The 114,203-nt window shown below is 71.2% G+C and carries 105 protein-coding genes and 1 riboswitch (1 of these 106 running past the window's edge); of the genes, 65 read left to right on the forward strand and 40 right to left on the reverse strand.

All coding sequences use genetic code 11. The features are described 5' to 3' along the window. Positions 1-23 precede the first annotated feature (23 nt). The 7 genes from AB0H21_RS08795 (at position 24) to AB0H21_RS08825 (ending at position 3,362) form a co-directional block, all read left to right on the forward strand. Complete coding sequence (locus tag AB0H21_RS08795) at positions 24-539, forward strand: DUF2247 family protein (protein ID WP_358513612.1); 516 nt, start codon at positions 24-26, stop codon at positions 537-539. 354 nt (positions 540-893) lie between these two features. After that, the gene (locus AB0H21_RS08800) at positions 894-1,082 is read left to right on the forward strand and encodes a hypothetical protein (RefSeq protein ID WP_358513614.1); all 189 of its coding nucleotides are present in this window, start codon (positions 894-896) and stop codon (positions 1,080-1,082) included. Positions 1,083-1,154: 72 nt separating this feature from the next. Then, positions 1,155-1,364 carry a hypothetical protein gene (locus AB0H21_RS08805; RefSeq protein ID WP_358513616.1) on the forward strand — a complete coding sequence of 70 codons (210 nt, stop codon included), beginning with the start codon at positions 1,155-1,157 and terminating at the stop codon, positions 1,362-1,364. 28 nt (positions 1,365-1,392) lie between these two features. Next, positions 1,393-1,728 carry a DUF4279 domain-containing protein gene (locus AB0H21_RS08810; RefSeq protein WP_358513618.1) on the forward strand — a complete coding sequence of 112 codons (336 nt, stop codon included), beginning with the start codon at positions 1,393-1,395 and terminating at the stop codon, positions 1,726-1,728. Positions 1,729-1,857: 129 nt separating this feature from the next. Further along, positions 1,858-2,403: a hypothetical protein gene (locus AB0H21_RS08815; RefSeq protein WP_358513620.1), complete on the forward strand. Its 546-nt coding sequence runs from the start codon at positions 1,858-1,860 to the stop codon at positions 2,401-2,403. Beyond that, positions 2,400-2,816 carry a hypothetical protein gene (locus tag AB0H21_RS08820; RefSeq protein WP_358513622.1) on the forward strand — a complete coding sequence of 139 codons (417 nt, stop codon included), beginning with the start codon at positions 2,400-2,402 and terminating at the stop codon, positions 2,814-2,816. Before AB0H21_RS08815 ends, AB0H21_RS08820 begins: the two co-directional genes overlap by 4 nt. 111 nt (positions 2,817-2,927) lie before the next feature. Then, a complete protein-coding gene (locus AB0H21_RS08825) occupies positions 2,928-3,362 on the forward strand; it encodes a hypothetical protein (RefSeq protein ID WP_358513624.1) in 435 nt (144 codons plus the stop codon). A 181-nt stretch (positions 3,363-3,543) separates the two neighbouring features. Here the strand turns inward: AB0H21_RS08825 and AB0H21_RS08830 are convergent, their stop codons facing one another. From AB0H21_RS08830 to AB0H21_RS08850, 5 genes are all read right to left on the reverse strand, one after another. Beyond that, positions 3,544-4,584 (reverse strand): oligopeptide/dipeptide ABC transporter ATP-binding protein, encoded by a 1,041-nt coding sequence (locus AB0H21_RS08830; protein WP_358513626.1) that lies wholly within the window; start codon positions 4,582-4,584, stop codon positions 3,544-3,546. After that, complete coding sequence (locus AB0H21_RS08835) at positions 4,581-5,645, reverse strand: ABC transporter ATP-binding protein (RefSeq protein ID WP_358513628.1); 1,065 nt, start codon at positions 5,643-5,645, stop codon at positions 4,581-4,583. The genes AB0H21_RS08830 and AB0H21_RS08835 overlap by 4 nt, the downstream gene beginning before the upstream one ends. Before the next feature lie 40 nt (positions 5,646-5,685). Then, complete coding sequence (locus AB0H21_RS08840) at positions 5,686-6,666, reverse strand: ABC transporter permease (RefSeq protein ID WP_358513630.1); 981 nt, start codon at positions 6,664-6,666, stop codon at positions 5,686-5,688. A gap of 84 nt (positions 6,667-6,750) precedes the next feature. Further along, complete coding sequence (locus AB0H21_RS08845; protein WP_358513632.1) at positions 6,751-8,544, reverse strand: ABC transporter substrate-binding protein; 1,794 nt, start codon at positions 8,542-8,544, stop codon at positions 6,751-6,753. A gap of 67 nt (positions 8,545-8,611) precedes the next feature. Beyond that, positions 8,612-9,640: an ABC transporter permease gene (locus AB0H21_RS08850; RefSeq protein ID WP_358513634.1), complete on the reverse strand. Its 1,029-nt coding sequence runs from the start codon at positions 9,638-9,640 to the stop codon at positions 8,612-8,614. A gap of 413 nt (positions 9,641-10,053) precedes the next feature. Then, positions 10,054-10,184, forward strand: a riboswitch (FMN riboswitch). A gap of 318 nt (positions 10,185-10,502) precedes the next feature. Here AB0H21_RS08850 and AB0H21_RS08855 point away from each other — a divergent pair. From AB0H21_RS08855 to AB0H21_RS08875, 5 genes are all read left to right on the forward strand, one after another. Next, positions 10,503-11,108: a riboflavin synthase gene (locus tag AB0H21_RS08855; protein WP_358513636.1), complete on the forward strand. Its 606-nt coding sequence runs from the start codon at positions 10,503-10,505 to the stop codon at positions 11,106-11,108. After that, complete coding sequence (locus AB0H21_RS08860; RefSeq protein ID WP_358513638.1) at positions 11,105-11,731, forward strand: nicotinamide mononucleotide transporter family protein; 627 nt, start codon at positions 11,105-11,107, stop codon at positions 11,729-11,731. The genes AB0H21_RS08855 and AB0H21_RS08860 overlap by 4 nt, the downstream gene beginning before the upstream one ends. A 62-nt stretch (positions 11,732-11,793) precedes the next feature. Continuing rightward, entirely contained in the window at positions 11,794-13,023 is a 1,230-nt protein-coding gene (locus tag AB0H21_RS08865; RefSeq protein ID WP_358514216.1) for a bifunctional 3,4-dihydroxy-2-butanone-4-phosphate synthase/GTP cyclohydrolase II, read from the forward strand. Beyond that, positions 13,020-13,490, forward strand: coding sequence for a 6,7-dimethyl-8-ribityllumazine synthase (gene ribH, locus AB0H21_RS08870; protein WP_358513640.1), 471 nt, complete (start codon positions 13,020-13,022; stop codon positions 13,488-13,490). Before AB0H21_RS08865 ends, ribH begins: the two co-directional genes overlap by 4 nt. A gap of 26 nt (positions 13,491-13,516) precedes the next feature. Next, positions 13,517-13,984: a PH domain-containing protein gene (locus AB0H21_RS08875; protein WP_358513642.1), complete on the forward strand. Its 468-nt coding sequence runs from the start codon at positions 13,517-13,519 to the stop codon at positions 13,982-13,984. Between the two features lie 101 nt (positions 13,985-14,085). Here AB0H21_RS08875 and AB0H21_RS08880 read toward each other — a convergent pair whose 3' ends face one another. Next, complete coding sequence (locus AB0H21_RS08880; RefSeq protein WP_358513644.1) at positions 14,086-14,340, reverse strand: hypothetical protein; 255 nt, start codon at positions 14,338-14,340, stop codon at positions 14,086-14,088. Positions 14,341-14,639: 299 nt separating this feature from the next. Further along, on the reverse strand, positions 14,640-15,821 hold the full coding sequence (locus tag AB0H21_RS08885) for an LLM class flavin-dependent oxidoreductase (protein ID WP_358513646.1): 1,182 nt from the start codon (positions 15,819-15,821) through the stop codon (positions 14,640-14,642). 99 nt (positions 15,822-15,920) lie between these two features. Between AB0H21_RS08885 and AB0H21_RS08890 the strand changes: the two genes are divergently transcribed. The 11 genes from AB0H21_RS08890 to AB0H21_RS08940 all read left to right on the forward strand — a co-directional run bounded on the left by AB0H21_RS08890 (position 15,921) and on the right by AB0H21_RS08940 (position 25,082). Beyond that, the gene (locus AB0H21_RS08890; protein ID WP_358513648.1) at positions 15,921-16,820 is read left to right on the forward strand and encodes a MoxR family ATPase; all 900 of its coding nucleotides are present in this window, start codon (positions 15,921-15,923) and stop codon (positions 16,818-16,820) included. Then, complete coding sequence (locus AB0H21_RS08895) at positions 16,813-17,955, forward strand: VWA domain-containing protein (protein ID WP_358513650.1); 1,143 nt, start codon at positions 16,813-16,815, stop codon at positions 17,953-17,955. Before AB0H21_RS08890 ends, AB0H21_RS08895 begins: the two co-directional genes overlap by 8 nt. Beyond that, positions 17,948-19,066 carry an XdhC family protein gene (locus AB0H21_RS08900; protein ID WP_358513652.1) on the forward strand — a complete coding sequence of 373 codons (1,119 nt, stop codon included), beginning with the start codon at positions 17,948-17,950 and terminating at the stop codon, positions 19,064-19,066. The genes AB0H21_RS08895 and AB0H21_RS08900 overlap by 8 nt, the downstream gene beginning before the upstream one ends. Beyond that, positions 19,063-19,707, forward strand: coding sequence for a nucleotidyltransferase family protein (locus AB0H21_RS08905; protein WP_358513654.1), 645 nt, complete (start codon positions 19,063-19,065; stop codon positions 19,705-19,707). Before AB0H21_RS08900 ends, AB0H21_RS08905 begins: the two co-directional genes overlap by 4 nt. 38 nt (positions 19,708-19,745) lie before the next feature. Next, positions 19,746-20,789 (forward strand): LLM class F420-dependent oxidoreductase, encoded by a 1,044-nt coding sequence (locus AB0H21_RS08910; RefSeq protein ID WP_358513656.1) that lies wholly within the window; start codon positions 19,746-19,748, stop codon positions 20,787-20,789. A 56-nt stretch (positions 20,790-20,845) separates the two neighbouring features. Beyond that, positions 20,846-21,259: a M24 family metallopeptidase gene (locus tag AB0H21_RS08915; RefSeq protein ID WP_358513658.1), complete on the forward strand. Its 414-nt coding sequence runs from the start codon at positions 20,846-20,848 to the stop codon at positions 21,257-21,259. A gap of 55 nt (positions 21,260-21,314) precedes the next feature. Then, the gene (gene efp, locus AB0H21_RS08920; protein ID WP_358513660.1) at positions 21,315-21,875 is read left to right on the forward strand and encodes an elongation factor P; all 561 of its coding nucleotides are present in this window, start codon (positions 21,315-21,317) and stop codon (positions 21,873-21,875) included. A gap of 1 nt (position 21,876) precedes the next feature. Then, positions 21,877-22,287 (forward strand): transcription antitermination factor NusB, encoded by a 411-nt coding sequence (nusB, locus tag AB0H21_RS08925; protein WP_114026615.1) that lies wholly within the window; start codon positions 21,877-21,879, stop codon positions 22,285-22,287. Between the two features lie 166 nt (positions 22,288-22,453). Then, positions 22,454-23,215: a methyltransferase domain-containing protein gene (locus tag AB0H21_RS08930; RefSeq protein ID WP_358513662.1), complete on the forward strand. Its 762-nt coding sequence runs from the start codon at positions 22,454-22,456 to the stop codon at positions 23,213-23,215. Between the two features lie 76 nt (positions 23,216-23,291). Next, positions 23,292-24,542, forward strand: coding sequence for a DNA polymerase IV (locus AB0H21_RS08935; RefSeq protein ID WP_358514218.1), 1,251 nt, complete (start codon positions 23,292-23,294; stop codon positions 24,540-24,542). A 147-nt stretch (positions 24,543-24,689) separates the two neighbouring features. Beyond that, positions 24,690-25,082, forward strand: coding sequence for a DUF3040 domain-containing protein (locus AB0H21_RS08940; RefSeq protein WP_358513664.1), 393 nt, complete (start codon positions 24,690-24,692; stop codon positions 25,080-25,082). Between the two features lie 239 nt (positions 25,083-25,321). On the opposite strand, the gene AB0H21_RS08945 is transcribed toward AB0H21_RS08940, so the two are convergent. Genes AB0H21_RS08945 through AB0H21_RS08955 form a run of 3 tightly spaced genes read right to left on the reverse strand, consistent with a single transcriptional unit; the run spans position 25,322 to position 30,104 of the window. Continuing rightward, positions 25,322-27,823: a DUF3488 and transglutaminase-like domain-containing protein gene (locus AB0H21_RS08945; protein WP_358513666.1), complete on the reverse strand. Its 2,502-nt coding sequence runs from the start codon at positions 27,821-27,823 to the stop codon at positions 25,322-25,324. Then, complete coding sequence (locus AB0H21_RS08950; protein WP_358513668.1) at positions 27,820-29,103, reverse strand: DUF58 domain-containing protein; 1,284 nt, start codon at positions 29,101-29,103, stop codon at positions 27,820-27,822. Before AB0H21_RS08950 ends, AB0H21_RS08945 begins: the two co-directional genes overlap by 4 nt. Next, entirely contained in the window at positions 29,100-30,104 is a 1,005-nt protein-coding gene (locus tag AB0H21_RS08955) for a MoxR family ATPase (protein WP_358513670.1), read from the reverse strand. The genes AB0H21_RS08950 and AB0H21_RS08955 overlap by 4 nt, the downstream gene beginning before the upstream one ends. A 532-nt stretch (positions 30,105-30,636) precedes the next feature. On the opposite strand from AB0H21_RS08955, the gene mraZ reads away from it, so the two are divergent. The 3 genes from mraZ (at position 30,637) to AB0H21_RS08970 (ending at position 32,848) form a co-directional block, all read left to right on the forward strand. Further along, positions 30,637-31,068, forward strand: a complete 432-nt coding sequence (gene mraZ, locus AB0H21_RS08960) for a division/cell wall cluster transcriptional repressor MraZ (RefSeq protein WP_358513672.1) — start codon at positions 30,637-30,639, stop codon at positions 31,066-31,068. A gap of 287 nt (positions 31,069-31,355) precedes the next feature. Beyond that, positions 31,356-32,327 (forward strand): 16S rRNA (cytosine(1402)-N(4))-methyltransferase RsmH, encoded by a 972-nt coding sequence (gene rsmH / locus AB0H21_RS08965; protein ID WP_358513674.1) that lies wholly within the window; start codon positions 31,356-31,358, stop codon positions 32,325-32,327. Beyond that, positions 32,324-32,848 carry a hypothetical protein gene (locus tag AB0H21_RS08970; RefSeq protein WP_358513676.1) on the forward strand — a complete coding sequence of 175 codons (525 nt, stop codon included), beginning with the start codon at positions 32,324-32,326 and terminating at the stop codon, positions 32,846-32,848. The genes rsmH and AB0H21_RS08970 overlap by 4 nt, the downstream gene beginning before the upstream one ends. On the opposite strand, the gene AB0H21_RS08975 is transcribed toward AB0H21_RS08970, so the two are convergent. Beyond that, entirely contained in the window at positions 32,842-33,432 is a 591-nt protein-coding gene (locus AB0H21_RS08975) for a hypothetical protein (RefSeq protein ID WP_358513678.1), read from the reverse strand. The genes AB0H21_RS08970 and AB0H21_RS08975 overlap by 7 nt on opposite strands. Positions 33,433-33,528: 96 nt before the next feature. Between AB0H21_RS08975 and AB0H21_RS08980 the strand changes: the two genes are divergently transcribed. From AB0H21_RS08980 to AB0H21_RS09050, 15 genes are all read left to right on the forward strand, one after another. Beyond that, on the forward strand, positions 33,529-35,232 hold the full coding sequence (locus AB0H21_RS08980) for a penicillin-binding protein 2 (RefSeq protein WP_358513680.1): 1,704 nt from the start codon (positions 33,529-33,531) through the stop codon (positions 35,230-35,232). Positions 35,233-35,269: 37 nt separating this feature from the next. Then, the gene (locus AB0H21_RS08985; protein ID WP_358514220.1) at positions 35,270-36,787 is read left to right on the forward strand and encodes a UDP-N-acetylmuramoyl-L-alanyl-D-glutamate--2,6-diaminopimelate ligase; all 1,518 of its coding nucleotides are present in this window, start codon (positions 35,270-35,272) and stop codon (positions 36,785-36,787) included. Positions 36,788-36,901: 114 nt separating this feature from the next. Further along, a complete protein-coding gene (gene murF, locus AB0H21_RS08990; protein WP_358513682.1) occupies positions 36,902-38,308 on the forward strand; it encodes a UDP-N-acetylmuramoyl-tripeptide--D-alanyl-D-alanine ligase in 1,407 nt (468 codons plus the stop codon). Further along, positions 38,305-39,363: a phospho-N-acetylmuramoyl-pentapeptide-transferase gene (gene mraY / locus AB0H21_RS08995; protein WP_358513684.1), complete on the forward strand. Its 1,059-nt coding sequence runs from the start codon at positions 38,305-38,307 to the stop codon at positions 39,361-39,363. The genes murF and mraY overlap by 4 nt, the downstream gene beginning before the upstream one ends. 91 nt (positions 39,364-39,454) lie before the next feature. After that, positions 39,455-40,828: a UDP-N-acetylmuramoyl-L-alanine--D-glutamate ligase gene (gene murD / locus AB0H21_RS09000; RefSeq protein ID WP_358513686.1), complete on the forward strand. Its 1,374-nt coding sequence runs from the start codon at positions 39,455-39,457 to the stop codon at positions 40,826-40,828. Continuing rightward, positions 40,825-42,177: a putative lipid II flippase FtsW gene (gene ftsW, locus AB0H21_RS09005; protein ID WP_358513688.1), complete on the forward strand. Its 1,353-nt coding sequence runs from the start codon at positions 40,825-40,827 to the stop codon at positions 42,175-42,177. The genes murD and ftsW overlap by 4 nt, the downstream gene beginning before the upstream one ends. Before the next feature lie 10 nt (positions 42,178-42,187). Then, on the forward strand, positions 42,188-43,279 hold the full coding sequence (murG, locus tag AB0H21_RS09010; protein ID WP_358513691.1) for an undecaprenyldiphospho-muramoylpentapeptide beta-N-acetylglucosaminyltransferase: 1,092 nt from the start codon (positions 42,188-42,190) through the stop codon (positions 43,277-43,279). After that, positions 43,276-44,685, forward strand: a complete 1,410-nt coding sequence (gene murC, locus AB0H21_RS09015) for a UDP-N-acetylmuramate--L-alanine ligase (RefSeq protein WP_358513693.1) — start codon at positions 43,276-43,278, stop codon at positions 44,683-44,685. Before murG ends, murC begins: the two co-directional genes overlap by 4 nt. After that, complete coding sequence (locus AB0H21_RS09020) at positions 44,682-45,353, forward strand: FtsQ-type POTRA domain-containing protein (RefSeq protein ID WP_358513695.1); 672 nt, start codon at positions 44,682-44,684, stop codon at positions 45,351-45,353. The genes murC and AB0H21_RS09020 overlap by 4 nt, the downstream gene beginning before the upstream one ends. A gap of 234 nt (positions 45,354-45,587) precedes the next feature. Beyond that, the gene (ftsZ, locus tag AB0H21_RS09025) at positions 45,588-47,039 is read left to right on the forward strand and encodes a cell division protein FtsZ (RefSeq protein WP_358513697.1); all 1,452 of its coding nucleotides are present in this window, start codon (positions 45,588-45,590) and stop codon (positions 47,037-47,039) included. 166 nt (positions 47,040-47,205) lie between these two features. Continuing rightward, entirely contained in the window at positions 47,206-47,916 is a 711-nt protein-coding gene (locus AB0H21_RS09030; RefSeq protein WP_358513699.1) for a YggS family pyridoxal phosphate-dependent enzyme, read from the forward strand. Between the two features lie 104 nt (positions 47,917-48,020). Continuing rightward, complete coding sequence (gene sepF, locus AB0H21_RS09035) at positions 48,021-48,530, forward strand: cell division protein SepF (RefSeq protein WP_358513701.1); 510 nt, start codon at positions 48,021-48,023, stop codon at positions 48,528-48,530. A 109-nt stretch (positions 48,531-48,639) separates the two neighbouring features. Beyond that, the gene (locus tag AB0H21_RS09040) at positions 48,640-48,924 is read left to right on the forward strand and encodes a YggT family protein (RefSeq protein ID WP_358513703.1); all 285 of its coding nucleotides are present in this window, start codon (positions 48,640-48,642) and stop codon (positions 48,922-48,924) included. A 48-nt stretch (positions 48,925-48,972) separates the two neighbouring features. Further along, entirely contained in the window at positions 48,973-49,869 is an 897-nt protein-coding gene (locus tag AB0H21_RS09045) for a DivIVA domain-containing protein (protein WP_358513705.1), read from the forward strand. Positions 49,870-49,911: 42 nt separating this feature from the next. Then, complete coding sequence (locus AB0H21_RS09050; protein ID WP_358513707.1) at positions 49,912-51,909, forward strand: hypothetical protein; 1,998 nt, start codon at positions 49,912-49,914, stop codon at positions 51,907-51,909. A gap of 234 nt (positions 51,910-52,143) precedes the next feature. On the opposite strand, the gene tcuA is transcribed toward AB0H21_RS09050, so the two are convergent. The 10 genes from tcuA to AB0H21_RS09100 all read right to left on the reverse strand — a co-directional run bounded on the left by tcuA (position 52,144) and on the right by AB0H21_RS09100 (position 62,974). After that, positions 52,144-53,733, reverse strand: a complete 1,590-nt coding sequence (tcuA, locus tag AB0H21_RS09055) for an FAD-dependent tricarballylate dehydrogenase TcuA (RefSeq protein WP_358514222.1) — start codon at positions 53,731-53,733, stop codon at positions 52,144-52,146. 61 nt (positions 53,734-53,794) lie between these two features. Continuing rightward, positions 53,795-54,901 (reverse strand): isocitrate/isopropylmalate family dehydrogenase, encoded by a 1,107-nt coding sequence (locus AB0H21_RS09060; protein WP_358513709.1) that lies wholly within the window; start codon positions 54,899-54,901, stop codon positions 53,795-53,797. 11 nt (positions 54,902-54,912) lie between these two features. Next, the gene (locus AB0H21_RS09065) at positions 54,913-55,821 is read right to left on the reverse strand and encodes a polysaccharide deacetylase (RefSeq protein WP_358513711.1); all 909 of its coding nucleotides are present in this window, start codon (positions 55,819-55,821) and stop codon (positions 54,913-54,915) included. Then, positions 55,818-56,609, reverse strand: a complete 792-nt coding sequence (locus AB0H21_RS09070; RefSeq protein WP_358513713.1) for a polysaccharide deacetylase — start codon at positions 56,607-56,609, stop codon at positions 55,818-55,820. Before AB0H21_RS09070 ends, AB0H21_RS09065 begins: the two co-directional genes overlap by 4 nt. Positions 56,610-56,649: 40 nt before the next feature. After that, a complete protein-coding gene (locus tag AB0H21_RS09075) occupies positions 56,650-57,789 on the reverse strand; it encodes a C45 family peptidase (protein WP_358513715.1) in 1,140 nt (379 codons plus the stop codon). Beyond that, positions 57,786-58,619 (reverse strand): ATP-binding cassette domain-containing protein, encoded by an 834-nt coding sequence (locus AB0H21_RS09080; RefSeq protein WP_358513717.1) that lies wholly within the window; start codon positions 58,617-58,619, stop codon positions 57,786-57,788. The genes AB0H21_RS09075 and AB0H21_RS09080 overlap by 4 nt, the downstream gene beginning before the upstream one ends. Then, positions 58,612-59,448, reverse strand: coding sequence for an ABC transporter ATP-binding protein (locus tag AB0H21_RS09085; protein ID WP_358513719.1), 837 nt, complete (start codon positions 59,446-59,448; stop codon positions 58,612-58,614). Before AB0H21_RS09085 ends, AB0H21_RS09080 begins: the two co-directional genes overlap by 8 nt. Further along, positions 59,445-60,317 carry an ABC transporter permease gene (locus tag AB0H21_RS09090; RefSeq protein WP_358513721.1) on the reverse strand — a complete coding sequence of 291 codons (873 nt, stop codon included), beginning with the start codon at positions 60,315-60,317 and terminating at the stop codon, positions 59,445-59,447. Before AB0H21_RS09090 ends, AB0H21_RS09085 begins: the two co-directional genes overlap by 4 nt. Next, a complete protein-coding gene (locus AB0H21_RS09095; protein WP_358513723.1) occupies positions 60,314-61,264 on the reverse strand; it encodes an ABC transporter permease in 951 nt (316 codons plus the stop codon). Before AB0H21_RS09095 ends, AB0H21_RS09090 begins: the two co-directional genes overlap by 4 nt. A 63-nt stretch (positions 61,265-61,327) precedes the next feature. Next, positions 61,328-62,974, reverse strand: a complete 1,647-nt coding sequence (locus AB0H21_RS09100; protein WP_358513725.1) for an ABC transporter substrate-binding protein — start codon at positions 62,972-62,974, stop codon at positions 61,328-61,330. Positions 62,975-63,170: 196 nt separating this feature from the next. On the opposite strand from AB0H21_RS09100, the gene AB0H21_RS09105 reads away from it, so the two are divergent. Beyond that, positions 63,171-64,055 carry a MurR/RpiR family transcriptional regulator gene (locus AB0H21_RS09105; RefSeq protein ID WP_358513727.1) on the forward strand — a complete coding sequence of 295 codons (885 nt, stop codon included), beginning with the start codon at positions 63,171-63,173 and terminating at the stop codon, positions 64,053-64,055. Between the two features lie 121 nt (positions 64,056-64,176). Here the strand turns inward: AB0H21_RS09105 and AB0H21_RS09110 are convergent, their stop codons facing one another. Then, positions 64,177-65,658 carry a PucR family transcriptional regulator ligand-binding domain-containing protein gene (locus AB0H21_RS09110; RefSeq protein WP_358513729.1) on the reverse strand — a complete coding sequence of 494 codons (1,482 nt, stop codon included), beginning with the start codon at positions 65,656-65,658 and terminating at the stop codon, positions 64,177-64,179. Positions 65,659-65,869: 211 nt separating this feature from the next. Between AB0H21_RS09110 and AB0H21_RS09115 the strand changes: the two genes are divergently transcribed. From AB0H21_RS09115 to AB0H21_RS09130, 4 genes are all read left to right on the forward strand, one after another. Continuing rightward, positions 65,870-66,967, forward strand: a complete 1,098-nt coding sequence (locus tag AB0H21_RS09115) for a Zn-dependent alcohol dehydrogenase (RefSeq protein ID WP_358513731.1) — start codon at positions 65,870-65,872, stop codon at positions 66,965-66,967. A gap of 14 nt (positions 66,968-66,981) precedes the next feature. Then, positions 66,982-68,418: an APC family permease gene (locus tag AB0H21_RS09120; RefSeq protein ID WP_358513733.1), complete on the forward strand. Its 1,437-nt coding sequence runs from the start codon at positions 66,982-66,984 to the stop codon at positions 68,416-68,418. Positions 68,419-68,559: 141 nt separating this feature from the next. Further along, on the forward strand, positions 68,560-70,233 hold the full coding sequence (locus tag AB0H21_RS09125) for an alpha/beta hydrolase (RefSeq protein WP_358513735.1): 1,674 nt from the start codon (positions 68,560-68,562) through the stop codon (positions 70,231-70,233). Positions 70,234-70,435: 202 nt separating this feature from the next. Beyond that, positions 70,436-72,493: a cellulose binding domain-containing protein gene (locus AB0H21_RS09130; RefSeq protein WP_358513737.1), complete on the forward strand. Its 2,058-nt coding sequence runs from the start codon at positions 70,436-70,438 to the stop codon at positions 72,491-72,493. Between the two features lie 157 nt (positions 72,494-72,650). On the opposite strand, the gene AB0H21_RS09135 is transcribed toward AB0H21_RS09130, so the two are convergent. Together AB0H21_RS09135 and ileS are read right to left on the reverse strand one after the other, a co-directional pair. Beyond that, positions 72,651-72,890: a hypothetical protein gene (locus AB0H21_RS09135; RefSeq protein WP_358513739.1), complete on the reverse strand. Its 240-nt coding sequence runs from the start codon at positions 72,888-72,890 to the stop codon at positions 72,651-72,653. Positions 72,891-72,948: 58 nt separating this feature from the next. Further along, on the reverse strand, positions 72,949-76,134 hold the full coding sequence (ileS, locus tag AB0H21_RS09140) for an isoleucine--tRNA ligase (RefSeq protein WP_358513741.1): 3,186 nt from the start codon (positions 76,132-76,134) through the stop codon (positions 72,949-72,951). 333 nt (positions 76,135-76,467) lie between these two features. Between ileS and AB0H21_RS09145 the strand changes: the two genes are divergently transcribed. The 4 genes from AB0H21_RS09145 to AB0H21_RS09160 all read left to right on the forward strand — a co-directional run bounded on the left by AB0H21_RS09145 (position 76,468) and on the right by AB0H21_RS09160 (position 78,781). Beyond that, positions 76,468-76,737, forward strand: a complete 270-nt coding sequence (locus AB0H21_RS09145) for a DUF167 domain-containing protein (protein ID WP_358513744.1) — start codon at positions 76,468-76,470, stop codon at positions 76,735-76,737. 94 nt (positions 76,738-76,831) lie between these two features. After that, positions 76,832-77,233 (forward strand): TraR/DksA C4-type zinc finger protein, encoded by a 402-nt coding sequence (locus tag AB0H21_RS09150; protein WP_358514224.1) that lies wholly within the window; start codon positions 76,832-76,834, stop codon positions 77,231-77,233. Then, positions 77,197-77,859, forward strand: coding sequence for a signal peptidase II (gene lspA / locus AB0H21_RS09155; protein ID WP_358513746.1), 663 nt, complete (start codon positions 77,197-77,199; stop codon positions 77,857-77,859). The genes AB0H21_RS09150 and lspA overlap by 37 nt, the downstream gene beginning before the upstream one ends. Next, positions 77,852-78,781 carry an RluA family pseudouridine synthase gene (locus AB0H21_RS09160; RefSeq protein ID WP_358513748.1) on the forward strand — a complete coding sequence of 310 codons (930 nt, stop codon included), beginning with the start codon at positions 77,852-77,854 and terminating at the stop codon, positions 78,779-78,781. The genes lspA and AB0H21_RS09160 overlap by 8 nt, the downstream gene beginning before the upstream one ends. 99 nt (positions 78,782-78,880) lie before the next feature. On the opposite strand, the gene AB0H21_RS09165 is transcribed toward AB0H21_RS09160, so the two are convergent. Together AB0H21_RS09165 and AB0H21_RS09170 are read right to left on the reverse strand one after the other, a co-directional pair. Continuing rightward, positions 78,881-80,488, reverse strand: a complete 1,608-nt coding sequence (locus AB0H21_RS09165) for a protein kinase (RefSeq protein ID WP_358513750.1) — start codon at positions 80,486-80,488, stop codon at positions 78,881-78,883. A gap of 147 nt (positions 80,489-80,635) precedes the next feature. Continuing rightward, complete coding sequence (locus AB0H21_RS09170) at positions 80,636-81,238, reverse strand: PadR family transcriptional regulator (RefSeq protein ID WP_358513752.1); 603 nt, start codon at positions 81,236-81,238, stop codon at positions 80,636-80,638. Between the two features lie 148 nt (positions 81,239-81,386). Here AB0H21_RS09170 and AB0H21_RS09175 point away from each other — a divergent pair, with 148 nt between their 5' ends. After that, complete coding sequence (locus AB0H21_RS09175; RefSeq protein ID WP_358513754.1) at positions 81,387-81,779, forward strand: nuclear transport factor 2 family protein; 393 nt, start codon at positions 81,387-81,389, stop codon at positions 81,777-81,779. Positions 81,780-81,859: 80 nt separating this feature from the next. Here the strand turns inward: AB0H21_RS09175 and AB0H21_RS09180 are convergent, their stop codons facing one another. Then, positions 81,860-84,220 (reverse strand): protein kinase, encoded by a 2,361-nt coding sequence (locus AB0H21_RS09180; protein WP_358514226.1) that lies wholly within the window; start codon positions 84,218-84,220, stop codon positions 81,860-81,862. Between the two features lie 924 nt (positions 84,221-85,144). Here AB0H21_RS09180 and AB0H21_RS09185 point away from each other — a divergent pair. From AB0H21_RS09185 to AB0H21_RS09200, 4 genes are all read left to right on the forward strand, one after another. After that, positions 85,145-85,543 carry a chorismate mutase gene (locus tag AB0H21_RS09185; protein WP_358514228.1) on the forward strand — a complete coding sequence of 133 codons (399 nt, stop codon included), beginning with the start codon at positions 85,145-85,147 and terminating at the stop codon, positions 85,541-85,543. A gap of 84 nt (positions 85,544-85,627) precedes the next feature. Continuing rightward, positions 85,628-89,149, forward strand: a complete 3,522-nt coding sequence (dnaE, locus tag AB0H21_RS09190) for a DNA polymerase III subunit alpha (protein ID WP_358513756.1) — start codon at positions 85,628-85,630, stop codon at positions 89,147-89,149. A 12-nt stretch (positions 89,150-89,161) separates the two neighbouring features. Continuing rightward, complete coding sequence (locus AB0H21_RS09195) at positions 89,162-89,452, forward strand: hypothetical protein (RefSeq protein WP_358513758.1); 291 nt, start codon at positions 89,162-89,164, stop codon at positions 89,450-89,452. Positions 89,453-89,590: 138 nt separating this feature from the next. Further along, positions 89,591-89,770, forward strand: a complete 180-nt coding sequence (locus AB0H21_RS09200) for a hypothetical protein (RefSeq protein ID WP_358513760.1) — start codon at positions 89,591-89,593, stop codon at positions 89,768-89,770. Between the two features lie 75 nt (positions 89,771-89,845). On the opposite strand, the gene AB0H21_RS09205 is transcribed toward AB0H21_RS09200, so the two are convergent. Continuing rightward, positions 89,846-90,604, reverse strand: a complete 759-nt coding sequence (locus AB0H21_RS09205; protein ID WP_358513762.1) for an NUDIX domain-containing protein — start codon at positions 90,602-90,604, stop codon at positions 89,846-89,848. Positions 90,605-90,996: 392 nt separating this feature from the next. Between AB0H21_RS09205 and AB0H21_RS09210 the strand changes: the two genes are divergently transcribed. Further along, on the forward strand, positions 90,997-91,755 hold the full coding sequence (locus AB0H21_RS09210; RefSeq protein WP_358513764.1) for an SDR family oxidoreductase: 759 nt from the start codon (positions 90,997-90,999) through the stop codon (positions 91,753-91,755). A gap of 19 nt (positions 91,756-91,774) precedes the next feature. On the opposite strand, the gene AB0H21_RS09215 is transcribed toward AB0H21_RS09210, so the two are convergent. After that, positions 91,775-92,689 (reverse strand): helix-turn-helix transcriptional regulator, encoded by a 915-nt coding sequence (locus AB0H21_RS09215; RefSeq protein WP_358513766.1) that lies wholly within the window; start codon positions 92,687-92,689, stop codon positions 91,775-91,777. Positions 92,690-92,912: 223 nt separating this feature from the next. Between AB0H21_RS09215 and AB0H21_RS09220 the strand changes: the two genes are divergently transcribed. Further along, on the forward strand, positions 92,913-93,638 hold the full coding sequence (locus AB0H21_RS09220; protein ID WP_358513768.1) for an alpha/beta hydrolase: 726 nt from the start codon (positions 92,913-92,915) through the stop codon (positions 93,636-93,638). Between the two features lie 47 nt (positions 93,639-93,685). Next, positions 93,686-94,057, forward strand: a complete 372-nt coding sequence (locus tag AB0H21_RS09225) for a hypothetical protein (protein WP_358514230.1) — start codon at positions 93,686-93,688, stop codon at positions 94,055-94,057. Here AB0H21_RS09225 and AB0H21_RS09230 read toward each other — a convergent pair. After that, the gene (locus AB0H21_RS09230; RefSeq protein ID WP_358514250.1) at positions 93,990-94,133 is read right to left on the reverse strand and encodes a hypothetical protein; all 144 of its coding nucleotides are present in this window, start codon (positions 94,131-94,133) and stop codon (positions 93,990-93,992) included. The two genes, AB0H21_RS09225 and AB0H21_RS09230, sit on opposite strands and share 68 nt — an antisense overlap. A 178-nt stretch (positions 94,134-94,311) precedes the next feature. On the opposite strand from AB0H21_RS09230, the gene AB0H21_RS09235 reads away from it, so the two are divergent. Both AB0H21_RS09235 and AB0H21_RS09240 read left to right on the forward strand, forming a co-directional pair. After that, positions 94,312-96,423: a PQQ-dependent sugar dehydrogenase gene (locus tag AB0H21_RS09235; protein ID WP_358513770.1), complete on the forward strand. Its 2,112-nt coding sequence runs from the start codon at positions 94,312-94,314 to the stop codon at positions 96,421-96,423. Next, on the forward strand, positions 96,423-97,523 hold the full coding sequence (locus AB0H21_RS09240; protein ID WP_358513772.1) for a hypothetical protein: 1,101 nt from the start codon (positions 96,423-96,425) through the stop codon (positions 97,521-97,523). Before AB0H21_RS09235 ends, AB0H21_RS09240 begins: the two co-directional genes overlap by 1 nt. 310 nt (positions 97,524-97,833) lie before the next feature. Here the strand turns inward: AB0H21_RS09240 and AB0H21_RS09245 are convergent, their stop codons facing one another. Then, the gene (locus tag AB0H21_RS09245; protein WP_358513774.1) at positions 97,834-98,364 is read right to left on the reverse strand and encodes a hypothetical protein; all 531 of its coding nucleotides are present in this window, start codon (positions 98,362-98,364) and stop codon (positions 97,834-97,836) included. A 566-nt stretch (positions 98,365-98,930) separates the two neighbouring features. On the opposite strand from AB0H21_RS09245, the gene AB0H21_RS09250 reads away from it, so the two are divergent. After that, the gene (locus tag AB0H21_RS09250; protein ID WP_358513776.1) at positions 98,931-99,161 is read left to right on the forward strand and encodes a hypothetical protein; all 231 of its coding nucleotides are present in this window, start codon (positions 98,931-98,933) and stop codon (positions 99,159-99,161) included. A gap of 808 nt (positions 99,162-99,969) precedes the next feature. On the opposite strand, the gene AB0H21_RS09255 is transcribed toward AB0H21_RS09250, so the two are convergent. Then, a complete protein-coding gene (locus tag AB0H21_RS09255; RefSeq protein WP_358513778.1) occupies positions 99,970-100,422 on the reverse strand; it encodes a transposase in 453 nt (150 codons plus the stop codon). A gap of 279 nt (positions 100,423-100,701) precedes the next feature. Between AB0H21_RS09255 and AB0H21_RS09260 the strand changes: the two genes are divergently transcribed. Beyond that, the gene (locus AB0H21_RS09260) at positions 100,702-101,766 is read left to right on the forward strand and encodes a hypothetical protein (RefSeq protein ID WP_358513779.1); all 1,065 of its coding nucleotides are present in this window, start codon (positions 100,702-100,704) and stop codon (positions 101,764-101,766) included. A gap of 48 nt (positions 101,767-101,814) precedes the next feature. Here AB0H21_RS09260 and AB0H21_RS09265 read toward each other — a convergent pair whose 3' ends face one another. Then, a complete protein-coding gene (locus AB0H21_RS09265; RefSeq protein WP_358513781.1) occupies positions 101,815-104,256 on the reverse strand; it encodes a transglycosylase domain-containing protein in 2,442 nt (813 codons plus the stop codon). A gap of 52 nt (positions 104,257-104,308) precedes the next feature. Further along, positions 104,309-105,613 carry a UDP-N-acetylglucosamine 1-carboxyvinyltransferase gene (gene murA, locus AB0H21_RS09270; protein WP_358513783.1) on the reverse strand — a complete coding sequence of 435 codons (1,305 nt, stop codon included), beginning with the start codon at positions 105,611-105,613 and terminating at the stop codon, positions 104,309-104,311. A 126-nt stretch (positions 105,614-105,739) separates the two neighbouring features. Here murA and AB0H21_RS09275 point away from each other — a divergent pair, with 126 nt between their 5' ends. Continuing rightward, positions 105,740-106,267 carry a hypothetical protein gene (locus AB0H21_RS09275; RefSeq protein ID WP_358513785.1) on the forward strand — a complete coding sequence of 176 codons (528 nt, stop codon included), beginning with the start codon at positions 105,740-105,742 and terminating at the stop codon, positions 106,265-106,267. On the opposite strand, the gene AB0H21_RS09280 is transcribed toward AB0H21_RS09275, so the two are convergent. The 6 genes from AB0H21_RS09280 to AB0H21_RS09305 all read right to left on the reverse strand — a co-directional run bounded on the left by AB0H21_RS09280 (position 106,264) and on the right by AB0H21_RS09305 (position 112,223). Beyond that, entirely contained in the window at positions 106,264-106,968 is a 705-nt protein-coding gene (locus AB0H21_RS09280; RefSeq protein WP_358513787.1) for a response regulator transcription factor, read from the reverse strand. The genes AB0H21_RS09275 and AB0H21_RS09280 overlap by 4 nt on opposite strands. Then, on the reverse strand, positions 106,965-108,647 hold the full coding sequence (locus AB0H21_RS09285; RefSeq protein WP_358513789.1) for a histidine kinase: 1,683 nt from the start codon (positions 108,645-108,647) through the stop codon (positions 106,965-106,967). Before AB0H21_RS09285 ends, AB0H21_RS09280 begins: the two co-directional genes overlap by 4 nt. A gap of 255 nt (positions 108,648-108,902) precedes the next feature. After that, on the reverse strand, positions 108,903-109,493 hold the full coding sequence (locus tag AB0H21_RS09290) for a methyltransferase domain-containing protein (protein WP_358513791.1): 591 nt from the start codon (positions 109,491-109,493) through the stop codon (positions 108,903-108,905). Between the two features lie 76 nt (positions 109,494-109,569). After that, complete coding sequence (locus AB0H21_RS09295; RefSeq protein ID WP_358513793.1) at positions 109,570-110,421, reverse strand: DUF1684 domain-containing protein; 852 nt, start codon at positions 110,419-110,421, stop codon at positions 109,570-109,572. A 216-nt stretch (positions 110,422-110,637) separates the two neighbouring features. Then, positions 110,638-111,507 carry a class I SAM-dependent methyltransferase gene (locus AB0H21_RS09300; protein ID WP_358513795.1) on the reverse strand — a complete coding sequence of 290 codons (870 nt, stop codon included), beginning with the start codon at positions 111,505-111,507 and terminating at the stop codon, positions 110,638-110,640. A gap of 119 nt (positions 111,508-111,626) precedes the next feature. Further along, complete coding sequence (locus AB0H21_RS09305; RefSeq protein ID WP_358513797.1) at positions 111,627-112,223, reverse strand: XRE family transcriptional regulator; 597 nt, start codon at positions 112,221-112,223, stop codon at positions 111,627-111,629. A gap of 94 nt (positions 112,224-112,317) precedes the next feature. On the opposite strand from AB0H21_RS09305, the gene AB0H21_RS09310 reads away from it, so the two are divergent. Both AB0H21_RS09310 and AB0H21_RS09315 read left to right on the forward strand, forming a co-directional pair. Then, entirely contained in the window at positions 112,318-113,328 is a 1,011-nt protein-coding gene (locus tag AB0H21_RS09310) for an NAD(P)/FAD-dependent oxidoreductase (protein ID WP_358513799.1), read from the forward strand. Positions 113,329-113,458: 130 nt separating this feature from the next. Further along, positions 113,459-114,203, forward strand: partial view of an MFS transporter gene (locus AB0H21_RS09315; protein WP_358513801.1) — the 5' end (the start) only. Its footprint extends 854 nt past the window's final position; only the first 745 of its 1,599 coding nucleotides appear in the window; it begins with the start codon at positions 113,459-113,461; its stop codon lies beyond the right edge, outside the window.

Here is a 114,203-nt window from a genome sequence, read left to right on the forward strand (position 1 = left end):
ATCAACGGGGGATCGATCAAACCATGAGTGATCTCGTGAGATTCACGATCCCGGCCGGCTTCATATCGTCGCGAGTCGCGCTGACCTCCGAGGAACTGGTCTGCGGGTACCGGAAAGGCTGGCTTTCGTCGGCGGCGCTCGTGGAACTCGCCCGGGACGTATCCCTGGACCTGCCTGATCTGCCGGACGAGGACGAGATGCTGTATCTCCTGCCGAGCGAGGTCGAGGAGAAGGTGAGGGAGGCCGTCTCGTCGTGTGACGACGTGGACTGTGACGATCCGGAGATCAACAAGGTCTGGGGATACCTGGCGCTCGCGCGACTCAACGAGCGCCGGGACACGGTCTCCGGCTTCTTCGACGTCATCGAGATGATCTGGTCAGATCTCGGCTATCCAGACGAAATGGAGCCGTTCATCTACTACATGCCCCCGCCTCCGGGTGAGGAGTTCGGCGAGCCGGCCATGCTGCGGAGGCTGGAATCCTACCTGGCGGAGCGGACGAGATGGTACGGGGTACGCGGGGGCTCTTCGCCGGAATGACACCGGCTCGATGAGGAAAGCGGCCAGGTCGGGAGAACCGGTTCGACGGGCACTTGCGGCCGCTTTCTACGCGAGGAGGGGAATCGGTACTCCACGCAGCTCAGCCGTGCGGACGGACGTGGGAGGGCGGCGTTCGTGCCGAATCATCGCGGCCCGAGGATAATCGGCCTGCTGATGTAGGGTGAGCCGATGAACGGGAGCGCTCTATACCCGGAACCTCCGCATCTATGTGGAGGGCTCTACGCGGAGTATGGAGAAAGGGTGCTCTTCTCGCGTGTATGCCCGGCGTTGGCCGACGCCGGAGCGGTGCTTACCGGTGTGGCCGGGGTGGCACCACGGGGGCGGGAGTTCGAGATGATCGAGGACCTCGGAGCGGACTACCGAGTGCTCGGCTTGAGCCGGGAGCGTATCCGGGCAATCGCCGCGGATGCCGATCCCGATCTGCGCGCGATCCGGGTGGCGTTCACGCACGAGGCGTTCGGTCTCTTAGTGGTCGCATACGATCCGTGTACGCCGATGACGATCACACCGTTTTCCTGCTGACCGCGGCGGGACCTCTCGGAAGAGGAAGCCGTCTCTTTCAACAAGATAAAAGAAAAGCGTCTAGAGAAGGAGTTGGAGAAGAAGTACGGCATAGACCCGAACGAGCTGAAGCAGGATGAGCTCGGGCGTGGTGCGCAGATTTCCAGGTTCGACGTGTACCGTGGTTCGGACGGCTACTATTGGCTGATCCGCAAGGATGGCAAGGCAAAAATCAGAACAGCTTCAAGTGGGATCGGTAGCAATGTTTCGGATATCGCTGCGTCTCGTAAGCGACGACGGTGATCCGGCAGAGGTGTCGGCCGTCACGGGCATGACGGCCGACACCGCGACCCGCGCCGGAGAACCGTCGGCCAAAACCGGTCGGCCGCACAAGTTCAGTTCCTGGAGTGTCTCGGTGGGGCCGCAGCCGCGCGTGGAGCGGCCGGAGGAGGCATTCAACGCGTTGATCTCCTGGGGTCTTCCGCTCGCGCGCAGGTTCCACGAGGTGTGCGCGAAGGAGGGCTGGGAGGCCTCGCTGGACATCGTCCAGGAGTTCCGCACTCCGGACGAACCATTGGAGAAAGGGATCTCGTTGAGCCGACAGCTCATCGAGTGGCTGACCACTGCGGGCGCCGGCATCGAGATCGACCAATACACATATTACTGACCGCCACCACCTCCACTTGTATGGCGGAGCTAGCGCGCGACGTCGACGCATGGGCACGTCCGGCAGGGCTGTCACGATCGTGGGCCCGGGACGCTCTCGCTAGCCCCGTTTTTCCGAACACGGACGGACGTGAGGGGACGCGACGGGTCTGGTCATCTCCACCGCCGGGCACTGTTCTGGGTGAGTGATCAGGGATACTGGTTCAACGCCTCCGACCTGCGGGCGGGCATGCGCCCGAGGGGTCCGGAGGGATCCCTAATCCCGGTGATCGGAGTCCGGCTCTTTCATCGGGCGGACCAGCATGTCCACAACCTCACGATCGAGGGGCTTCACACCTATCACGTGGCCGCTGGAGCCGCTGAGGTCCTCGTTCACAACGCGGGGTGCCCGAAGCCCTGGACGATCACTGCGGCGAAGTCCACCAAGGTGATGCGCGGAGGGCCCTTCGGCGAGAACTACTATCAGCGGGCCACCAACGCCAAGGGCGAGGTCCTCTGGTGGAGTACGGACGTCAAGGGAGACGGCGGTTCCGTATGGAAGGTCTACAGGCAGACGTCCAAGGGGCTGGAGTGGGTCGCGGACGCGGACAAATGGGGGAACTTCTTCGCTCGTAAGTGGAAATCCGAGGAAGTTCATTCCATGGAAGGATCTCAAGGGATCGTGAGTGGCCGATGATAACCTCGGCGCAGGAATTTCTTTCTCTACGGTTCAGCGATGATCCGGCGGAATATAATCGCGCGGCCCGAGAGCCCGCCCCCTTGGAGGTGTGGCTGGAGTTGATCAACGATCACCCGGAGGCGCGGTTCTGGGTAGCGCACAACAAGACGGTGCCCATCGAGGTTCTTCGGCTTCTGGCAACTGATGCCGACTGGCGTGTCCGCTCCATGGTCGCTTCAAAGAACAAGGCGCCGTCGGATGTTCTGGAGCGCCTTTCGACGGATGAGCATGACGCCATCCGGCAAACCGTCGCCGGACACCCGAACACGCCGACGGAGACGGTGCTGTCCATGTGTGACGACCATTGGGATGAAATCCGGGCGACGGCCCGGCGAAACTTGTCCCGCCGAGGATGCATGGGGTCCAGCTGATCACTCCGGACACCATAGGAAAGCTGATCGCGTTACTCAAGGCCAGCGTTTCCAGGATGAGTGTTCTGATCCTCTGGGGCACCATGATCCCGGTGATATAGGGTCACGGGCATGGTCTGGAAGCGGCGTAAGCGTTCCCCGACACTGATGGACATCGCCAGGAACTGGAAGCCCGACCCCGCCTACGACCACTCGCTCGGGGTGCGGGACATCCTCTGGGAGGAGGTCCCGCAAGGTCGGCCGACCATCAACGCCCTCGAAGGGGTCGCTCCCGGAGGGGCGGCCGCTCCTGTGGCCGGCGAAACTGCTCACATGTATTTTCTCGAACTGTGGGAAGCACTTTTCTGGCCTGCGGTAGAGGCCGAGGACCTGCCGATCCTGCGGAACTTCATGGGGGCCTTCGAACGGATACTGGCGATGAACTCCGAACTGGTGGACGAGGACTTCGACTCGGTCTTCCTGAAGGAGCTCAGGAAGCGCTACAAGACCCTCGGCGACCTCTATGGACCTCTCGTGCGTCAGAGAGTGTTGGCGTCGACGAGCTGAGGTTCACCGGGACCAGAGGTTCGGCTCCCGCTCCAGGAGGTCGAGCACGCCTGTCTCCTGGGGCGGATCACAGTGTGGAGAGTCAGGCCAGGCCGCCCGTTGCGTGGAGGTCTTGGCCGGTATGCCGTCACGATCATCCGCGCTCAGTGGGGGGCCAGACTCGGGCGAGGGCGGCCGGGACTCAGGCGAGGGCGGGGTCGAGGACGATGTCCTGGCCGTGGGTGGTGGGGGCCTCGGGGAAGTGGCAGGCGGTCAGGTGGCCCTCGTGGTTGCCTTCCAGGCGGACGAGCGGGGGCTCCTCGGTGGCGCACTTGTCCTGGGCCTTCCAGCAGCGGGTGCGGAAGCGGCAGCCGGACGGCGGGTCGATGGGGGAGGGGACGTCGCCGGTGAGGCGGATGCGCCCGGCCGGCTCGGCGCCGTCCTCGGGAAGCTCGACCTCGGGGACGGCGGACAGCAGGGCGTGCGTGTACGGGTGGCGCGGGCGTTCGTAGATCGACGCCCGGTCGCCCACCTCGACGATCTTGCCGAGGTACATCACGGCGACGCGCTGCGAGAAGTGCCGCACCACCGCGAGGTCGTGCGCGATGAACAGGAACGCGATGCCGAGGTCCCGCTGGAGCTGCTGCAGCAGGTTGATCACCTGCGCCTGGATCGAGACGTCCAGCGCGGACACCGGCTCGTCGGCGACGATGAGCTTGGGCTCCAGGGCGAGCGCGCGGGCGACGCCGATGCGCTGGCGCTGGCCGCCGGAGAACTCGTGCGGGAACCGGTTGTAGTGCTCGGGGTTGAGTCCGACGATCTCCAGCAGCTCGCGGACGCGCTTCTGCCGCCCGCCCGGCGGCTCGATGCCGTTGACCTCCATGGGGCCGCTGATGATCGTGCCGACGGTGTGCCGGGGGTTCAGCGACGAGTACGGGTCCTGGAAGATCATCTGGATCTCGGGCCGGATGGGCTTGAGCTCGCGGCGGCTCGCGTGCGCGATGTCCCTGCCCTTGTACAGGATGCTGCCGGCGGTCGGCTCCAGCAGCCGTGCCACCAGCCGCCCGGTGGTGGACTTGCCGCAGCCGGACTCGCCCACGAGGCCGAGTGTCTCGCCCGCGCCGACGGTCAGGTCGATGCCGTCCACGGCGTGCACGCGCCCAATCTGGCGCTTGAAGACCAGCCCGCCGAGGACGGGGAAGTGCTTGGTCAGGCCGGACAGCTCCAGCAGGGTCTCGGTCACAGTCGTTCCTTGATCTTGCCGTCGAAGGTTTCCCGCTTCTGGGCGAGCGTCAGGTAGCAGGCGTCGCGGTGGCCCTCGGCGGGGGACAGCTCGGGCCGCTCGGTGGCGCAGGCGTCGCCTCCCACCAGTTGGCGGTGGTCGCACCGGGGGTGGAAGGGGCAGCCGGGCGGCGGGTTGAGCAGGCTCGGCGGGGTGCCGCGTACGGGCAGGAGCGGGAGGTCCACGTTGGAGGTGAGCTTCGGCATCGAGCCGAGCAGCCCCCAGGTGTAGGGGTGGCGGGGCTCGCGCAGCACCTCGTGCGTGGTGCCCTGCTCGACGGCCCTGCCGGCGTACATCACCAGCACGTTGTGCGCGGTGGTGGCCACGACGCCGAGGTCGTGGGTGATGAGGATGATCGACGTGCCGAACTGCTGCTGCAGGTCCTTCAGCAGGTCGAGGATCTGCGCCTGGACGGTGACGTCCAGCGCCGTCGTCGGCTCGTCGGCGATGATCAGGTCGGGGTCGCAGACCAGCGCCATGGCGATCATGACGCGCTGGCGCATGCCGCCGGAGAACTGGTGCGGGTAGTCGTCCACCCGTGTCCTGGCGTGCGGGATGCCCACGCGCTCCAGCATCTCGACGGCCCGCGCCCGCGCCTCGGCCCGGCTCGCGCCCTTGTGCTTGCGGTAGACCTCGGAGATCTGCCGTCCGACGGTGTGGTACGGCGACAGCGAGGTCAGCGGGTCCTGGAAGATCATCGCGATGCGGTTGCCGCGCAGCCTCTCCATCGTGGAGCGGCCGGCGCGCAGCAGGTCCTGGTCCTCCAGCCAGATCTCCCCGCCCAGCTTGGTGTACGCCGGGTCGTGCAGGCCGAGGATCGCCAGGTTCGACACCGACTTGCCCGACCCGGACTCGCCGACGATGCCGAGCGTCGTGCCCTTCTGGAGGTCGAACGAGAGCGAGTCCACCGCGTGGACGACGCCGTCCTCGGTGGAGAACTGTACCGACAGGTCGCGGACCGACAGGAACGTCCCGGGGCCACGCGGTGTCGCCGGCTCGCGGTCCCAGGTCACGGTGGTCACTCGCTGCTCCTTCGGGTCGTACGGTGTGCGCGCATGCCGGTCAGCCGAGCCTGACGCGGGGGTCGATGACGGCGTAGAGGAGGTCCACGACGATGTTGAGGATGACGATCGCGAAGGCCCCCACCAGGGTGACGCCGAGCAGCATCGGCAGGTCGGTGTTCTGCACGCCCCGGACGGCCAGCTCGCCGATGCCGTGCAGGGTGAACGTCTGCTCGGTGATGATGGCTCCGCCGAGGAGGGTGGCGAGGTCGACGCCGAAGATGGTCGCGATGGGGACCATGGCGCCGCGCCAGGCGAACCTGAGGAAGACCGTGCGACTGGACATGCCCTTGGCCCGGGCTGTGCGCACGTAGTCCTCGGCGAGCTGCTCGACCATCACCGACCGCGTCATGCGCGTGTAGTTGGCGGTGAAGATGATCGACAGCACGACCCAGGGGATCAGCAGGTGGACGAACCACCCGGCCGGGTCCTCGGTGAAGGGGATGTAGGACGGGCGGGGGAGCAACCCCATGCTGTCCACGACGAAGAACACCACCAGCGGCCCGACGAAGTAGATCTGCAGGGACGCGCCGATCACCGACGACGTGCTCGCGATCTTGTCGAGCGGCTTGCCCTGCTGCCAGGCGGCGATCATGCCGGTGATGATGCCGAACGAAAGGAACACCACCGCGGCGCCCAGGGTGACCGAGACGGTCACCGGGAAGCGGTCGAGGATCGCGGCGAAGACGGGCTCCTGCGTGGCGAAGGAGTAGCCGAGGCAGGGGGCGGCGCACGCGCCGAACTGGACGAGGTCGCGTCCGGTGAAGATGCCCGTCAGCCAGTGCCAGTACTGCACGAACAGCGGGTCGTCCATGCCGAGATTGTGCCGGATCAGTTCCAGGTTCGTGGGGGAGCAGATCTTCCCGCAGAACGCGCGCGCGGGGTCGCGGGGGATCGCGTAGAAGAGGAAGAACGTGACGGCACTGATGATCAGCATGATCACGGCGGCGCCGATGAGTCGGCGTACGATGAACCGGAACATGACCTCGTGCTTCTTTTCTTGCCGGCGGAATGTGAGGGCCCGCGCCGCCGCCCGGACGGGTCGCCCGGGCGGCGGCGGTGGAGGCTACTTGACGTAGACGTTGAGCGGGGACTGCTCACCCTGGATGGGGTCGAACTCCACCCCGCCCAGGCCCGAGCCGTACAGACCGAAGTAGGTCTGGTAGTACTCGGGGACGATGGCCGCCTGCTCCATGATCTTCTTGTCGACGGCCGCCCACGCCTTGCCCGCCTCCGCCGCGTCGGTGATCTTGTTCGCGGCGTCGATCGCGTCGTTGATCTCCGGGACGTTGAGGTGGCTGTAGTTCGAGGCGTTGTCGGCGATCAGCCGGCCGTCGAAGAGCGGCTGGATCGCGGTCGAGCCGGTCGGCCAGTCGGCGGCCCAGCCGCCCCAGTAGATGTCGTACTTGTTGTCCACCGGGCCGATGGCGTCGTAGAAGGTCGCCGGGTTGAGCGGCTTGGCCACGACGTTGAAGCCCGCCTTGGTCAGCGCGTCCTTGATCGCGACGGTGATCTTCTCCTGCGTCGGCGTCTGGTTGTAGGCGTAGACGACCGTGGGGTTCGGCTGCCCGGACTCCTTCAGCAGCGCCTTGGCGGCCTCGGGGTCGCCGTTCGGCTTGGCCAGCACGCCGTACAGGTCGAACGCCTCGTAGCCGAGGACGGTCGGGCTCATGACGGTGGTGGCGATCTTGCCGGTGTTGACCTCGCCGCCGGAGATGAGCTGGAGCTGCTTGGCAGGCCAGGCCTTGGTGATCGCCTGGCGGACCTTCACGTCCGTCAGGCGCTTGGTGTTGAGGTTGTAGAACGTGGTGAACGGCGTCAGGCCCTGGATGGACCGCTTCATCACCTCGGCGTTGCCCAGGACCTCCTGCACGCGCTCGGCGGCGACGGCGTTGTGGAACGTCATCGCCGTCTTGTCCGCGCCGGAGTCGGCGAGGAAGCGCTCGGTGGAGTTCTGCGCCTGCACGCCGAACTCCATGTGCCACTTCTCGGGGTAGGCGTTGCGGATCGGGTCCGTCTTCGGGTCCCAGTTCGGGTTGCGCTCCAGGTCCAAGGACTTGTCGGTCACATGGCTGGCGATCTGGTACGGCCCGGACGAGAAGGGCTTCTTGTCGTACTTCTCCTTGGTGTCCTGCGCCTTCGGCACGGCTCCGTAGCCGGTCATGGCCAGGGTGAAGTTCAGGTCCGGGTGCGGGTCCTGCAGGTGGAAGACCACGGTCTTGTCGTCGGGCGTCTCGACCGCGTCCAGCGACTTGCCGTTGTACGGGCCCTCGTACGCCTTGCGGTAGTCACCCTTGACCAGCCACTGCTGCAGGTAGGTCGGCCCCTCGGTGATGAACGGCGCGTAGAGGCGCTCGACGCTGTACTTGATGTCGGCCGAGGTGATCGGGGTGCCGTCCTGCCACTTCAGGCCGTCCTTGAGCGTGAACGTCCACGTCTTGCCGCCGTCGGTGGTGGTGCCGGTGTCGGTGGCGAGGTCGCCGACCAGCTTGATGCCGTCGGCGCCCCTGCGGTAGCCGGTGAGCTGGCGGGTGAACAGCGAGGACGCGGTGGCGTTGTAGTTGAGGTACACGCGGGCCGGGTCGAGGTGGGAGAAGTCGTCACGGTCGATCATGTTCACCGTGCCGCCGGGCTTCGCGCCCGGGACGGGGGTCGCGGGGCCGGTCGAGTCGGCCGCGGTGCCCACGGTGATCGAGCTGACGGCCTTGTTCTCCAGCGGCTTGGTCGGCGTGGCCGCGCCGCCGCTGCTTCCCGTCGCGGCGGGCCCGCCGCCTCCGCCCTTGGCGCACCCGGCCAGTGCGAGGGCCCCGGCCGTGAGGATCGCCGCCGCCGCGGTGGCCCTCCTGCGTGAGACTGTCATATCGCCCTTCCTGATCATTACAAGCCGCCCCTGCGAGGCAGGTCGGCGGAGAGGAGAGTGGTGCGGCTCATCGCCGGGTCTTGGGGTCGAAGGCGTCCCTGAGGGAGTCTCCGAGCAGGTTGAACGCGACGACGAAGATCACCATGGAGACGCCGGGGAAGACGAGGTACGTGATGTCCTGGTGGTAGACGTTGGAGCCCACCAGGAACATGCGGCCCCAGTCCGGGGTGGGCTCGGTCATGCCGACGCCGAGGAAGCCCAGGCCTGCCTCCGCGCCGACGAACAGCGGCAGCGCGAGGGTGGACTGGATGATGATGGGCGTCCAGAGGTTGGGCAGCAGCTCCTTGAAGATGATCCGCGCGGGGGAGGCGCCGGTGACCTTGGCGGCCTCGATGAACTCGCGTTCGCGCAGCGAGAGCACCTGGGCGCGCAGCAGCCGCGAGATCGTCGCCCATCCGAGGACGGTCAGCACCACGCAGATGGAGACGTAGCGCAGCCACACCGGCGTCTCCTCGTCGGGGGAGACGAACGCGGCCTCGACCACGGGCAGGAACACGATGAGGAACAGCTGCGAGGGGAACGCCAGCAGCGTGTCGATGATCCGGCCGATGACGTAGTCGGTCTTGCCGCCGGCGTACCCCGACCAGATGCCCATGACCACGCCGATGAACGTCGTGACGATCGTGACGATGATCGCGATGGACAGCGACGTGCGGATGCCGTACACGAGCTGCATGAACACGTCGCGGCCGAGCCCGGGCTCCAGGCCGAACCAGAACTCCCCGCTCACGCCGCCGTTGGGGGCGATCGGGTAGCCGTACTCGTTGAGCAGTCCGGGGACGTTCTGCCCGTAGGTCGTGTACGCGTCCTTGCCGTACAACCACGAGATCACCGGGGCCAGGAGCGCCACCAGGAAGAAGAACGCCACGATGCAGGCGGATACGACGCCGGTGCGGTCCCGGCGGAATCGCCGCCACATGAGCTGAGCCGGCGAGCGGCCCACGAGGGCGGAGCCGCCCGTCTCTGCGGCCTGGGCCGAGGCATCGCCGACGGGGTCGGATCCGGGCTCGGTCGCGGCCTGTGAGGGGAGTGTCATTGTGCGGGTGCCACCAGAGATCGATCGCGGTAAATCGTGACTTGAGGGAACCTTGGCAATTTATTACCTGCCGGTCAATGTCCCGGACGCATCCTTTACACGATTTCGCCGTTCGTTGTGCAATGTCAATCAGGTTGTGTCCGCCAGCCCCTTGACCTGCGTCGATTGGCTAGGACACACTGCACATTACACGCAATTTCAAGTGTCACGATTTTGTGACACAAGCAAGACGTGGATATGACGATATCAGCGGATTGTCCGCCGACATCCGTCAAATCGGTCCACCTGGTGAAGATCAGGTCATCCGGTGGGACCCCTCCGAGCTGTGGTGACCCCAGCAAGCAATCGCTTGGTTATCTAGGGGTGTCGAGGGTTACGCCCTCTTTGCGTGGTATGGCACACTGAGAGCAGAGCAGCGTGCTCCGGGGTCGGTGAAATTCCGAACCGGCGGTGACAGTCCGCGACCCGGCCGAGTCCATCGGCCGGTGGACCCGGTGGAATTCCGGGACCGACGGTTAAAGTCCGGATGGGAGGAAGCGCGCGCGTCCGGCGGCTTGGTGCCGCCGGGCATCTGTGTGGTGTGCTCGCGCGCCGCACCCGTTCACCCCGGGGCCCGCAGTGGCAGTCGTAGCCGCTGGCGAGGAAGGGGACGGGGTGCGCCGACCGGACGTCACCACGCGCGTGGGCCCACGCGCCGTTCTCGGGCTCCGTTCCCTCTCTCCTCTCCTGATCCCCTCGCGTCCGCGCGCCCCTCGCGGCGGACGCGGCGGAAGACGCCACGCCCCTTCCGGGTTGCTTCCTCTCGCAGGATCTGATCGGCCCGAGCTCCGGCTGCTCCCGGCCGCACGCACAAGGAGCGTTGATGTTCACTGGAATCGTTGAGGAGCTCGGCGAGCTCACCGGCGTGGAGGCGCTGCCCGACGCGGCGCGCCTCACGATCCGGGGGAAGGTCGTCGCCGACGGTGCCCGGCACGGCGAGTCGATCGCCGTCAACGGCGTCTGCCTGACCGTCGTGGACGCCACAGAGGACGCCTTCACCGCCGACGTGATGAAGGAGACGCTCGACCGCAGCTCGCTCGGCGCCCTCACCCCGGGGACGCTCGTGAACCTGGAGCGTGCCGTCCGCGCGGACCAGCGGCTCGGCGGCCACATCGTCCAGGGCCACGTCGACGGCACCGGCACGATCATCGCGCGGGAGCCGGCCGAGCACTGGGAGGTCGTGCGCGTGTCCCTGCCGCAGGGGCTCGCCCGCTACGTGGTCGAGAAGGGGTCCATCGCGGTCGACGGCGTCAGCCTGACCGTCGTGGACGTCCGGGACGGCGAGTTCTCGGTCAGCCTGATCCCGACCACGCTGGAGCTCACCACCCTCGGTTTCAAGCGGCCCGGCGACCCGGTCAACCTCGAGGTCGACGTGATCGCCAAGTACGTCGAGAAGCTCGTCGGCGCGCACGCCGAGGGGCAGGCATGAGCGGCTGGACCCAGGCGGGTTTCGAGGTGTTCGGCCAGCACGTCCTGTGGATCGACCTGGTCGGCAACATCGGCGCGCTCGCGACCGTGTGGCTGGCGATCAGGCGCACCATCTGGACCTGGCCGGTTCAGTTCGCGTCATCCATCCTGCTGCTGGCCGCGTCCCTGCAGGCCCACATCACCGGCAACGCGCTGAAGCAGGCGATGTTCGCCGCGCTCGCCGTCTACGGCTGGGTCAGATGGGTGCGCGGAACCCGGGGCGGAGAGGCGCTGGCCGTACGGCCCGGCACCCTGCGCGAGCGCCTCACGCTGATCGCCGTCATGGTCGCGGCCACCGGCCTGGTCGCCTGGTTCTTCATGGCCACCGGCTGGTCCTGGGCGCCCTGGCCGGACGCCTACATCTTCGTCGGCAGCGCCATCGCGACCTACGCCCAGGGCAGGGCGCTGATCGACTTCTGGTGGATCTGGGTGGCCGTCGACCTGGTCGGCGTGCCCCTGGCCTACTGGTCCGGGCTGTACGTGTCCGCCGTGGTGTACGGCGTCTTCTTCGTCATGGTCCTGCTCGGGGTCCGCGAGTGGCGGCGGCAGTACGCCGGCCGCAGCCTGGAGGTGGCCACGGCATGAACCACAACATAATTACCCACAACACCATGAACCACGGCACGAACGGCAGCGAGAACCACGGCATGGACGACGGCATGGACGACATCAAGCTCGACCCGATCGAGCGCGCGATCGACGACATCCGCGACGGCAGACCGGTCATCGTGGTGGACGACGAGAACCGCGAGAACGAGGGCGACATCATCTTCGCCGCCTCCAAGGCGACCCCGGAGCTGCTGGCCTTCACCATCCGCTACACCAGCGGCGTGATCTGCGTCCCCATGCTGGGCGAGGACCTGGACCGCCTGGGCCTGCCCCTGATGGTCCAGAACAACCGCGAGCGCCTGCGCACGGCGTACACGATCAGCGTGGACGCCCGCGACGGCGTGACCACCGGCATCTCGGCCGCCGACCGGGCCAAGACCATCCGCACGCTCGCCGACTCGGCCACCGAGTCGTTCGAGCTGGTGCGGCCCGGCCACATCTTCCCCCTGCGCTACCACGCGGGCGGGGTGCTCGCCCGCCGGGGCCACACCGAGGCGTCGATCGACCTGGCCCGGCTGGCCGGGCTCACCCCGGCGGGCGTGCTCGCCGAGGTCGTCAACGACGACGGCACGATGTCACGCCTGCCCGAGCTGCGCCGGTTCGCCGACGAGCACGGTCTGGCGCTGGTCTCCATCGAGCAACTCGTGGAGCACCGGCGGCGCACCGAGAAGGTCGTCTCCCGGGTGGCCGCCACCGACATCCCGAACAAGTACGGCATCTGGCGTGCGTACGGCTACGCCAGCGGCATCGACGGCGGCGAGCACATCGCCCTGGTCTACGGCGACCTCGGCGACGGCGAGAACGTGCTGGTCCGCGCGCACTCCGAGTGCCTGACCGGGGACGTGCTCGGCTCGCTGCGCTGCGACTGCGGCGTGCAGCTCGACCACGCCATGCGCGCGGTCGCAGCCGAGGGCAGGGGCGTGATCGTCTACCTGCGCGGGCACGAGGGACGCGGCATCGGCCTGCTGGCCAAGCTCAAGGCGTACAGCCTGCAGGACAACGGCAGCGATACCGTGGACGCCAACCTGGAGCTGGGGCTCCCGGTGGACGCGCGGGAGTTCTCCAACGCGGGCCAGATGCTCGCCGACCTCGGGGTCAAGTCGGCGCGGGTGCTGACGAACAACCCGGCCAAGGTGCGCGGCCTGGACGGATACGGCATCAAGGTCGTCGGGCGCGAGCCCATGCCGGTGTCCGCCAACGAGTACAACATCAAATACCTCACGGCCAAACGCGACAGGCTCGGCCACCACATCGAAGGAGTCCGATGAGCGGCGAAGGAAGGCCCGCGGCCGAGGCCGTGCGCGCCGAGGGCCTCACGGTCGGCATCGTCGCCGCCCGCTGGCACGAGCGGATCACCGACCAGCTCGTGGCCCGCGCCGAGCGGGCGGCGGACGACTGCGGGGCGTCCCGGGTCACCGTCCGGGTGGCGGGCTCCCTGGAGGTGCCGGTCGTGGCCCAGGCCATGGCCCGGCGGCACGACGCCGTGGTGGCGCTCGGCGTGGTCGTCCGGGGCGAGACGGCGCACTTCCAGTACGTGTGCGATTCGGTCACATCCGGACTGACCAGGGTGTCGCTGGACGAGTCGACTCCGGTGGGCAACGGGGTCCTGACATGTGACAACCTTGATCAAGCCATCGACCGGGCCGGTCTGCCCGGCAGTCACGAGGACAAGGGGTACGAGGCCACGGTCGCGGCGCTCGAGACCGCGCTGGTCCTGCGCGACCTGAAAGGATGAGACCTTGCCCCGCCGATCCACCCGCCGTGCCCGCCGTGCCTGAGCCCGACCTGCCGCCGCCGTCGCTGCCGGTGATCTGGCGGCCCCGCCGCGCCCGCGTCATGGCGTACGCCGCCGCCACGGTCATGGTGGCAGGCTCGGTCGTGCTCGCGGTGGTGCTGCCACCGCCGTTCAAGCTGCCCGACAAGATCGGCCTGGTGCTGTTCGCGTGCCTGGTCGCGTTCATCCTGCACCTGCTCGGGCGCCTGCGGGTCGAGGCCGACGAGCGCGGCGTCACGGTCGTGAACGCCATTCGCGTCCACCGCTACGAATGGCCCGAGGTGCTCGGCGTGACGCTTCCGGACGGCGAGCCCTGGCCCAAGCTGGACCTGGCCGACGGCTCCAGCGTGGGCGCCATGGGCATCCAGGGCACCGAGAAGGACCGCTCGCACAAAGCGGTGGCGGAACTGCGCGCACTGATCCACAAATACGGCGAGGCCCCCGACCGGAGCTAGCCGCCGCGCCTCTGGTACGGCCGGTTCGGGGCGCCCTTTCAGGCGGTGTTCTTCCGCCCTCTCGCGCGAGGACTCCAGAACACCGCCGCGCCCCGAACAAGCTAGGCGTCGTCGAGGGGGAGTGGGGGGTAGCGGCTTTTGCGGCGGGACTCGGCGGTGGCCTGCTCGTCGAGCTGGCGGGCCAGCTCGTCCAGGTCGTCGGCGCCCAGCACGTTGGACACGCCGAACCGGGTGGCGGTGGTCGACCAGGGGTTTCGCCGGTAGGCGACCCATCCGCCGTAAAAGTCCAGGATCTCCCACGTTCTGCCGTGGCGCAGCCGCACCTCGGCGAGCGTCAGGCGCTTCACGATCGCCATGAGGCTTCACAGGTGAGAGTCACGATGACAGCTTCCCTTCGCCGGTGACCCGAGTCAAGATCGTGCTTACAGAACGTGAGATTCGCGTTCAAGTCCCATTCGGTGCCCGAGGGCCCGTGGATGACTCACCGAAGTGATTCAGGCACATTCCGTCGGCTCCGCGGGCGGGAACGCGTGTCCGGTACCGGCAACGGAGAAGATTGGGCCCCCTCGACGCGCCCCCGGACGGCCGGCGACACGCCGCCGCCCCCGGGGAACGATCCCCGGGGGCGGCGGGCGACGCGTGTGAAGGGACCGCTTCAGGCGGAGAGGCGGACCGCCGGGGCCCCTCCGTCCAGAACCCCTCCGTCCAGAACCCCGCGGCCCAGAACCCCGCGGCGGCGCAGCTCGGGCAGGACGCCCTCGCCGAACCAGTAGGCCTCCTCCAGGTGGGGGTAGCCGGACAGGACGAACTCGGTCAGGCCGTGGGCGGCGTACTCCTCGATGAGGTCGGCCACCTCGGAGTGGCTGCCGACCAGCGCCGTGCCCGCGCCGCCGCGCACCAGCCCGACGCCCGCCCACAGCCCGGGGTGGATCTCCAGGTCGTGGACGCCGCCGCCGTCGCGCCGGAAGCCCTCGTGCAGGGCCAGCATGCGCTTCTGGCCCACGGAGTCGCTGCGCGCCAGCGTCTGCTGCGCGGTGCGGACATCCTCGGGGTCCAGCGCCGCGAGCAGGCGGCCCGCCTCGGCCCAGGCCTCCTCGGAGGTGTCCCGGGTGATGACGTGCAGCCGGATGCCGAACCGCAGCGTCCGCCCCTCCTCGGCGGCCAGTCCCCGCACCCAGGCGATCTTCTCGGCGACCTGCGCGGGCGGCTCTCCCCAGGTGAGGTAGGTCTGGACGTGCTTGGCCGCGACCCGTCCCGCCGCCGCGGACGACCCCCCGAAGTACAGCTCGGGGACGGGTGAGGGCACCTCGGCCACGGTCGCGCCCTCCACCTGGTAGTGGACGCCGGTGAAGTCGTACGGCGTGCCGCTCCACGCGCCGCGCACGACGGACAGGAACTCGTCGGTGCGGGCGTACCGCTCGTCCTTGGACAGGTGGTCGCCGAACCGGCGCTGCTCGGCCGTCTCCCCGCCGGTGACGACGTTGAGCAGCAGCCGGCCGCCGGAGATGCGCTGGTAGGTCGCGGCCATCTGCGCGGCGAGCGTGGGGGAGACGAAGCCGGGACGGAACGCGACGAGGAACTTCAGGGTCCTGGTCTGCTGGGTGAGCGCGGCGGTGACCAGCCAGGCGTCCTCGCACCAGGTGCCGGTCGGGGTCAGCACGGCCTCGAAGCCGAGCTGTTCGGCCGACCGGGCGATCTGCCCGAGGTAGTCGATCGACGGCGGGCGGAACGCGGTCGCGGCGGCCTTGCCGTGGCCGCGCTGGAGGCCGTGGCCGCCACCGAAGATCGACCGGCTGTCCCCGGAGGTGGGCAGGAACCAGTGGAACCTCAGGCTCATGGGCGTCCTTCTTCGCGATGTCATTGAACTAATTTCCTACCAAGTAAATAGGATATGCGCGAGAGTGCCGGGGCGCCAGGTGACGCGTAATCTGATGAGGTGGTGAACAGGGCACTACGGGCGGCCGACATCCCCACTCCGGGCGCGCTCGCCGAGCTTCTCGACGCGCACGCCTACCTGGCCGGCGAGGGGCTCGCCACGGCGTGCTTCCTCGCGCTGAAGATGGGCAGGCCGCTGTTCCTCGAAGGCGAGGCCGGGGTCGGCAAGACCGAGCTGGCCAAGACCCTCGCGGCCGTCCTCGGCGCCCCGCTGATCCGCCTGCAGTGCTACGAGGGCCTGGACGCCGCGCAGGCCCTGTACGACTGGGACTTCGCCCGGCAACTGCTCCACCTCAAGGCCGCCGAGGCCACGGGGGCCACCGGCGCCGCCGAGGCCGGCCGCCTGGAGGGCGAGCTGTACGACCGCCGGTTCCTGCTCGCCCGGCCCCTGCTCAGGGCGCTGGAGACCCAGCCCAGCGTGCTGCTCGTGGACGAGATCGACAGGGCCGACGACGAGTTCGAGGCGTTCCTGCTGGAGGTGCTGTCCGACTTCACCATCTCCATCCCCGAGCTCGGCACCGTGCGCGCCGTAACGCCGCCCGTGGTCGTCGTCACCTCCAACCGCACCCGCGACGTCCACGACGCCCTCAAGCGGCGCTGCCTCTACCACTGGCTGGAGCACCCCTCCTTCGAGCGGGAGGTCGCCATCCTGCGGCGGCGGCTGCCCGCCTGCACCGAGGCGCTCGCCTCCCAGGTGGCGGCCGCCGCCGGGCGCCTGCGCGCGGCGGGCCTGGTCAAGCCGCCCGGCATCGCCGAGACCCTCGACTGGGCCGAGGCCCTGCTCACGCTCGGCGCCCGTGACCTGGACCCCGGCCTCGCCGCCTCCACCCTCGGCGCGCTGCTGAAGTACCGCGAGGATCAGCAGGCCGTGCTGGCGAACGGGCTGCTGCGCCATGGCTGAACCGCCGCGCCGCGACGCCCTCACCGCCTCGGGCGACGGGGACGGCCGCGACGGGCTGGTGGCCACGCTGACCGGCTTCGCGCGCACGCTGCGCGCCGCCGGGGTCCCTGCCGACCACGAGCGCACCCAGAACATGCTCCGCGCCGCCGCGCACCTGGACGTCACCGACCGCCGGGCCGTCTACTGGGCCGGCCGTCTCACCATGTGCGCGGGCCCCGACGACCTGCCCCGCTACGACCGCTGCTTCGCCGCCTACTTCGGCGGCGAGCGCGCCCGCCCGGGCCGTCCCGCCCCGCCCACGATCACCGTCGTGCGCCACACCCTCGCCCCGGACGCGACCGGCGACGGCGACGCCGGCGGGGACGAGGCGCCGGCCGCCACCGCCAGCGCGGTCGAGGTGCTCCGCCACCGCGACGTCGCCCGCATGACCGCCGCCGAGCTCGCCGAGATCCACCGCATGCTCGCGCTGGTGCGCGCGCCCCGGGAGCCGCGCCGTACGCGCCGCCTCACGCCGTCCCACCGGGGCAGGCTCGACCCCCGGCGCACCATGCGTGAGACGCTGCGCAGGGGCGGCGAGGTCGCCCGCCTCAGCCGCAGGTCCCGCCGGGTGCGGCCACGCCGCGTGGTGCTGCTGGTCGACGTCAGCGGGTCCATGGCCCCGTACGCCGACACGCTGCTGCGCCTCGCCCACGCCCTGGTGCGCCGCGAGCCGCGCGCCACCGAGGTCTTCAGCGTCGGCACCCGCCTCACGCGCGTCACCGCCGAGCTGCGCCACCGCGACCCGGCCACGGCCATGCGCGAGGTGTCGGCCGCCATCCCCGATTGGAGCGGAGGAACCCGGCTCGGCGACGAGCTGAAGCGGTTCCTGGACCGGGGCTCGGGCGCCAGGGGAGCGATCGTCGTGATCGCCTCCGACGGCTGGGAGCGCGGCGACCCGTCCCTGCTCGGGCTGCAGATGGCCCGGCTGTCGCGGCTCGCCCACCGCGTGGTGTGGGTGAACCCGCACAAGGGCCAGGAGGGTTACCAGCCGCTGACCGGCGGCATGCGCGCCGCCCTGCCGCACGTCGGGGCGTTCGTCGCCGGGCACAGCCTGGCCGCCTTCGAGGAGCTCGCGGAAAGGCTGTCCCATGCGTGACGTGCTGACGCAGATCGTGCGGTGGTGGGAGGCCGGCGAGCGGTTCGGCCTGGCCACCGTGGTGGAGACCTTCCGCAGCGCGCCGAGGCCGCCCGGCGCGTCCATGGCCGTCCTCGGCGAGGAGGCGGTCGGCAGCGTGTCCGGCGGCTGCGTCGAGGGCGCGGTGTACGAGCTCGCCCAGGAGGTCGTGGCCGACGGCAGGCCCGTGCTGCGCCGCTACGGCGTGAGCGACGACGACGCCTTCTCCGTCGGCCTGACCTGCGGCGGGATCATCGACGTCCTCGTCGAGCCGGTGTCGGCGAAGGACTTCCCCGAGCTCGGCGAGATCGCCGCGTCCGTCCGCCGCCGGGAGGCGGTCGCGGTGGCGACGATCGTGTCCGGGCCCGGGCGCGCCGGGGCGCGCCGGGTGGTGTGGCCGGGCCGCGCGTCCGGGTCGCTCGGCCCGGCCAGGCTCGACGCCGCCGTGGACGACGACGCGCGCGGCATGCTCGCCCAGGGCCTGACCGGCGTGCGCAGGTACGGGCCGCAGGGCGAGCGGCGGCTGGACGACCTCGCGGTGTTCGTCCACTCCTTCGCCCCGCCGCCGCGCATGCTGGTCTTCGGGGCCATCGACTTCGCCGCCGCCGTCGCCAGGATCGGCAAGTTCCTCGGCTACCACGTCGTCGTGTGCGACGCCCGGCCGGTGTTCGCGACGGCCAAGCGCTTCCCCGAGGCCGACGAGGTGATCGTCAAGTGGCCGCACGACTACCTGTCGGCCACGTACGTGGACGAGCGCACGGTCATCTGCGTGCTCACCCACGACCCCAAGTTCGACGTGCCGCTGCTGGAGGTCGCCCTGCGCACCCGCGCCGGGTACGTCGGCGCGATGGGGTCGCGGCGCACCCACGACGACCGCATGGCGCGCCTGCGCGAGGCGGGCCTGACCGAGGACGAACGGGCCCGGCTGCGCTCCCCGATCGGCCTCGACCTCGGCGCGCGCACCCCCGAGGAGACCGCCGTCTCGATCGCCGCCGAGCTGATCCGGCTCCGCTGGGGCGGCTCGGGCCGCGCGCTCACCGACACGACCGGCCGTATCCACGGCGAGGCTCCCGCCGGGCGGGACGCCGGATGAGCGATGGCGCGCCGTGCGCCGGGCTGCTGCTCGCGGCCGGGGCGGGCACCCGGCTGGGCACGCCCAAGGCGCTGCTGGAGTTCCAGGGGGAGCGGCTGGCCGACCGCGGGGCGCGCCTGCTGCGCGACGGCGGCTGCCGTCCGGTGATCGTGGTCCTCGGCGCGGCGGCCGGCCGGATCGGCGGCCTCGATGACCAGGGTGTGATCGTCGTCCGCAACCCGGACTGGGCGACCGGCATGGGGTCGTCGCTGCGCGCGGGACTGGACGCGGTGCCCCCGTCGGCCGGGGCCGTCGTGGTGGCGCTGGCCGACCAGCCGCTCGTCCGCGCCGAGGCCGTGCGCCGGCTGGCCGAGGCGCGGGCGGCGGGCGCGGCGGTGGCGGTGGCCACCTACGGCGGCGCGCGGCGCAACCCCGTGATGATCGGCGCGGAGCACTTCGCCGAGGTACGGCGGCTGGCCACCGGGGACGCCGGCGCCCGCCCCTTCCTGCGCGCCCACCCGGACCTGATCACGCTCGTCCCCTGCGACGACGCGGGCGACCCCGCCGACATCGACACCCCCGAGGACCTCCGCAGGCTCCTGGCCCTGGCGCCGCCACGGGGCGGGTTGGAAGGGACGGGGCGACTCGATACGCTGTCCTGACCAGAACATCATTCGGTTTTCTTGTGAAAGGGGCGAGCATGCGCGTCGGCATGGCACTCAACTACGCCGGAGGCTTCAAGGAGACCGTGGCCGAGCTGGGCGACTACGAGAGCGCCGGGCTGGACATCATCTTCGTCGCCGAGGCGTACACCTTCGACGCCGTGAGTCAGATGGGCTACATCGCCGCCCGCACCGAGCGGCTGCAGATCGCCTCGGGCATCCTGCCGATCTACTCCCGCACCCCTTCCCTGCTCGCCATGACCGCCGCCGGCATGGACTACGTCTCCGACGGCCGTTTCGTGCTCGGCCTCGGCGCCTCGGGCCCGCAGGTCATCGAGGGCTTCCACGGCGTGCCGTACACCGCGCCGCTCGGCCGCACCCGCGAGGTGATCGAGATCTGCCGCAAGGTGTGGCGGCGCGAGCGGCTGACCTACGAGGGCGCGCACTACACCCTGCCGCTTCCTCCCGGCAGCGGCACCGGCCTCGGCAAGCCGCTCAAGTTGATCAACCACCCCGTCCGCCCGCGCATCCCCATCGTGATCGCCGCCATCGGCCCGAAGAACGTCGAGATGACCGCCGAACTGGCCGAGGGCTGGGAGCCGATCTTCTACGTGGCCGAGAAGGCCGCCGACGTCTGGGGCCCGTCGCTGGCGGCGGGCAGGGCCAAGCGGGACGCCGAGCTCGGCGAGCTGGACGTCATCGCCCAGGCCTTCCTCGCCATCGGCGACGACACCGGGGACCTGCTGGATCTCGGCCGTTCGATGGCCGCGCTGTACATCGGCGGCATGGGCGCCAAGGGCAAGAACTTCTACAACGACCTGGCCCGGCGCTACGGGTACGAGAAGGAGGCCGAGCTCATCCAGGACCTGTACCTGGAGGGCAAGAAGGACGAGGCCGCCGCGCACGTCCCGCGGGAGCTCCTGGAGAAGATGTCCCTGGTGGGCCCGGAGGGGTTCGTCCGGGACCGCATCGCGGCGCTGAAGGAGTCGGGCGTCACCACGCTCAACGTCGCCCCGATCGCCCCGAGCCACGCCGAGCGCCTGAAGCTGGTCGAGAAGGTCAAGGAACTGGCGAACGGCTGACGCCCCGGGGACGACGGGCTCGGGGCGGGGACGGCGCAGGCCGTACAGTCGGGAACATGACCGGCTACCACGCCGACATGACCCGCACCGTCGCCGTCGGCGCCCCGAGCGGCTGGCAGCGAGAGCTGTACGATCTGGTCCTGGCCGCCCAGCGGGCCGGGCGGCACGCGCTCGTCCCCGGGGCCGGCACCGGCGAGGTCGACGCCGCCGCGCGCACGCTCATCGAGGACGCCGGGCACGGCGAGCACTTCGGCCACGGACTGGGGCACGGAGTCGGTCTGGAGATCCACGAGGACCCGTTCCTGCGTTCCACTGGTGCCGGTAGACTTGAGGATCGAGTTCCGATCACCGTCGAGCCCGGGGTCTATCTCCCGGGCAGGGGCGGCGTCCGGATCGAGGACACCCTCGTCACGCGTGCCGGCGGCCCGGAACTCCTCACCCGCACGACCAAGGAGCTGCTGGTCCTGTAATAGGGCAGGATCGTGGCCGAGCTCAGCGTGACCATGACGACGCAGGAGATTACGAGTGGCGACGACCAACGACCTCAAGACCGGACTGGTGCTCAAGCTCGATGGTGGCGAGCTGTGGAGCGTGGTGGAGTTCCAGCACGTCAAGCCCGGTAAGGGCGGCGCCTTCGTCCGCACCAAGCTGAAGAACGTGCTCTCGGGCAAGGTCGTCGACAAGACCTTCAACGCCGGCGTGAAGGTCGAGGTGGCCAACGTCGACAAGCGCGAGATGCAGTTCTCCTACCTCGACGGCGACGAGTTCGTCTTCATGGACACCGAGACCTACGACATGCTCAACGTGCCGCGGGCGACGGTCGGCGACGCCGCCAACTACCTCCTGGAGAACACCCTCGCCACCGTGGCGATCAACGAGGGCAACGTCCTCTACATCGACCTTCCCGCGGCCGTCGAGCTGACGATCGCCCAGACCGAGCCGGGCCTGCAGGGCGACCGCTCCACCGGCGGCACCAAGCCCGCCACCCTGGAGACCGGCGCCGAGATCAAGGTCCCCCTGTTCATCACCACGGGCGAGAAGGTCAAGGTCGACACGCGCACCGGCGAGTACCTCGGCCGGGCCTGAGGTGTCCGCTCGGGGAAAGGCGCGCAGACGCGCACTGGACATCCTGTTCGAGGCCGAGCTGCGGGACGAGCCCGCCGCCAAGGTCCTCGCCGAACGGGTCGAGCGGGCCGAGCCGCCGGTCAACGAGTACACCTCGGCCCTGGTCGAGGGCGTCGACCGGCACCGGCCCCGCATCGACGAGCTGATCTCGACCTACTCCGAGGGCTGGACCCTCGACCGCATGCCCGCCGTCGACCGCAACCTCCTGCGCGCCGGCACCTACGAGCTGCTGTGGGTGCCCGACGTCCCGGAGGCCGTGGTCATCAGCGAGTGGGTGCACCTCGCCTCCGAGCTGTCGACCGACGAGTCGCCGCAGTTCGTCAACGGCCTGCTGGCCCGGTTCAAGCAGCTCAAGCCCTCCCTCGCCCTGTAGGGCGTCCCGGGCCCTCCGCGCCGGGGGGCGCCACGCCCTGGAGGGCGGCGGGGACGCGGGACGGCCCGGCATGGGCGCCCGGACCGCGTAGGCTGGGCCCGACCGACGTCCCGGCGGCTGGAGCCGACCGGCGTCTCCGACATCCTCGCGAGGAGGCGAGCTGAACGTGCGCACCGAAGGCGCCACACGCCAGACGGCCACCACTCCGGCGGTGCGCACCGCCGTGGTCTGGGACGCGCTGCGGGCCGCCTTGGCCGAGCGGGCGGGCGCGGCCGGGCGCGAGCGGCTCGACATCATCGACGCCGGCGGCGGCACCGGAGGCTTCGCCGTCCCGCTGGCCGGTCTCGGCCACGCCGTCACGGTGGTCGATCCCAGCCCCGACTCGCTGGCGGCCCTGGAGCGGCGGGCCGCCGAGGCGGGCGTGACCGTCACGGGCATCCAGGGCGACGCCGCCGACCTTCGCGAGCTGCTGCCGGCGGGAAGCGCCGACCTGGTGCTGTGCCACAGCGTGCTGGAGTACGTCGAGGACCCCGCGGGCGCGCTGGCGGCCGTCGCGGGCCTGCTGCGGCCGGGCGGCGTGATCAGCGTGCTGGCGGCCAACCCGGTGGCGACGGCGATCCACCGCTCGCTCACCGGCCACTTCGACGAGGCCCGCCAGGCCCTGGCGGACCCCTCGGGCCGCTGGGGCGAGCACGACCCGACTCCGCGCCGGTTCAGCGGCGAGGCGCTCGCCGGACTGCTGTCGGCGGCCGGGTTCACGCCGGGCGAGGCCAGGGGCGTGCGCGTCTTCGCCGACCTGGTGCCGGGCCGCCTGCTGGACGGGGAGCCGGGGGCGGCGCGGGCGCTGGTCGCGCTGGAGCAGGCCGCCGCGGCGCATCCCGTCCTGCGTGACATCGCCACCCAGCTCCACCTCTTCGGCCACCGGTGACCCGCCGCCCGGCGTGCCGGGCTCGCTGGTAGAACGCCTGTTCGGTTAGAATCGACCTGTGTCGCGCAAGCAGGTTCTGCGGCCCGAGCCGGGGCGGGGGCACACGCCGGCCCGCGACCCGGCGACGGCGCCGCCGGCCGACGACACCGGGTGCCCGATCCTGCACGTCGACATGGACGCGTTCTTCGCCAGCGTCGAGCTGCTGGAGCGTCCCGAGCTCAGGGGCACCCCGGTGATCGTCGGCGCGGCGGGCGCCCGCGGGGTCGTGCTCAGCGCCACCTACGAGGCCCGGCGGTTCGGCGTCCACTCGGCGATGCCCATGACGCGCGCCCGCCGCCTCTGCCCCCAGGCCGTGATCATCCCGCCGAGTCACGGCAAGTACTCCGAGGTCTCCCGGAGCGTGATGGAGATCTTCCACGCGATCACGCCCGAGGTCGAGCCGATCGCCTCGGACGAGGCGTTCCTGGACGTGAGCGGCGCCCTGCGCCGGCTGGGGCGGCCCGCCGAGATCGCCGCGATGATCCGCGCGCAGGTCGCCGAGCGCCACGGCATCACCTGCTCGGTCGGCGTGGCGAGCAGCAAGTTCGTGGCCAAGCTCGCCTCCCGCCACTGCAAGCCCGACGGCCTCCTGGTCATCCCCGCCGACGGCGTGGTGGAGTTCCTCCACCCGCTGCCCGTCGCGGCCCTGTGGGGCGTGGGGGAGCGTACAGAGCAGGCTCTGGTGCGGCTCGGCATCCGGACGGTCGGTGACCTCGCGCACGTGCCCACGGCGACGCTGCGGCGCGAGTTCGGGGCCGTGGGCGAGCACCTCGCCGCCCTCGCCTGGGGCCGCGACGAGCGCCGCGTCACCCCGCACGTCCCCGACAAGAGCATCGGCGCCGAAGAGACCTTCTCTCACGACGTGGACGATCCGGAGATGATCCGCCGCGAGCTGCTGCGGCTGTCGGAGCGGGTCGCCGCGCGGTTGCGTGCGGGCGGTCACATCGGGCGCACGGTGAGTGTCAAGCTGCGCCGCGCCGACTTCACGACGATCACACGATCGCGTACGCTCCGTGAGCCGACAGATGTGGCGAAAGAGATATATGCCACTGCTTGCGAGTTGTACGCGGCGGCCGGACTGGAGCGCGTGCGGCTCCGTCTGGTCGGCGTCCGGGTCGAGAATCTCCGCCCGGCGGCCGCGGCGACACGCCAGCTCGGCCTCGGAGAACGCGAAACAGGCTGGCGGGAGGCCGAAATGGCCATGGACAAGGCGGTCCGCAGGTTCGGCCCGGAGGCCGTCCGCCCCGCCTCTCTCGTACGCCCTCCGTTCGATGGAATGGATCTATGACGTCACCTCCGGTTTGGTCTACGTTGGACGTTTTCTTTCGCCTACGTCTACAGCCTCGTATTCTGGGGATAACCGACCGCGAGGTCCGGACACCCTGTGGTGCCCGTTGCCGTCTTCCCCGTCAAGGGGCCGTCCTTGGGAGGCGCCGTGCCGCTGTCTGAGCACGAGCAGCGCCTGCTCGACCAGATCGAGCAGGCCCTCTACAGCGAGGACCCGAAGTGGGCCAATACCGTTCGGATCAGTGATCCACGCAACCACTACAAACGCCGCCTCGTGAAAGCCTCCATCGGCTTCGTCCTGGGTGTCGTGCTGTTGATGGTCGGCGTCGTGGCACCGATCATCGCCCTCGGTGTGGGCGGCTTCGTGGTGATGCTCGCCGCGTGTCTTTGGGGTCTTTCAAGCTGGAAACGCATGAACGGGTTCGGCGGTGACGCACGGCAGCAGGGAGCCCCCGGCCAGCCCGACCGGCGCCGCGCGGCCCGCCCCGGGTTCATGGAGCGCATGGAGGAACGCTGGCGCCGCAGGAGCGACGAGCGCTGACCTCCACGCGGCGGGCGAGACGGCGGCCTCACCGGCACCATCGGGGACCACGCCCTCACGTCCGCCTCTGGTACGCCCCCTGACGCACGTCCCGGGACAACGGACGGCCCCGGCGGCACGACCTCTCGGCAGGACCTCACGCGCGCGGCCCGCCATACCCTGCGGCCGCGTGTGAAAAGGCCCGGACCGTGACCTCGAGAGATCACGGTCCGGGCCTCGTCACGCCCGGGACGCCGGCCTCAGCGGCGCGACCCGGTGAGCACGCGGTGCTCCTCGGCCGGCTCCGCGGGGCCCTCGGGCCGGTCGCGGCGCGGCCACAGCCGGATGTTCTCCAGCCGGTCGAACCCGTCGAGCATGCTCCCGCCCGCCCGCCGCAGCCTCAGCAGCGTCGAGGCCGGCAGCAGCGTGGCCCGCAGCCGCCTCCCCCTGGGCACCACGGCCCGCAGCGCCCGGCGCACGACCCGCAGGTCGCCCCTGAGGGACGGGATCTCGCCCGGCGTGCGCGCGTACCGTAGCCGTTCCTCGGCCGAGGCGATCCTGGTGACCGCCGCCGCGGCCTCGGCGTCCAGCTCGTGCCGTTCGACCAGCCGCCGCGCCAGCGCGCGCGGCGTCTCGCTGAGCTCGTGGCCGAGCCCGAGGTCGTGCAGCGTGTCGATCAGCTCGCGCCACGTGCCGCGCACCGCCCGCCCGAGGCGGACCGTCTCCGACTGGCCCGCGCGCGCGTCCGTGACGGGAGGCGCGTCGGCGGGCAGCGGCGCGCCCGCGGGCAGTGGCGCGCCGGCCCAGAGGCGGCCGCGCCGGTGGCGCGCCACGAGGCGCCAGCCGGCGGGGATCAGCACGATGAGCAGCAGGATCAGCAGGCCGCTGCCTGTCTTGGCCGCGACGGGCATCCCGGCGTCGACGACGGCCGGGGTGCCCAGGACGTTCGCGTCGGGGTCGCGCAGGCCCCGCCTGGAGGGGTTGAGGGGGTCGGACGCGTCGGTCGAGGTGGGGTCCGGCGTCGGCCCCGCGCTCGGGTCCTGCGTGCCGGGGGCCTCCACGGGCGGGCGCGAGTAGTCCGGGACCTGCGCCGTGGCCTGGCCGAGGCCGCCCGACGGCGTGGGCTCGAAGCGCAGCCACCCCACGCCGTGGAAGTACAGCTCGGGCCAGGCGTGCAGGTCGTGCGTGCGGACCCGCCAGGCCCCGTCCAGGAACGTGCCGCCGGTGTAGCCGATCGCCACCCGGGCGGGGATGCCGAGCGTGCGCGCCATCACCGCCATGGCGGCGGCGAACTGCTCGCAGTAGCCCGTCTTGTTGGTCAGGAAGTCCAGCAGCGCCTGGCTGCCGTTGCCCTGCGTCTGCAGGCTGTAGGTGAACTCGCCCGACGAGGTGAACCAGTTCTGGAGCTTGACCGCCGCCTGGTAGGGGGTGTCGGTGTCCGAGACGAGCCGCAGGCCCATGAACCGGACCTGCGGCGGCAGGTCGGGGGGCAGCGCCAGGTAGCGCTCTCCCACCTCCGCCACGGCGTTGGCGGGCACCCTGCCCAGCAGTTCGGGGGTCGGCGCGGGCTCGCGCTGCCCGACCTCGTAGGCCTGGCCGCCCGCGGTGTCGTGCGTGGAGAAGACCATGAGCGTGGTCTCGTCCGCGCGCCAGTCGCCGTCCACCCGCACCGTGTTCGCCGGGTAGGGCAGCGGGAGGAAGCTGAGGTTCTCCACCGCGTCGCTGACCCGCAGTCGCGTGGTGACCTGCTTCACCGGGACGTCGGAGGACAGGCCGGGCGGCGGCGGCAGCGGGCCGTCCGCCACGCTGTTCTGCGGGCGGCCTTTCGGCTGCGACATCGTCCACCGGTCGCCGTCGAAGGTGTCCAGCGAGTACATGCGCAGGTAGCGGGGGACGTTGTCGCTGTTGGTGTAGGTCAGGACGGTGTCGTTGCCGTTGCGCGTGAGCTGGCCGCGCAGGCTCGCGATCGGGTCGGGGATCGTGATCGTGTTGCCGCCCCCGCCGTTGCCCGAGCCCACACCGAACCCGAACAGGGGGTTGGGGGCGAGGGTGGGGACCAGCGCGGGCAGCCCGACGGCCAGGGCGATCGCCGCGACGCCGATGCGCTTGCCCGACAGCGAGATCGGCGTGCTCCTGCCGGGCGCGGAGACGCCCGCCGCGCCCACGCCGCGCGTCCGGCGCACGAGGACCGCGCGCCCCCAGGTGCTGAGACGTTCGCGCCCGTCGGCCGCCAGCAGCCCGACGTACCCGAAGGCGCCCAGGATGAACGCCGGCCACCCGAGGGGGTCGGTCATCACCGCCGCCGGCACGGTGAACAGGGCCAGCAGCGGCAGCCCCGCCAGCGCGGCGCGGCGCAGGCGGACGGCCAGCAGGTCCACCAGCACGGCGATCAGGCCGACTCCGCCCGCGGTGAGCAGGGTGATGCCCGGGTTGGACGGCACCGGCGCGGCGTACCGCTGGATGTCGGCGAAGCCCTCGCCGGCCAGTCCCGCCAGCGTGACGAGCGAGTCGGTGGTCGGGACCACCCACGCCCAGGCCTGCGCGGAGGCGAACACCACGCCGAGGTACAGGCTCAGCGCGAGCAGTTGGAACGGCGGGCCGAGCCAGCGCGGCACCCCGGGGCGCGTCGTGAGGACGGAGACGACGGTGACCACGAGGACCGCCCCCATCCCCGTCCAGAACCACGCGCCCTCGCGGAACAGCGGGTAGAGGGTGAGCGCCACCGCGGCCGTGGCCAGGCCCGCCATGATCGGGAGTCTCATGCCGCGTCTCCTGACGTGATCCTGCCGTCCGCCCCGGCGAACCGACTGTTCTGGGCGGCCTCCTGCCAGACGGCGGCCAGGGAGGTGCCCGCGGGCAGCCGCACGACCCGCCATCCCGAGCCGATGAGCACGTTCCGCGCCGGTTCCTGCGCGTCGTCCTCGCCGGTGTGGTGCGCCGGGGTCTGCTGCCAGGTGCGCACGTCCAGCATCACGGCGACGCCGGTGACGCCGCCGTGCCGCAGCCGGGCCAGCGCGCGCGCCTCCTCGGCGTCCAGCTCCCCGAGCACGGCGACGATGAGCCCGTCGCCGCCGCCCTGGCGCAGCGCCGCGACGCCCGACTCCAGCGAGCGCGCGGTGCTCTGGCGCACGACGGCGAGCGCGTCCAGCAGGCCCTGGCCCGCGCCGGCGTCGCCGAGGAGCTGGGCGCCCTGGTCGGTGACCAGCCGCAGGCCGAGCCCGTCGCGGGCGAGGTGCACCCCGATCGACGCCGCCGCCGAGACCGCGACCTCGAACGACGACCTCGGGCCCTCACCGCGGTGGGCGTGCCTGCGGGTGTCCAGCAGCAGGGCGCCCCTGCTCTGCCACTGCTGCTCCTCACGGCGCACCATCAGCTCGCCGTAGCGCGCCGTGGAGCGCCAGTGGACCCGCCGCAGGTCGTCGCCCCGGCGGTACTCGCGCGGGCCGACGTCGTCGTCCCCGGCCGCGGCCACGCTCGCCGTACGGCTGTCGCCGCCGCCGGTCCACTCGCCCGACAGGCGCACCTGGGGGAGCGGCACGACCTCCGGCACCACCATCAGGGTGTCGGTGGCCGCGAACGCGCGGGTGAGCTCGACCAGGCCGAACGGGTCGGTGATGCGCACCGACAGCGGCCCGATCGGGAACCGGCCCCGCAGGTCCGAGCGCACCTTGTAGTCGATCTCCCGGATGCCGTGCGACTCCACGCGGTCCAGCACGAACCGGGGGCGGGTGCCGACCGCGTAGGGGACGGTGTCCTCGATCAGCAGCAACCCGGTGGGCAGCCGGGTGACGTTCTCCAGCCGCAGCGTCACGGTGCTGTCGGTGCCCACCGCGACCCTGGCCGGGTACAGCCTTCTCGCGCAGCTCAGCCGGTAGCGGGTGCGCGCCACCACCATCGCCGCGAGCAGGGGCAGGGCGATGATGAGGATGCTCACCCGCAGCAGGTCGTGCTCCCCGAGCGCGACGGCGCACAGCAGCGCCGCCACGCCGGAGGCGAGGAACGAGCGGCCGCGCGAGGTGAGCGCCCTGAGGCCGGCGATCACCGCGGCGACCCCGCGCCGTCGACCCCCCTTTCCCGGCTCTCGGGCACGGGGACGCGGCGTACGAGGTCGGCCATGACCTGCTCGGGACGCCGGCGCTGGCCCTGGGCCTCCAGGCTCGGCAGGAGGCGGTGGGCGAGCACGGGGACGGCGAGATCCTGCAGGTCGTCGGGGATGACGTAGTCGCGGCCCGACAGGGCTGCGTGAGCCCGGGCCGCGCGCACCAGGTGGAGTGTGGCGCGCGGGGAGGCGCCGAGCCGCAGGTCGGGGGACTGGCGGGTGGCGGCCACCATGTCGATGGCGTACTTCTTGATGGGCTGGGAGACGTACACGGCCCGCACCGCGTCGATCAGCGCCCGCACCTCGGCGGTCGTGGCCACGGGCTCCAGCTTGTCGAGCGGGGAGGACGCGCCGTGGACGTCCAGCATCTCCAGTTCGGCGGCGGGCTCGGGGTAGCCCATGGCGATCCGCGCCGTGAAGCGGTCGCGCTGCGCCTCGGGGAGGGGATAGGTGCCCTCCATCTCGATCGGGTTCTGCGTCGCGATGACCATGAACGGGGTGTCGAGGCGGTAGGTCGTGCCGTCGACGGTGACCTGGTGCTCCTCCATGCACTCCAGGAGGGCCGACTGCGTTTTGGGGGACGCGCGGTTGATCTCGTCGCCGACGACGATGTTGGCGAAGACGGGTCCGGGCTTGAACTCGAACTCCCGGGTCTGCTGGTTGAAGGCGCTCACGCCCGTGATGTCGCTGGGAAGCAGGTCGGGGGTGAACTGGACGCGGCGCACCGGGCAGTCGATCGACCGGGCGAGGGCCTTGGCCAGCATCGTCTTTCCCACGCCGGGCACGTCCTCGATCAGCAGGTGCCCCTCCGCCAGCAGTACGGTGAGGGTGAGGCGGACGACGTCGCGCTTACCCTCGATCACCGACTCGATCGCCTCGCCGATCCGGTGCGCGGTCGCGACCAGACCTCCCAGCTCCTGTCCGACATCGTGGGTTATTCCCACCGGGCCTCCATGAGGGTGCGGCAGCCCACGCGGGATGGTATTGCGGGGGCTTTGCGAATCCTTCTTCATTCTGTGTACCGACACTATGATGCTGCGGGTTTCAGGGCGACTTTCCGCCATATTCCCGGACTCTTCCCGGACTCCTGGGTGAACTGCCCCAAGTGTTCTGGCCAAGGGTCGCGTTGCCGTCCCGCCGGCGTGCTGATCCCGTGACAATCGCGAGGGCGGAGGCCGCCCGGCCCCTCACTTTCCCCCACCCGTGACCGGCCCGCTCCCGGATCCCTGACGGCGACGGCGCCGGCCGTTCCGGAGCGGTGTCAAGGGGACGATTCCGACACGCCGTGCGCGCGTGCGCGGGCTCAGGGCGCTCCACTTCGCTCCACCCTCGCTGACCTGGGAAAACGTCGGCGAATCGGCGTCCGGAACTTGTTTCGATCAGTTGACGGTGGGGAGAAGTGGAGTATGGTGGTGCGCAGTGGAAGGGCTGGGGCCATGGCGTCAGTCGTTCCATGTGGCACGGGAGGTGGGGCCGGTGTTCCTCGGCACTCATCACCCGCGTCTGGATGAGAAAGGACGACTGTTCCTGCCGGCGAAGTACCGTGAGGAGCTGGCGGAGGGTCTTGTGATCACCAAGGGCCAGGAGCGGTGCCTCTACGTGTTTCCCGTGGAGGAGTTCCAGCGCATCACCGAGGCGCTGCGCACCGCGCCCGTGACAGCCAAGGCCGTCCGCGATTACAGTCGCGTCTTCTTCGCCGGTGCTTCCGACGAGACGCCCGACAAACAGGGGCGGATCACCATTCCCCAGAGCCTGCGCGAGTACGCGGGCCTTCACCGGGACTGTGCCGTCATCGGCGCCAACACCCGGCTGGAGATCTGGGACGCCGCGGCCTGGGAGACCTACCTGGCCGCCCAAGAGCAGGCGTTCTCCGAGCTGTCGGAGGAGGTGCTGCCAGGGGTCCTTTGACAAAGGTCGACTCGTCGGTGAAAGACGTCGTTCGGCGAGGTCTCCACCCGCTCCCGAGGCGCCGGGCCGGTCCCGGGCGCCACGGCGCGGCCGTCAGCTGATGCACCTTCCCCGGTGTCAGGTGGCGGCGCGTCGACAGGGGACGCGGATGGGGACCTGGCCGGACGAGCCGTCACCGGGGTGGGTGAGTCCATCGGCGAGACGACGGCACAAGGCCGCACATCCGCGAGCAGGGGCACGTCCACGGGGATCTCGGACACGCCCATGGCGGCAGAGGGGGTTTGATCATGCATCTCGAGAATCACGGCGAGCCGGGCGGACACGTACCGGTGATGCTCCGCCGCGTGCTCGAACTGCTGGCTCCGGCGCTGGACACGCCCGGCGCCGTGCTGGTCGACGCCAACCTGGGCCTGGGCGGGCACGCCGAGGCCCTTCTCGCCGCGCACCCGGGCCTGCATCTGATCGGCATCGACCGCGATCCGGTCGCCATCGAGCGGTCCACCGAGCGCCTCGCGCCCTACGCCGCCCGCACCACGCTGGTACGGGCCATCTCCGACGAGCTCGCCGAGGTGCTCGCGCGCGAGGGCCGCCCGCGGGTGAACGGGGTGCTGTTCGACCTCGGCGTCTCCTCCCCGCAACTCGACGAGGCCGGGCGCGGGTTCGCGTACTCCTACGACGCCCCGCTCGACATGCGCATGGACACCGATCAGGAGCTCACGGCGCACATCGTGGTGAACACCTACTCCGAGGGGGAGCTGACCCGCATCCTGCGGGACTACGGCGAGGAGCGCTTCGCGTCCCGCGTCGCGCGGTTCATCGCCAGGGAGCGCGCCGCCGAGCCCATCGCCTCCACCAAGCGGCTGGCCGAGATCGTCCGCGAGGCGATCCCCGCCGCGACCCGCCGCACCGGCGGCAACCCCGCGAAAAGAACGTTCCAGGCACTGCGCATCGAGGTGAACGGGGAGCTGACCGCCTTCGAGCGGGCGCTCCCGCAGGCCCTCGACGCGCTGGTGGTCGGAGGCCGGGTGGTCGTGCTGTCTTACCACTCGCTCGAGGACCGCCTGAGCAAGCACATCATCGCCGAGCGGGCCAAGGACACCAGCCCTCCGGGGCTGCCCGTCCCCCTGCCGGCCCACCAGCCGAGATTCCGCCCGGTCACCAGAGGGGCGGAGGTTCCAGACGAGGCCGAGACCGCGCGCAACCCCCGCGCGGCCTCGGCCAGATTGCGGGCCGCAGAGAGAATCCGGGAGCCGGAATGAGCATGGACAACGAGGAGTACACCGGCGGCGGCACCACGGCGACCGCGGTCGGCGACAGGCCCGTGCGCGCGCAGCGCGCCGCCCGGGGTGTGGCCGCGCCGCCGCGTCCCGCCCGCGTCCCGCGCCGGCCCGCTCCGGCGCGCCCGCGCCCCGCCACCGGTCCCGCGCCGGCCGCGGGTACCGCGCAGGCACCCGCGCGCCGTCCCGCGCGCCACGCGCCGCGCGCTCCGTTCGTGCTGCTCATCGTCGGGCTGCTGTGCGGCGGCCTGGTGTCGCTGCTGCTGCTCAACACCGTCCTCGCACAGGACTCGTTCCGCGTGAGCGACCTGCGCGACAGCACCCGCGAGCTGCACCAGCAGGCGCAGGACAAGAAGAAGCAGCTCCTGAGCGGCTCGCAGTCCGATGAGCTCGCCCGCAAGGCCCGTGAGCTTGGACTCAAGCCGGACAGGTCCGCGCCTGAGACCCTGACCGTCACCGACGGTCAGGTGGCGCCGTCGCAGGCGGGGGTCGCGGGTCAGTGAGAGAAGGCGGCGGCCGCCCCCCGGGGCCCGGCCGCGGCGGTCCCGGGTCCGGGCGCGGCGGTCGTGGTGGTTCCGGGGGCGGCCGGGGCGGTCCCGGCGGCCCCCGGCGCGGCTCGCCGGGCGGTCCCGGTCGTCCCGACGACCCGGGGCGTCCCGAGGACGACGGACGTCCAGGGCGTCCAGGGCGGCCCGACGGTGACGGACGCCCGGGCGCGCAGGGGCGCCCCGGAGGAGCGGGCGGTCAGGGACGTTCCGGGGCCTCCGGCCGTCCCGGGGAGGACGCCACCCGTAAGGAACGGCCGGGCGACGGGCGCCAGGGACGGCCCGGTGAGGGCGGGCGTCCCGCGCGGCCGGACGTCCCGGGCGACAGGCGCGCCGAGACCACCGTCCCCGCGCCGCGCCGCGTGGTCGGCAAGGGCCAGGGCCCGCGCCGCCCCCCGGGCGAGCCTCCGCGCGGCCAGGACGGCGACCCCCGCCGCCGCGGGCCGGACGGCGAACCGCGCCGCAGGGGGCCCGGCGGCGACGGGCCGAGGCGCGTCCCGCCAGGCGCTCGCGGTCCCGGGGGCCGCGGCGAGGGCTCGCACGGTCCGCCGAGACCTGCGCCCTGGCGTTCGTGGGCGCCGCGCCCCGTCGCGCCGCTGCGCCTCGGCAACCCGGTCCGGCGCATCAACGTCGGCCTGATGGGCATAGCGGTCGTGCTGTCGCTGTTCGCCGGGCGGCTCCTCCAGCTCCAGGGGCTCGACTCCAAGGTGTTCCAGGCCAAGGCCGCCGAGTACAGAGTGCACAAGGAGGAGCTGCCCGCCCGCCGGGGGTCGATCACCGACGTCAACGGCAACGAGCTCGCCGTCACCGTCGAGGCCCGCGAGATCTTGGCGGACCCGAGCATGGTGCCGGCCGGGCAGCGCGAGCAGGTCGCCGCCCTCCTCGCGCCCTACCTCGGCGTTCCCAAGGAGGACATCGCCGCCAAGCTCGCCCTGGCCAAGACGCGCTACACGCGGCTCGCCCGCGACGTGTCGATCGGCGTCGCCAAGACCGTCCTGGAACTGAAGATCGGCGGCAAGAAGATCCCCGGGCTGTTCGCGGCGCCGCAGTACCAGCGGCTCTACCCCGGGAACGACCTGGCCGGCGGCGTGGTGGGCTTCGTCGGCGACGAGGGCGGCGGCCTGGCCGGCATCGAGCAGACCTACGACAAGCTGCTCGGCGGCAAGGACGGCAGCCAGACCATCGAGAAGGGCGCCGCCGGCCAGCGCATCCCCATGACCCGCACCACGCGGGAGGAGCCGGTCGCCGGGAAGGGCGTGCGGCTGACCATCGACCGCGACGTCCAGTGGGCCGCGGCGCAGGCCATCGCCCGGCAGGTCAAGGAGTCCGGGGCCCGCAGCGGCAGCGTCATCGTCATGGACGTGCGCACGGGCCAGGTGGTCGCCATGGCCAACGCCCCCGAGGTGAACCTGAACAAGTGGGAGTCCCTCCCGCCCGCCGACCTCGGCAACCGCGCGGTCTCGGAGATCTTCGAGCCGGGCAGCACCAACAAGGTCATCACGGCCGCCGCCGCCCTGGAGGCCGGCGCGGTGCGGCCCGAGACGGTGTTCGAGGTCAAGGACAAGTACCAGTGCGCCGACCGCCTGCTCAGCGACGCCCACCCGCACGCCCCCGAGCACCTGACGTTCACCGGCATCATGGCGGAGTCCAGCAACGTGGGCACCCTGATGGCCGCCGAGAAGGTCGGCGACCAGGCGCTGTACAACATGCTGAAGAGCTTCGGCTTCGGCGCCAGGACCGGCGGCGGGTTCTACGGCGAGGAGGCCGGGCTGCTGCCCAAGCGCGAGACCTGGTCGGGCAGCCAGCGCTGCACGATCGCCTTCGGCCAGGGCGTGTCGGTGACGGCCCTGCAGATGGCCAGCGTCTACCAGACGATCGCCAACGGCGGGGTGCGGATCACCCCGCAGATCGTCGCGGGCACCGTCGACGGGCACGACCGGTTCGTGCCGGCGCCTCCCGGCAAGCGGACCCGCGTCATCACCGCGCGCACGGCCACGGACATCTCGCGCATGCTGGAGGCCGCCGTGAACGCCGACGGCAGCACCGGGTCGCTGGCGGCCATCAAGGGATACCGGGTGGCGGGTAAAACCGGCACCGCGATGCGATACGACGAGAACTGCCAAGGGTATTGCGGTTATACCGCTACCTTTGTGGGGTTCACTCCCGCCGACGCGCCGCGTCTGGTGGCCCTGGCCGTCGTACAGGCGCCCAAGAACGGCCACTTCGGCGGGGAAATCGCCGCGCCCGTGTTCAAGGAAGTCATGACGTTCGCGTTGAAGACCCGCAAGATCCCGCCTACCGGCACGACCGCCCCGTCGGTGCGCTTGAGCACCGACGGGTGACGGGGAAGGTACGCTCACGCCCGTGCGTCCCCCGTCCATGCGACCCGCGGCCGGCCAGGTCCGCCCCCTCTCCGGGCTGGCGGCCATGCTCGGCGCGCCCGCGGCAGGCCCCCGAGCGCCGCTCGCCGCCGTCACCGGCATCACCATCGACTCCCGCCAGGTGCGGCAGGGCGACCTGTACGTCGCGCTGCCCGGCGCCAGCGTGCACGGCGCCGCCTTCGCCCGCGCCGCCGCCGAGGCCGGAGGCGCCGCCGTCCTCACCGACCCGGCGGGGGAGCGCGACGCCGTCGCGTCCGGCCTGCCCGTGCTCGTGGTCCCCGACCCGCGGGCGGTGCTCGGCCGGGTCGCCGCGTGGGTGTACGAGCGCCCCTCCGAGAAGCTGCTGCTGCTCGGTGTGACCGGCACCAGCGGCAAGTCCACCACCACCTTCCTGCTGGAGGGCGGGCTCCGGGCCGCCGGGCACCGCACCGGCCTGGTCGGCGGCGTCGAGATCCACGTCGGCGACCTGTGCTTCACGCCCACGCTGACGACCCCCGAGGCCAGCGACCTGCAGGGCCTGTTCGCGCTCATGCGCGAGCAGGGCGTCACCGCGGCGGCCATGGAGGTGTCCAGCCACGCCCTGGCCCTCGGGCGGGTCGACGGCGCGCACTACGACGTCGCGCTGTTCACGAACCTCTCCCAGGACCACCTGGACTTCCACCGTGACCTCGACGACTACTTCATGACCAAGGTCCGGCTGTTCACGCCCGAGCTGGCGCGCGCCGGAGTCGTCAACATCGACGACCCGCACGGCCGCGAGCTGGTGGGGCTGTCCAAGATCCCGGTCACGACGTTCTCGGCCCAGGGCGCCCCCGAGGCCGACTGGGTGGCCCGCGACGTCCGCCTGGGCGCCGACGGCAGCACCTTCCGCGTGATCGGCCCGGGCGGCGTCGAGGCCGACGTGTCGGTGGCCCTGCCGGGCCCGTTCAACGTCGCCAACACCCTCGGCGCGCTGGTCACCCTCGTGGAGGCCGGAGTGCCCCTCCAGGTGGCCGTGCACGGCGCCGGGACGGTCACCGGGGTCCCCGGCCGCATGGAGCGCGTGCCGGGCGCGCAGGGCTTCCAGGCGATCGTCGACTACTCGCACAAGCCGGGCGCCGTCGAGTCGGTGCTCGGGGCGCTGCGCGAGGTCACCTCGGGCAGCCTGATCATCGTCCTCGGCTGCGGCGGCGACCGCGACCGCGGCAAACGCCCGATGATGGGCGAGGCCGCGGCCCGGCTGGCCGACGTGGCGATCCTGACGAGCGACAACCCTCGCTCGGAGGATCCGCTGCGCATTCTCGGCGAGATGCTGCAAGGCGTCCTGACCGTGCCCGAGCGGGACCGCGCTCATGTGATCATGGAGCCGGACCGCGCCTGCGCGATCGACCTCGCCATCGGCCGCGCGCGGCCGGGCGACGTGGTGGTCGTGGCGGGCAAGGGCCACGAGCAGGGTCAGTACGTCGCCGGCGAGGTGCTGCCGTTCGACGACAGGCAAGTGGTCGCGGAGGCGATCGGCAGACGTGAGCGAACGTGACCGGCGGTGTTGTGCGAGGCTGAGGCGCGAAGCGTCCCGGGCCCGCCGGCCGGGGCGCGACGCCGGCCCCCCGCGTAGGCACGAACAAGCTTGTATGGAGAGTAGGGATAACGAATGATCCCGTTGCCGCTGGCAAGGATCGCCGAGATGACCTCGGGTGCCCTCACGGGCATGGCCGATCCCCGCGCCGTGGTCCGCGGGCCGGTTGTGATCGACTCGCGCGGCGCCGGGCCCGGCTCGCTGTTCGCCGCAGTCAAGGGCACGAGGGCGGACGGGCACGACTACGCCGCCCAGGCCCACCAGTCCGGCGCGGTGGCCGTGCTGGCGAGCAGGCCCGTGGACGCGCCCTCGGTGATCGTCGCCGACGTCGTCGCCGCGCTGGCGCGGCTCGCGGCCGGGGTGGTCGCCGAGCTGCCGCGCGCGACCGTCATCGGGGTCACCGGGTCGGCGGGCAAGACCACCACCAAGGACCTTCTGGGCGGGCTCACCGCGCTGATCGGCCCCACGGTCGCCCCCATCGGGTCCTACAACAACGAGATCGGCCACCCGCTCACCGTCCTGCGCGCCGACGAGGACACCCGCTTCCTCGTGCTGGAGCTGAGCGCCCGCGAGATGGGCCACATCGCCTACCTGGCCGGCGTCGCTCCGCCGAAGATCGGCGTCGTGCTGAACGTCGGCAGCGCCCACCTCGGCGTGTTCGGCGGGCGCGAGCAGATCGCCAAGGCCAAGGGAGAGCTCGTCGAGGCGCTGCCCCGCGGCGGCGTCGCCGTGCTCAACGCCGACGACCCCAACGTCGCCGCCATGGCCGGGCGCACCGAGGCGCGGGTCCGCTGGTTCGGCCGCTCGGCCGAGGCCGAGGTCCGGGCCGTGGACGAGACGCTGGACGAGCGCGGCAGGGCGGGCTTCACACTCGTCACCCCCTCCGGCGGCGCCGCCGTCCGCCTGCGCCTGTACGGCGCCCACGCGGTCGAGAACGCCCTGGCCGCCGCCGCGGCGGCCTACGAGCTCGGCCTGCCCGTGGCCACCATCGCCGAGCACCTCTCGGGCGCCGAGCCGCGCAGCCGCTGGCGCATGGAGGTCACCGAGCGCCCCGACGGCGTGACCGTGATCAACGACGCCTACAACGCCAACCCCGAGTCCATGCGCGCCGCCTTCGACGCCCTCGGCAGGCTCGGCGAGAACCGCCGCCGGTTCGCCGTGGTCGCCTCCCTGCGCGAGCTCGGCGAGGACGCCGACGCGCTCAACGAGGAGGTCGGCCGCGTCGCCGCCGGGGCCGGGCTCACCGGGCTGTGGGTGGTGGGGGAGCATCCCTGGCCCGTGCTGGCGGGCGCCAAGGGGGCGCCCGCCGTTCACGTCCCCGGCCCGGCCGAGGCCGCGGCCGAGCTCTCCGCACTGCTTCGGCCCGGGGACGTCGTCCTGGTCAAGGGGCCGCGCGCCGTCGGCCTTGAGCGGGTCGCCGAGATGCTGCTGCGGGCCTCCGAGGCCCCCAAGGACGAGGCCGCGGGGGGTGAGGCCCGATGAGGGACATCCTCGTCGCCGCGGGCGTGGCGCTGATCCTGTCCATGCTCGGCACCCCCCTGGCGATCAGGCTCTTCAGCCGCAGGGGCTACGGCCAGAACATCCGCGAGGAGGGCCCGTCCGGCCACCACGAGAAGCGCGGCACCCCCACCATGGGCGGCACCGTCTTCGTGATCGCCGCGCTGATCGGCTTCGCCTGCTCCCACCTCGCCACCTTGACGCCGCCGACGGCGTCCGCGATGCTCGTGCTCTTCCTCATGACGGGCCTGGCGACGGTCGGCTTCCTCGACGACTTCATCAAGATCTACAAGCAGCGCAGCCTCGGCCTGCGCAGCGGCGCCAAGGCCCTCGGCCAGCTCATCGTCGGCGCGGTCTTCGCCGTGCTGGTCGTCCGGTTCCCCAACGCGTACTCGATCACCCCCGCCGAGACCCGCGTGTCCTTCCTGCGCGACTTCGGGCCGTCGATCGGCATCGTGCTGTTCACGATCTGGGTCCTCATCATGATCGTGGGCTTCTCGAACGCGGTGAACCTCACCGACGGCCTCGACGGCCTCGCCAGCGGCGCCACCGGGGTGGTGCTGGCCGCGTACGTGCTGATCGGCAACTGGCAGCTGCGCAACAGCTGCCTCAACCAGCTCGGCCCGAACTGCTACTGGGTCCGCGACCCGCTGGACCTGGCGGTCGTCGCCGCGGCCGTCCTCGGCGCGCTGGTCGGCTTCCTGTGGTGGAACGCCCCGCCGGCGAAGATCTTCATGGGCGACACCGGCTCGCTCGCGCTCGGCGGCGTCCTCGCCGGGCTGGCGATCACCACGCGCACGCAGATCCTGCTGTTCATCCTCGCCGGCCTGTGCTGCATCATCACCGCCTCGGTGATCATCCAGGTGGGCTTCTTCAAGATGACCGGCAAACGCGTCTTCCGCATGGCCCCCCTCCAGCACCACTTCGAGCTGGCGGGCTGGGCCGAGACCACCATCGTCGTCCGCTTCTGGCTGATCGCCGTCCTCTGCGCCGCCGCCGGCCTCGGCCTCTTCTACGTCGAATGGATGCCGAAGGCATGACGGTGTTCGCCGCGTTCGCCGCGTTCGCCGTGTTCGCCGTGTTCGCCGCGCTGACGTCGTTCGCGCGAGCCGGGGGGACAGAGGGGAGCTGATGGCCATGGACGTCGGGAACGTTCTCGTCGCCGGCCTGGGCGTGTCCGGGGTCGCCGCGGCGCGGAGTCTCGCCCGGGACGGTCACAGGGTCGTCGTGGTCGAGGGACGGGACGGCGAGCGGCAGCGCGCCGCGGCGGCCGAACTGGCCCCCCTCGGCGTGGAGGTGCGGTTCGGCGGCGGGCTGCCACCGGAGACGTCGCTGGTCGTGACCTCCCCGGGCTGGCGCCCCGACCACCCGCTCCTGGTGGAGGCGGCGGCCAGGGGCGTCGAGGTGATCGGGGAGGTCGAGCTGGCCTGGCGGCGGCGGCCCCCGGGCGCCGCCCCGTGGCTGGCCCTGACCGGCACCAACGGCAAGACCACCGCCGTGCGCATGCTCACCGCGATGCTGGTCGCGGCCGGGCACGACGCCGTGGCCGTGGGCAACGTCGGCACGCCCATCGTCGAGGCCGTCGAGAAGCCCCACGACGTGCTGGCCGTCGAGCTGTCCAGCTTCCAGCTCCACTGGTCCTCGACTCTGGCCCCCGCCGCCGCGGCCGTCCTGAACGTCGCCGAGGACCACCTCGACTGGCACGGGTCGATGGAGGAGTACGCCCGCGCCAAAGGTCGCGTATTCGAGCGCGCCGGGGTGGTCGTCTACAACGCCGACGACCCGCTGACGGCCCGCCTGGCGGCGCCGTACGAAGGGGCCGTCGGGTTCACCCTCGACGTCCCCCCGCGCGGGTGTCTCGGCGTCGTGGAGGACCTGCTGGTGGACCGCGCCTTCGTCGGCGACCCCGCCGGCACGGCCGAGGAGCTCGCGACGCTGGCGGACGTGCGCCCGTTCGCCCCGCACAACGTCGCCAACGCCCTGGCCGCGGCGGCCCTGGCCCGCGCCCACGGGGTGCCGGCCGGAGCCGTCCGCCAGGGCCTGCTCGACCACGTTCCGGACCCGCACCGCGTCGCGCACGTCGCGCGCGTGGCCGAGGTCGACTACGTGGACGACTCCAAGGCCACCAACCCGCACGCCGCAGCCGCGTCCCTGGCCGCCTACCCCTCGATCGTCTGGGTCGCGGGCGGCCTGCTGAAGGGCGCAGACGTCGACGACCTGGTGCGGCGCGCGGCGGGACGTCTGCGCGGGGCCGTCCTCCTCGGAACCGACCGAGGGATAATTCGCGAGGCTCTGGCGCGACACGCGGCGAATGTTCCGGTCGCCGAGGTCGAGGGGCAAGACACTGGGGTCATGGACCGTGTCGTGACCGAGGCCGCCCGGCTGGCCTCCCCCGGGGACACCGTGCTGCTGGCGCCCGCCGGGGCGTCCCTGGACATGTTCGCCGACTACGGCGCCCGTGGGGAGGCGTTCGCGCGGGCCGTACGCCGCATGGCCGGCTCGTGACCACCGAGACGACGGGAACCGCCGCCGGGACGACCTCCGAGACCACCGCCGAGACCACCGCGGCGGCGGGTCCGCGCGCGCGGGTCGCGCGGGCGCACGGCCGGTTGGCGGCGCTGGGGGAGCTGCTGAACCGCCCCCTGACGTCCTACTATCTGGTGCTCGCCTGCACCGGGCTGCTGCTGGCGCTCGGCCTGATGATGGTGCTGTCGGCCTCCAGCGTCGAGGCGCTGCAGAAGACCGGCAACCCGTTCTACTGGTTCCTCAAGCAGTCGCTGTCGGTCGCGATCGGCCTGCCGGTGATGTGGGTCTGCTCGCGGCTGCCCCACCGGTTCTTCCGCCTCGCCGCCTACCCTCTCATGGCGATCTCGATCATCGGGCTCATCATGGTGATCTTCATCGGCGAGTCCGAGCTGGGCGGCCAGCGGTGGATCTACATCGGCGGGCTGACCCTCCAGCCCTCCGAGCCCGCCAAGCTCGGCCTGGTGCTGTGGGGCGCCGACCTGCTGGCCCGCAAGGCCAAGGGCGGGCTGATCGAGTGGCGCCAGCTACTGATCCCGCTCATGCCCGGCACCGCGATCCTCGCCGTGCTGGTCCTCATGGGAAGCGACCTCGGCACCACGCTGGTGCTCATGCTGGTCTTCCTGGCGCTGCTGTGGGTGGTGGGCGCGCCGCTGCGGCTGTTCGGCGGCATCATGACCGTCGCCACGGTGGCCACCGTGATCATGATCAGTGTAGAGGGTTACCGGTCCGCGCGCATCAAGGGCTGGCTGGACGTCTGGGGCAACGCCCAGACCTCGGGCTACCAGGCCGCCCAGGGGCAGATCGCCCTGGGGTCGGGCGGCTGGTTCGGCCTCGGCCTCGGCAGCGGCCGCCAGAAGTGGATGTGGGTGCCGCACGCCGAGAGTGACTTCATCTTCTCCATCATCGGCGAGGAACTCGGCCTCATGGGCACGCTGGTCGTGGTGGCCCTGTTCGGGCTGCTCGGGTACGCGGGCCTGCGCGTGGCCTCCCGGGTGAAGGACCCGTTCATCCGCCTGGCGGCCTCCGCCGCCGTCGCCTGGATCGCCGGGCAGGCGATCGTCAACATCGGCGCGGTGATCGGCGCTTTGCCCATCACGGGCATTCCGCTGCCCCTGGTGTCGTACGGTGGTTCGGCACTATTGCCCACGCTCGCCGCGCTTGGCATGTTGTTGTCGTTCGCCAAACGAGAACCGGGCGCGGCGGCCGCACTCGCGGCGCGTGGCCCCGGCCCGGTGGCGCGGGCTCTAAGCTGGCTTGGCCTGGGTCGCCCGGCGGCGGGGGGACGCCGTCCGGGGCGTCTCCGGCCGACATCGAGGCACGTGGAGTGAAAGGACCGACATGAGGGTGGTCCTCGCGGGCGGCGGTACCGCCGGACACATCGAACCCGCTCTGGCGCTCGCTGACGCGTTGCGCAGGTACGACCCATCCATCGGGGTCACCTGCCTCGGCACCGAGCGCGGGCTGGAGACGAGGCTGGTCCCCGCGCGGGGGTACGAGCTGGCGCTGGTGCCCGCGGTCCCGCTGCCGCGCGCCATCACGCCGCAGCTGCTGACGGTGCCGGGAAGGCTGGCCGGGGCGATCAACGCCGCCGCCGGCATCCTGGACCGCGTCCAGGCCGACGTCCTGGTCGGCTTCGGGGGGTACGTCGCCACGCCCGCCTATCTTGGCGCCCGGCGTCGCGGCGTGCCGATCGTCGTGCACGAGGCCAACCCGCGCCCCGGGCTCGCCAACCGGCTCGGCGCCCGGCTCACCGACCACGTCTTCACGGGTCACCCCGACGCTTCGCTGCCGCACGCCGAGTACGTCGGCATCCCGCTGCGCCGCGACATCGTCGCGCTCGACCGGCTGTCCATGGGCGACAAGGCGCGGTCCTACTTCGGGCTCGAGAGCGACCGGCCGACCCTGCTGGTGTTCGGCGGCTCGCAGGGCGCCCAGGCGCTCAACGAGGCCGCCCTCGCCGCCGCCCCGGCCCTGCGCCAGGCGGGCGTCCAGGTCGTCCACGTGGTCGGGCCCAAGAACGAGATCATCGAGCAGCCCCCGCCCGGCGACCCGCAGTACGTCGTGCTGCCCTACATCGACCGCATGGACCTCGCCTACGCCGCCGCCGACTTCGTGCTGTGCCGCAGCGGCGCGATGACCTGCGCCGAGCTGACGGCCGTGGGCCTGCCCGCCGCGTTCGTCCCGCTGCCGCACGGCAACGGCGAGCAGAAGCTCAACGCCGCGCCGATCGTCGAGGCCGGGGGAGGCATCATGGTCGACAACGCCGACCTGACCACCGAGTGGATCATCCGCAACGTGCTGCCCATCCTGCGCGACCCCGAGCGGGTCGTCGCCATGTCGGCCGCGGCGTCCCGCATGGGCCGTAAGGACGCCGACACCGTGCTCGCCCAGAAGGTCCTCGCCGTCGCGGCCGCGGGAGGCCGCCGATGAGCCTGGTCAAGCCGGTTCCTCCGGTCGCCGCCGAGGAGCTGGGCCGCGTCCACTTCATCGGCATCGGCGGCGCGGGTATGTCGGGCATCGCGCGCATCCTGCTCAAGCGGGGCGTGAAGGTCTCCGGCAGCGACGCGCGCAGCTCCGCGATGATCACCGAGCTGCGCGACCTCGGCGCCACCGTCCACGTCGGCCACGCCGCGTCCTACATCAAGAACGTCGACACCGTCGTGGTGTCCACCGCGATCCGCGACTCCAACCCCGAGCTCGGCGAGGCGCTGCGCCAGGGGCTGCGGGTCATCCCGAGGGCCGCAGCCCTGGCGGCGGTGATGGTCGGGCGCACCGGCATCGCGGTCGCCGGCACCCACGGCAAGACCACCACCACCTCGATGCTCACCGTCGCCCTGCAGAAGTGCGGCCGCGACCCGTCGTACTGCGTGGGCGGCCAGCTCGTGACCACCGGCCTCGGCGCCGACGAGGGCGCGGGCGACGTGTTCGTGGCCGAGGCCGACGAGAGCGACGGCTCGTTCCTGATGCTGGCGCCGGAGGTCGCGGTGGTGACCAACGTCGAGCCCGACCATCTGGACAACTACGGTGACCCGCAGGCCGTGTACGACGGCTTCGCCCGCTTCGTCGAGCGCATCGACTCCACCCTGGTGCTCTGCGCCGACGACCCGGGGGCCGCGGCGCTCGTGCCGCACGCCCGCGCCCGGGGCCTTCGGGTGCGCACCTACGGCGAGTCCGAGGGCGCCGACCTGCGCGTCGAGGGCATCGTCCCCGACGGTTTCGGGGTCGCGTTCCGCGTCGAGGGCAAGGGCGAGGTCAGGCTGTCGGTGCCCGGCCGCCACAACGCACTGAACGCCACGGCCGCCCTGGCCGTGGCCGAGGAGCTCGGTGTGCCGTTCGACGAGTTCCGTGAGGGGCTCGCCGCGTTCACCGGCGCCAAGCGCCGCTTCGAGGCCAAGGGCGAGGCGGCCGGGGTCGCGGTCTTCGACAGCTACGCCCACCACCCGACCGAGCTCGCCGCCGACCTTCGCGCCGCGCGCGACGTCGTCGCGTCGTTCTCCGGGCCCTCCGGGCGGGTCATCGCGGTGTTCCAGCCGCACCTCTACTCGCGCACGCGCTTCTTCGCCGACGAGTTCGGCGCGGCGCTCGGATTGGCCGACGAGGCCGTCGTCCTGGACGTCTACGGCGCCCGCGAGGACCCGGAACCGGGGGTTTCCGGCGCGCTGGTGGCGGGCAAGGTGCGGCTGCCGGCCGAGCGGGTGGTCTACGCGCCCGACCGCACCGCGGTGCCCGGGCTGGTCGCCGACCGCGCGCGCCCGGGCGACGTCGTGCTCACCATGGGCGCCGGCGACGTCACCGAGCTCGGCCCCCACATCGTCGCAGAGCTCGCCGCGCGGTGAGCCGCCGGGCCTGGCACACGGCCTTCGCCGTCCTGCTCGCGTGCGGGGTGGTGGGGGCGGCGGCGTGGCTGGTGTTCTTCTCGCCCGTCCTCGGTGTGCGCCACATCGCGGTCTCCGGCAACACGGCGGTCTCCGACGAGGAGGTCCGCCGGGCCGCCGCGGTGCCCGACCGCCTGCCGATGGCCACGGTCGACCTGGACGCGGTCCGAGGCCGGATCGCCGCGCTGCGGTGGGTCGAATCGGTGAGCGTCGAGCGCAACTGGCCGGACACGCTGGTGGTCCGGGTGGCCGAGCGCAGGCCGGTGGCGGTCGTCCTCCAGGGCGGCGCGTCGGCGGTGGTCGACCGGCACGGGGTGGTGATCGAGACCGGGCGGATCGCACCGCTCGGGCTGCCCACGCTGAGCGTCGAGCGCTTCGCCGCGGACGACCCGGCCACCATGGCGGGGCTCAAGATCGTCGCCGGTCTTCCGGGCGATCTGGGGCGCATGGTCCAGACGGTCCGCGCGACATCCGCCGACGATGTTTCGCTCCGGTTGTCCGACGGCCGTACGATCATGTGGGGTGGGGCGGAGCGCACCCGCGACAAGGCGCGCATCGCGCTCACGCTGCTGCGACGCCCCGCCGACCGTTATGACGTGAGTTCTCCGGACGTCGTGACGGTGAAGTGAAATGTTCCGCCGCCGGGTGGGGACCGGCAGGAGCGAAAGGGACAGGCGGCAACACGCCGGGCGAGCTTGCGGCGCGGTGAGTTGACCCTGGGGGACGGGCAACCCTACTGTCCGTATCATTCCTCAGGTTGACATAACTCTAAATCTCAACTTGAGGGTGAGAGTTAACAAGAAGGTCCGGCACCGATTCGGGCCTCACGTAATGCAAGTAAACGAGCGGAAAGGCCCCTCGTCGTGGCAGCACCGCAGAACTACCTCGCGGTCATCAAGGTCGTCGGCATCGGCGGCGGCGGAGTGAACGCCGTGAACCGGATGATCGAGGAGGGTCTCAAGGGCGTCGAGTTCATCGCCATCAACACCGACGCCCAGGCGCTGCTGATGAGTGACGCCGACGTCAAGCTGGACGTGGGGCGCGAGCTCACCCGCGGCCTCGGCGCGGGGGCCAACCCCGAGGTCGGCCGCAAGGCCGCCGAGGACCACCGTGAGGAGATCGAGGAGGTCCTCAAGGGGGCCGACATGGTCTTCGTCACGGCGGGCGAGGGCGGCGGCACCGGCACCGGCGGCGCGCCCGTGGTGGCGAACATCGCCCGCTCCCTCGGGGCCCTCACCATCGGCGTGGTCACCCGTCCCTTCAGCTTCGAGGGGCGGCGCCGGGCGATGCAGGCCGAGGCCGGCATCGAGACCCTGCGCGACGAGGTCGACACCCTGATCGTCATCCCCAACGACCGCCTGCTGTCGATCTCCGACCGCCAGGTCAGCGTGCTGGACGCGTTCAAGGCGGCCGACCAGGTCCTGCTGTCCGGTGTCCAGGGCATCACCGACCTGATCACCACCCCCGGCCTGATCAACCTGGACTTCGCGGACGTGAAGTCGGTCATGTCCGGCGCCGGTTCGGCGCTCATGGGCATCGGCCACGCCCGCGGCGACGACCGGTCGGTGGCCGCGGCCGAGATGGCCGTCTCCAGCCCCCTGCTGGAGGCCAGCATCGACGGCGCGCACGGCGTGCTGCTCTCGATCGCCGGCGGGTCCGACCTCGGCCTGTTCGAGATCAACGAGGCGGCCCAGCTCGTGTCCAACGCCGCGGCGATGGACGCCAACATCATCTTCGGCACGGTGATCGACGACGCGCTCGGCGACGAGGTCCGCGTCACGGTGATCGCCGCCGGGTTCGACGAACCGGTCCCGGAGAAGCCGGCCGCCCAGCCCGTGGCCCGCACCCAGACGCCCTCGCGCCCGGCCGCGCCCGTGTCGCCCGCCCCGGCCCCGGCCGGGCGCGCCGCCACACCGCCTCCGCTGGCGCAGCGGGCCGAGCAGCCCCGGGCCGAGCGTCCCGCGCCGATCCGTCCCCTGCCGGCCGCGCACCCCGCGCCCACGTCGCACGTCCAGCCCGCGCCGGTCGCCCACCCGGCGCACCAGCAGCACCAGCCCGCCCCGGCGCCGGTCGCGCCCGTGCCCGAGCCCGCTCCGGCCCCCGAGCCCGCGCCCTCTCTGGTGACCCCGTTCGTCCGGGAGACCGTGGCCGAGGCGCAGCCGCAGGCCGAGCAGCAGGGGCCGGTGTCGATCCCGAGGCCGGCGCCCGAGTTGCCCACGCCCATCACCTCCCGCGTCTCCGAGCCCGGCCGGCGCCGTCCGGTGGTCTTCGAGGAGCAGGAGGAAGAGCTGGACGTTCCCGACTTCCTCAAGTGAACGGCGGCACGCGCCCGCCCCGTACGGGGGCGCCGGCGCGTGCCGGCCGCGCGGGCGGCGGTCGCGGGTCCGTCCGAGGGCGCCTGGGAGCGCCGCGTGCCGGGCCCGTACGCTGATCCCGACCACCTGTACGCCGCCGAAGGCCCGAAGTGACGCGGACCCCCACGTGAACGACACCCTGAAGACGCGACGCGACGAGATCGCGGCGGGCCTCGCCGAGGTCGAGCGCCGGATCACCGCCGCCTGCGAGGCGGCCGGCCGCGCTCGCCGCGAGATCACGCTCGTGGCGGTCACCAAGACCTACCCCGCCTCCGATGTGACCATTCTCACCGAGCTCGGCGTGCGCGACGTCGGCGAGAACCGCGACCAGGAGGCCGCGCCCAAGGCGGCCGAATGCTCCGGGCTGCCGCTGACCTGGCACTTCGTCGGCCAGCTTCAGACCAACAAGGCCAGGTCCGTGGTCTCCTACGCCGACGTGATCCACTCGGTGGACCGGCCGCGCCTGGCCGAGGCGCTCTCCCGGGAGGCCGTCAGGGCCGGGCGCGAGGTGGTCTGCCTGGTCCAGGTCGCGCTCGACGACGACCCGGCCAGGGGAGGGGTCGTCTCGGCGGGCCTTCCGGCGCTGGCGGAGGCGATCGCGGAGGCGCCCGGGCTCGTCCTCGGCGGGGTCATGGCCGTCGCCCCGCTCGGCGCCGAGCCGGGCCCCGCCTTCGCGCGGCTGCGGGAGCTTTCGTCCGCCCTGAGAGGCGACCATCCGGGCGCCGCGGTCATTTCGGCCGGCATGAGCGCCGACCTGGCGGAGGCGATCGCACACGGAGCGACACACGTGCGTGTCGGTACGGCGTTGCTCGGTCGCCGGAAGCCCTTCGTCAGGTAATGTCCCCCCGAGTGGACCTTGATGTCCATCTATCCGAGCAGAGGTCGACAGCGGTGCCTTAGGTTGCTGGGTACGGCGACCATGAGCAGGAGGACGACGTAGCGATGGCCGGCGCGATGCGCAAGATGGCGGTCTACCTCGGTCTCGTGGAGGACGACCGCTACCCGGATTATGGTAACTACGCCGAGGACGACGATTATCCCGACGACTACGTCGACCGGCGGCGGGGTGACGAGCGCGGCCTTGGAACGCCCCAAGACGGCCCGGAGGAGGTCGAGGCGCCGGTCCCGGCACCCAGGGCGGGGGCCGCGGTCGCCGAGAGGCGTACGACCGATCTGGCGCGGATCACCACCCTTCACCCGCGTACGTACAACGAGGCGCGCACGATCGGCGAGCACTTCCGCGAGGGCACTCCCGTCATCATGAACTTGACCGAAATGGTCGACAGCGACGCGAAGCGGCTTGTTGATTTCGCGGCAGGTCTGGTCTTTGGCCTACATGGAAGCATTGAACGTGTTACCAACAAGGTGTTCCTGTTGTCCCCAGCCAATGTCGAGGTGACCGCCGAGGACAAGGCCCGAATCGCGGAACGCGGGTTCTTCAACCAGAGCTAGAGTTCCACCATGGACAGTTCACGGCCGTACGCGGCCAGCACGACCGGCTTGGCCCAAGAGGCCCACCCCGACCGAGGCGGGCAGTGCGGAACGGAGGCAGGGCGCGACCGTGGGAGTCGTTAAAGAGATCGTGGTCGCGGTCCTGTCGATCTATCTCGTGCTGCTCATCGGCAGAATGATCTTCGAGACGGTTCAGGCGTTCGCCCGTTCCTGGCACCCGCGCGGTGTCGTCCTGGTGCTCGCGGAGGCCATCTACACGGCCACCGATCCGCCTCTCAAGTTCCTCCGCCGTTTCATTCCGCCCCTCCGGTTGGGTACGGTGGCCTTTGACCTAAGCTTCACAGTGCTGTTCATTGTGGTCTTGGTCATGATCCAAATCGTGTCCGCGCTTTGATCGGGTACCGTCCTCCGGACAGACTCCGAGCGCGCCAAGGAGACCGAAATGCCGCTGACGCCCGCTGATGTGCGGAACAAGCAGTTCAGTACGACCCGGCTCAGGCCCGGGTACGACGAGGAGGAAGTCGACGCCTTCCTCGACGAGGTCGAGGCCGAGCTCGACCGCCTCATCCAGGAGAACGAGGAGCTTCGCGCGAAGCTCACCGAGTGCCTGCGGGGCAAGGTGCCGGGGGGCATGGGCATGAGCATGGCGCCGGCCCCCGTGGCCGAGCCGAAGCCCGAGATGATGATGCCGCCGCAGCCGGAGCCCATGAAGGCGCCCGAGCCGATCAGGCCCGAGCCGGTGCCCGTCGGCATGGGGATGCCCCCCGCCGAGGACAACATGGACACCGCGGCCCGCGTGCTCGCCCTCGCGCAGCAGACCGCCGACCAGGCCATCGCCGACGCCCGCCGCGAGGCGGACGAGACCGTCACCCGCGCCCGCCGCGAGGCCGACGAGATCCTCGGCAAGGCCCGCCGCCAGGCCGAGCAGATCATCGGCGATGCGCGCGCCCGCGCCGAGACGCTGGAGCGCGACGCCCAGGAGCGCCACCGCCAGGCCATGGGCTCGCTGGTGCAGACCCGCGACGAGCTCGAGCGCAAGGTCGACGAGCTGCGCAGCTTCGAGCGCGAGTACCGCAGCAGGCTGAAGCTCTACCTGGAGAACCAGCTCGCCGAGCTCAACGTCTCGGCCGAGGCCAGCGGCGCGTTCCCCATCGTCGGCGCGCAGGTGGGCGGCGCCCCCGCCATGTCCCCCCCGATGTCCCCCTCGATGTCCCACGCCGTCGCCCCTGGCGGCCAGCCGCAGATCCCCGGCGGCCAGAACAACCCGTTCGGCCCCGAGTCCGCACAGCACTCCGGCGCCTTCCAGGGCGTGGACGGCCCTCACAACGATCGCCGTTAAAGTAGCGGGTCAGCGTTCGCCGACCCGTGACTGGGAGCACCTTTGATCTACCTCAGCGCCATTCTGGTCGTCCTCGCCTTCGGCCTCCTGGTCGCGGGCGTTGTGACCGGAACAGCGGTCCTGGTCATGTGGTCGATCGTGGTCAGCGTGCTGTCCGCGGTCTTCCTGATGATCGGGGCCCTGCTGCGACGCCATGAGCTCTTCCCCTCCGGTGGCGTACCGGCGGCCACCCCGTCGATGTCCCCGGTCGGAGCCGGAGTCGCCGGTGGCATGATGGCCCATCCCGGGGCGGTGGCCTCCCCCATGGCCCCGCCGCGAGGGGCCGCTACCCCCGTCGCGCGCCCGATGGCGGCGCCGCACCTGACGCACCCGGCGGCCACGCACGTGGCCCACCCGGGGTCAGCGTCGCCCTCGTCGCGTACGTTCCCCGCGACCGTGCCGGCGGGCGTCCCGGCCGTCGCGGGCGCGGGAGGCGGGCTCGCCCCCGACACGATCGTCCTGGTCGTCCCCGGACGCAAGCGGTTCCACCTGCCCGGCTGCCGCCAGCTCGCCGGGCGCGAGACCGACGAACTCACCTATGAAGAGGCCCGGGACGAGGGCTTCTCCGCCTGCACCACCTGCTTCCCCGAGGGCGTCATCAAGCCCACCTCCGCATCCGGCTCCGCCGAGACCGCGGCCCATCCGGCGCTCGGCCAGGCTCCGCGCACCACCGGCCCGATCCCGCGCTCAGTGCCCGGCCAGAGCCCCCAACCGGCCCTCGGCCAAGCCCCGCCGGTCCTACCCGGCCAGACGCTCGGCACCACGCCCGAGCGGACGCCGCACCCCGAAGTGGCCGCCGGCCGCGCGTCCTCCGCCTCCGACTCCCGGAGCACCGCCTCCGACTCCCGGTCCTCCGCGACTGATTCCCGGGCCGCCGACTCCCGGACCTCCGTCACCGGCTCCCGGTCCGCGGCCGAGCCTCGCCCCGCCGGCGCGAGCCCGTCCACCACCGGCAGGCCGGCGTCTCCGGGTGCCTCCCCGCGCGCCGACCGCCCGTCTCCGGCCGATGCTCCGGCGGAGAAGCCGCGGTCCCAGGACGGGCCGGCGGGCACGGACACACCGCGCCCCGATGACAGGTCCGCCCCTACGGACAAGCCGCGGCCCGAGGACCAGTCCGCGGGTGCCGACAGGCCGGACACCACGGCGAAGCCCGGATCCAGCGGCTACCGCTCCGACGAGACCCGCCCCGTGCAACCCCTCCCGGCCTCCCCCCTGCGCACCAGCACCGGCTCTGGCTCTGGCTCCGGCAAGGACGCCGCCGCGTCCGCCCGTCCCGGTGGCTCGGCCACCGCCGCGTCCAAGCCGGCCGAGCCGCCACTGATCTCTTTCAAGGCGCCCGAGGTCCCGGAGGCGTCCACGCCGTTCGAGGCGTTCAAGCGCCCGGAACCGTCCACCTCGGCGTCTCGCCCTGTGGGTGAGTCCAAGCGTTCGCCCGATTCCCCGAAGCCGCCCGTGCGCGACGAGACGCCCAAGAAGCCCGCGCAGGACGACGAGGACGACGACCCGGTGGTCGTGGTCGCCGCGTCCCCGTCCGGCACATCGCGCAAGCCCGGCGGTCCGGCCGGCGGCGGCGATAGCGGGGCGAAGAGCGCGACCCGTCCGGCGCCCGGCGAGACCGGGGAATCCGCCGGGAAGCCCGCGGACGCCGAGCCCGCCACCGGGCGGTCCGGCGACGGCAAGAAGAGCGGTGAGCCGAAGGCGTCCGGCGCCGGAGCTTCCGCGGGCGAGGCGGGCGGTGCCAAGGCATCGGATGGTGGCGCGGCCGACAAGGACCCCGCCGCCCGGACCGGCGACGCCGAGAAGCCGGATGGGGAGACGAGCGGATCTCCCGCCGACGCGGTCCGCTCCCGCACCGTCAAGGTGATCCCCGGCACTCGCCGCTACCACAGCTCCGCCTGCCCCTTGGTCAAGGGCTTCGAGTCCGACGCCCTGGAAACGCTGTCGGAGGCCGACGCGAAGGCGAAGGGCCTCACCCACTGCTCGGTCTGCCAGATCGGCTGACGTCCACCCGGTGCCGCCCCTTCCTGCCGCGGCGGGCGGGGTCGCGCCGACGGCGGTAGGTAGCGGGACGCGGGGGCCGATCCGGTAACGCGAATGGGGCTGTTCGCGGGGGTTCCGGCTGATTCGCTGGAGGCGGCGCGACCACATGTCACGGCGAAAGCCGCCATCACGTCGGAAGGCGCCCCGGTGAAGCCTCGTGGTGGGCGTACCGGATGGCGTAGACCTCGTAGTCGCTCATGCCTCCTTCGCGGCCGTGGCGCCGGCCGCGCGGCCGAACACCGCGCCCGCGGTCAGACCGGTGCCGCCGGGGTAGTTGCCGGAGAACAGGCCGCCGACCAACTCGCCCGCCGCGTACAGGCCGGGCACCGGGCCTCCGGCCCTGTCCAGAGCGCGGCCGGAGTCGTCGATGCGCAGCCCGCCGAAGGTGAAGGTGATGCCGCACGAGACCGCGTACCCGTAGTAGGGCGGGGTCTCCAGCGCCACCGCCCAGTTGGACTTCGGCGGGTCGGTGCGGGAGGCGCGGCCGTCCTTGACCGCCGGATCGAACGGGCGAGCGGTGTCGATGGCCGCGTTGAACTCGCTCACGGTGGTCACCAGGCCCTCGGGGTCCACCCCGAGCGCCCGCGCCAGCTCCGGCAGGCTCGCCGCCTCCGCGCCGGTGATGGGCCGGCTGTCGTACTCCTCGGTGCGCAGCAGCGGCCTGGTGGCCGCGTCGAAGATCTGGAAGGCCACGCCGCCGGGCTGGCGCAGGATCTCCGCGCCGTACCGGGCGTAGGTGTAGTTGCGGAAGTCGGCGCCCTCGTCCACGAAGCGCCTGCCCCCGCGGTTGACCACGATCCCGATGGGATAGCTCTGCCGGGTGTACTGGTTGGTCAGCTCCCGGTCGCCGCCGCCGGGAGGAGCGCCGGCGTCCCAGGCGACGCTGTGGCAGGAACCCCAGTCGCCGTACGGCGCCACGCCCACGGCCAGCGCCATGTCCAGCACCTCGCCGGTGTTGGCGGGCGTGCCCCGCACGATCGCCCGCGACCAGCCCGGGCCGAGGTGGCGTTCCCGCCGCTCCGGGTCGGCTTCGAACCCGCCCGCGGCCAGTACCACCGCGCCCGCCCGCACCTCGTGCTCGGCGCCGGTGGCGTCGCTGTGGCGGACCCCGGCCACGCCGGGGCCGCCGTCGTCGCGGGGCAGCAGGCCGGTGACGGCCGCGCCGTACCTGATCTCGATCCCGGCGGCGCGCGCGGCCTGGGTGTGCTGCGCGACCAGCCCCTTGCCGCCGCCCACGGTGCCGAGGGCGAGGCCGCCGAAGAAGGTGTGCCGCCCGCCCGACAGGTACGCCTGGCGCTCGTACATCAGCCGCCACCGGATGCCCTTGCCGGCCAGCCAGCGCACGGCCGCGGCGCTGCGGCCGACCAGCGCATTGGTCAGCACCGCGTCGCACCGGCCGCCGGTCACGCGGCGCATGTCGGCCATGAAGTCATCCTCGTCGTAGGGCGGCAGCTCGGTGCGGGGCAGGCGACGGCGCGTCTCGTCGTCCACCAGCCCGGAGAGCGACGCGGCGTCGCCGTGAACGATGCGGAACGCGCCGGCGGTGTAGAAGGAGTTGCCGCCCGCCTCGCTCTCGGGCGCCTTCTCCAGCAGCAGCACTCTCGCACCGGCCTCGCGCGCCGCGTGCGCGGCGCTGAAGCCCGCGTTACCGCCGCCCACCACGACGACGTCCACCTGTCTCACTTCTCGCCCTCCTCGAAGGTTCGTCCGGTCCGGTCCTCCCGGAACCGCGCCACGTCCTCGGGGCGTCCGGGAAGACGGCGCACTCCCCGCGGCTGCACGGATTCACCGCCGCGACGGTACGGCCGGGCACCCGTAGTCGCCCATCGCCCCTTTTCATGCCGTCTTAATCCGCCCGCGACGGCCGGGTCAGGTCCCGGGTGGCACCGGCAGCCTCGACGCGGCTGACCACCTGGTCCACGTATGCCTCCGCGCCGTCGACCAAGCACCCCCGCGCGTCGAGCGTGCCTCCTCCCTCGGCGAAGGTCCGTGTGACCGCCGCGAGAACCAGATCAGCAGCAGCACGACAGCCCAGGTGCTCGAGGAGCATCGCCCCGCTCAGGATCTGCGAGGTCGGGTTGGCGCGGTCCTTCCCCGCGATCGACGGCGCGCTACCGTGGACCGGCTCGAAGTACGCGTGCCGATTCCCGATATTGGCGCTAGGGCACATGCCGAGACCGCCGACGGTCGCGGCACCGAGGTCGCTCAAAAGGTCCCCCACGAAGTTCTCGGTCAGGACGACGTCGAAGTGGGCGGGGTCGGTGATGAGATCGTGCGCGGCGGCGTCGGTGTAGCGGAAGTCGAGCTCGACGTCCGGGTAGGCGGCGGCGACCTCGGTGGTGACCGCACGAAAGAGAGCGAACGAACGAAGTACGTTGCTTTTGTCGACGACGGTGACGCGTCGGACACCGTCCTTCGGAGCCCCGCCGCGCGACCGGGCCAGCTCGAAGGCCCGACGGGCGATCCTCTCGGTGCCGTGGCGCGAAACGAAGAGCTGGTCGACGCAAGCCTGGTCGTTGCCGACGCCAAGACCTCTGGAGAGGTAGAGCCCCTCGGTGTTCTCCCTGACGATCACGTAGTCGATCTCGCCTGGTCGCCAGGTCGTCACGGTGGGGACGCCGGGGATCTGGCGGATCGGACGGATGTTCGCGTACGCATCGAGCCCGGGACGCAGGATGCCGCCGAGCAGTCCGGCTTCGGTGCCGTCCGGGTGCCGGACGTCGGGCAGGCCGACGGGACCTTTGAGGATCCCGTCGGCCTCGCGCAGACGGTTCATGTCCGCAGGCGTGACCGCACTGCCGGTCTCCCGGAAGCGGTCCGCGCCGGCGCGGACCGACTCGTAGGCGAGTTCCACGCCCGTCGCGGCGGCTGCCGCGTCCATGACACGAGTGGCGGCGCGCACCAGCTCGGGCCCGATGCCGTCGCCCTCGATGACGGCGATGGTGTAAGACAACCGTGCCGCCTTCATTCGTTGCCGGGGAAGGTGCGCCGGCGGATCACTTCGCCCTCGCCCACGTCGTTGGTCGTCGCGACCGTGCGCCAGTACTCGGCGACCTGGCCGGCGGTGGCGAACCACACCGATCCCGCCCCGCGGATGTGTGCGAGCAGCTCGTTCAGGATGCTGATCCGTCCGGGCTTGCCGATCGACTGCGGGTCGAGGGTCAGGACATAGAGACCGCCGTGCCTGTGATAGGCGTCGAACTCGCGCTTCCAGTCGTCGAGCACGCGAGCGTACGGCGCGATCCTGCTCTGGCCGGCGGGCATCGCGGGCGCGAAGTTGAACGCGAAGTTCGGCATGTCGGCGAGCTCCCAGTGCGCGGGCACGTCCACCAACGACCGCTGCGCGTCGAAGGTGCCGCCGAGAAAGCTCGGCCGGTCGTCCCCACGCAGCAGAGAGGTCCACCGGTAACCACGCTCCAGGAGCAGCTCGAAAGTGTCCGGCGTGACTTCGTCGTACCCACGGAATCCCCGCGGACGTGCGCCCAGGACACGTTCCAGCACCGCGTCTCCCCGGTCGATCGCGTCGGCCTGCTGGTCGCGGGAGAGCCGGTGGAACGACTCCAGTTCATAGCCGCGCGAACCGATCTCGTGGCCGGCCTCGGCCACCGCCTCGACCGACGCCCGGTGCCGTTCGGCGACGATGCCGGTCACGAACCACGTCGACGGCACCTCTGCCGTCCGCAAGGCGTCCAGCAGTCGTGGGACACCGCGGCGGGGACCGTACTCCCCCAACGATCTGGTCTTCGCGCGCCGTGCCACCGACTCATCGAGCCGGAGCCAGAACCACTCGGCATCGTGATCGACCGTGACGACGACGGCGACCCGGGCATCATCCGGCCACGCCGGAGCCGTGCTTCTCGCCTCAATGCTCACTGCCCGCTCCTCGTCCACCAGTCGGCGATCTGCTCCCCGGTGGCGAACCAGACGTCATCATGTGCTCGGATGTGCTCGATCAGCTCACGAATGAGCTCGATCCGCGACGGCTTGCCCATCAGCTGCGGGTGCATCATCACCGTGTAGCAGAGGCCGTCGCGGTAGTAGCCGTCGAACTCGCGCTTCCAGTTGTCCAGCACGTCGCCCAGGCTCGCGATCCGGTCCCCGCCCTCGGGTACGACGGGCCGGTCGTTGTACCCGAACGCCGGGAAGTCGTCGAGCTCCCACTGCGCGGGAATCTCGACCAGGTCGGTCGTCACGCCGTCGATGACCCACCGGTACGGGCGGTCGTCGCCGCGCATCGAGCTCGAGTAGGAGAACCCGAGGTCGACGAGCATGGCGTGGCTGCCGTCGGGAAAGTCGCCGCTCGGCCCGCGGAAGCCGACCGCGGGCCGGCCGCCTACGGCGGCGAACGCCTCCTGGCTCCGGGCGATGATCTCACGCATCTCGTCCAGGGTGCGGCGGATGTAGAGCTCGTGGAGGTAGCCGTGGTGGCCGAGCTCATGGCCCGCGTCGACGATCTGCTTCACCTGGCTCGACCAGTTCTCACACACCCATCCGGGGACGAAGAACGTGGAAGGGACCTGGTACTCGTCGAGGAGGTCGAGCGTGCGCGGCAGGCCGCGCAGTGGTCCGTACGTGCCGAGGGAGAAGGTGCGCGGGCGCGACCACGCCTCCTCGTCATCGTCGATCCAGACCGCGGGACCGTCCACATCGAAGCTCAGCATGACGGCGCAGCGAGCTCCCTCCGGCCAACGCGGCCTCTGCTCAGATGCGCTCATCGAACACGCTCCAGCCGAGGCGGCGGTACGCACGCGTGTCCGCCGGACCGTCCGTGATGTACCACGTCCCCTCCGTCAGGTCGACGATCGACGACGAAAGCGTGCCCCACTGCAGGTGCTCGGGCTCGTCAGGGTCGGGATGCGCAGCGATGGAGTTGGGGTGCCCGAACTTGTTGGCGAAGGCGGTGCCGATACCGCGCAGGACGGCGTCGACGTCGGACTCCGAGCGCAGCCGGTTGAGGGATTGCCTCATCAGGTAACCGCGGTAAAGCGAGTCCGCCCCAAGCCGCGGCTGGTACTCGACCCCTTGGAAGTACTCGAAGTGGTTCGCGTGGGCGATCACCCCATCCTTCGGATACTCCCAGCGGTGCTCCGTCGGCGTCGTCTCGACGTCGATCGCGAAGTCGCGGTGGGCGATGAGGACGTTCGCCGGGATCTGCTGCCGCGCTCCGAGCACGACCTCGAGGGCACGGTCGAAACGGTGCTGGTCGAGGACCTTGCGCCGGATGAGGGCCTGCGGGACCCCCAACTCGCTCGCCTTCGCAGGCAGTCCGTTGGCGAAGACCGCGAGCCCTGCCGAGTTCGCGCCATGGCGGCCGACCTGTCCCGCCTCGACCACCATCGTGATGGTCGGCTTGGGAGGCTGCTCGATTCGCAGGATCACGCGGGAGTCCTTCGACAGCATCCGCCAGTCCCAGTTCTGCCCGGCGAAGGCGTGGCCCGATGCGTTTCCGTCGGGGAGAAGCGCGAACGAGGTGCAGCCCTCCGCCTTCAGGAACTGGGCGTAGACCATCTCGCCGCGCGCGTTGAGAGCGAGGATCTCGCCGAGCTCGCGACCGGCTCCGTGGGCGATTCCGCGGATCTCGTCGGCGATGTCGGCGTCGTACTTGTCGACGATCGGCTCCCAGATGAGGGCGCGCTCCGCGACCTCGCTCCAATCGAGACCGTGACTGATGGAGAACAGCCGCGAATAGCACGCGATGGAGGCGTCGATCTGCGCGCGCGCCTGGGTGCCGTACTGCTCCCCGCGCTCGAACGCCGACGCCGACGAGATCGTGAAGACCGGGATCTCGAAGTCGGCGTCGATGTCGTGCAGAAAGACGGGCACGGGACGCGGGTGGTTCACTGGGTGACTTCCTCGGGGTGTACGGCGTCGGGGTTCCACCCGTCGCCTGGGATGGATCGGATCAAGAGCTGGGTGTACGGGTGCTGTGGGTTGTCGAAGACCTGGGCGGACGGCCCCTCCTCGACCACGAGACCCCGGCGCATCACCAGGACGTGCGCGCCCATGAGGCGGGCGACGCCGAGGTCGTGCGTGACGAACACATAGGAGAGATCGAGCTCACGACGCAGACGGTTGATCAGCTGGAGGACCAGCCACTGCGTGGAGACGTCGAGTGCGGAGACCGCCTCGTCCAGGATCAGCAGCGACGGCTCCACCGCCAGGGCCCGGGCTATCGCCACACGCTGACGCTCACCGCCCGAGAGCTGTCGCGGCATCGAGTCGAGCAGTTCGGGACGCAACCCGACGGACTCACCGAGCTCGGCCACCCGGTCGCTTCTGACGTGCTTCGATCCCGTTCCGTGAACACGCAGGACCTCGTCGAGGCATTGCCGGGGGGTGAGTCGCGGATCGAGCGAGAGGTAGGGATCCTGGAACACCATCTGCACGCGCCGCGCGTACTCGAACCGGTCCGCACGACGTCTCCGCCACGGCTCGACGGGCCGGCCCTCGAAGTGGATCCGCCCCGAGTCGGGTCGCTCCAGACCGGTGAGCATCCGGGCGACCGTGCTCTTCCCGGAACCGGACTCCCCGACGATCGCGATCGTCCTTCCGGGCCGTGTCACTGCGAAGCTGACGCCGTCGACGGCGACGAAAGATCGCCGGCCGTCGGAAGCCGGCGTAGGTAGCGGGAAGGTTTTCCGCAAGCCCTCGACCTTCATCAGCTCAGGCATGGGCACTCTCCGTCGCGTTCCCGGGGAAGTCGTCACGGTCGGTCGCACCGCTGACCGCCCTCGTCGCCTCGATCAGCGCTCGGGTGTACTCGGCCAGCGGCCGGTGCAGGACCTGGTCGGTCGTCCCGGTCTCGACGACCGAGCCGGCCCGCATCACCACGAGCCGGTCGCAGACGGACGCCGCGACCTCGATGTTGTGCGTGACGAGCACAAGTCCGGCGCCGGTGCGTCGCGCGACGCGTCGCAGGAGCGAGATCACGGTCGCCTGCGAGGTGACGTCGAGTGCGGTCGAAGGCTCGTCGGCGATCAGCAGACGCGGCTCGACGGCCACGGCGGCGGCGATGACGACCCGCTGCAGCATGCCGCCGGATACCTCGTGAGGGTAGCTGCGGAGCACCTTCTCCGGGTCGAGGCCGACCTGCTCGAGTGCCTCCGCGGCTCGGCGCCGGGCCTCCGCCTTGGACAGGTTCCTGTTGGCCCGCATGGCCTCTGTCAGGAAGACCTCGATGCCGTGCATCGGGTTCACGCTCGCGCGAGGGTCCTGGGCGATGAGGGCGACGTTCTCCGCGCGGAAGCGCTGGAGCCGCGAGCGCCGTAGAGAGAGCACGTCGGTTCCCAGCACCCGGACCGTCCCGTGGACGGCCGCCTCGGGAGGCGTCATACCGAGAAGCGCGCGGGCGGTCGTCGACTTGCCGGCACCCGACTCCCCGATCAGCCCGATCGCCTCGCCGGCGGACGCGCCGACGGACACGGACCGCAGGATGGTCTTGCCGTGGCCGGCGCGAAGGGTCATCGTGAGGTCTTCGACCTCGAACAGCGGCTCGGTCACACCAGGTCCTCCTTTCCGACCGCGTCCGCGAGCCTGAGCCCGACGACGTTGAAAGCAAGGACGGTGGCGACGATCACGCCGCCGGAGATCATCGATTGCCAGGGCGAGCCCTGGAGCAACGCCTGCTGCCCCTCGTGCACCATCAACCCCCAGTCGGAGTCCGGCGCCTGGACGCCGAAGCCCAGGAACGAGAGGACGGCCAGGTCGGTGAGCGCGTAGCCGAAGTGCACGACGGCGTGGGCGAGGATGACGCCGAGGATGTTGGGCAGGATGTGCAGCCCGTAGATCCGCAGTGGTCCGAAACCCAGGGACCTGTAGGCGTTGATGTACTCCCGGTTCTTCTCGGTCGAGGCCAGAGACCGGGTGAGCCGGATGACCGAGGGCACGAACGCCACACCGAGCGCGACCACCGTGGTGAGAAAGCCGGCGCCGTACAGCGCGACGGCCAGGATCGAGAGGAGCAGCACCGGGAACGCCAACACCAGGTCGGTCATCCGCGAGACCGCGAGGTCGACGATGCCACCCCGGCCGGCTGCCAGGAGTCCCAGCGGAACCCCGGCCACGAGCGAGATCGCGACCACCGCGAGCGGGCCGAACAGACCCGTCTGAGCACCCCAGAGCAGCCGAGACAAGGTGTCGCGGCCTCCCTCGTCGGTGCCGAGGAGATGGGCACCGGACGGCGGCGCGAGCGTGTCCAGCAGATCGAGCTGGAGCGGGTCGTGCGGTGCGCTCCAACGCGCCGTGGCGGCGGCGAGGACAACGAGGACGGTAAAGCCGAGCGCAACCCAGAACCCCCACGTGAAGGGTGAGTCCGACGGCCTACGGCGACGTGGCGGGTCCTTCTTCCCAGGGAGTATCGCGGTGTTCACAGTCCGGCGCCTTTCCGGGCCTTGGGGTTGATGATCAGTGCGAGCAGGTCGGCCAGGGTGTTGGCGACCACGAAGGCGGCGACCATCATCAGGACGACGGCCTGGACGATCGGGAAGTCCTTGGACTGGACGGAGTTCACGAGCAACGAGCCCAGTCCGTGCAGGCCGAACGCGGACTCGACGATCGTCGTCCCACCGATCAGCCCGGCGAGGACCATCGCCACGACCGTCGAGATCGGGGGCAGCGCGTTCCACAGGATGTGCCGCCGGACGACCAGACCGTTGGGCAGGCCCCTACTCCGAGCCAGTTCGACGTGCTCGCGGACCATCTCCCTGCGCATCGCGCTGCGTGAGATCCGGGCGACGACCGCCATGAACGAGACCGCGAGTGCGATCGCGGGCAGCAGGAGATGCGACAACGTGCCCACGAACCCCTCGCCGTCGCCGCCGGAGGGCAACCACTCGAGCTGTACCGAGAACAGGAAGATGAGGACGATGGCGGCCACGAAGCTCGGCACGGCGGCGAGAATCGTGACTCCGAAGGTGATCGCGTCGTCGACGCGCTTGCCGCGCAGGGCGGCGATCGCGCCGGCTCCGATGCCCAGAACGACCACCAGGAGGCCGGCGAGGAGCACGAGTTCCACCGTGCTCGCCACCCGCGACTCGATGATCGCGGACACCGGTTGCCGGTACTGCGCCGATTGGCCGAGGTCGCCGCCGAAGAGTCCTGTCAGCCAGTGCCAGTACTGCGTGAGGAACCCGTCGTCGAGCCCGTAGCGTTCACGGATGACGGCGAGCGCCTCGGGCGAGAGCGCCTTTCCGCCGCCGAGAAGCGTCGCCGGGTCACCGGGGACCAGGAAGACACTTCCGTAGACCACGAGAGAGGCGACCAGCAAGGTCAGGACCAGTTGGATGATCCTGGGTATGGTCCATCTCAGAACGGGCATCAGCGGGTCGCCTCTCTCATGTGGCGCGTGGAAACTCGGTGGTGACCTCTGGGCGAGCCGTGCCTACTTGGCCGCGCCCACGTAGGCCGCCCACGGGCCCGCCATGTAGGAGATGCCGGTCGGGGTGCCGGCGATCTTGTTGCTCTGGAAGACCGTGACCGGCACGTTGAAGAGCGGGATCCACAACGTCTGGTCGACGAACTGCTTCTGCAGTCGGACGGTCAGCTCCGCACGGGTGTTCTCGTCGGTCGCGGCCATCGCCTGCTGCGCCGTCTTCACATACTCCGGGTCGTCGAACCCGTTGTAGTTGTTGTACTTCCCGGGGTAGGCGTAGAGGCCGAAGAACTCCAGCGGGTCAGGGATATCGAGGTTCCACGTGGTCGAGTAGAGGTCGATGTCCTTGCGTGCCTCCTTGTCGTTGAACAGGCCGTTGTACTGCTGGATCGGCAGGGTCTTGATCGCGACGTGGAGTCCGATGGCCTGGCCCGCCGCCTGGACCGCGAGTGCGGTCAGGTTGTAGGACGGGTCGGCCGGTGAGCTCGCGACCACGATCGGCTCCGACGGCGCGCCCGCCTCCTCGACGAGCTTCTTCGCGGCCTTGATGTCGGGGTCGGACGGCGGCAGGGCGTCGTAGGCCGCCTTGTAGACGTTCTCGGCGTAGGAGTACGCGTCGGGCGAGACCGGCGACTTGGCCGGCGTGGCGGCGCCGTTGAAGGCGGCCTCGATGACGTTCTGACGGTCGATCGCCATGCTCAGCGCCTGACGGATGCGCGGGTCGGCGAGCGGGCCGTCCAGGTGCCAGGTCATCAGCGAACGGACCGTCGGGTTCTTGCCGTAGTAGAGCTTCCCTGCGCCGGTGTCCTTGAGGGTCTCGGTGCCCGACGGCGTGATGAAGAAGTTGCCGTCGACCTCACCGGTGCGCAGAGCCGTGACGCGGGCGGACGCGTCCTCGTAGAACTTGAAGACGACCTGCTTCGCCTTCGGGGTCAGGTCGTGGTCCCAGTAGCCGTCGTAGGCGCCGAGGGTGATCGCCGAGCCCTGGTCCCACGACGAGAGCTCGAACGGGCCCGTGCAGTCGACCAGCCCGGACGGACTGCCGTAGCCCTCGCCCTTCGACTCGACGTACGCCTTGGAGTCGACGTAGCCGGCGGCCGTCGTCAGCATGGAGTTGAACAGGGAGTCGGGCTGCTTGAGCTTGACGGTGACCTCGAGGTCCCCCGTCGCCTTGATGCTCTGGACGTTGCCGTAGGAGGCGCCGAGGTAGCTGCCGACCTTGGGGTCGAGGTTGCGGTTCAAGCTGTAGGCGACGTCCTCAGCGGTCAGCGGAGCGCCGTCGTGGAACTTGACGCCGCTGCGGATCTTGTACACGTACGTCTTGCCGTCGGGCTGCTCGACCGACTCGGCCAGGGCCGGCGAGGTGCTCAGGTCCGGGTTGAGCCGGAGCAGCCCCTCGCACACGTTGGAGAGCACGGTGTTCTGCGGGTACGTGTTGCTGTGCACCCAGTCGAGGGTGGAGGGCTCGGCGTAGAGAGCCCACGAGAAGGAGTCGATGGGACCGGTGGCCTTGCCGGCGTACTCGACGGTCGTGAAGTCGCTGTCGGCGCCGGACTCGGACTTTTTGATCGACGAGTCGGAGCTGCAGGCCGTGAGCGTTAGCGTGAGCGTTACGGCCGCGGCGGCGAGGGCGGCGCGTGACGCAGGACGGACCACAGAAAACATCGTGGGTACCTCTTTTCAGCGCCGGAGTCGCAGGATGGCGACCGCGGCGACAATGTCGCCGCCTCGAACGAAGCGGCGATGTTACACTTACAACTTGATGTTGTGAATGCAACATCTGGGGAGTATCGGGAGAGTATCGGCGCGATTCGAGTGCGTCAAGGGTCACATCAGGTACGAGACTTGACCCATGCCTGAACCGAAAGCGATCGTCTGGTCCGAGCTTGACCCCGACGGCACCATGAGCGTCGCCCAGCGCGTGTCTGCCGCCCTGACCTCGCTCAGGTCGTCCGAGCGGCACGTCGCGACATACCTGGCCACCAACCCGTTCGACGCCGCTGCGGCATCAGCCGGCGCCCTCGCACGGGAAGTCGAGGTCAGCGACGCCACCGTCGTCCGCACGGCGCGAGCCCTGGGCTACCAAGGCTTCACCGACCTCAAGGCGGCGCTCATGCGCGACATCGCACGCTTCCGCCCCTCCTCGGAGCAGGCCAAGATCGAGAGCCTGACGGGCACGGCACGTGGCCTCGACGACGCACGCGTCGCGGCCACGCGTCTCATCGAGGAGCTGCACCGCCGCCTGGACGCGCAGGACCTGGACGCGGCGGTCGCCGTGATCGAGGACGCACGAACGGTCCTCACCTACGGCATCGGGGCGTCGGCAACGGTCGCCGACTATCTCGCACTGCGGCTCGGACGAGTCGGGGTCGTGGCGCGCTCGGTGCGTGGGACCGGATTCTCCTTCGCGGACGCCGTGCTGCAGGTGCGATCCGGCGACGGCTTGGTACTGATCGCGCCTGGACGTCTTCACCGTGACATGGAGGTGCTGCTCGACCGGTGCACCGAGCTCGACGTCCCGGTGGTGCTCGTCTCCGACACCCTCGGCCCCGTCCTGGCCAGCAGGGTCAAGGTCTCGCTCTGGGCACCCTTCTCGCCATCCGGGAACCTCGGCGAGACCCTCACCTCGACCCACATGGTCGACCTGGTCCTGGACGCGCTGATCCGGCGCGCGCCAGATCAGACAGCCGAGGCGTATGGCCGGCTGTCGGAGGCGCGGCGACGGCTCACACAGTAGCCGTTCTCCGGCGCGCCGCCGGATTGGGGGCGATGACGCCGCATGACCTCAGGCGTTTCGTGATCGCCGCCCTGCTCGACGACAGCGTGGACCTGATGCTCGTGCGCCGGACCGGGGGGAGTCAGATGATGTGGTCGGACTGGAGGGCCTGGAGGGCGAGCCAGGTGATGACGCGGTCCTCGGCGCTGGAGATCGACAGACCGGTGAGCTCTTCGACGCGGGCCATGCGCTGGCGCAACGTGTGCCGGTGGATGCCGAGCTGTGAGGCAGCCGTCTCCCAGCCGGCGTTCTCGCTGAGGAAGACCCGCAGGGAGCGGAGCAGGCCACGGGTCGTGTCGTTCTGCAACAAGGGAAGCAGCGGAGAGGTGAGCGCGGCGCGTGCCGCGGCGTCCAGGTGATGCAGGACGAGCCGGCTGGTGGAGAGGGCGGAGAACTCGATCATCGGCGACGCGTCGGCCACCGCCACCTCCAGCGCCTGCTCTGCCTGCTGGCGGCTGAGCGAGCAGCCGGTGATCGGCTGAGGTGAGCCGAGGCCGCAGCGGGCGGGCACGCTCTCGTGCTCCACCGCGTGGCTCACCCGGCGCTTCCAACGGGGCAGCTCGTCGGCCGGGACGAGTACGGTCACCACCGAGGACTCCTCGCTGATCAGCGGTGGCAGGTCGAGCTCGTCGCACCATTCGAGGACGTACTCGGCGAGTGGCACCGCGCGGGATCGGGAGCGCAGCAGTGCCACCGCGATGTCGCCCGCCGGCACGCTCCACCGGCCCGCGACCCGCTCGATGAGCGCGGCGTCGCCGCTGAGCAGGACGTCCACCGCGTCGGCCCGGGCCAGGCCCCACACGTCGCCGCCGCTGAGCGGGTGCAGGGCGAGGTCGAGCAGGACGGCGGCGTGCTGGGCCAGCTCGCGGGTGAGGCTCTTGCGGCCGGGCCGGGCGGCGACTACGAGGTGCGCGCGGGGATGCACGGGGTCGCCCACGGCGTGCACGATGAGGTCGGGGTGCCGGATCCGGGAGCGCTGGCCGAGTGCCGCCGCCCGCGCGTCGTCGATGTGCACCCGGGCGGCCCCGACGGCGGCGTGCACCGCCCCGTGCCGGTCCACGAGCACGGCCCAGCTGTCGATGCGGCCGGCCAGTGTGGTGATCACGCCTTGGGCGCCCGCGCTGCGCGCCACCTGGGTCATCGCGGAGATGCTTTCGGCGACCAGCCTGGACTCAGCCGTGCCTGTGCGCAGGAGGTCGGCGTTGAGCTGGTACGTGATGTCCTGGAAGGCCACGCTTCCGGGGATTTCGAGCACGGGGAGGTGGTGCCTGCGCGCGCTGTCCACCAGCGCGGCGGGGACGGTTTCGTGGCGTGCCCCGGTGCCGAAGGCCAGCGCGGCGATCCCGGCGTCCGCCAGCCGCCGCACGTACAGGTCGAGCTGTTCGGAGTCGGCGGGATCCAACTGGAGCCCCAGCGAGAGGAGCAGTTCGCCGCCGCGAAGCCAGGGGGTGGGGTCGGCCAGGTCGGAGATGTGCGTCCAGCGGATCGGCCGGTCGGTGCCGTCGGGCCCGGTGCGCAGCGGCAGCCGGAACCGCTGGGCGACGTCCGCCACGGTCTCCAGCATGCGCTGCTCCTTTCCGGGAGGTCCGCTATACCGTGCCACCCGCCGCCCCCGTGGCGGCATGTAGCAGTTCGGCGTCCCGTCCGCGAACGAATGGACATTTCGCCATATATCCGCAGGTAAACGGCGAACCTACCATGCATGACGTATTCGTAACGCCGGGTGACCAGACGCTGTTCCCCGGCGTGCGCCGTCCACTTCCCAAGGGAGTCGCATGCGTGCCGCAGTGTTCCAGTCCGCCGACCAGCCTGTGCGCGTCGAGGAGGTCGAGCTCGCGGCCCCTGGACCGGGGGAGGTGCGGGTCAGGATCGCCGCGGCGGGCGTCTGCGGGTCCGACCTGCACGTCCGGCGGGGTGAGTGGGACGTGCCCGCGCCGCTGGTGATGGGGCACGAAGGGTCGGGCGTCGTCACCGCCCTCGGCCAGGGGGTGACCAGCCTCGCCGAGGGCGACCATGTGGTGCTCTCCTGGGTGGCGCCGTGCGGGCGGTGCCGGTACTGCCGGTCAGGTCACGAGGCGCGATGCCAGGTGGCGGCGAACGTCGTCGCCCCCGGCGGCGTGCTCCAGGACGGCACCAGCCGGCTGAGCCGAGGCGGTGAGAAGATCTACCACTACCTCGGCGTGTCGTCCTTCGCCGAGGAGGCCGTGGTACCGGCGTCCGGCGCGATCAAGGTCCGCGAGGACGCGCCGCTGGATACGGTCGCGCTCGTCGGATGCGCGGTGGCGACCGGAGTCGGCGCGGTGACCAACACCGCGGCGGTGGTTCCCGGCAGCACTGTGGTGGTCATCGGCTGCGGCGGCGTCGGGCTCTCGGTCGTCCAGGGAGCCAGGCTCGCCGGGGCGGAACGGATCATCGCGATCGACCCGCGGGCGGAGAAGACCGCGCTCGCGGTCACCCTCGGCGCGACCGACCAGATCTCCGGTCCCGGCGTCGACGCCGTGGAGGCGGTCCGCGACCTGCTTCCCGACGGAGTGGACTACGCCTTCGACGCGGTGGGCGCGCGGGCCACGATCGAGAGCGCGATCAAGGTCCTCGGCCTCGGCGGCGCGGCCGTCGCGGTCGGACTGCCGCCCAAGGACACCGCGGCCCGTTTCGACCCGCTCGTGCTGGCCGAGGCCGACCAGCGGATCCTGGGCTCCAACTACGGCAGCGTACGGCCGGCCGTGGACATCCCCGCGCTCGTCGACCGGTACATGGACGGTCAACTGCGGCTCGACCAGCTCGTCAGCCGCCGCGCGTCCCTCGACGAGGCCCCCAACGCACTGGACGAGCTGGCCAGTGGCGAAGCCCTCCGCACCCTCCTGATCCCCTGAGGAGCCCCCCGAACATGACTCAGACCAGCGCTCGCCCCGGCGAACTCCACGACCATGGCCTCAAGCGGGGCGCGATGTCCAGCGGCGAGGTCGTCGCCCAGGCCATCGCCAACATCGCGCCCAGCGCGGTGATCGCCTTCACCGTCGCGGCCATCTACGCCGGCGCGGGCAACGCCTCGTGGCTGTCGTTCGCGCTCGCCACCGTCGTGATCCTCGCGGTCGGGTACTGCATCGCGCAGTTCGCCAAGCGCCGCGCCTCGGCTGGTTCCCTCTACAACTACGCCGCCCAGGGCACGGGACCGTTCGGCGCGTACATCACGGGGATCACCCTGATCATCGGATGCCTGGGCATCGCGTCCGGCTCGCTCAGCGGTGCCGTCGTCCACTTCAACGCCTTCCTGGACGGGATCGGGCTTCCGGCGCGGGGCACCGTCTGGAACGTGCTGCTCGCGGTCGTCATCGGCGGTCTCGCCACGCTGTTCACCGTCTGGGGAATCCGCATCTCCGCGCGGATCTCGCTGATCCTGGAGGTCGTCTCGATCACGATCATCACGATCATGCTCCTCATCGTGCTGTTCGCCGGCGCAGGCCCGATCATCGACCTGGACCAGCTGAGCCTCAGCGGCGCCACCCCGCACGGCGTGGCCTTCGGCATGGTCCTCGGCATCCTCGGATTCGTCGGATTCTCCAGCTCCGACGCGCTCGGCCGGGAGGCGCGCAACCCGTTCAAGGCCATCCCGCGGGCGATCATGTGGAGTGCGGCGGGCGTCGGCCTGCTGTACGTCTTCGCCGCCTACAGCCAGGTGGCCGGGTACAAGCCGCTGGGCGACCTCGGCGCCAGTGGCAACCCGCTGGACGAGCTGGCGGTGGCGATCGGGCTGCCAGGCTGGTTCCGCCCCGTGCTCAGCCTCGGCATCACCGCGTCGTTCTTCGCGGTGGTCGTCGCGCCGATCAACGTGGTCGGCCGCATCGTGTTCGTGATGGGCAAGGAAGGCGTCCTGCCTCGCTCGTTCGGCCGTACCCACCGCACCCAGCAGACGCCGCACCGGGCGATCCTCGCGTTCGCGCCGCTCGCCGTGCTCACCACCGCGGTGATGTACGCGGGAGGCGTGGACGGGAACGAGATCCTGATCAACGTCGACACGTTCGGCACCTACGGATACATGATCGCCTACGCCGTCGTGGCCGTCGCCGCGCCGATCTTCCTGCGCCGTGAAGGCGTCCGCCTCGCGCTCATCTGGCCGTGCGTGGTGATCTCGGTCGTCGGCATGGCCTACGTGTTCTACGCCAACGTGGCGCCGTGGCCGGCCTGGCCGCTCGACGCCGTCGTGCTGGCGTTCTTCGGAGTGGTGGCCATCGCGGCGGCCTGGTACGCCTACCTGCGGATCGCCCGCCCGGAGATCACCCGGAGCATCGGGACCACGGAGACGGACTTCCCGGAAATGGCCTGAGCGCCATTCGCCTGCGTCCCGGCGGACACCCCGCCGGCCGCAGGCGCCGGACGTAACGGGTGGGCGTTGATTGTGCGTTCTTGCCGTACGGGTCCGGGCGTCGGGGCGGGGGAGGGGCGCGTCCCGGCGGAGGATCGGCGTATGCGCGAAGTGAGAGCCGTTCTGGTGGGGCTGGTGGCCGGCGTCGTGATCCTGCCGACGCCGCCCGCCCAAGCCCACGCCGCCCACGTTCACGACCTCGGCCTTGTCCATGCCGCTCAAGCCCGCGGCACCTCTGTTCGCGGCCTCGGGCTTGTCCACGCTGCCCAAGTTCACAACAGCGCCGTTCGCGGCCTCGGGCTTGTCGACGCCGCGCAAGCCCGTAACGCCCCCGTTCACCGCCTCGGCCCTGGCCGCGCCGGCTACGGCCCGCGCGTCGTTGACGCCGGCCAGGACTGCCCGGCCCGGGCGGTGTGCGGGCGGATGCGGGTGCCGTTGGATCGGCAGCATCCGGGGGCGGGGACGACGAGTGTGGCGTTCCGGCTCGTCTACCGGCGGGACCGGTCTCGTCCGGCGGAAGGGACGTTGCTTCCCAATCCCGGCGGGCCGGGCCTCGCGGTGATCGGGCACCGGGACTACGCGGGCAAGTACCGCGACCTGCTCGCCACGTACGACCTGCTGCTGGTGGACCCCCGGGGCGTCGGCGAGTCGGACCCGCTGACCTGCCGCTCGGCGCGCGGAGCCGACCTGCACGCCTCGCGGGCGCGGGCGGTCGCGGCGGCCGCCGCCTGCGCCAGGGAGATCGGACCCCGGCGCGCGTACTACACCACGGCCGCAGTCGCGGACGACATCGACGACGTCCGCGCCCGTCTCGGCATCGACCGCCTCGACCTGCTCGGCCAGTCGTACGGCACGCAGCTCATGACCGTCTACGCGGCCCGGCACCCGCGGCACGTCAGCTCGGTCGTCCTGTCCAGCGCCTACCCGACCCGTTTCGACATGCTCGGCCGCCCGGCGGCGCGGGCCATGCGCAGGGCGGTCCGCCTCCTCTGCGACCGCTCGGGGGGCGTGTGCGACGGAAGGGACGTGCTGGACGACCTGGCGGTGGTTGCCGAGCGCCTGGACGAACGCCCCCTGCGGTACGGGAGCCGCCGCGCCGTGCTGGACGAGACCGCCCTCGCCGGCACCGTGTACAAGCTCGCCTCCGGTCACGCCGAGCTGTTCGGGCGCCTGCCCGCGGCCCTGCGCGAGGCCGTCCACGGGGACGCGGGGCCGCTGGTGGCGCTGGCCGAGCAGGTGCGGCCGATCAGCGGTTTCTCCGGCGGCGGCGTGTTCAGCGTGCCGATGTTCCTCACCGTCTCCTGCAACGACAACCCGGTGCTGTGGGACCGGAGGGCGTCCCTGGTCGTGCGGGCCCGGCAGTACGAGGCGGCGCTCGCGCGCGTGGACCGCCGCGACTTCCGCCCGTTCCGTCCTGCCGCCTGGATCGACGGCATCGCCGACCTCGGCGACCTGTGCATCGGGTGGCCGGGCGTACGGGCGCGGCCCCTGCCCCGCCTCGACCGGCTGCCGAACGTGCCGGTGCTCGTCCTGTCCGGCGAGCTGGACACCGGTACCCCGACGGAGGAGGGGGTGCTCGCGGCCAGGCCGTACCGGCACGCCCGGCTGCTGGAGGTGCCGAGCGCCGGTCACGTCGCCGAGCAGGACGACAGGGCCGCCGCCTGCGTGATCTCCCTGGAGACCCGCTTCATCCGCCGGGGGCGCGTCTCCGGCCAGGAGTGCCTGCGGCGGATCCCGCCCGTCCCGGTGCGCTCGCCGTCCCACTCCCTGCTGTGATGGGCGAGGCCTTCGGGAGGCCGCCGAGACCACTGGGACGGGGGCCTGCTCATGAGGCGTCGGGGACCCCGGGAGCGTGTGCTGACCGTGGGGAGTGAAAGTTTCACGGTGGGTTGACGGGCGCGGGCGGCAGCCCGCAAGATCATGGAGGCCCTGGTCGGGAGGGTGTTGCCGCTGTCGTCTTCCATGCCGAGGTGTGCCGATGCCCGAATCCCTGCCCAAAATGTCCCGATGGTCCAGAGTCGCGTCCGCCGTCGTGCTGGCGGCCGCCGCCCTGGCCGTGCCGCCGGCCCACGCCGACGACGTCACCCCGGTCGCCGTGACCGTCAACGCCCGTGCGGCGCTGGCCACCGTCCCCGCGACCGGCGTCGGCGCCAACCATGCCATCTGGGACGCCAACCTGGGCACCGACCAGACCGCCGACCTGCTCAAGGACGCGGGGGTGAAGCTGCTGCGCTATCCAGGCGGCTCCTACTCCGACATCTACCACTGGGCCGACCACACCGCCCCCGGCGGCTACGTCGCCCCCGGCACCGACTTCGACACCTTCATGCGCGGGGCCCGCCGCGCCGGGGCCCAGCCGATGGTGACCGCGAACTACGGCACCGGCTCCGCCGAGGAGGCCGCGGCCTGGGTTCGCCAGGCCAACGTCGTGAAGGGGTACGGGGTCAAGCTCTGGGAGATCGGCAACGAGAACTACGGCAACGGCCACTACGGCTCGGCGTGGGAGGCGGACGACCACGCAGACAAGAGCCCGGCCCAGTACGCGCGGGAGGTCGGCGCCTACGCCGACGCGATGAAGGCCGCCGACCCGACCATCAAGATCGGCGCGGTGCTCACCACCACCGCCAACTGGCCGGACGGGCTGGTCGCCGGCGGCGACGACGGCACCTGGAACAAGGTCGTCCTGTCCACCGCCGGATCGAAGATCGACTTCGTGATCCTGCACTGGTACCCGGGCGCCCTCGACAGGACCGGCCACGTCGAGGACATGATCCACCTCACCCGCGAGCAGATCGCCGCGTACGCCGGGCCCGGGTCCGAGCGCATCGGGATCGCGATGACCGAGTTCAACACCGGCTCGAGCAGCAACGGCACGAACACCCAGCCGGGCGCGCTCGCCGCCGCCGACGCCTACGCGACGCTGCTGGCGGGCGGGGTGTTCACGGTCGACTGGTGGAACGTCCACAATGGGATCGGCGCCGTCACCCAGGTCGAGGGGCACACCGACTACGGCGACTTCGGCCTGCTGTCGAGCGCGGCCTGCACCTCCGACGGCTCGGTCTGCGAGCCGCCGCTGAACACCCCCTTCGCGCCGTACTACGCGCTGCAGATGATGAGCAGGTTCGCGAGGCCCGGCGACCAGTTCGTCCGCGCCGCCACCGACCAGCCGAAGGTGGTGGCGCACGCCGCCCGCCGTCCGGACGGCGACCTGGCGGTCCTGCTGATCAACACCTCGGCTGCGACGTCCTACCCGGTCACGATCGGCTACGCGGGCTTCAGCCCGGCCTCCGGGACGCCGACCGTGCTGAGCCACACCAACGGCGCGACGAGCATCACCACCTCGGCCGTGGGCAGCGCCACCAGCCAGACGCTGCCGCCGCTGTCGCTCACCACGGTCGTCGTGCACCCGTCCTCCGTCCAGACCGGCCTGCCGGGCGCCCCCGGGCAGCCGGCCGCCTCGAACGTCACGGACAAGGCCGCCACGATCTCCTGGCCCGCCGCCGCGCCCGGCCGGCGTCCGATCGTGAAGTACGAGGTGCACCGCCAGGTGGGGGCCGTCAGCGAGCAGCTCGGCGAGACCGCCGGAACCTCTCTCACGGCCGGCAACCTCAGGCCGGGCACCCGTTACGCGGTCAACGTGATCGCCCGGGACGCGGGCGGCGCCGTCTCCTGGGCCTCCCCGCCGCTGACGTTCACCACCGGCACGCCCGCCTCCAGCTCCTGCACGGTGAAGCTCACCGACCAGAACGACTGGGGCAACGGGTACGTCGGCGCGATCGCCGTCACCAACAACGGCGCGCCGCTCGCCGGCTGGACCCTGAACTTCGCCTGGCCCAGGCCATGGCAGAGCCTGGGCAGCGGCTGGGGCGGCGTCTGGACGCAGACCGGCCCAGACGTCAAGATCGTCAACGACCCCGCCAGCCCGTCCCTGCCCACCGGCGCGACGGCGACGCTCGGCTACGTCGGCAACTACAACGGCCCGAACGTCCTCCCAGCCGTCTTCACCCTCAACGGCACCGTCTGCACGACGCAGTAGCCGCTCGGCGAGGGGGCCGGTCTCCGCGACCGGCCCCCTCCTTGAGATCTACGTTGTAAAGGGCCTGGGGAGCCCGCGCCAGGCGGCGATCGCCGCAGCGCATTCGTGCGGCCGTCCACCCGGACGGACGTACGACGATGGCATGTCCGGGCGGTGGTTAGCCGGTCGTCCTGGAGCGGAGTCCGAGCAGGGCGTCGATCACCAGGAACGCGGCCAGGGAGATCCCCATCAGAGGCAGGAAGTACCCCACCGCGAGGGTGAGGAGGGCCAGCGGCACCAGGACGGCCCAGTGCACCCGGCGCCAGGCGCCTCGCGGGTACGGGGTGCCGAACCCACGGGTCGGACGGCGCCGCCACCACATCCGGTAGCCCAGCACGATCAACGTGATGAGCCCCACGGCGATTACGGCGGGCCCGCGTCCGGTGAGCGAGGTCGCCGGACGGCGGGGTGTGCGGTCAGGGCCTGGCGCGGGTGAGGTGGAAGGTGAGCGCGAGGTCCTGGTCGTGGTGGGCGGGCAGGTCGTGGGCGGGGGAGCCCTCGGTCATGCTGACCGCGAGGACCTCGTCGGCGACCTTGCCGCCGTCGGCGCGCAGGGCCTCGGCCAGGTCGCCGGAGGCCGTCCACCACAGGTCGATGCGGTCGATGATCGACAGGCCGCTCGACTTGCGGGCGTCCTGGACCAGGCGGATCACGTCCCGTACGAGGCCGGCGCGCGACAGCTCCGGGGTGACCGTCAGGTCCAGGGCCACGGTCTCGCCGCTGCCCGACCCGGCGGCGCCGGTCTCGACGGCCCACCCGGCCCTCGGCTGCTCGGTGACGATCACGTCGTCCGCCCCGAGCTCGACCTCCGCGCCGTTCACGACGACGGTCGCCGTCCGCCCGGCGCGGATCAGCGCGGCCAGCTCGGCCGGGTCCGCCGCCGTGACGGCCGCCGCGACGTCCTTGGTGCCGCTGCCGAACCGCTTGCCGAGGGCCCGGAAGTTGGGCTTGACCGTGAACGAAACCAGGTCGGCCGAGAACGCCGACAGGTCCTCCAGCGCCTGGACGTTGAGCTCGTCGGCGATCAGCTCGCGCAGCGACTCCGGCAGGGACGCCCAGCGCGCGCTGCCCACCAGGGCCCGCCCGAGCGGCTGGCGGGTCTTGACCCCGCTGCCCGCGCGGGCCGCCCTGCCGAGCTCGACCAGCCGCCGTACCAGCGCCATCTGCTCCGACAGCGCCGGGTCCAGCAGGGCCTCGTCCACCTCCGGCCAGGTGGCCAGGTGCACAGAGGAGGGCGCGTCGGGGGCGCGCAGCACGTCCCACAGGTAGTCGGTGAGGAACGGCACCAGGGGCGCGAGCAGCCGGGTCACCGTCTCCAGCGACTCGTACAGCGTGGCGAACGCCGCCGTGTCGCCGGACCAGAACCGGCGGCGCGACCGGCGGACATACCAGTTGGACAGGTCGTCGAGGTAGTCGGTGAGCAGCCGCCCGGCGCGGGCGGTGTCGAAGACCTCCAGCGCCTCGGTGACGTCGGCGACGGCGCGGTTGAGCTCCGACAGCGCCCACCGGTCGATCAGCGGGCGGTCGGCGGGTGCCGGGGCCTCGGCCGCCTTGGACGGCGACCAGGACTCGGCGCCCGCGTACAGGGTGAAGAAGGACGTCGTGTTCCAGTAGGTCAGCAGGACCTTCCTGACGATCTCCTCCAGGCTGGCGTGCCCGACCCGGCGCGGCGACCACGGGGAGCCGGAGGTCGCCATGAACCAGCGCAGCGCGTCGGCGCCGTGCTGGTCCATCAGCGGGATCGGCTCCAGGACGTTGCCGAGGTGCTTGCTCATCTTGCGGCCGTCCTCGGCGAGGATCAGGCCGAGGCACAGCACGTTCTCGTAGGACGACCGGTCGAACACCAGCGTGCCGATGGCCATCAGCGAGTAGAACCAGCCGCGGGTCTGGTCCAGGGCCTCGCAGATGAACTGGCCGGGGTAGGACTGCTCGAAGACGTCCTTGTTGACGTGCGGTGCCCCCCACTGCGCGAACGGCATGGACCCCGAGTCGTACCAGGCGTCGATCACGTCCGGCACCCGCCGGGCCTCGGCGCCGCAGTCCGGGCAGGGGAAGGCGACGTCGTCGACGAACGGGCGGTGCGGGTCCAGGGCCGACAGGTCGCGCCCGGCGTGCTCGCCGAGCTCCTTCAGCGACCCGACGCAGGTGACGTGCGACTCGTCGGCCGTGCAGACCCACAGCGGCAGCGGCGTGCCCCAGTACCGCGACCGGGAAAGCGCCCAGTCGACGTTGTTGCGCAGCCACTCGCCGTACCGGCCGTCCTTGATCGTGGCCGGGAACCAGTTCGTGCGCTCGTTCTCGGCGAGCAGCCGGTCCTTGATCGCGGTGGTGCGGATGTACCAGGACGGCAGGGCGTAGTAGAGCAGGGCCGTGTGGCAGCGCCAGCAGTGCGGGTAGCTGTGGTCGAAGTGGGCGCCGCGGAACAGCAGGCCCCGGGCGCGCAGGTCCTCGGTGAGGCCCTCGTCGGCGTCCTTGAAGAACGTGCCGCCGACCTGCGGGACCGTGGCCAGGAAGCGCCCGTCCGGGCCGATCGGGTTGACCACCGGCAGGCCGTACCGCTTGCAGGTCGTCATGTCGTCCGCGCCGAACGCCGGGGCCTGGTGGACCAGCCCGGTGCCGTCCTCGACCGTGACGTAGTCGGCGAGCACGACGTAGTGGGCGCCGGGGATGTCGACCAGCTCGAACGGCCGGGAGTACGGCGTGTGCTCCAGCTCGGTGCCGGGCATGCGCTCGGTGACCGTCCAGCCCTCGCCGAGGGCGGCGTCCATCAGCGGCTCGGCGACGATCACCGGCTTCTCGCCCTCACGGGACGCCACGACGTAGGTCACGTCCGGGTGGACGGCCACGGCGGTGTTGGACACCAGCGTCCAGGGCGTGGTGGTCCAGATGAGCAGGTCGGCGCCCTCGAAGCGGCCCGCGGTCACCGGCATGCGGACGTACACCGACGGGCTGGAGACGGTCTCGTACCCGCCGGGCTGGCCGAGCTCGTGGTCGGACAGGCCGGTGCCGCAGCGCGGGCAGTACGGGGTGATCCGGAAGTCGCGGAACAGCAGGCCCTTGTCCCAGATGACCTTCAGCGACCACCAGACGGCCTCGACGTACGACGGGTCCATCGTGCGGTACGCCTGGGACATGTCGACCCAGTAGCCCATGCGCTCGGTCATCGCCTCGAACGCGTCGACGTGCCGCTCGACCGACTCGCGGCACCGCTGGTTGAACTCGGCGATGCCGTACGCCTCGATCTCGGGCTTGCCGGACAGGCCGAGCTCGCGCTCGACGGCGACCTCGACGGGCAGGCCGTGGCAGTCCCACCCGGCCTTGCGGGCGACGTGGTAGCCGCGCATCGACTTGTAGCGGGGGAAGACGTCCTTGAAGACGCGGGCCTCGACGTGGTGGACGCCGGGCATGCCGTTGGCGGTGGGCGGGCCCTCGAAGAACACCCAGGACGGGCCGCCGGCGTTCTGCTCCAGCGAGCGCTCGAAGACCTTGCCGTCACGCCAGCGGTCGAGCACCTCGGCCTCGAAGGCCGGCAGGTCGGCCTGCGGGGGCAGGGGCCTGAAGTACGGTGAGGACGGTGAGGACGGGGCCGACGACGTAGACATGGTAGGGGTGGACCTCCACGCGAGCTGATTTCTCCATGGCGTGGAGGGACGAGGCCGGGAAGCCCCGCGGTACCACCCTCCTTGACCCCTTCCGAGAATCTCCCGAAAAGAGGCCCACTCTTGTCTGCGCTGCCGGTTCTACTGGGCTCCGCCCGGCGCTGGGCCGGTCTGGGCCGTTCTTCCGGCGGCTCCGGGTGATCTTCCCTCCGGCTCTCGCCCCGGGCTTCCACCGTCCCCAGGTCGCTCGTGCGAGGTGGGCACGGAGGTACTCGTCCCATCGACGCCTTGCAAACTAAAACGATATCCCACCCCAGGGAGAGGACCGACACATTCATGAGGCTGGCGATCAGGGTACGGCCGGGCGCCGCGCGCGAGTCCGTCGGCGGCGCCTACGGCGAGAGCGCCATTGTGGTGAAGGTGAACGCCCGTGCGGTCGACGGCCAGGCCACCGAGGCGGCGCTGCGGGCCGTCGCCGAGGCGTTCGGCGTGCGCCGCTCCGACGTGCGTCTGGTAACCGGAGCGACAAGCAGGGATAAGGTCGTGGAGATCCTCGGCAACGACCAGGAATTGACCGAAAGGGCCACGGCGTTACGGATGGCGTAAACGGTCGGCGCGTCGTTTGTTCTTCCGAAATGGCCGACCTATGCTTCCCGCACTGTTCATCTGGTCGATCGGCGAGGAGACCTTCATGGCGGGCATGACGCGGGCGGCCAAGACCGCCACCGAGACGAGCGGCGACGCCGTATGGACCGGCCGGGAACTGGCCGCGGTCCGCGACCGCCTCCACGGGGAGATCGAGGAGCTCAGCGCCGAGGTCGCCAGGGCCGAGTCGCAGATCGCCTCGGGCGACATCAGCGACAGCGCCGGGGACGACCAGGCGGACGCGGGCGCCAAGACCTATGAGCGGGAACGTGAGATCGCCCTTACCCTGAATGCGCGCGACCTCATCGCGCAGAACGAGCGGGCGATCGTCCGTATCGACGCGGGAACCTACGGAGTGTGCGAATCGTGCCACAAGCCGATCGGCAAGGAACGCCTTCAGGCGTTCCCGAGGGCGACGCTGTGCGTGTCGTGCAAGCAGCGGGAGGAGCGCCGCTGACCCCCCCGACGGACGCCTCGGGCCGCCCTCCCGGCGGCCCCGGGTCCGCGCGCGCCCGGCGCATGGGCGGCCTCGTGGTCGTCGCGGTCCTCGTCTACGTGCTCGACCTGATCAGCAAGACCATCGTGGTACGGGAGCTCGAGGGCAAGGATCCGATCCGGCTGATCGGCGACCTGCTCCAGCTTCGCGTCATCCGTAACTCCGGCGCGGCGTTCAGCATCGGCACCGGAATGACGATCATCTTCACGGTCATCGCCCTCGGTGTGGTGATCGCGATCCTGCGGACGGCCCGGCGGCTGCGCAGCGTCCCCTGGGCGATCACCCTCGGCCTGCTGCTCGGCGGCGCCCTCGGCAACCTCACCGATCGCCTCTTCCGCGCCCCCGCCCCCCTCCAGGGGCACGTCGTCGACTGGATCGAGGCCTTCCCCGGGCACTTCCCCGTCTTCAACGTCGCCGACTCCGCGATCGTCTGCGGGGGCATCCTCGCCGTGCTGCTCGCCTGGCGGGGCCACCAGCTCGACGGCTCGCGCGCCGGCGACGAGGCCGCGGCCTCAGCCGGGTCTTCCCCGGAGTCCTCGGAGTCGCCGGAGTCCTCGGGGGAGCGGGGAGGTGAGCGGCATGGGTGAGCTGCGCAGCCTCCCGGTGCCCGACGGGCTGGAGGGTGAGCGCCTCGACGCCGCGCTGGCCCGCCTCTTCGGCTTCTCGCGCACCCTCGCCGCCGACCTGATCTCCTCGGGCGACGTCCAGGTCGACGGCGCGCCCGCCGCGAAGTCCGACCGCGTGCACGCCGGCGCGTGGCTGGACGTCGTGATCCCCCCGCCGCCCACCACGCCGATGCCGGTCGCCGAGCCCGTGCCCGGCATGCGCGTCCTGTACGAGGACGACGACATCGTGGTGGTCGACAAGCCGATCGGCGTGGCCGCCCACCCGACCGTGGGCTGGACGGGGCCGACCGTCATCGGCGGCCTGCTGGGCGCCGGGCACAAGGTGGCCACCAGCGGCGCGGCCGAGCGGCAGGGCATCGTCCACCGCCTGGACGCCAACACGACCGGTGTCATGGTCGTCGCCAAGAGCGAGGTCGCCTACTCGCGGTTGAAGCGGGCCTTCAAGGAGCGCACGGTCGAGAAGCGCTACCACGCGCTGGTCCAGGGCCACCCCGATCCGCTGCGCGGCACCGTGGACGCGCCCATCGACCGGCATCCGGCGGGGGACGGCAGGTTCGCCGTGGTCGCCGGAGGCAAGCCGTCGATCACCCATTACGACACGATCGAGGCGTTCCGGGCGGCGTCGCTGCTCGACATCAGGCTGGAGACCGGCCGCACCCACCAGATCCGCGTGCACATGGCGGCCACCCGCCACCCGTGCGTGGGCGACCTCGCCTACGGCGCCGATCCGACGCTCGCGGCCCGCCTCGGCGTGACCCGCCAGTGGCTGCACGCCGTCTCGCTCGGCTTCGACCATCCGGTCACCGGTGAATGGGTGTCCTTCAGCAGCGACTACCCGGCCGAGCTCGCCCGCGCCCTGGACGTGGTCCGCGCGGAGTCCTGACCGGCCGCAGGCCCGGGGGCGCTCTCACATCCGGTTTCGCCCCGGGGCTCCTGGCATGCTCGCCGAGCTATCCGAAAACCTGGCACCTGCCCCTGAGAGTCAGGAAGGTCGGAAACTCCTCGCAAACGCGTCGAAATATGCAGATTGCGCTTGCCACTGCGCCGCGGGGATGTGCAGGTACATCGCGAAGTGCCGCCCGTCGCCGGAGGTGAACGCGCGGTCCAGGACGTGGGCCACGCCCGAGTCCATCCGCCAGATGAACTCCCAGTCGGCCGCCGGGCGTCCCTTGTACGTGAGCGACCGCAGCGAGACCAGCCCGTAGCCGGGCAGCCTGCCCTCGGCCAGCGACTGCCTCTCGACCGTGCGCAGCGCCGCCAGCGGATCGGCGTCGGCCCAGCGGGTCAGGTCGATCAGGAGGTAGCTTCCCGAGCCGGGAGCCCGGAACCACACGCGGGACGGCTCGCGGTCGACCTCCTTCCAGCCGGGCGGGAGGGAGACGGTGAACCCCAGGCGGTCGGTGTGGGGGCTCCAGCCGCGCGGCACGCCGGTACGGGTGGCCGATGGAGACGTGGTCGGCTTTGCGGCCGACTCCGTGGGCGACGGTTCCGGGCCCGTGGTCACGCCCGCCGAGGACGTCACGCTCGGCGCGGGGGGCGGGGCGGGCGTCGCGCCGTCCGCGACTCGCATGTAGCCGTACCAGCCGGCCCCGGCGACCACGAGCAGCAGCGTCACGCCGACGAGCGGCCCGAGCACGCGCGACCGGCGACGCGGCGCGCGGACGGTGGCGGACGGGCTCGTGGACCACGGGATCGGCATCTCGGGCGAGGTGGCGGGCAGCGGAACGGAGGGCTCGGCGCGCCGGCGCGCCTGCCTGCTCACGCGCGGCGACTCGCCCGCCGCCACCCGCCCGAGGGCCTCGGCGGCGTCCGCGGCGGACATGCGCCGGGCCGGGTCCTTGCGCAGCAGGCCGTCGAGCACCGGGGCCAGCGGCCCCGCGTGACGGGCGGGCTCGGGCTCGTCGTTGAGGACGGCGGCCATCGTGGGCACGGGCGCGCCCCGGTCGAACGGCGGCCTGCCCTCCACGGCGGCGTACAGCGTGGCGCCGAGCGACCACAGGTCCGACTCCGGCACGGCGGGAAGGCCCCGCAGTCGCTCCGGCGGCAGGAAGGCGGGGGTGCCCGACAGGCTGCCGGTCGTGGTGAGCGCGGTCTCCATGGGCATCGTGGCGATGCCGAAGTCGGTGAGCACGACCCGCCCGGCGTCGGTGAGCAGGACGTTCTCGGGTTTGACGTCGCGGTGCAGCACCCCGGCGGCGTGCGCGGCGCGCAGGGCCCCGAGCACCTGGACGCCGATCTCGGCGACCCGGCGCGGCGCCTGCGGGCCGTCCTCGCGCAGGACCTGGCCGAGCGAGCGGGACCGCACGAGCTGCATGACGATCCAGGGCCGGCCGTCCTCCTCGATGACGTCGTGCACCACGACCACCGACGGGTGGTCCAGCCGCCCGGCCGCCCGCGCCTCGCGGATGGTGCGCATGGTGAAGGCCGCGCGCTCCTGCTCGCTCACCGCGTGGTGGAGGACCTCCTTGACCGCCACGGGCCGGTCGAGCAGCTCGTCGTGGGCGCGCCAGACCACCCCCATGCCGCCCTGGCCGATGGGTTCCAGCAGCCGGTACCGTCCCGCCACCCGCCGCTGCGTCTCCGCCGTCACCTCGCCCCCCTTCGCTCCGGTTTCCGATCGTCCCACAGTGTGCCGGGCCGGGACACCAGACGAGACCGGGCCCGCCGCGCTCACGTGACGTGCCCGCCCGGCGCGCCGCCTCTCACCGGGCCTCTCATCGGGGGCGGTGGGTCTGCCTCACGGCCGGGCGCGCGCGGGGCCGGGCGCATCCTCGGGGGTTCCGGCCGCGGCCGAGCGGCGATCCAGCACGGCCAGGGCCCACGCGCCCCACCGGTGGTTCTCGCGTTCGAAGGACAGGCCGCGCGTCAGCGTCAGGTAGGGGCCGACGCGCTCGGCGCGCGCCAGGTACTCCTCCTCGCTGCGGCCGTCCAGCATGCGGGCGCGCAGCCGTTCGAACCGGGCGATCTTCGCCTGGGCCCAGGCCATGCGCTCCTCGATGGCGGCGCGCACGGCCTCGGCGTCTCCGGCGTCCATGGACTGCACCTTGACCATCAGCTCGTCGCGGATCGCGCCCGGGCGTGGCGGCGCGGCGGTGAAGTCGCGCAGCACACCGCGCCCGGCCTCGGTCAGGGAGAACAGCCGCTTGTTGGGACGGCGCTCCTGCTGGACGACGCGCGCCCGGACCAGGCCCTCGGCCTGCATCCTGTCCAGCTCCCGGTAGAGCTGCTGAGGAGTGGCCATCCAGAAGTTCGCGACCGACGCGTCGAACCCCTTGGCCAGGTCGTACCCGGACGCCTCGCCCTCGAGGAGCGCGGCCATGACCGCGTGGCGCAATGACATGAGCCCACGATATCTCCGCGTTGACTGGTCGTCCCGTTCACTAGTCAACGAATTGACCACTCACGGCGGCCGGTATCTCTGGACGGCCCCGAGCGGCGGGCGGTACCGTCGAAAGCACATAGTCAACAAGTTGAATATGGGGGAAGCGATGCATCCGTTCCGCAAGGCCGTCGAGTCCGGGGACATGGCGGCGCTCGAGGAGCTGCTCGCCGAGAACGTCGTGTTCACCAGCCCGGTCGCGTTCCAGCCGTATTCGGGCAAGGCGCTCACGGCGGCGATCCTCCGCGGCGCCGCGCGGGTGTTCGAGGACTTCCGCTACATCCGCGAGATCGCCGGCGAGGACGGCCGCGACCACGCGTTCGTCTTCCAGGCCACGGTGAACGGCCGGCAGGTGCACGGCTGTGACTTCGTGCACGTCGACGAGAACGGCCTCATCGACGACCTCACGGTGATGGTCCGGCCGCTGACGGGGGCGAACGCCCTGGCCGAGGCGATGGGGGAGCAGTTCGAGCAGATCAGGCGCGAGGCGCTGAACGCGTGAGCGACGCCGGCGCGAGCGTCACCGGGGGCCGGGCGACGCCCGCCTGACCCCCGGGCTCTTCTTCACAGGCGCCCGGCCGGTCACCTGGGCTTGAACGTGGCCGCCAAGGTCTCGAAGAGCTTCTTCTTGTCCTTCCAGTCCTTGTCGTCGGTCTTGTACAGCAGCGCGAAGCCGTTGTTGTCGTCGGTGACGAACCCGCGGTCGATCACACGGGACCGGTACCGGCTGTCGCCGAAGGTGAACTCCCAGTCGGCGGCGGTCTGCCAGTAGTCCTTGACCTCTCTGATCGCGATCAGCCTGTAGGCGGGGAAGTTGTGGCTCATGCCCGGCGCGTCGCGCTGCCAGGTCTTCAGCGCGTTCTTCTCCGGGGTGGTGGTGTGGTGGACCTCAAGGTAGGTGTGCGAGTCCCCGCGGAAGCGGATCAGGCCGTTGCCGTTCCCGGCCGGGTGCCACCCCTTCGGCAGCGCCACGGAGAACTTCGCGTGCGTGTACTTGTGCCACCCCTCCGGGACGTCGCCCGGGCCGATGGCGGCCGACTTGGGGGTCGGCGACGGCTTCGGCGACTCGCTCGGTGAGGCGGAGGGGGAGCCCGCCGGTGTCGACGAGCCCCCGGACGGCGAGGACGGCGCGCCTGAGGGCCGGTCGGTGGCGGCCGGGGGAGTGGGGTTATTCCCGGCCACCGACGTGCCCGACGGGGTGTCGGAGGCGTCGTGCGCCCCCAGCCACAGCGCGACCCCGGCGACGATCAGCACAACGGGGATGACCACCAGGACGACGCGCGTGAGCGGCATCGGCCGCCGGGGGCCGTCCCCCGCCTCGCCGGGCGCGGGCTCGATCGTCGTCGGCGAGCCGCCGGAGGTCTCCCAGAAGCCGGAGAACGCCGAGGGCTCCGGAGCCTGCGCGGAGGCGGCCGGGGGGCGCTCGGCGGCGAAGACGCCGGACGCCTCCGGCCGGGCGTCCTCGTACGGGCGCCTGCGCGTCTCCAGCCGTGTCTCAGCCTCGGTGCGGCCCGGCTGCCGGGGCACCCGCGTCGGACGGTTCGCCTCCGCGGCCTCCTCGGCTTCACCGGGGCGCGCCTGAGCAGGGACCGCGGGCTTGACCGGCTGGACGGGGGCGGCGGCGATCCTCGCGGACGCCTTCCCGGGACGCGCGGCCGCCTCCGGCTTCGTGCCCCGCGGCTCCGCGTCGCCGGGCTCATCCGGCGTTTCCCGTGCCGCGGTCTGTGCCACGGCGGGGGTCTCGGCGGGCGCGGCCTCCCCGGTCGCCTTCGCCTCCCGGCCCGCGGGCGCGGTCTCCGAGCCCTCCTCGGCCGCGCTGGCGGCCGGGGACATGTCCTCGGCAGGGGCCACGTCCTCGCCGGGCGCGTCCTGGACGGGCGCCGGGGCCTCGGCGGGCGCGGGGACCTTGGGCGGGGCGGACACCCCCGTGGCCGGGATGAAGGACGCGGCCTCCTCGCCCGCCTCCGCCGGGGACGCCGGGGATGCGGCCTCGGCCGGAGAGGGAACCGCGTCCTCGGGCCGTGGCCGCTTGCGCGGAGGGCTCGTGGCGGGGATCGGATGCGGGGCGGCGGGCAGGGTCTGCATGCTCGACCGCGGAGTGGCGGAGCGGTCCTCGGCGATGGCGCGCAGCATGCGCTCGGCCTGGTCGGCGGTGAGGCGGCGCTGCGGGTTCTTCTCCAGCAGGCCCATCAGCACGGCGCCGAGCCGCCCGGCGCGCGGCGCGGGCTCGGGCTCGTCGTTCAGCACGGCGTGCATCGTGGCCATCGCCATGCCCTTGTCGTGCGGCGGGCGACCCTCGACGGCGGCGTACAGCGTGGCGCCGAGCGACCAGAAGTCCGACTCGCGCTGGGCAGGGTACCCGCGCAGGCGTTCGGGGGCGATGAAGGCGGGCGTGCCGACGAGCCCGGTGCGGGTCATCGTCGTGTCGGTCTCCATGCGGGCGATGCCGAAGTCGGTGAGCACGACGCGGCCGTCGTCGGTGAGCAGGACGTTCTCGGGTTTGACGTCTCGGTGCAGCACCCCGGCGGCGTGCGCGTTGCGCAGGGCCTCCAGCAGGCGCAGGCCGATCTCGGCCACCATGCGGACCGGCAGCGGCCCATCCTCGCGCAGCACCTGGCCGAGGGAGCGGCTGTCGACGAGCTGCATGACGATCCAGGGGCGGCCGTTCTCCTCGATGACGTCGTGCACCACGACGACGTTCGGATGGTTGAGCCTGCCGGCGGCGCGGGCCTCGCGCAGCGTGCGGCGGTTGAGCTCGGCCACCTCGTCGTCGTCCGGGTCTCCGGGGTAGCGGACCTCCTTCACCGCGACGACCCGGTCGAGCAGTTCGTCGTGGGCGCGCCAGACGACGCCCATGCCTCCGCGGCCGATCGTCTCCAGGAGCTGGTAGCGGTCGGCTACGCGGCGCCCCTGCTGCCGTCCACCCGGCCGTGCTTCCGACATCACCCGCCGCTACCCCCTTTCAGCCGACTGAATCGTCCCATAGCGGTGCGCACGTGCAAACGCGGCTTCGGGGAAAGTGTCCGGTATCTGAGATGCTGTGTCCGACTGGTGGCCATCGCTGCTAATCTTGATGCCGTGACTTGCTGTTTCGTGTTTACCAGGCCGGTTCCGGGAGGGCCGGTCGCCGTTGACATGATCTAGCGACCATCCGGAGCCGGCACAAGGGCGGAGACGGCGGCGTCTTCGCCTTCGTCGTTTCAGACCCGCCGGCTCGCGGACATGACGCGGCCGGCGCCCACCTAGGGAGCCGACATGTCATCGACCGGGCAGCCCGGCAGGCGCGCGGTGCGCATCGGAAGCCTCACCGTCGGGGAAGGTCCCGCCGTGGTCTTCGCGGGGCCTCCGCGGGCGGACGGGCACCACATGAGCCTCACGCGCCTGCGCCCCGAGGACCGCCACGGCGCGGTCGCCGCGGCCCGCGCCGCGTCGGACGGCCCGCTGCTCGTCGAGCCCGCGGACGTCGAGGACCTGCCCGGCGTCGCGGCGCACGCCGACGGCCTGGTCGTCCCGGCAGGGGGCGACGACGCGCTCCTGCGGGCGGCCGGGCGCCTGGGCCTGCCGGTGGTCGTGCGGCGCGGCCCGGCGTCCCTCGGCGTGTGGCTGGCAGCCGCCGGAGCGTGCCTGGACGGCGGAGCGGCCGGGGTGGTGCTGTGTGAGGACGGCGCGCGGGCGGCGGACGGCCACCTGTCCGTCGACCTCGGGCTGGTCCGCGCGGCCCGCGAGCGCCGCGGGCACCCCGTCCTCGCCTCGCCCGGGGACGGCGCCGGGCTGGCGGCGGCCGTGGTGGCGGCGGGCGCGGACGGCTTGTGGCTGGACGAGGACGCCCCCGCCGCGCACGCCGAGGCGGCGCGCGAGGCCGTCGTCGTGGTCGGCGCGCTCGTCCGCGAGGAGCGTCCCGCCACCGTCGCGGCCGCGCGCGAGGCGATCGACCGGGCCGACGCGGCGCTCGCCGTGATCGTGGAGCGCCGGGCCGCCCTGGCCGGCGTCGTCCAGCGGCTCAAGCCGGTCGGCGGGTTCGCCGGGCGCGACCCCGAACGCGAGCGGCGGATCGTCGCCGCGATGGCCCGCCGCGCGCCCCGCCTCGGCGAGGCACGGCTGGCGCCGATCATGAAGGCGGTGATCGAGAGCGGCCTCCACCTCGCCGAGGAGGTCAGGGCCGCTTCGAGGGACAATGGCCAGGAACCCGCGCCGCGAGACCGCCCGGCGGGCACGGCCGGCACGCAGGCGCTCGCCGGTGGCCGGCAGGATCACGATCGAGACTGACGGGCCCGGTGTGCTCCATGAGGCCGCCGCGACGGCGTAGGCTCTGATCGGCCGCACCGCATCGAGGGGAGAGGGACGGCCCGCATGGCTGATTCGTTTGTGCATCTGCACGTTCACACCGAGTACTCCATGCTCGACGGAGCGGCGCGCCTGAAGCAGATGTTCAAACAGGTCGGCGATCTGGGCATGCCCGCCATCGCGATCACCGACCACGGCAACATGCACGGCGCCTACGACTTCTACAAGCAGGCGACCGCCGCGGACATCAAGCCCATCCTCGGCATCGAGGCCTACGTCGCGCCCGAGTCGCGGCTGAACAAGAAGCCCGTCCTGTGGGGCGAGCCGCACCAGAAGAGCGACGACGTCTCGGCGGGCGGCTACTACACCCACATGACCATCTGGGCGCGCGACGCCACGGGTCTCGGCAACCTGATGAAGCTCTCCTCGCGCGCCTACACCGAGGGTTTCGTCCGCAAGTGGGCGCGCATGGACGCCGAGCTGCTCGCCGAGCACTCCGAAGGCCTCATGGCCACCACCGGCTGCCCCTCCGGCGAGGTCCAGACCCGCCTGCGCCTCGGCCAGTACGACCAGGCCGTCGCGGCGGCGGCCAGGTACCAGGAGCTCTTCGGCAAGGAGAACTACTTCCTGGAGATCATGGACCACGGGCTCGACATCGAGCGCCGGGTCCGCGACGGGCTCATCCGCATCTCCAGGGAGCTCGGCATCCCGCCGCTGGTCACCAACGACTCGCACTACACCTACGAGTCCGACTCGACCTCCCACGACGCGCTCCTGTGCATCCAGACGGGCAAGCAGCTCTCCGACCCCGACCGCTTCCGCTTCGACGGCAGCGGCTACTACATCAAGACCGCAGACGAGATGCGCGCGGTCGACTCCTCCGAGCTGTGGGCCGAGGGCTGCCGCAACACGCTGCTGGTCGCCGAGCGGGTCGAGCCCGAGGGCATGTTCGGGTTCAAGAACCTCATGCCCACCTTCCCGGTGCCCGAGGGCCACACCGAAGAGGGCTGGTTCCGCGAGGAGATCGCCCGGGGCATGGCCCGCCGCTACCCCGAGGGCATCGACGAGGAGCACCAGCGCCAGATCGAGTACGAGATGGACGTCATCCTCCAGATGGGGTTCCCCTCGTACTTCCTCGTCGTCGCCGACTTCATCATGTGGGCGAAGAACAACGGCATCCGCGTCGGCCCCGGCCGCGGATCGGCGGCAGGCTCGCTGGCGGCGTACGCGCTCGGCATCACCGACCTCGACCCGCTCCCGCACGGACTGATCTTCGAGCGGTTCCTGAACCCCGACCGCGTCTCCATGCCCGACGTCGACATCGACTTCGACGAACGTCGTCGCGCCGACGTCATCCGCTACGTCACCGAGAAGTACGGCGCCGACAAGGTCGCCATGATCGCCACCTTCGGCACCATCAAGGCGAAAGCCGCCATCAAGGACGCCGCCCGCGTCCTCGGCTACCCGTACGCGCTCGGCGACAAGGTGTCCAAGGCGTTCCCGCCCGCGGTGATGGGCAAGGACATCCCGCTGTCCGGCATCTTCGAGAGCGAGCACCCCCGCTTCAACGAGGCCGGTGAGCTGCGCAAGCTGTACGAGGAGGACGTCGACGTCAAGGCGGCGATCGACCTCGGCCGCGGTCTGGAAGGCCTGATCCGCCAGACCGGCGTCCACGCCGCCGGCGTCATCATGTCGTCGGATGTGCTGACCGACTACATCCCGATCATGCGCCGCGACTCCGACGGCGCGATCATCACGCAGTTCGACTACCCGACCTGCGAGACGCTCGGCCTGCTGAAGATGGACTTCCTGGGCCTGCGCAACCTCACGATCATCGACGACTGCCTGAAGATGATCGAGTCCAACACCGGGTCCAAGATCGACCTGCTCAAGCTGCCCCTGGACGACCCCAAGACGTACGAGCTGCTCGGGCGGGGCGACACCCTGGGAGTGTTCCAGCTCGATGGCGGCGGCATGCGCTCGCTGCTGCGGCTGATGAAGCCCGACAACTTCGAGGACATCTCCGCCGTCGGCGCCCTCTACCGTCCCGGCCCCATGGGCGCGAACTCCCACACCAACTACGCGCTGCGCAAGAACGGCCAGCAGGAGATCGCGCCCATCCACGAGGAGTTCCGCGAATCCCTGGCCGAGATCCTGGGCACGACCTACGGTCTGATCGTCTACCAGGAGCAGGTCATGGCCATCGCACAGAAGGTCGCCGGGTTCTCGCTCGGCAAAGCGGACCTTCTGCGCCGCGCGATGGGCAAGAAGAAGAAGGCCGAGCTGGACAAGCAGTTCGAGTCCTTCGAGAGCGGCATGAAGGACAACGGCTACTCCGCCGCCGCGATCAAGACCCTGTGGGACATCCTTCTCCCCTTCTCCGACTACGCCTTCAACAAGGCGCACAGCGCCGCCTACGGCCTGGTCTCCTACTGGACCGCCTACCTCAAGGCCAACCACCCGGCCGAGTACATGGCCGCCCTGCTCACCTCCGTCAAGGACGACAAGGACAAGTCGGCGCTCTACCTCAACGAATGCCACCGCATGGGCATCAAGGTGCTCCCGCCGGACGTCAACGACTCCGACTTCGACTTCACCCCGCGCGGCACCGACGTCCGCTTCGGCCTGTCGGCGATCCGCAACGTCGGCGGCAACGTCGTCGACGGCATCATCGCCGCCCGCCGCGAGAAGGGCCGCTTCGCCGAATTCAAGGACTTCCTGCGCAAGGTGCCCGCCCTCGTCTGCAACAAGCGGGTCATCGAGTCGCTGATCAAGGCGGGCGCGTTCGACTCCCTCGGCCACGTCCGCAAGGGCCTGGTCATGGTGCACGAGCAGGCCGTCGACGCGATCATCGACATCAAGAAGAACGAGGCCATCGGCCAGGACTCGCTGTTCGGCGCGATCGAGGGCGCCGAGGACCAGACCTTCGACGTGCAGATCCCGGCGGGGGAGTGGGACAAGTCCATCCTGCTGGTGTTCGAGCGCGAAATGCTCGGCCTGTACGTCTCCGACCACCCGCTGTTCGGCGTCGAGCACATCCTGTCCGCCGGGGCCGACTGCTCGATCGCGGCCCTCCAGGACGAGCAGCGCCCGGACGGCCAGGTCGTCACGGTCGGCGGCATCCTCACCGGCCTGCAGCGCAAGGTCACCAAGAAGGGCGACACCTGGGTCCTCACCACCTTGGAGGACCTGGAAGGCGCCATCGAGGTCATGATCTTCCCGTCGGCCTACCAGCTCTGCGCGACCATCCTCGCCGAGGACGCCGTCGTCTTCGTCAAGGGCAGGCTCGACAAGCGCGAGGACATCGCGAAGATCGTCGCGATGGAGGTCACCCAGCCCGACCTCACCCAGGAGGCCGGTGGCCCGCTCGTGGTCAGCCTCGCCCTCACCCGCTGCACGCCCCCCGTGATCGCCGGCCTGAAGGAAGTCCTCACCACCCACCGCGGCACGACCGAGGTCCACCTCCAACTCCACGATGGCCCCAAGACCACGATCATGCGCCTCGACGACCGCCTGAGGGTCACCCCGTCCCCGGCCCTGATGGGCGACCTGAAGCAGTTGCTGGGCCCCGCCTGCGTAGGCGCCTGACCGGGTGAGCGCGTGAACTTCTCACGTTCGTCGGCTCTGCTGCTGGCCATGGCGTTGGCGGCGCTGCCGTCGCTCAGTGCCGCCACGTTGCGAGGCGGAGCCTGCGGTCCGTGGTTCCCGCCGAAGACCCAGGATCTCCCGACCGCGGCCGAGATGCTGCGAATGATGAACGAACTCTCGGCCCGGGCCACGCCATCACAGAAGCCGGTGGCGAGTCAGTACGGTGGCGTCGTGTGGTACGGCAAGGCCGGGATGATCCCTCCGATAGGCCTCGACCGCGTGTATTCGCGAGACTGCCTCTGAACAGGCGCCCCCGCACCACCGCTGTCACCGGCGAGCCTCCTCGCCGGTGACGTATCTCCTGTCTCCGTCTCTTCTCCAGAAAGGTCGCCGAGCACGACCGGGGGATCAGGCGGTGACGGTTCCCGGCGACGGGCCCGTGTGCCCCAGCGCGGACGCGCGTCCCGGCGGCACACTGCTCGGCATCCTCGGGTCGCGCGGGACATCGTCCCGAGGGCCGTCAGGCGTATGCGCGGCGAGTTCGCCCGCTTCCGCGCTCGCGGCGTGCTGTTCGCTGCCGAGCTGGACGAGCGGGCCCGTGACTTCCTTGCTGGCACCTGATAGCGGCTTCCACCACTACCCTGGCCGCCGGCGGCACCGCCTGAGAAGATCCGCCGATCGAGTGACCGTCGCAACTCAGGCATCGTGCCGGAGCGGTGCCTTCGTATACCGATAGACGACCGGTGCCAGATAGCCCACGTGCGGACCATGGAGGTCCATGAGCTCAGCAGCGGACCTCACCAGGGCGATCCGGTCCAGCTCGGGCTCGTGCCCCATTGCACGCTCGGCCACCGTTGCTTCCTCAAAACGCTCACACAGCATCGCCTCCGGCCGAGGCGGGGCGAGAAAGACCAGGCCGACGCTCCGGTGCTCGCCGCGGGTGACCGCCCACAGGCTCAGCTCCTCGGGCGGCAGTTCAACACCGGTCTCCTCAGCCAGTTCTCGCGCGGCATGGCGGCGCACGGCAACCTCATCGAGCACCTGGTGTTCCCCGGGCGGCTCTACGGAGCCACCCGGAAGCTGCCACCGCCCCGGAGCAGCAGTTGACGACGACATCCTCGCCACGAGCACACGCCCGTCGTCCGTCGGCTGTACGACGCTCACGAACAACGACGGCAGCCACGAGGTGTTGCCAGGAACCCGGCGCAGAGCGTAGTGCCGGTAGGTCACCCGCGCCCAGTAGAGAACGAGACTGTGCGGTCCCTCCCACTCCACTCCCGCACACGCCACGACCGGGCCGTCGAACAAGTTTGGGTTCGCCCGGACAGCTTCGTTCCATACACAGTCCCTGGCCAATTCGTCCTCGGGCGATAGTTGCGGCGCTTGCACCTCTGACAGGCGGAGCCGGTGAACGTCGAAGAGGTCAACACCCGCAGGAACTGGGGTCTCGGTCACACAGCCATCGTATGGCTGACCAGATTCACAACCAGCCCGCCCGGACCCGGATGCATGCGTCGTGGCCGCTTCTTGGAGCCTTGGGCGACGAGGGCTGGCACCTTGCCGTACGTCGTCGGCGCCGGTGGCCAGGGCCGATCGGTCCTGAAGATCAGGACATCTTGGGTGGGCGTGCTCAGGTCGGGTCGGACATGGCGGGCGAGCGGGGCGCGTAGCTCGTCAAGAGGCATGGCCCCGATCGAACCATTTAATCAAAGCTATCGACAGTAAGAGAATCGTGTAAGGACCGGAGAGCATCGTTCTACCGTTCGCGCACGTCGGAGTGGTCTGATGGAAGTACTGAAATCCCACGGAGCACAGATCGGCTCCACGAACGAACAGGCAGGCAAATCATGCAGGTCGCCATTGTCACCGGTGCCAGCTCCGGTATCGGCCAGAGTGCCGCCATCCAGATCGCCAGGCGCGGGACGGGAGTGATCCTGACCTATCAGAGGAACGAGTCCGGAGCGCTGGACACGGTCGCGATGATCGAGAAGGACGGCGGCACGGCCGTCGCGCTGCCGCTGAACGCCGGCCGCTCGGAGACGTTTCCGGCCTTCCGCGAGTCCGTCGCCGCGGTGCTGCGCGACATCTGGCAGCGGGACACGTTCGACTTCCTGGTCAACAATGCCGGATTCGGCCAGTCGGCGAAGTTCGAGGACACGACCGAGGAAATGTTCGACGCGCTCATGCGGGTGCTGCTCAAAGGGCCGTATTTCCTGACCCAGACCCTGCTGCCGTTGATGGCCGACGGCGGCGCGATCGTCAACACCGCGAGCAACGCGGCCCGGTCCTCCGGCCTGGAACCCGGCTACTCGGCCTATGGCACCATGAAAGGCGGCCTGGTCGTGCTGACCCGGTACATGGCCAAGGAATTCAGCGTACGTGGTATCCGCGTCAACTCCGTCTCTCCCGGGTCCACCCGCACCCGCATCGCCGACAACGCGTTCGAACGCTTTCCCGAAGTGATCCCCGCGATGGCGGCCAAGACCGCCCTCGGACGACTCGGCGAACCCGACGACATCGGCATGATGATCGCGGCACTGCTGGCCGAGGAATGCCGCTGGATCACCGCGCAGGACATCGAGGTCTCCGGCGGCTTCAACCTCTAGCGTCCGGTCGGCGAGGTGGCTACCGGTTGTCGGTCGCCGGGCGGCGGACGGGCTCGCCGTGGTCGGTGTCCGTTTGGGCCGGTTCGTTGGCGGGTGCGCCTTGGGGCGCGGCCGGGGCCTGGGTGACGGAGGCGAGTAGGGCGAGTTTGTCGGCGTTGTCGGTGCCGGGGTCCGGGTGGTAGACGACGAGCATCTGGCCTGCCGTGCCGCCGATGCCCAGCCTCTCCCGGTTCAGTCGTAGGCCCCCGACCTGGGGGTGGTCGATGTGCTTGGGCGCGCCTTCGCACGCCTCTACGTCGTGGCGGGCCCAGAGTCGGCTGAAACGGGGGCTGGCGAGGGAGAGCTCGCCGACGAGCTCGACGAATCGGGGGTCGTCGGTGTCGGTGCCGACGGACTCACGAAATCCGGCGACCATGCCCGCGGCGGCGTTCTCCCAGTCCGGGTAGAGGGCCTGCTCGGCGGGGTCGAGGAACACGTCCCGCAGGCGGTTGGCCCCCGCCACGAGGCGCGGTGACAGAGCGGTTGCCAAGGCGTTCGCGGCGAGGACGTCGAAGTAGTGGCCCTCGACGTACGCGGGCAGCGGGAGCATGGCGACGAGCTTGGCGACGCCCGGCGGGACGGTCTCCTTCCGAGGCCGGCGCCGGTGTCGTCGCGGTTTGCCGGCGCCAAGGCGTAGCAGGTACGCCGTCGCGTCGTCGTCGAGCAGCAGCACCCGGGCGAGGGACTCGAGGACCTGCACGGAGGGGTTGCGGTCGCGGCCCTGTTCCAGGCGCAGGTAGTAGTCGGCGCTGATGCCGGCGAGCATCGCGACCTCTTCCCGGCGCAGGCCCGGCACGCGCCGTACCCCCGAAACCGGGATACCGGCCTGTTCAGGAGTGACGAGCTCACGGCGGGCGCGCACGTAATCGCCCAGCAGGTTCGATTCGTCGCTCATCTCTCCACCGTAGTTCGCGCGACCGCGTGCGTGCCTGGTCCTGTCACCCCCAGGATCGCAGGGGCGCTGGCTCCGTCGGAGCGTGGACGGCAGCCTGGTCGGCGGCCCACCGAGCCATCGCCGGCCCGGACGGCCCCACCGGTACCTGCCAGGAGGACGCCGGCGAACTCGCCAGGTCCTTCCGCGTCCCCGGGCGCGGACAAGCACAGCAAGGAGCGAAACCATGTCGACATATCTGCTGGTACACGGTGCCTGGCATAGTGGACGGTGCTGGGAGCGGGTGGTCCCGTTGCTGGCGTCGGCCGGACATCGGGTGGTCGCGCCGTCGCTGACCGGCTACGGCGACAAGGCGCATCTGCTCGGCCCCGAGGTCGGGCTTGACACGCACGTCGACGACATCGTCGGGCTGATCACCGAGGAAGACCTCACCGAGGTGGTACTCGTGGGACACAGCTACGCCGGGCTGGTCATCTCGTCCGCCGCCAACGAGGTCCCGGATCGGATCGCGCATCTGGTCTACCTCGACGCGATGGTCCCGGAGGACGGCGAGAGCGCGGCCGATGTCCAACCCATGACGCAGGCCCTGATCGACCGCGCCGTGAAGTCCGACAGCGGCTGGCGGGTTCCGCCGCTGCCGGAGATGCCGCCGCCCGCGGGTCTGTTCGGGGTCACCGACCCGGCAGACGTCGCCTGGCTGCGCACGATGCTGTCGGACCAGCCGGTGCGCTGCCTCCAGCAGTCGGTCCGGCTGGACAACCCGGCCGTGAACACGATCCCGCGGACGCACATCCACTGCACTGTCGGCGTGCCGGAAGGCATTGCCCGTCGGCCCATCCCCGCGATACAGCCCAACGGTACCCCGGCACAGGTGTGGGAACTGGCGACCGGCCACGACTGCATGATCACCATGCCGGCCGAACTCGCCGGACTCCTGCTCAAGTTCGGCTGAACATCGGGGGCCGCCCGGTGAGTCGGATTCTGCAGGACGGCTGGACGGTGGAGGTCACCCGCACCGCGACGGACGGCAGCCGCAACGCCTGCTCGATGCTGTACGGCGCGGCGTGGCGGGCGGCCGAGGCCCTGGGCTACGTCCGGGCGGTCCCTACACCCAGGACGGCGTGTACGGGGCGTCGCTCCGCGCCGCTGGCTGGGCGCCCGTGGCGCATTGCCCGCCCCGGCCCGGCTGCCCCGCTGACCGGCGGGGATCCGAGCTCCGTACCGTGGCCTGTCAGGGGGCGCCCGGGTCGGGATCGCCCACCGCAGCGGTCTGCGAGGGAATTCCGGGCAGCCCTGGGCAGACCTAGAAGGGCATCCCGGTGCGGCGCAGGATGTGGCCGGGAACGGGCCGGGCGGCCAGGGGGTCGGTGATCGGGGCCTGCCACGAGTGCGCGAGGGGCAGCAGCCGCCGATGTCGAGTTCGCTCCGTTGCCGACAGATCACTCACAAGGCAACATTCAACCAGCAACCAGCCTAAATGTGGCATAGCGCCCGATCGTGAACTGGATCACGCAATCGGGGCCGGATTCGGTCCGGTGAAAAGATCCTTGACGCGTAGTCAATGCTTTCGTACCTTCGTGGGAAAGCGCTTACCGGAACCCCTCCCTCTTGTTCTAGGCGGGCGAATGCTCAAAAAGTCCAGATGGTGCACACTGACGATCGTCTCCCTCCTCATGGCCCTTCTCGTGGCACCCCAGGCGTCCGCGCTCCCGGCGCTCCCGGCCGTCGCGGGAGCCGATGAACCGGTCACCGATCCGATCCCCGAAGATCCGATCACGTCCGGCCTCGGGCTGGTCCTGGAGGAGTTCGCCTCGGTTCCGAAGTCGGAGCCCACCCCGGCGCCGACCGATCCGCGGCTGGTGCGCTGGGCGCGCATCAACCACCTCGGCGAGGTTCCCGACGGCTCGGGGCGCATGTTCGTTCCCGACCTCAACGGCAAGATGTACCTGGTCAAGAACGGCGAGGCGCACGTCTACCTCGACGTGGGCGCCACCTTCGCCCCGGCGTTCTTCTCCGGTCGAGGCCTCGGCCAGGGGTTCGGCTACGTGACCTTCGACCCCGAGTTCAAGAGGAACGGCAGGTTCTACACCGTCCACACCGAACTGGCCGCGTCCACGACGCAGGTTCCGGACCTACCGCCCCAGCCGAACACCGGCTACCACGGCATCGTGACCGAGTGGACGGTGGACGACCCCTCCGCGAGCACCTTCCAGGGGACCCGCCGGGAGATCCTCCGGCTCGGTTTCGGAGGCCAGATCCATGGGATCCAGCAGATCGACTTCAACCCGACCGCCAAGCGCGGCGACGCGGACTACGGTCTGCTCTATATCGCGGCCGGCGACGGTGGACAGGGCGTGGGGAACACCGATCCCCAGAATCTGGCCATCCCGCAGGGCAAGATCCTCCGCATCGACCCGCGGGGAAGCGACGGCGCCAACGGCCGGTACGGGATTCCGGCCGGCAACCCGTTCGTGGGCAGGCCGGGCGCGCTCGGGGAGATCTACGCCTACGGCATGCGCGACCCGCACCGCTTCAGCTGGGACCCGGGCGGCCGCCACCGGATGTTCCTCGGGCACATCGGCGAGCACGCCGTGGAGTCGGTCTACGACGTGCGGGTCGGCGCCAACCTCGGTTGGAGCGACCGGGAAGGGACGTTCGTGTTCGACAAGACGGCGACCCCCTGCGCCCGCCTCAAGCCGCTGCCCCCGGACGACGCGACGTACGGGTACACCTATCCGGTGGCCGCCTACGACCACAATCCGCCGCCGACCTGGAACTGCACCTCCGACGTCGGCCGCGCGGTGTCGGGCGGCTACGTCTACCGGGGCCACAAGGTGCCCGAGCTGCGCGGCAAGTACCTCTTCGGGGACATCGTCGACGGGCGCGTCTTCTCCACCGAGGAGCGGGAGATGCGCCTCGGCGAGAAGCCGGCCACGATCCACCAGCTCATGATCTACGACAAGGCCGGTCAGCGGGTCACCCTGCGGGACTTGGCGGGTGACCGCCGCGTCGACCTGCACTTCGGCCGGGACGCCTCTGGCGAGATCTACATCCTGTCGAAGGCGAACGGCAAGATCTGGAAGGTCACCGGCACGCGGCGGTTCGCCGGCTGCGATGTCGGTCACACGAAGGTGAACAACGCGACGCGGGCGCAGGACTGGACGTCGGTCACCCCGTCGAAGTGGCAGTTCTCCGGCAAAGAGGTGATCTTGGCAGAGGCCGGGCAGTCGCGTCCCGGTCCCCGCAGGCCCTTCGAGTATGCGGTGCTCTCAGCGGGGCCGGTGTTCGGTTCCGTCCGGGTCGACGCGGAGGTCCGGCTCGACACCCCCGTCGAGATCGCCAACCGTGATGTGATCATCGTCTTCGGCTACCGGAGTGATACGGAGTTCTACTACGCCCATCTCTCCAGCGATAACACGATTTATCCGCACAACGGCATCTTCGTGGTGAACAACGCTGACCGGCGGCGGATCGAGGATCAGTGGGACGCCGTGCGTTCGCGAGGCGCCTCACCCGCCGTCACCGACATGAACTGGCATCAGGTCAGGGTGCGGCACTGCGCCGGCTCGGGGGAGATCGCCGTGTACGTCGACGGCGCGAAGACCCCGCTGATGACGGCCGTCGACACCACGTTCGGCTCCGGCCACGTGGGCTTCGGCTCGTTCGACAACATCGGCCGGCTGCGCCACCCCAAGGTCAAGGGAACCCCGATGGTCGACCCAGCAGGGGAGGGCTGATGAGAGATCGCCACATCCACGCCGGCCGGGAGGCCGTGCCGGACCCGCCCGCCGTGGCCTCAGCGGCAGCCGACGTCCCGCCGCTTTCGCCGCGCCGTCGATCGCGCGGGCTCCCGGCGGCGCTTCTGGCCGTGCTGCTGTGCGGGTCGCTCACGGTGGCCTCGGAAGCCTCCGCGGGAGCCGCCGCGCCCTCCACCGCCGCGGCGGCGGACCGTGGAGGGCCCACGGCGTCACAGCGGGAGGTGTTCCCCGGCCTGAGGCGGAGCCTGGTCGCCTACTACGACTTCGAGCATCCGGATCCCGAGAACGCCGCCCGGGAGAAGGACCAGGGTCCGTCGGGCACGGACATCGACCTGGTCAACGGCAGCGCCGAGATGCGCGTACGCGACGGCGCCCATCCAGGCAGCACGTCCTCCCTGCAGACCAAGCAGATCAACCCCACGGTCGCCGGCAACGACGACTGGAAGGCCGGCACCTATTCGGCGACCGGGACGACCACGCTGCACGCCTTCAACCACGTAAGGCAGATCACCATCATGGGCTGGTTCAAGATGACCGGCCAGAACCCGACATTCAACTCAAACTCCCCTGACCCGAACGACCGGTACGGCGCGGTCGGGCTGGCCGGCATCCTCAGCGGCGACTCCCAGGGCCACGACGTCCGGGCACTGCTCGAAGTGATCAACGTATCCGGAGAGCTGCGGGTGGTCGCACTCGGCAGGCGCGTGGACGGGAGCAGCTCGCAGACGTTCGCCGCCAACGAGGCGTGGCAGAGCGTGCTGCCGCTCGGCGAATGGGTGTTCCTCGCGGCGACGTTCGACTACGACGAGGGCACCATGAAGCTCTACAAGAACGGGCGGCCGCTCGACGGGTTCTACACGCTGCCGAACGACCCGTGGGGCGTCGCCGGCCCTCCGGAGCCGGACTTCACCTCGGCGACGGACCCCCGAGGCATCAAGATCGGCGGCAGCTACCCCCAGAACACCCGCGAGGGGAACGCCTGCGACTGCCGTCTTGACAGTCTGATGTTCTTCGACCGGGTCGCGACCGACAAAGAAGTGCTCCATCAGTACCGCTGGGCGACGAGGAGTCATCCCTGACGCTTCGGGCGCACGCCCACAAGTCCGCACGTCGGCGCCTCGCGGAGGGTCTGCTCCCCTCCGCGGGCGCGGCGTGGACGGCCGGCCGGTCACGGCCTCGCAAGAGCACGGGCAACGAGAACATCGCGCGGACCCGCTGGGAGATCAGCTCCCGGTGACGGCCGTGAACGGCAGGAGGTCGGCTAATGGCGATCAGCCCGACCTATCAGACGTGCACCGTCCACGGCCGCTTCCTCGACCTGCTCGGTCGGCCAATGCAGGGCACCGTGATGGCGGGGCGCTGCGAGGGTGCGGTGGGAATCAGGGGCTGTCAGAGCTTGCGGATGGCGATGGCGTTGTCGCCGAGGCCGCCGGAGCGTGGGTAGACGCACTGGTACGCCTGGACGACGGCGGTGGTGGTCCATCCCGGCGGGGACGGCTGGAGGCCGCAGATGATCGCGGTGGATCCGGACGGGCGGCCGTTGAGGTTGGTCAGCGTGTGCTGGTCGTTGAAGATGCGGTTGGGCGTCTTCGTCATCTCGCAGGAGAACGAGTAGGAGAAGGCCGTGGCGTAGAAGCCGGCCGGGGGCGGGGTGATGCAGGCGGTCACGGTGCCGCCCGAGGGCGTGTCGGTGACGTCCTGGATGGTCTTGGCGTTGTAAAAGACGGAGCCCGGCGTACCGCAGGTGTACCAGTCGAAGTACGCGGTCTGCACCCAGCCGGTGGGCGTCGTGGCGCTCTGGCAGACGGTCTGGCTCACGCCTAGCAGACGCGCCGGAGACGCTTGGGCGGCGGTCGCCGCGGTCGCCGAGACGGCCAGGAAGGCGGCCATCCCGAGGGCGAATGCGGTCGGCAGTCTCATGTGCCACTCCTCGTGGAATCGGGCAGCAGAGAGATCAGGTTTCCGGGCCTGGGAACCTGACTGATCGCGATCGCCTGAATGATGACAGCGCGCGCGGCACGCGAGAACGGCAGTCCCGGACCCAACGCGCATTCCTCTGGGGCCATGCGACGCCCGCGCGTAGGGGTTGCTTTTTGGTCGGTCACCTGTGGCGATACGGTCAGCGCGCCGGCTCCACGGGCGAATGCCGGCCGCCGAGCACCTTACGGTCGCGCGGCCCGGCCCCGGCCATCAATTCGTGGCCGGTTCGAGGGGCGCGAAAGTAAACCGGGAGCAGGGGCACGCGCGTCATTCATCGGGAACGAATGTTCGGCCGTCTTTTCCGTGCATGCCGGGCGTAGGCGACTTCACCCGGAGGGTTCTGGGCGATCACTGTCACTGGTGTCGATCAGCGTGCGCGGGACCGCCTTCTCCGTAGTTGGCACCGTGGCTGCGGGAGAAAGCTCCTGCCCCGGACGCTCCGGGCAACGGCGTCCGGCGGGACCTTGAAGTTCCACGTCCGCAACAACACCGCCAGGTGGATCTCCGTGTCGCTGACGCAGGCCGCAATGATCGTCGATCTTCCCATGAACAACACCTTGCCCGGCCGGAACCGGATCGGCCCCGGCAAGACAGGGACGTTCACGCTGACCCGTCCGAGCGTCGCGACGCCGAGCTGGGCCATTCCGGCGAAGCCCAGGGTGGGGTTCGTCCTCCCGCGGCCCCAGCCGGCGAGCCCCGGCACGCCCGCGACCGGCCGCCAGGCCCTAATCCGGTGAGACGGGGAGCTCTCGCGCGCAAACCCCTGCTTCCACCGGTCAATCTGTTCGGGCAGCGCGGCCCTTACCTCTGAAGTGAGTGTTTGAGAAGGGTGGATAACGGTCCGAGCACCTCGCCGTCGCGCTGGGATGGTGAAGGACGATCATGACGAGGTGCTACGTGAGCGCCGCTATCCCTCTGACCTGACCGACGCCCAGTGGGCGTTGATCGAACCGCTGCTGCCGGCCGCGAGCACCGGTGGCCGGCACCATGCTGCTCCTCGCGGTAGCTGCCGCCCTGCTCGACGTCGGGCAGTAGTGTCATCACCCGCCTGTGATGCCGTGGTCCGCTGCATCACAGGCGGGTGATGACGAAGAGTCTTTTGGCCGTGCTTTCATTCAGTCGCCTGGCTGGTTCTTCGAGCTGTTCCTGTACGCTCTGCCGCGACCGTATGAGCTTGTGGTCGGCTCAGATTGTTTGATATCCGACCGATATCGGCCATGAGTTGCTGCTGCATTGGGCATTTGATTTAACGGAATTAGCAACCCAAGGGCCGTAAACCGTGGTGTAGCTACCGCTACTATTCTGGCAGAAGAGCAGGACCCGTGTCTGAGTCACTCCGGTACCGCTGCACATCGCCCAGCCGGTGCCGCCGCTAGTGCCAATCTGCGCGCTAGTGCTGCAGGTCGCTGCCTGGGCGGGAGCGGTCGGTGACATTAGAGTTGTCGCGGCGGCGATCGCGGCCACCGCGGCCGCCGAAACGCCGAAATTCTTGATACGGCCCATTAACCATCTCCTTCGGTGCCGATGTTTACTTCTTGATGGTAGTCACAGCTTTGGTGGATATCCATAGGGGATGGTATGCAATTCGAGTGAGCGGTTTACGGGCTGGCCGCGGGGCCGCAGATTGAAGTCCGGAATAGGGAAACAGTCTGTCGGTGAGTGTTTGAGAAGATCAATTTGACTTGTCGCCTGCTGGCGGGCGGCAGTGGCGCCACGGGTGATCCGGCGGGCCATGCCGCTGATCGCGGTCCAGTGGATCATGGCCTCGGCCGCGGCCGGATGCCGCTCGTAGTCATGGGCAAGGCGGCGATGGGCCATCAGCCAAGCCAGTGAGCGTTCCACCACCCAGCGGCGCGGGATGACGGCGAACCCCACCTGGCGGGGCGCCTTGCGCACAATGTGCAGCACCGTGCGCACGATCCGCCGGCTCCACTCCACCAGGGCACCGGCGAACCCCGCGTCGGCGAACACGAACCGGACCGGGCAGGCCAGGTACATGCTGAGCAGAGTGGACTTGGCCTCGTCGCGGATACGTATAAGTCAACACATTCATCCATAATAGTAAGGATTTCCGGCCGTTCTGAATCGTCGGCCGGGATGGTAGGTTGAACCCGGCCGCTTCTCGGGGATTTTCGCTGAACAGCCGTCCAGGCGGTTCACGGCGACGGCCGGACGGAACGCGGGCACGCGAAATCCCGCGTGCCTTTCCATGGCCTTTCCGTGATCGTCCTGGCGCGTACCGAGATCGGAGTTCTCGTGCCCGCTGGAAGAATCTTCATGACCCCCACCGTGGTCCGCGACCTGGTGACCGAGCAGACCTACAGCATCCCGCCGGTCCAGGCCGTGCACGCGGTGGGCACCCTGGTCGACTACACCCTCAACGGCCTGGCGGTCGGCAGGATCCGGAAGACGCTGCGCGGAACCGTCGACGGCGACAGCGCCATCCCCCAGGGCGCCGCCGTGAGGATCCCGCTGCGGAGCGACCTGCGCGGGGTCTACCCCGACAACACCCAGGTCGCGTTCTCCGGCACCATCGAACGGGTCTCGTCCCTGGACGCCCTGACGTGGAACCTCGGGACCATGGCCCGCCGGGTGGACGTGACCGACGCCGCCGGTACCGTTCCACAGCCTCCGAACGGGCTCGGCGTCTCCATCGAGCAGGACGCGCAGGACAAGAGCGATTTCCCCAAGAACCAGGCCTACTATCACCTGAAAGGCGGCACAGCCTGGACGACACGGGTGCAGACCTGCGCCGCGCTCGCGATGTGGAGCAGGACCGCCCGCATCTCCTACCTGTCGCACGCGGACGCCGGCACCAGCCCGGTGACCGTCTCGGAGCACGTCGCCGAGTACCTGGCACAGGCCGTGAAGGGCGGCGCCGACCTGAGCGTCCCCGGCGAGCTCACCGCCGTCATCCTGCTCGCCCACGCCACTCTCGGTGAGGACAACGGCTCCCTTCAGGTCCTGTCGCTGTCCCTGAACCACCTGCCCACCGCGCAGGCCGCGATCGTCTACCGCAACGCCCGGTGCCACATCATCGGCCCGAGGGACTACGTGGCGGTCCAGGCCGGCGGCCCGCCTCGGGTGCTGCTCCTCCCGGACGTCCGCGCCGGGTACCTGCTGACGCGGTACACCGCGACCCCGACCCCCGCGATGCGCGACCTCCTCGTCCAGGCCGTCCCGACTCCCGCGCCCGGCACGTGGCTGGTGGACAGGAACGCGGTCTTCGAGGCCGCCCAGGCCGCCAAGGCCCAGGACCACGAGACGCTGCTGCCGGTCTTCGCGCGGCTCCTGGGCTACGAGGACGCCGCCGAGGCACGGCGGAAGCTCTGGTCGCTCTGACCGGAGCGCCGCCGGCGAGGGCGGCGCGGCGGCCTCCGAGCCCGCCGGTCAGTGGTGGCGGGGCTCTTCGTCCAGGTAGTCCTGGTACCACGGGCGGCGGCGCGGAGCGTGGTCGTAGTACGGCTCGCGACCGTAGCCGGGGTGGTACGGGGCGCGGTCGTCGTACGGGTCCCAGCGGTACCAGCGGGGGGTGTCGTGGGTGTGGTGCCAGCGGGGGCGGGGGCCGCGGCCGCGGCGGCCTTCGCCGTCCTCGGGGTACGGGGCGCCGTCGTCGAAGAACTCGCCGCGGCCGTCATCGCGGCCGTCTTCGCGGCGTTTGCGCGGGTCGGCGGCGGCCATGTCCTCGGGTTTCAGGCCGGGGGTGGTGCCGCCGCCGAAGCGGCTGGTGTTCGGCGGCGTGAACGAGGTGGCGGGGACGTCGCGCAGGGCCTCGTCCATGGACCGCACCCAGATCGGGCCGGGGAGCGTCGCCCCCTGGATGCCGCCGTAGGAGCGGCCGCCGATCTCCACGCCGCTCAGCGGATGCTTGTAGGCGCCGCGGATGTCGCCGAGGCTGACGGCGGCGGCGAGGTCGGGGGTGTACCCGGCGAACCAGGCCGAGGTGTACCCGTTGTTCGTCCCCGTCTTGCCCGCCGCCGGCCGGCCGATGCTCTGGCCCTTCATCGTGCCCCGGGTGAAGACGCCGGACAGGATGTGGTTGACCGCGTCGGCGACCTCCTCCTCGAGGGCGGGCGAGCAGCTCGGCGCGACGGACGTACGCCGGCCGCGCCGCTCGGTGATCTCCAGGATCGCCATCGGCCGGCAGTAGCGCCCGCGCGCGCCGAAGGTGGCGAACGCGTTCGCGACCGTCACCGGGTCCATCTCGTTCACCCCGAGGGTGAAGGTGGGCACCTCCTTGAGCGGCTTGCCGTCCGCGCGGACGATGCCGAGCGACCGCGCGGTGCGCACCACGTCACAGAGGCCGACCTCGCGTTCCAGCATCATGTAGAAGATGTTGACCGACTGCCAGGTGCCGGTGGCGAGGCTGTGCGGGCCGCCGCGGCCCTCGCCGCCGGCGTTGTGGATGACGGTCCCCGGCGCGTTCACCCGCTTGCCCGAGCAGTCCCGGTACCCCGAGGACGGGACGAAGCTGCCGGGCGTGTCGAAGCCCTGGTCGAACCGCCAGCCCTTGGCCAGCGCGGTGGCCAGCGTGAACACCTTGAACGTCGACCCGGCCTGGAACCCCTGGCCGCCGCCGTGCGCGGTGTCGGCGGGCAGGTTGAAGGTCGTCTTGGGGCCGTCGTCCCGGTCGCCGGGGTTGACGCCGTACTTCTTGCTCGCGGCCAGCGCGCGGATCCGGCCGGTCCCGGGCTCCACCATGGCCTCGGCGGCGACCTCGTGGTCCTTGGGGTACACATGGGCGGCGATGGCGCGTTCGGCGGCCCGCTGCGCCGTGCGGTCCAGCGTCGTCTTGATGACCAGCCCGTCGCGGTACAGCCGCCGCTCGCGCTCGGCGCGGGTCTGGCCGAAGGCCGGGTTGGCGATGACGTCCCGCTGCACGTACAGGCAGAAGTACGGGTAGTCGCTCTCGGAGCACCCGCCGGGCTCGGGCCGCATGTTGAGCGCGAGGGCCTCCGCCTTGGCGGCCTCGGCCTGGGCGCGCGGCACCATCCCGAGCTGGGTCATCCGGTCCAGGACGAGCCCGCGCCGCTCCAGCAGCGCCTCCTGGTGCTCGGGCCCGAGCGTGGGGTCGGTGCGGTACGGCGTGCGCACGGCCCCCGCCAGGGTCGCGGCCTGCGCGAGCGTCAGCGCCGACGCCGAGGTGCCGAAGAACCGCTGCGCCGCGGCCTCCACGCCGAACGCGCCGCCGCCGAAGTAGGCGATGTTGAGGTAGCGCAGCAGGATCTGGTCCTTGGTGTACTTGCGCTCCAGCCCCATGGCGTACCGCAGCTCCTGGAGCTTCCTGCGGATGCTCGGCGCGCGGGCGAGGTCGCGCTCGCCCTCCGAGCGGGCGTTCTGCAGCAGGATGTTCTTGACGAGCTGCTGGGTCAGCGACGACCCGCCCTGGCGGATGCTGCCCGCGCGGGCGTTGGCGATCAGCGCGCGGATCGTGCCCTTCATGTCCAGGCCGGCGTGCTCGTAGAACCGCGCGTCCTCGATGGCGATGATCGCCTTGAGCATCATCGGCGCGATCCTGCCGAGGTCCACCGACTGCCGGTTCTGCACGTAGAACTGGGCGAACTGCTTGCCGTCCTTGTCCAGCAGGCGGGTGCGCTCGGGCAGCGGGATCTCGCGCAGTATCGCCGGGACCTCGAAGAAGTCGTGCGCGGTGTCCCGCGTGAGGATGCCCGCGCCGCCGACGGCGGGGAGCGCGATCGCGGCGACGAGCAGCCCGCCGACCACGCCCGCGAGGCCCAGCGTGGCGACGGCGACGGGCACCGCCGACTCGCGCCGGCGGTGCCGTACGGGCTCGCCGTCACGTGCGCGGCTGCCGTCGGATCCCGAGCTCACGGGATAGAAGTACGACCGAGGGAACGCCCGTAAACGCCCTCCGCGGAAAGCTTTACGCTTCCCGGTTGATCTTCAGCCCAAGTGAGGTGAACTGGTCGAAAACGCGATGATAACCGCGCTCGATGTGGTTGACACCGCGCAGCGTCGAGGTCCCCTCGGCCACCGCGGCGGCGAGCACCGCCGAGAACCCGGCCCGGATGTCGGGCAGGGTGACGTCGGCGCCGCGCAGCTTGGACACGCCCCGCACCACCGCCGAGTGCTTGGCGTTGGTGTCGTGGTAGCGGCACGCGGGCCCGCCCAGGCACACGTCGAACGTCTCGATCTCGCAGCCCATCTTCTGCAGCGCCGGCACGTACACCAGCCGGTTCTCGAAGACGGTCTCGTGCAGCACCGACATGCCCTCTGCCTGCGTGAACAGCACCATCAGCGGGGTCTGCCAGTCGGTCATGAACCCGGGGTGGGTGTCGGTCTGGACGGCGGCGGCGCGCAGGCCGTTCGGGGCCGAGGCGGTCAGCCACTCGTCGGTGATGTCGAACTGCGCGCCCATGCGGGCCAGGGTGGTGATGGCGGTCACCAGCCGGTCCTGCGGGCAGCCGTGCACGCGCACCTCGCCGCCGGTGATGAGACCGGCCACCAGGTACGAGAACGCCTCGATGCGGTCGCCCGCCAGCCAGGTCGAGGCGCCGCGCAGCCGCTCGACGCCCTCGATGACGATGCGCCGGTCCGGGCTGAGCTCGATGCGCGCGCCCATGCGCTGCAGGAACAGCGCCAGTTCGACGACCTCGGGCTCGGTCGCGGCCCCCTTGATCACGGTCTTGCCCTCGGCGAGCACCGCCGACAGCAGGATCGTCTCGGTCGCGCCCACACTGGGGTAGGGCAGTTCGATGCGGGTGCCGCGCAGCCGGGTGGCCTTGGCGAAGATGCCCGTGTCGCGTACGTCGACCTCCGCGCCGAGCGCGCGCAGCGCCTCGACGTGGAAGTTCACCGGACGCCGCCCGATGGGGTCGCCGCCGACCAGCGGGACGTACGCCTCGCCCGCGAGGTGCAGCAGCGGGCCGAGCATCAGGATCGGGATGCGGTTCAGCCCCGTGAAGGCCTCGGGCACCCGGGGGCGGATCTCGGGGCCGCGCTCCAGGGTGATCTCACGCTGGGTGATGTCGACCTCGATGCCGAGGGCGGACAGCATCGCGGCCGTGATGCCGACCTCGCCCACCTCGGGGGCGTTGTGCAGGGTGCTCGGGCCGCTGCCCAGCATGGCCGCGACCATGTGCTTGGACACCGCGTTCTTCGAGCCCCGTACTTCGACGTCCCCCCGCAGAGGTCCGCTCGGTTCGATCAGCCATACCTCTTCGCTCACGGGGGACAGCCTAACCATGCGGGCCCGCGTGGCCGAAGGTGCGGGGGCGGCCCGCGTGGGTAACATATGCGGATCCGCACGGTGGAGCGGGGGCGCGTGACAGGACGAGGTGATCGGGTGCGGCAAGTGCGCGATTTGCGCGATTTCGGGCTGACCGTCGTCGTCCTCGCCCTGATGGGCATCGCCGCCGGGTTCGCCTGGTCGGCCCTGTCGCCGCGCACGCCGTACGTGATCACCAAGACGGGGCCGGCGCTCACCGACCCGACCACCCAGTCGCTGATCGCCGCCGACGGCTGGTTCGCCGTCGTCACGGCGTCGGCCGGGCTGGCCTGCGGCGTCGTCGCCTACCTGGTGTCGCGCGAGGGGCGCCCGGTGGCCCTGCTCGCGGGGCTGGCGGTGGGCGGCCTGCTCGCCGGGTTCCTTACGCTCAGCGTCGGCATGTCGCTCGGCGGCCCGACGATCCGCGCGGCGTCGGCGGGCGCGGCGGCCGTCGGCTCGACCGTGGACGTCCTCACCGTCACCGCCTCCGGCGTGCTGCTGAGCTGGCCCCTGGTGGCCGTCGCAGTCTTCGGCATCATGGAGTCCGTGGACGGCTACCGCGACTCGCCCCTCCGCAAGCCCTACGCCGGCGAGCAGCGCGACGCGGGGACCTAGCGGTCCGGGGCGTCAGTCCCGCTTGACCGGGCCCGCTTGACCGGGCGGAACGAGGAGTCGACGAGGCCGATCCTGTGGGCGACCACCGCGGCCTGCACGCGGTTGCGCACGCCGAGCTTGTCCATGGCCGTGGAGACGTGGGTCTTCACCGTGGTCACGCCCACGTGCAGGCGGTCGGCGATCTCGGCGTTCGACAGTCCCGTGCCCACCAGGGCGAGCACCTCCCGCTCCCGCTCGGTGAGTGCCGCCTGGACGGGCGAGACGACCGGCTTGGCGGCCTCGGCGGCGAGGGCGCGCTCGACGACGCGCCGCAGTACGGACGGCGCCAGCAGCGGCTCGCCCGCGGAGGCCTTGCGCACGGCGTCCACCATGCGCTCGGGGTCGTCGTCCTTGACCAGGAAGCCGAGCGCCCCGGCGCGCAGCGCGGCGTAGACGTTCTCGTCCTCGGCGAAGGTGGTCAGCACGACGATCCGCGCGGAGGGCCAGGCCGCGAGGATCCTGCGGATCGCCTCCAGCCCGTCGACCTTGGGCATGCGCAGGTCCATGAGCAGCACGTCAGGGCGGTGCCGCTCGGCGAGTTCCACGGCCTGGGCGCCGTCGCAGGCCTCGGCGCAGACCTCCATGTCGCCCGCGGCCTGCAGGAGCATCCGGACCCCGGCCCTGACCAACGCCTGGTCGTCGGCGACGACGACTCTGATCATGCTTCCCCCTCGTGGTGCGGGGCGAGGCGCCCCCCTTCCCGCGGTTCCTGGGAGCGGCCCTCGGGCAGCGGCAGGGTGGCCGCCAGCCGCCAGCCGCCCGAATCGTCCGGTCCCGAGAACAGGTCGCCGCCCAGTGCCCGGGCCCGTTCCCGCATGCCCGCCACACCCCTCCCCGACGAGGGCAGCGCGGTCACGGCGTCGTCCGCGTGGCCGTCCGGGCCGGGCGCGCTGAGCACCTCCACCCGCAGCGCGCCGCCGGACACCGACAGGCCGACGCTGGCCGAGGCGCCGGGCCCGGCGTGCTTGAGGACGTTGGTGAGGCCCTCCTGGACGATACGGGCGGCCGAGGCACGGGCCACCAGCGGTGTGCGCTCGACGCCGGAGTCCATCCGCAGCTCCACCGACAGGCCCGCGGCGTTCATCCGCTCCACCGCGTCCATCACGACGTCGGCCACGACGTCACCGGGCTCGGCGACCGGCAGGTGGCCGAGCGTCCCGGGGTCGCGCAGCACGTCGAGCAGGCCGCGCAGGTCCTGCAGAGCCTGGTGCCCGGTGGCGCGGATGTCGGAGAACGCCTCGCCGACCGGGCCGGACGCCCCGGCGTACCGGGCGGCGCTCGCCCGCAGCACCATCGCGCCGACGTGGTGGGCGACGATGTCGTGCACGTCCCGGGCGATGCGCTCGCGCTCGGCGAGCCGGTCGGCGCGCAAGCGCGCCTCGGACAGCCGCCGTGCCTCCTCGGCCATGGCCGCGCGCATCTGGGCCGCCGACCGGCGCGCGGCTGCGTAGCGGCCGATCGCGATCGGCGCGGCCACCATCACCAGCAGCGCCGCCACGCGAGAGACCGTGACCTCGGGCCAGCTCCGGTTGACGACGCTGAGCGCCGTGACGCCCGTGGTGAGCGCGTACGCCGCGGCCGTCCAGGGCCAGGACGCGCCCATCGCGAACACCCCGAGCGTCACCAGCGGCATGACCTGCATGGAGTCGGCCGCCGGGGGCGTCAGCACGTCCATCAGCACCAGCAGCGCCGCCTGGAGCGCCAGCGCCGGCCCGGGCAGGCGGCGCACCAGGCCCGCGGTGGCGCCGCCCGCGACCACCAGCCACCCCGCCGCCCCCGTCCCCGGTTCCTGGAGCCAGGACGAGGCGTCGAACAGCATGAACGTCACGCCGCAGCCGGCGAGCAGCAGGTCGAGCAGGATCCTTCTCGCGGCGCCGTCCCTGGGCAGGTCAGGGCGCAGGGCGAGCCCGGCCAGCATCGGGAAACCCGTGAGCAGGACCGGGACGATCGGCCACACGCCGCGCGCCGTGCCGGCCTGCTCGGCCAGGTTGACCGCCGTCGCCGCCAGGCCGGCGGCGCCGACGGGGACCCACAGCCGCCACGGCCCCCGGTGGGCCAGCACCGCGAGCGTGATCAGCAGCAGCACCTGGGGGGCGTTCGCCGGGTAGGGCACGAGGTAGGCGGTGACCGCCAGCAGGACGCTGAGCACGACGCCGACCAGGGCGATCAGCGCCGCGCCCCCGCGCCTGATCATCCCGATGGACGCGCCCGCGACGACGGCCATCGCGAGCACCGCGGCGTAGGAGGCGCCGTCCGTCGACATCCTGGCCGAGGAGACCGCCACCGCGACCACGCACCCCGCCAGGGCGATGCCGAGGTCCGCCGCCGTGTCCTTGTGCACGGGACAACGATAGGGAAGTCCGGGCCCTGCCACTCACCAGGTCACAGGGCGATCCATCGGACGAGGCGGTGACGTGGGAGTGCAGGACGTCCCCGGCCGGGGCCGTCGGGAACCCGACCGACGCGCCCACCAGCCGCCGCCCAAGATGAGCGGCGGGTTCGGCCGTCCGGCCGAACGGCGGAGGCGGCGGGTGCCGGCTGCGCGGGGGAGGGGGACGCGGTCCGCGAGAGGGAGGGGACGCGGGCCGTGCGTCGGTCAGGGCCGTGGGCGGCGGGCCGTGTAGACGAGGGCGGGCGGCAGGTTCGGCCAGATGGTGCGGCTCGCCACGACCTCATCGAACTCCGACTCCAGCAGCCGCCGGAAGCGGCGGGCGGGCGGCATCCACAGCGCGTGGACGTAGGCGAACGTGGTGAAGGCGCCGCCGGGGGCGAGCGCGGCGGACACGGCACGGATGATGGAGCGCTGGAGCGCGTCGGGGAACACCGCCCACGGCAGCCCGCTGACGACGACGTCGGCACGGTCGATGCCGCGCTCGGAGAGGAACTTCGGCAGGTCGGCCGCATCGCCGCGTACCAGATCCAGCTCGGGGAACGCACCGGCGAGCACCTGGGCCAGCGCCGGGTTCACCTCGACGGCGATCTGCGCGCCGCGGCCCGCGAGCCGCCTGGCGATCTCCCGCGTGAACGATCCCGTGCCCGGGCCCAACTCGACGACCACGGGGTCGCCGCGCTCGGGCACGGGCGCGCACACCACCTGCGCCAGCCTGCGCGAGCTGGGCGCGACGGCTCCCGTCTTGGCGGGTGAACGGAGGAATTCACGCAGGAAAACGGACTTGTGAGCGGGCATGCCACGACGCTATGGACGCCACGGGCGGGCGCGGCTCCTCCGAACGGCCGCGGATCCGGCCACCTGGAGGAGCGGCTCACCCGCCGTACGGCGGCGCCGATTTCCGGTGGAGCAGGGCGCGTTCGCCTGCCTCGACGCGGATGGGCAGGTCGTTGCCGGGAGGCGAGAGGGGGCAGCTGAAGACGGCCGGGTTCAGGTGGTGGTGGGAGAGCGTCGCCTGGTTGAAGTCGACCGGCACGGTGCTGCCGGGCTCCAGCAGGGGCAGCATGAGCCAGCGGCCGATCTCGGGCGTCTCGTTGCCGTTGGTCTCGTCCGTGAACACCACCAGGCGCTGGCCGGGCATGGTCTGGATGACGGCCAGCACGTATTCGGTGCCGTCGATCGTCACGACCAGGTCGACCGGGGCCAGGATGGCCTCGGTGCTGCGCGGGGTGGTCAGCCGCCCCACCTCGATGCGGCGGCCCTCGGGAGCCGCCCGGTAGGTGCCTTCGAACACCCACGAGGGGTCGTAGGGGAAGGTGTCGATCCCGCTGAGGCCGGAGCGTTCGACGGCATGGCGGTCCATGACCACCACGCCGTAGGAGCCGTCGGCGCTACCGGCGAAGCCGAAGCGGTCGTTGGGAAATCCCAGAGCGCCGTCCGAGGGCACTTCGGCCGTTCCGTCGACCGTTGTTCCGTTGATGGTCAAGCCGTCCTCGGCCGCGGCCGTCACGGTCAGGGCGCCGACTTCGTTGAGGCTCCACTCACCGGGCACGCCAGGGAGTGTGTGCGTGTCGCGGTCGCTGATCCTGCGAACGGCGACGACCTTGGCCTTGCCGTTCGCTCCGGTGAGTTCTTCCCACCGGCCCTCGCGCCACGCCTCGTACTCGGCGGGCACCGAGTCATGGCCTGCCGTGGCCTGCAGGCCGAAGGGCAGACATGCGGTCATCAGAGTGCTCCTTTTCTCTCCGCCGCGAACGCCCCCAGTTGGAGGGCCCAATTGGAGGGCCCAGTTGGAGGGTCCGCGGCGGTGTCTGCGCGGAAGGGGCCGCGCGGGATCACTACTTAACCTACAAGACATGTCTGAAATACAGGAAAAGGTTGCGTAGAAGGCAAGACACTGGGCGTCGGCGTTGCCCGGCGGGCAATCTGCGTGAGTTGAGGGTCAGATGCGGCGTGCGGCCCAGACGGTGCGTTCGGTGCGTACCCGGAGGTCGTCGCGGCGCAGGATGCTGTGGGGGCTGTCCGTGTCGAGCAGCCGGTCGAGCGCGGCGAGGTCTTCGGCCGAGAGCGCTTCGGCGGCGACGCCGCGGATGCGCCGAAAGGCGCCCAGGGCGTACTGGCCGATGGTTTCGCTGTGGGAACCGTCGATGTTCACGGTGATGGTGCGCTCGCCGTCGAGGGTGAACCCGGCGGCGGTGAGCATCGGTCCCCAGTCGGCGCCGCGGTGGGGCACGTGTTCGGCGTGGAAGTGGGCGGTCGCGGCGTGGCAGCGGTCTTCCAGGCCGGGCCGGTCTTCGGGGGCGTCTTCTGGCAGGAAGCGGGGGAACCCGGCCAGCTCGACGACGGCGAACAGGCCACCGGACCGGAGCATGTCGTGGACGTTGCGCAGGGCGTGGTGGGGGTCGGCCATGTGGTGCATCGAGGCCGAGGCCCAGACCAGGTCCGGCGTGCCGAGGTCGGGCCAGCCGGCGGCGTCGAGGTCGGCCTGCACGGTACGCACACGGTCGTCCACACCCTGGGCGCACGCCTTCTCCCGCAGGCGCTGAAGGTGTCCGGGCGAGGCGTCGACGGCGATGACGTGAGCCTCGGGGAAACGGTTCAGGAGGGCGAAGGTGCCCGCTCCCGTGCCGCAGCCCAGGTCGACGATCTGGAGCGGGCTGGTTTTCAGGGGCAGCCATGCGGTGATGGCGGCGATGTGCTCGGCGAGGACTTCCGCGTCCAGGTCGAGGATTTCCGCCTGGCCGGCGTCGTCCTGCCGGTGGTGGCCGTGCTGCGCGCCGTGGTGGGGGGTGTGCGGATGTGCGTGGGTCATGCCTTCACCGTAAGGCGGGTTTGCCTACTCGGCACGACGGCTCCCGGGATGCGCAAGATGTCGGCGCGTGGCGGTGCCCGACGCGCAACGCGCACCCGTACCGAGGGTGCGCGTCGCCGTCATTCGCAGATGCGAGGGGTATCGCAGTCGCTGCCGTTGTCGCGCTGGTGTCCGCGGCGGGCATCGCGGTCGAAGATGCCCAGGATTTCACACGGCCCGCCTTCGGAGCCGATGGCGTGCGGCATCATGGTGGGGAACTCGGCGGCCTGGTTGGTCTCGAGACGGAAGCGCCGGTGGCCCAGCATGAGCATCGCGGTGCCGGAGAGCACGACCAGCCATTCCCGGCCGGGGTGGGCGCGCATGCGGGAGGGGTTGTCGGGCGGTGGCTCGGTCATGCGCTGGCGTACGACGCTCATGCCGGGGTCGCCCTTCACGGGCCAGCGCATCAGGCTGTGGGCGCCGTCGATCATCGGGCTGGTGACGACGTCGTCGGCGGCGGTCTCGACGAGCTGGTCGAGGGTGGTGTCCAGGGCACGGGCGAGGGTGACGAGCTGGTCCAGGGCGAGGCGGCGCTGACCGTTCTCGATGCGGCTCAGTGAGGACTGGCTGAGGTTGGCGCGGGTGGCCAGTTCTTCCAGGGACCAGCCCTGCGCGACCCGCAGGGCGCGGATGCGTTTGCGTACGAGGCTGTCCAGCTCTCCACTTTCTTGCGTCATGCGCACCATCGTATGCCCTTCTCGCAATACGGGTTTAACGTCGTGTGCAGTAGGCCCGCAGCGGCTGGGGCCACGCACGAGAAAAGGGCGCGACATGTCTGTGCAGACTTCCCGCTACGCGAGCGACGCACTGCCTGGTGAGACCGTGGACGTCGTGGTGATCGGCGCCGGCCCCGCGGGCTTGAACGGTGCGTTGATGCTGGCCCGCTCCCGTCGCACGGTGGTCGTGATCGACAGCGGCACCCCGCGTAACGCGCCCGCCGAGGCCATGCACGGCTTCATCGTGCTGGACGGCACGCCGCCCACCGAGCTGCTCAAGCGGGGCCGGGAGCAGGTGCGCCGGTACGGCGGCCGGATCGTATTCGGAGAGGTGACCTCTGCCGAACCGGCCGCCCCGGCCGCCGACGGTGATCTGCGTTTCATGGTCACCCTGGCCGACGGCGGCACGGTGACGGCGCGCCGCGTGCTGGTGGCCACCGGCCTGCGGGACGTGCTGCCGGACGTGCCCGGCCTCGCCCGGCACTGGGGGCACGGTGTGGTGCACTGCCCGTACTGCCACGGCTGGGAGGTGCGCGACGAAGCGATCGGCATCCTCGCCGCCGGCCCCGCCACGATCCACCACGCGCTCCTGTACCGCCAGCTGACCGACGACCTCGTCTACTTCACCCACGGCACCGATCTCGACGAGAACACCCGCGCGCGCTTCGCCGCCCGCGACATCCGCATCATCGACACCCCGGTGCGGGAGGTCATGACGAGCGAGGACGGCGGCATCGCGGGAGTGCGCCTGACCGATGGCACGGTCGTGGCCCGCCGCGTCCTCGCGGTCGCCACGCGGATGCAGGCCCGCACCGAGGGCCTGAGCGGCCTGAAGCTGCCGATGGAGGACCTGCCCGACAACATGGGCCGCCGCTTCGCCTCCGGCATGGCCGGCACCACCGAGGTGCCGGGCGTGTGGGTCGCCGGCAACGCCACCGACCTGACCGCCCAGGTGGGCGCCTCCGCCGCGGCGGGCGCTCTGGCGGGCTCCCACATCAACGCCCTCCTGGCCACCGCCGACACCGACGCGGCCCTTGCCGCGGCCCGGACCGGCACCACCGTCTGACGTCAGGGCTCGTACCAGCCCGCACCCCCCGCGTTCAGCCGCGCGTGGTGGCCGGACCCCTACTCCATCCACTTCGGCGACCGGACCTGCTCCGGCGCCTGACCCTGCATGCCCATTTTGAGAGGGATCCATGAGTACGAGCCAGCAACCACAGGTGGCGGCCGCTGACGGAAGCGGCGGAGGCGCACCGGATGCGCGTCAGCTGCGAGCCATTCTGATTGCCGTCTGCATCGCGCTGATGGCCGTCATCGCGTCGGTGTCCGGGCTGAACGTCGCCCAGACGCACATGGCCGTCGAGTTCGGCGCCTCACAGAACATCATTTTGTGGATCATCAACATCTACACCCTGACCCTGGCCGCGCTGCTGCTGCCGCTCGGCGCGATCGGTGACCGCCTGGGCCGCAAGCCCATGCTGATCGCCGGGCTGGGCGTCTTCGGCGTCGCCGGCGTCGCGGCGGGCCTGGCTCCGACGGCCGAGGTGATGCTGGCCGCGCGCGTGGCCGGCGGTATCGGCGCCGCGATGATCATGCCCATCACTCTCGCCGTCATCACCTCCACCTTCCCCGAGGAGGAACGCGGCAGGGCGATCGGTGTGTGGACCGCCGTCGCCGGAGGCGGCGGCATCCTGGGCATGTTCCTCTCCGCGCTCCTCGTCGACGTCGCCGACTGGCGCTGGCTGTTCGTCCTGCCCGTGGTCCTGGTCATCGTGGCCCTGGCCATGACGCTGAAGTCGGTCCCCAACTCCCGCGAGAGGTCCCACCACAGATTCGACACGGTCGGCGCGCTGGTATCCACGGTCGCGGTGGTCGGGCTCATCTTCGTCCTGCAGGAGGGCCCCGAGCGTGGCTGGACCGCGCCCGCGACTCTGATCAGTC

The sequence above is a fragment of the Sphaerisporangium sp. NPDC051011 genome (genome assembly GCF_040653595.1).
Taxonomy (GTDB): domain Bacteria; phylum Actinomycetota; class Actinomycetes; order Streptosporangiales; family Streptosporangiaceae; genus Sphaerisporangium.

What these genes read in the sequence shown, in the direction of transcription:
- AB0H21_RS08795 (WP_358513612.1), top strand. Translation starts at nt 24, where the DNA reads ATGAGTGATCTCGTGAGATTCACGATCCCGGCCGGCTTCATATCGTCG.
- AB0H21_RS08800 (WP_358513614.1), top strand. Translation starts at nt 894, where the DNA reads ATGATCGAGGACCTCGGAGCGGACTACCGAGTGCTCGGCTTGAGCCGG.
- AB0H21_RS08810 (WP_358513618.1), top strand. Translation starts at nt 1,393, where the DNA reads ATGACGGCCGACACCGCGACCCGCGCCGGAGAACCGTCGGCCAAAACC.
- AB0H21_RS08820 (WP_358513622.1), top strand. Translation starts at nt 2,400, where the DNA reads ATGATAACCTCGGCGCAGGAATTTCTTTCTCTACGGTTCAGCGATGAT.
- AB0H21_RS08825 (WP_358513624.1), top strand. Translation starts at nt 2,928, where the DNA reads ATGGTCTGGAAGCGGCGTAAGCGTTCCCCGACACTGATGGACATCGCC.
- AB0H21_RS08840 (WP_358513630.1), bottom strand. Translation starts at nt 6,666, where the DNA reads ATGTTCCGGTTCATCGTACGCCGACTCATCGGCGCCGCCGTGATCATG.
- AB0H21_RS08845 (WP_358513632.1), bottom strand. Translation starts at nt 8,544, where the DNA reads ATGACAGTCTCACGCAGGAGGGCCACCGCGGCGGCGGCGATCCTCACG.
- AB0H21_RS08850 (WP_358513634.1), bottom strand. Translation starts at nt 9,640, where the DNA reads ATGACACTCCCCTCACAGGCCGCGACCGAGCCCGGATCCGACCCCGTC.
- AB0H21_RS08855 (WP_358513636.1), top strand. Translation starts at nt 10,503, where the DNA reads ATGTTCACTGGAATCGTTGAGGAGCTCGGCGAGCTCACCGGCGTGGAG.
- AB0H21_RS08860 (WP_358513638.1), top strand. Translation starts at nt 11,105, where the DNA reads ATGAGCGGCTGGACCCAGGCGGGTTTCGAGGTGTTCGGCCAGCACGTC.
- AB0H21_RS08865 (WP_358514216.1), top strand. Translation starts at nt 11,794, where the DNA reads ATGGACGACGGCATGGACGACATCAAGCTCGACCCGATCGAGCGCGCG.
- ribH (WP_358513640.1), top strand. Translation starts at nt 13,020, where the DNA reads ATGAGCGGCGAAGGAAGGCCCGCGGCCGAGGCCGTGCGCGCCGAGGGC.
- AB0H21_RS08880 (WP_358513644.1), bottom strand. Translation starts at nt 14,340, where the DNA reads ATGGCGATCGTGAAGCGCCTGACGCTCGCCGAGGTGCGGCTGCGCCAC.
- AB0H21_RS08885 (WP_358513646.1), bottom strand. Translation starts at nt 15,821, where the DNA reads ATGAGCCTGAGGTTCCACTGGTTCCTGCCCACCTCCGGGGACAGCCGG.
- AB0H21_RS08895 (WP_358513650.1), top strand. Translation starts at nt 16,813, where the DNA reads ATGGCTGAACCGCCGCGCCGCGACGCCCTCACCGCCTCGGGCGACGGG.
- AB0H21_RS08900 (WP_358513652.1), top strand. Translation starts at nt 17,948, where the DNA reads ATGCGTGACGTGCTGACGCAGATCGTGCGGTGGTGGGAGGCCGGCGAG.
- AB0H21_RS08905 (WP_358513654.1), top strand. Translation starts at nt 19,063, where the DNA reads ATGAGCGATGGCGCGCCGTGCGCCGGGCTGCTGCTCGCGGCCGGGGCG.
- AB0H21_RS08910 (WP_358513656.1), top strand. Translation starts at nt 19,746, where the DNA reads ATGCGCGTCGGCATGGCACTCAACTACGCCGGAGGCTTCAAGGAGACC.
- AB0H21_RS08915 (WP_358513658.1), top strand. Translation starts at nt 20,846, where the DNA reads ATGACCGGCTACCACGCCGACATGACCCGCACCGTCGCCGTCGGCGCC.
- AB0H21_RS08945 (WP_358513666.1), bottom strand. Translation starts at nt 27,823, where the DNA reads ATGAGACTCCCGATCATGGCGGGCCTGGCCACGGCCGCGGTGGCGCTC.
- rsmH (WP_358513674.1), top strand. Translation starts at nt 31,356, where the DNA reads ATGCATCTCGAGAATCACGGCGAGCCGGGCGGACACGTACCGGTGATG.
- AB0H21_RS08970 (WP_358513676.1), top strand. Translation starts at nt 32,324, where the DNA reads ATGAGCATGGACAACGAGGAGTACACCGGCGGCGGCACCACGGCGACC.
- AB0H21_RS08980 (WP_358513680.1), top strand. Translation starts at nt 33,529, where the DNA reads ATGGGCATAGCGGTCGTGCTGTCGCTGTTCGCCGGGCGGCTCCTCCAG.
- AB0H21_RS08985 (WP_358514220.1), top strand. Translation starts at nt 35,270, where the DNA reads ATGCGACCCGCGGCCGGCCAGGTCCGCCCCCTCTCCGGGCTGGCGGCC.
- murF (WP_358513682.1), top strand. Translation starts at nt 36,902, where the DNA reads ATGATCCCGTTGCCGCTGGCAAGGATCGCCGAGATGACCTCGGGTGCC.
- mraY (WP_358513684.1), top strand. Translation starts at nt 38,305, where the DNA reads ATGAGGGACATCCTCGTCGCCGCGGGCGTGGCGCTGATCCTGTCCATG.
- murD (WP_358513686.1), top strand. Translation starts at nt 39,455, where the DNA reads ATGGCCATGGACGTCGGGAACGTTCTCGTCGCCGGCCTGGGCGTGTCC.
- murG (WP_358513691.1), top strand. Translation starts at nt 42,188, where the DNA reads ATGAGGGTGGTCCTCGCGGGCGGCGGTACCGCCGGACACATCGAACCC.
- murC (WP_358513693.1), top strand. Translation starts at nt 43,276, where the DNA reads ATGAGCCTGGTCAAGCCGGTTCCTCCGGTCGCCGCCGAGGAGCTGGGC.
- sepF (WP_358513701.1), top strand. Translation starts at nt 48,021, where the DNA reads ATGGCCGGCGCGATGCGCAAGATGGCGGTCTACCTCGGTCTCGTGGAG.
- AB0H21_RS09045 (WP_358513705.1), top strand. Translation starts at nt 48,973, where the DNA reads ATGCCGCTGACGCCCGCTGATGTGCGGAACAAGCAGTTCAGTACGACC.
- AB0H21_RS09070 (WP_358513713.1), bottom strand. Translation starts at nt 56,609, where the DNA reads ATGCTGAGCTTCGATGTGGACGGTCCCGCGGTCTGGATCGACGATGAC.
- AB0H21_RS09080 (WP_358513717.1), bottom strand. Translation starts at nt 58,619, where the DNA reads ATGCCTGAGCTGATGAAGGTCGAGGGCTTGCGGAAAACCTTCCCGCTA.
- AB0H21_RS09095 (WP_358513723.1), bottom strand. Translation starts at nt 61,264, where the DNA reads ATGCCCGTTCTGAGATGGACCATACCCAGGATCATCCAACTGGTCCTG.
- AB0H21_RS09105 (WP_358513727.1), top strand. Translation starts at nt 63,171, where the DNA reads ATGCCTGAACCGAAAGCGATCGTCTGGTCCGAGCTTGACCCCGACGGC.
- AB0H21_RS09110 (WP_358513729.1), bottom strand. Translation starts at nt 65,658, where the DNA reads ATGCTGGAGACCGTGGCGGACGTCGCCCAGCGGTTCCGGCTGCCGCTG.
- AB0H21_RS09115 (WP_358513731.1), top strand. Translation starts at nt 65,870, where the DNA reads ATGCGTGCCGCAGTGTTCCAGTCCGCCGACCAGCCTGTGCGCGTCGAG.
- AB0H21_RS09120 (WP_358513733.1), top strand. Translation starts at nt 66,982, where the DNA reads ATGACTCAGACCAGCGCTCGCCCCGGCGAACTCCACGACCATGGCCTC.
- AB0H21_RS09125 (WP_358513735.1), top strand. Translation starts at nt 68,560, where the DNA reads ATGCGCGAAGTGAGAGCCGTTCTGGTGGGGCTGGTGGCCGGCGTCGTG.
- AB0H21_RS09130 (WP_358513737.1), top strand. Translation starts at nt 70,436, where the DNA reads ATGCCCGAATCCCTGCCCAAAATGTCCCGATGGTCCAGAGTCGCGTCC.
- ileS (WP_358513741.1), bottom strand. Translation starts at nt 76,134, where the DNA reads ATGTCTACGTCGTCGGCCCCGTCCTCACCGTCCTCACCGTACTTCAGG.
- AB0H21_RS09145 (WP_358513744.1), top strand. Translation starts at nt 76,468, where the DNA reads ATGAGGCTGGCGATCAGGGTACGGCCGGGCGCCGCGCGCGAGTCCGTC.
- AB0H21_RS09150 (WP_358514224.1), top strand. Translation starts at nt 76,832, where the DNA reads ATGACGCGGGCGGCCAAGACCGCCACCGAGACGAGCGGCGACGCCGTA.
- AB0H21_RS09160 (WP_358513748.1), top strand. Translation starts at nt 77,852, where the DNA reads ATGGGTGAGCTGCGCAGCCTCCCGGTGCCCGACGGGCTGGAGGGTGAG.
- AB0H21_RS09170 (WP_358513752.1), bottom strand. Translation starts at nt 81,238, where the DNA reads ATGTCATTGCGCCACGCGGTCATGGCCGCGCTCCTCGAGGGCGAGGCG.
- AB0H21_RS09175 (WP_358513754.1), top strand. Translation starts at nt 81,387, where the DNA reads ATGCATCCGTTCCGCAAGGCCGTCGAGTCCGGGGACATGGCGGCGCTC.
- AB0H21_RS09180 (WP_358514226.1), bottom strand. Translation starts at nt 84,220, where the DNA reads ATGTCGGAAGCACGGCCGGGTGGACGGCAGCAGGGGCGCCGCGTAGCC.
- dnaE (WP_358513756.1), top strand. Translation starts at nt 85,628, where the DNA reads ATGGCTGATTCGTTTGTGCATCTGCACGTTCACACCGAGTACTCCATG.
- AB0H21_RS09210 (WP_358513764.1), top strand. Translation starts at nt 90,997, where the DNA reads ATGCAGGTCGCCATTGTCACCGGTGCCAGCTCCGGTATCGGCCAGAGT.
- AB0H21_RS09215 (WP_358513766.1), bottom strand. Translation starts at nt 92,689, where the DNA reads ATGAGCGACGAATCGAACCTGCTGGGCGATTACGTGCGCGCCCGCCGT.
- AB0H21_RS09220 (WP_358513768.1), top strand. Translation starts at nt 92,913, where the DNA reads ATGTCGACATATCTGCTGGTACACGGTGCCTGGCATAGTGGACGGTGC.
- AB0H21_RS09235 (WP_358513770.1), top strand. Translation starts at nt 94,312, where the DNA reads ATGCTCAAAAAGTCCAGATGGTGCACACTGACGATCGTCTCCCTCCTC.
- AB0H21_RS09240 (WP_358513772.1), top strand. Translation starts at nt 96,423, where the DNA reads ATGAGAGATCGCCACATCCACGCCGGCCGGGAGGCCGTGCCGGACCCG.
- AB0H21_RS09245 (WP_358513774.1), bottom strand. Translation starts at nt 98,364, where the DNA reads ATGAGACTGCCGACCGCATTCGCCCTCGGGATGGCCGCCTTCCTGGCC.
- AB0H21_RS09255 (WP_358513778.1), bottom strand. Translation starts at nt 100,422, where the DNA reads ATGTACCTGGCCTGCCCGGTCCGGTTCGTGTTCGCCGACGCGGGGTTC.
- AB0H21_RS09260 (WP_358513779.1), top strand. Translation starts at nt 100,702, where the DNA reads ATGACCCCCACCGTGGTCCGCGACCTGGTGACCGAGCAGACCTACAGC.
- AB0H21_RS09280 (WP_358513787.1), bottom strand. Translation starts at nt 106,968, where the DNA reads ATGATCAGAGTCGTCGTCGCCGACGACCAGGCGTTGGTCAGGGCCGGG.
- AB0H21_RS09290 (WP_358513791.1), bottom strand. Translation starts at nt 109,493, where the DNA reads ATGCCCGCTCACAAGTCCGTTTTCCTGCGTGAATTCCTCCGTTCACCC.
- AB0H21_RS09295 (WP_358513793.1), bottom strand. Translation starts at nt 110,421, where the DNA reads ATGACCGCATGTCTGCCCTTCGGCCTGCAGGCCACGGCAGGCCATGAC.
- AB0H21_RS09300 (WP_358513795.1), bottom strand. Translation starts at nt 111,507, where the DNA reads ATGACCCACGCACATCCGCACACCCCCCACCACGGCGCGCAGCACGGC.
- AB0H21_RS09305 (WP_358513797.1), bottom strand. Translation starts at nt 112,223, where the DNA reads ATGACGCAAGAAAGTGGAGAGCTGGACAGCCTCGTACGCAAACGCATC.
- AB0H21_RS09310 (WP_358513799.1), top strand. Translation starts at nt 112,318, where the DNA reads ATGTCTGTGCAGACTTCCCGCTACGCGAGCGACGCACTGCCTGGTGAG.